Annotated in this window: 111 protein-coding genes and 1 tRNA gene (1 of these 112 running past the window's edge); 67 read left to right on the top strand and 45 right to left on the bottom strand. The window is 59.7% G+C overall.

The window, feature by feature from the left end; translation table 11 throughout:
• Positions 1-180, bottom strand: the 5' end (the start) of a protein-coding gene (locus tag ACCD02_RS21105; protein WP_413306029.1) for a helix-turn-helix domain-containing protein. The gene continues 192 nt to the left of window position 1, outside the view; 180 of the gene's 372 nt are visible here — the first part of the coding sequence; the start codon lies at positions 178-180; its stop codon lies off the left edge, out of view.
• Positions 181-185: 5 nt separating this feature from the next.
• Complete coding sequence (locus ACCD02_RS21100; protein WP_413306087.1) at positions 186-488, bottom strand: type II toxin-antitoxin system HigB family toxin; 303 nt, start codon at positions 486-488, stop codon at positions 186-188.
• Positions 489-1333: 845 nt separating this feature from the next.
• Here ACCD02_RS21100 and ACCD02_RS21095 point away from each other — a divergent pair.
• Complete coding sequence (locus ACCD02_RS21095) at positions 1334-1498, top strand: hypothetical protein (RefSeq protein ID WP_413306027.1); 165 nt, start codon at positions 1334-1336, stop codon at positions 1496-1498.
• 9 nt (positions 1499-1507) lie between these two features.
• Here the strand turns inward: ACCD02_RS21095 and ACCD02_RS21090 are convergent, their stop codons facing one another.
• The 3 genes from ACCD02_RS21090 to ACCD02_RS21080 form a co-directional block, all read right to left on the bottom strand.
• A complete protein-coding gene (locus ACCD02_RS21090; protein WP_413306024.1) occupies positions 1508-2065 on the bottom strand; it encodes a Smr/MutS family protein in 558 nt (185 codons plus the stop codon).
• 84 nt (positions 2066-2149) lie between these two features.
• Positions 2150-2470 carry a hypothetical protein gene (locus ACCD02_RS21085; protein WP_259102176.1) on the bottom strand — a complete coding sequence of 107 codons (321 nt, stop codon included), beginning with the start codon at positions 2468-2470 and terminating at the stop codon, positions 2150-2152.
• 169 nt (positions 2471-2639) lie between these two features.
• Positions 2640-3230: a cysteine hydrolase family protein gene (locus ACCD02_RS21080; RefSeq protein WP_413306021.1), complete on the bottom strand. Its 591-nt coding sequence runs from the start codon at positions 3228-3230 to the stop codon at positions 2640-2642.
• 251 nt (positions 3231-3481) lie between these two features.
• Between ACCD02_RS21080 and prmB the strand changes: the two genes are divergently transcribed.
• From prmB to ACCD02_RS21040, 8 genes are all read left to right on the top strand, one after another.
• Complete coding sequence (gene prmB / locus ACCD02_RS21075) at positions 3482-4390, top strand: 50S ribosomal protein L3 N(5)-glutamine methyltransferase (protein WP_413306019.1); 909 nt, start codon at positions 3482-3484, stop codon at positions 4388-4390.
• A 437-nt stretch (positions 4391-4827) separates the two neighbouring features.
• On the top strand, positions 4828-5565 hold the full coding sequence (locus ACCD02_RS21070) for a FadR/GntR family transcriptional regulator (RefSeq protein ID WP_413306085.1): 738 nt from the start codon (positions 4828-4830) through the stop codon (positions 5563-5565).
• On the top strand, positions 5562-6569 hold the full coding sequence (locus ACCD02_RS21065; RefSeq protein ID WP_413306015.1) for an ABC transporter ATP-binding protein: 1008 nt from the start codon (positions 5562-5564) through the stop codon (positions 6567-6569). The genes ACCD02_RS21070 and ACCD02_RS21065 overlap by 4 nt, the downstream gene beginning before the upstream one ends.
• Complete coding sequence (locus ACCD02_RS21060) at positions 6566-7687, top strand: ABC transporter ATP-binding protein (RefSeq protein WP_413306012.1); 1122 nt, start codon at positions 6566-6568, stop codon at positions 7685-7687. Before ACCD02_RS21065 ends, ACCD02_RS21060 begins: the two co-directional genes overlap by 4 nt.
• On the top strand, positions 7684-9183 hold the full coding sequence (locus ACCD02_RS21055) for an ABC transporter substrate-binding protein (RefSeq protein WP_413306010.1): 1500 nt from the start codon (positions 7684-7686) through the stop codon (positions 9181-9183). The genes ACCD02_RS21060 and ACCD02_RS21055 overlap by 4 nt, the downstream gene beginning before the upstream one ends.
• Positions 9184-9313: 130 nt before the next feature.
• Positions 9314-10258 carry an ABC transporter permease gene (locus tag ACCD02_RS21050; RefSeq protein WP_413306007.1) on the top strand — a complete coding sequence of 315 codons (945 nt, stop codon included), beginning with the start codon at positions 9314-9316 and terminating at the stop codon, positions 10256-10258.
• A complete protein-coding gene (locus ACCD02_RS21045) occupies positions 10258-11142 on the top strand; it encodes an ABC transporter permease (RefSeq protein ID WP_413306005.1) in 885 nt (294 codons plus the stop codon). The genes ACCD02_RS21050 and ACCD02_RS21045 overlap by 1 nt, the downstream gene beginning before the upstream one ends.
• A gap of 24 nt (positions 11143-11166) precedes the next feature.
• The gene (locus ACCD02_RS21040) at positions 11167-12762 is read left to right on the top strand and encodes a gamma-glutamyltransferase family protein (RefSeq protein WP_413306002.1); all 1596 of its coding nucleotides are present in this window, start codon (positions 11167-11169) and stop codon (positions 12760-12762) included.
• Between the two features lie 120 nt (positions 12763-12882).
• On the opposite strand, the gene ACCD02_RS21035 is transcribed toward ACCD02_RS21040, so the two are convergent.
• Positions 12883-13680, bottom strand: a complete 798-nt coding sequence (locus ACCD02_RS21035) for a hypothetical protein (RefSeq protein WP_413306000.1) — start codon at positions 13678-13680, stop codon at positions 12883-12885.
• A gap of 115 nt (positions 13681-13795) precedes the next feature.
• Positions 13796-14755 carry an alpha/beta hydrolase gene (locus ACCD02_RS21030; RefSeq protein WP_413305997.1) on the bottom strand — a complete coding sequence of 320 codons (960 nt, stop codon included), beginning with the start codon at positions 14753-14755 and terminating at the stop codon, positions 13796-13798.
• 136 nt (positions 14756-14891) lie between these two features.
• Here ACCD02_RS21030 and aroC point away from each other — a divergent pair, with 136 nt between their 5' ends.
• From aroC to ACCD02_RS21000, 6 genes are all read left to right on the top strand, one after another.
• A complete protein-coding gene (gene aroC / locus ACCD02_RS21025; protein ID WP_413305994.1) occupies positions 14892-15983 on the top strand; it encodes a chorismate synthase in 1092 nt (363 codons plus the stop codon).
• 36 nt (positions 15984-16019) lie between these two features.
• Positions 16020-17183, top strand: coding sequence for an MFS transporter (locus ACCD02_RS21020; protein ID WP_413305992.1), 1164 nt, complete (start codon positions 16020-16022; stop codon positions 17181-17183).
• Positions 17180-17794: a methylthioribulose 1-phosphate dehydratase gene (locus ACCD02_RS21015; RefSeq protein WP_413305990.1), complete on the top strand. Its 615-nt coding sequence runs from the start codon at positions 17180-17182 to the stop codon at positions 17792-17794. The genes ACCD02_RS21020 and ACCD02_RS21015 overlap by 4 nt, the downstream gene beginning before the upstream one ends.
• Positions 17795-17824: 30 nt before the next feature.
• Positions 17825-18370, top strand: a complete 546-nt coding sequence (locus tag ACCD02_RS21010) for a 1,2-dihydroxy-3-keto-5-methylthiopentene dioxygenase (protein ID WP_413305988.1) — start codon at positions 17825-17827, stop codon at positions 18368-18370.
• 26 nt (positions 18371-18396) lie between these two features.
• Complete coding sequence (gene mtnC / locus ACCD02_RS21005; protein ID WP_413305985.1) at positions 18397-19080, top strand: acireductone synthase; 684 nt, start codon at positions 18397-18399, stop codon at positions 19078-19080.
• A 278-nt stretch (positions 19081-19358) separates the two neighbouring features.
• On the top strand, positions 19359-20081 hold the full coding sequence (locus ACCD02_RS21000) for a helix-turn-helix transcriptional regulator (protein WP_413305982.1): 723 nt from the start codon (positions 19359-19361) through the stop codon (positions 20079-20081).
• Between the two features lie 108 nt (positions 20082-20189).
• Here the strand turns inward: ACCD02_RS21000 and ACCD02_RS20995 are convergent, their stop codons facing one another.
• On the bottom strand, positions 20190-20468 hold the full coding sequence (locus tag ACCD02_RS20995) for a DUF3509 domain-containing protein (protein ID WP_413305979.1): 279 nt from the start codon (positions 20466-20468) through the stop codon (positions 20190-20192).
• A gap of 367 nt (positions 20469-20835) precedes the next feature.
• Here ACCD02_RS20995 and ACCD02_RS20990 point away from each other — a divergent pair, with 367 nt between their 5' ends.
• From ACCD02_RS20990 to ACCD02_RS20945, 10 genes are all read left to right on the top strand, one after another.
• Positions 20836-21369 carry an ankyrin repeat domain-containing protein gene (locus tag ACCD02_RS20990; RefSeq protein WP_413305977.1) on the top strand — a complete coding sequence of 178 codons (534 nt, stop codon included), beginning with the start codon at positions 20836-20838 and terminating at the stop codon, positions 21367-21369.
• Positions 21370-21435: 66 nt separating this feature from the next.
• Complete coding sequence (locus ACCD02_RS20985) at positions 21436-21966, top strand: hypothetical protein (RefSeq protein WP_413305974.1); 531 nt, start codon at positions 21436-21438, stop codon at positions 21964-21966.
• A gap of 73 nt (positions 21967-22039) precedes the next feature.
• Positions 22040-22231, top strand: a complete 192-nt coding sequence (locus ACCD02_RS20980) for a PLDc N-terminal domain-containing protein (RefSeq protein ID WP_259102125.1) — start codon at positions 22040-22042, stop codon at positions 22229-22231.
• Positions 22232-22482: 251 nt separating this feature from the next.
• Complete coding sequence (gene speE, locus ACCD02_RS20975) at positions 22483-23343, top strand: polyamine aminopropyltransferase (RefSeq protein WP_413305971.1); 861 nt, start codon at positions 22483-22485, stop codon at positions 23341-23343.
• Between the two features lie 353 nt (positions 23344-23696).
• Positions 23697-25793 carry an LTA synthase family protein gene (locus tag ACCD02_RS20970; RefSeq protein ID WP_413305968.1) on the top strand — a complete coding sequence of 699 codons (2097 nt, stop codon included), beginning with the start codon at positions 23697-23699 and terminating at the stop codon, positions 25791-25793.
• Between the two features lie 255 nt (positions 25794-26048).
• Complete coding sequence (locus tag ACCD02_RS20965; protein ID WP_413305966.1) at positions 26049-26285, top strand: hypothetical protein; 237 nt, start codon at positions 26049-26051, stop codon at positions 26283-26285.
• Positions 26286-26492: 207 nt separating this feature from the next.
• A complete protein-coding gene (locus ACCD02_RS20960) occupies positions 26493-26864 on the top strand; it encodes a ribonuclease E inhibitor RraB (RefSeq protein ID WP_413305963.1) in 372 nt (123 codons plus the stop codon).
• A 427-nt stretch (positions 26865-27291) separates the two neighbouring features.
• On the top strand, positions 27292-28701 hold the full coding sequence (locus tag ACCD02_RS20955; protein ID WP_413305960.1) for a circularly permuted type 2 ATP-grasp protein: 1410 nt from the start codon (positions 27292-27294) through the stop codon (positions 28699-28701).
• A 12-nt stretch (positions 28702-28713) separates the two neighbouring features.
• Positions 28714-29673 (top strand): alpha-E domain-containing protein, encoded by a 960-nt coding sequence (locus tag ACCD02_RS20950; protein WP_413305957.1) that lies wholly within the window; start codon positions 28714-28716, stop codon positions 29671-29673.
• The gene (locus tag ACCD02_RS20945) at positions 29670-30485 is read left to right on the top strand and encodes a transglutaminase family protein (RefSeq protein WP_413305955.1); all 816 of its coding nucleotides are present in this window, start codon (positions 29670-29672) and stop codon (positions 30483-30485) included. Before ACCD02_RS20950 ends, ACCD02_RS20945 begins: the two co-directional genes overlap by 4 nt.
• Positions 30486-30635: 150 nt before the next feature.
• On the opposite strand, the gene ACCD02_RS20940 is transcribed toward ACCD02_RS20945, so the two are convergent.
• Both ACCD02_RS20940 and ACCD02_RS20935 read right to left on the bottom strand, forming a co-directional pair.
• The gene (locus tag ACCD02_RS20940; protein WP_413305952.1) at positions 30636-31442 is read right to left on the bottom strand and encodes a c-type cytochrome; all 807 of its coding nucleotides are present in this window, start codon (positions 31440-31442) and stop codon (positions 30636-30638) included.
• Between the two features lie 5 nt (positions 31443-31447).
• Complete coding sequence (locus ACCD02_RS20935) at positions 31448-31819, bottom strand: rhodanese-like domain-containing protein (protein ID WP_413305950.1); 372 nt, start codon at positions 31817-31819, stop codon at positions 31448-31450.
• A gap of 661 nt (positions 31820-32480) precedes the next feature.
• On the opposite strand from ACCD02_RS20935, the gene ACCD02_RS20930 reads away from it, so the two are divergent.
• Positions 32481-33209, top strand: a complete 729-nt coding sequence (locus tag ACCD02_RS20930; protein ID WP_413305947.1) for an amidotransferase — start codon at positions 32481-32483, stop codon at positions 33207-33209.
• A 15-nt stretch (positions 33210-33224) separates the two neighbouring features.
• Here ACCD02_RS20930 and ACCD02_RS20925 read toward each other — a convergent pair whose 3' ends face one another.
• Entirely contained in the window at positions 33225-34196 is a 972-nt protein-coding gene (locus ACCD02_RS20925; RefSeq protein WP_413305945.1) for a magnesium and cobalt transport protein CorA, read from the bottom strand.
• Between the two features lie 387 nt (positions 34197-34583).
• Between ACCD02_RS20925 and ACCD02_RS20920 the strand changes: the two genes are divergently transcribed.
• From ACCD02_RS20920 to dsdA, 4 genes are all read left to right on the top strand, one after another.
• A complete protein-coding gene (locus tag ACCD02_RS20920; RefSeq protein ID WP_413305942.1) occupies positions 34584-35819 on the top strand; it encodes an MFS transporter in 1236 nt (411 codons plus the stop codon).
• A 77-nt stretch (positions 35820-35896) separates the two neighbouring features.
• The gene (locus ACCD02_RS20915; RefSeq protein WP_413305939.1) at positions 35897-36808 is read left to right on the top strand and encodes a LysR family transcriptional regulator; all 912 of its coding nucleotides are present in this window, start codon (positions 35897-35899) and stop codon (positions 36806-36808) included.
• Between the two features lie 123 nt (positions 36809-36931).
• Positions 36932-38452 (top strand): amidase, encoded by a 1521-nt coding sequence (locus ACCD02_RS20910; RefSeq protein WP_413305937.1) that lies wholly within the window; start codon positions 36932-36934, stop codon positions 38450-38452.
• Between the two features lie 64 nt (positions 38453-38516).
• A complete protein-coding gene (gene dsdA, locus ACCD02_RS20905; protein WP_413306083.1) occupies positions 38517-39875 on the top strand; it encodes a D-serine ammonia-lyase in 1359 nt (452 codons plus the stop codon).
• A gap of 64 nt (positions 39876-39939) precedes the next feature.
• Here dsdA and ACCD02_RS20900 read toward each other — a convergent pair whose 3' ends face one another.
• Both ACCD02_RS20900 and ACCD02_RS20895 read right to left on the bottom strand, forming a co-directional pair.
• Positions 39940-40629 (bottom strand): crotonase/enoyl-CoA hydratase family protein, encoded by a 690-nt coding sequence (locus ACCD02_RS20900; protein WP_413305935.1) that lies wholly within the window; start codon positions 40627-40629, stop codon positions 39940-39942.
• 216 nt (positions 40630-40845) lie between these two features.
• Positions 40846-41520, bottom strand: coding sequence for a class I SAM-dependent methyltransferase (locus ACCD02_RS20895; protein WP_413305932.1), 675 nt, complete (start codon positions 41518-41520; stop codon positions 40846-40848).
• Between the two features lie 128 nt (positions 41521-41648).
• Here ACCD02_RS20895 and ACCD02_RS20890 point away from each other — a divergent pair, with 128 nt between their 5' ends.
• Positions 41649-42350, top strand: a complete 702-nt coding sequence (locus ACCD02_RS20890; protein WP_413305929.1) for a GNAT family N-acetyltransferase — start codon at positions 41649-41651, stop codon at positions 42348-42350.
• A 61-nt stretch (positions 42351-42411) separates the two neighbouring features.
• On the opposite strand, the gene fecA is transcribed toward ACCD02_RS20890, so the two are convergent.
• The 3 genes from fecA to ACCD02_RS20875 form a co-directional block, all read right to left on the bottom strand.
• On the bottom strand, positions 42412-44769 hold the full coding sequence (fecA, locus tag ACCD02_RS20885; protein WP_413305926.1) for a TonB-dependent Fe(3+) dicitrate receptor FecA: 2358 nt from the start codon (positions 44767-44769) through the stop codon (positions 42412-42414).
• Between the two features lie 238 nt (positions 44770-45007).
• Positions 45008-45949: a FecR domain-containing protein gene (locus ACCD02_RS20880; protein WP_413305924.1), complete on the bottom strand. Its 942-nt coding sequence runs from the start codon at positions 45947-45949 to the stop codon at positions 45008-45010.
• A gap of 8 nt (positions 45950-45957) precedes the next feature.
• On the bottom strand, positions 45958-46464 hold the full coding sequence (locus ACCD02_RS20875; protein ID WP_413305921.1) for a sigma-70 family RNA polymerase sigma factor: 507 nt from the start codon (positions 46462-46464) through the stop codon (positions 45958-45960).
• A gap of 344 nt (positions 46465-46808) precedes the next feature.
• Between ACCD02_RS20875 and ACCD02_RS20870 the strand changes: the two genes are divergently transcribed.
• A complete protein-coding gene (locus tag ACCD02_RS20870) occupies positions 46809-47612 on the top strand; it encodes a phosphatase PAP2 family protein (protein ID WP_413305918.1) in 804 nt (267 codons plus the stop codon).
• Positions 47613-47739: 127 nt separating this feature from the next.
• Here ACCD02_RS20870 and ACCD02_RS20865 read toward each other — a convergent pair whose 3' ends face one another.
• Both ACCD02_RS20865 and ACCD02_RS20860 read right to left on the bottom strand, forming a co-directional pair.
• The gene (locus ACCD02_RS20865) at positions 47740-48534 is read right to left on the bottom strand and encodes an ABC transporter permease (protein WP_413305915.1); all 795 of its coding nucleotides are present in this window, start codon (positions 48532-48534) and stop codon (positions 47740-47742) included.
• Complete coding sequence (locus ACCD02_RS20860) at positions 48531-49220, bottom strand: ATP-binding cassette domain-containing protein (RefSeq protein ID WP_413305913.1); 690 nt, start codon at positions 49218-49220, stop codon at positions 48531-48533. The genes ACCD02_RS20865 and ACCD02_RS20860 overlap by 4 nt, the downstream gene beginning before the upstream one ends.
• Positions 49221-49318: 98 nt before the next feature.
• On the opposite strand from ACCD02_RS20860, the gene ACCD02_RS20855 reads away from it, so the two are divergent.
• The 5 genes from ACCD02_RS20855 (at position 49319) to katG (ending at position 54218) form a co-directional block, all read left to right on the top strand.
• Entirely contained in the window at positions 49319-49597 is a 279-nt protein-coding gene (locus ACCD02_RS20855; RefSeq protein ID WP_413305911.1) for a DUF1330 domain-containing protein, read from the top strand.
• A 119-nt stretch (positions 49598-49716) separates the two neighbouring features.
• Entirely contained in the window at positions 49717-50175 is a 459-nt protein-coding gene (locus tag ACCD02_RS20850) for a metallophosphoesterase family protein (protein ID WP_413306080.1), read from the top strand.
• Positions 50176-50197: 22 nt separating this feature from the next.
• Positions 50198-50755, top strand: coding sequence for a DUF924 family protein (locus tag ACCD02_RS20845; protein WP_413305909.1), 558 nt, complete (start codon positions 50198-50200; stop codon positions 50753-50755).
• A gap of 147 nt (positions 50756-50902) precedes the next feature.
• The gene (locus ACCD02_RS20840) at positions 50903-51805 is read left to right on the top strand and encodes a ZIP family metal transporter (protein ID WP_413305907.1); all 903 of its coding nucleotides are present in this window, start codon (positions 50903-50905) and stop codon (positions 51803-51805) included.
• A 166-nt stretch (positions 51806-51971) separates the two neighbouring features.
• Positions 51972-54218 carry a catalase/peroxidase HPI gene (katG, locus tag ACCD02_RS20835; RefSeq protein ID WP_413305904.1) on the top strand — a complete coding sequence of 749 codons (2247 nt, stop codon included), beginning with the start codon at positions 51972-51974 and terminating at the stop codon, positions 54216-54218.
• Between the two features lie 158 nt (positions 54219-54376).
• On the opposite strand, the gene ACCD02_RS20830 is transcribed toward katG, so the two are convergent.
• On the bottom strand, positions 54377-54670 hold the full coding sequence (locus ACCD02_RS20830; RefSeq protein ID WP_413305901.1) for a DUF6388 family protein: 294 nt from the start codon (positions 54668-54670) through the stop codon (positions 54377-54379).
• 130 nt (positions 54671-54800) lie between these two features.
• On the opposite strand from ACCD02_RS20830, the gene ACCD02_RS20825 reads away from it, so the two are divergent.
• A complete protein-coding gene (locus tag ACCD02_RS20825; RefSeq protein ID WP_413305898.1) occupies positions 54801-55115 on the top strand; it encodes an EthD family reductase in 315 nt (104 codons plus the stop codon).
• Between the two features lie 9 nt (positions 55116-55124).
• Here ACCD02_RS20825 and ACCD02_RS20820 read toward each other — a convergent pair whose 3' ends face one another.
• Together ACCD02_RS20820 and ACCD02_RS20815 are read right to left on the bottom strand one after the other, a co-directional pair.
• Positions 55125-55583, bottom strand: a complete 459-nt coding sequence (locus ACCD02_RS20820) for a DUF4124 domain-containing protein (protein WP_413305895.1) — start codon at positions 55581-55583, stop codon at positions 55125-55127.
• Between the two features lie 45 nt (positions 55584-55628).
• Entirely contained in the window at positions 55629-56360 is a 732-nt protein-coding gene (locus ACCD02_RS20815; protein ID WP_413306078.1) for a S24 family peptidase, read from the bottom strand.
• A 178-nt stretch (positions 56361-56538) separates the two neighbouring features.
• Between ACCD02_RS20815 and ACCD02_RS20810 the strand changes: the two genes are divergently transcribed.
• The 13 genes from ACCD02_RS20810 to ACCD02_RS20750 all read left to right on the top strand — a co-directional run bounded on the left by ACCD02_RS20810 (position 56539) and on the right by ACCD02_RS20750 (position 67815).
• Positions 56539-57093, top strand: a complete 555-nt coding sequence (locus ACCD02_RS20810; protein WP_413305893.1) for a hypothetical protein — start codon at positions 56539-56541, stop codon at positions 57091-57093.
• A gap of 273 nt (positions 57094-57366) precedes the next feature.
• Positions 57367-57687, top strand: a complete 321-nt coding sequence (locus tag ACCD02_RS20805; RefSeq protein ID WP_413305891.1) for a phage holin, lambda family — start codon at positions 57367-57369, stop codon at positions 57685-57687.
• Between the two features lie 84 nt (positions 57688-57771).
• Positions 57772-58677: a phage tail tube protein gene (locus tag ACCD02_RS20800; RefSeq protein WP_413305888.1), complete on the top strand. Its 906-nt coding sequence runs from the start codon at positions 57772-57774 to the stop codon at positions 58675-58677.
• 107 nt (positions 58678-58784) lie between these two features.
• The gene (locus tag ACCD02_RS20795; protein WP_413305886.1) at positions 58785-59228 is read left to right on the top strand and encodes a hypothetical protein; all 444 of its coding nucleotides are present in this window, start codon (positions 58785-58787) and stop codon (positions 59226-59228) included.
• Between the two features lie 17 nt (positions 59229-59245).
• Positions 59246-59536 carry a hypothetical protein gene (locus ACCD02_RS20790; protein WP_413305884.1) on the top strand — a complete coding sequence of 97 codons (291 nt, stop codon included), beginning with the start codon at positions 59246-59248 and terminating at the stop codon, positions 59534-59536.
• 120 nt (positions 59537-59656) lie between these two features.
• On the top strand, positions 59657-62680 hold the full coding sequence (locus ACCD02_RS20785; RefSeq protein WP_413305882.1) for a DUF4214 domain-containing protein: 3024 nt from the start codon (positions 59657-59659) through the stop codon (positions 62678-62680).
• Positions 62677-63582, top strand: a complete 906-nt coding sequence (locus ACCD02_RS20780) for a hypothetical protein (protein ID WP_413305879.1) — start codon at positions 62677-62679, stop codon at positions 63580-63582. The genes ACCD02_RS20785 and ACCD02_RS20780 overlap by 4 nt, the downstream gene beginning before the upstream one ends.
• Positions 63582-65144, top strand: coding sequence for a hypothetical protein (locus ACCD02_RS20775; RefSeq protein WP_413305877.1), 1563 nt, complete (start codon positions 63582-63584; stop codon positions 65142-65144). Before ACCD02_RS20780 ends, ACCD02_RS20775 begins: the two co-directional genes overlap by 1 nt.
• A gap of 50 nt (positions 65145-65194) precedes the next feature.
• Positions 65195-65656, top strand: coding sequence for a DUF4376 domain-containing protein (locus ACCD02_RS20770; RefSeq protein WP_413305875.1), 462 nt, complete (start codon positions 65195-65197; stop codon positions 65654-65656).
• Positions 65653-66057 (top strand): DUF1353 domain-containing protein, encoded by a 405-nt coding sequence (locus tag ACCD02_RS20765; protein ID WP_413305873.1) that lies wholly within the window; start codon positions 65653-65655, stop codon positions 66055-66057. The genes ACCD02_RS20770 and ACCD02_RS20765 overlap by 4 nt, the downstream gene beginning before the upstream one ends.
• A gap of 73 nt (positions 66058-66130) precedes the next feature.
• Positions 66131-66562, top strand: a complete 432-nt coding sequence (locus tag ACCD02_RS20760; RefSeq protein WP_413305870.1) for a structural protein — start codon at positions 66131-66133, stop codon at positions 66560-66562.
• Positions 66559-67065 carry a DUF2514 family protein gene (locus tag ACCD02_RS20755; RefSeq protein WP_413305867.1) on the top strand — a complete coding sequence of 169 codons (507 nt, stop codon included), beginning with the start codon at positions 66559-66561 and terminating at the stop codon, positions 67063-67065. Before ACCD02_RS20760 ends, ACCD02_RS20755 begins: the two co-directional genes overlap by 4 nt.
• Positions 67066-67602: 537 nt before the next feature.
• Positions 67603-67815 carry a DUF6124 family protein gene (locus tag ACCD02_RS20750; RefSeq protein WP_413305865.1) on the top strand — a complete coding sequence of 71 codons (213 nt, stop codon included), beginning with the start codon at positions 67603-67605 and terminating at the stop codon, positions 67813-67815.
• A 94-nt stretch (positions 67816-67909) separates the two neighbouring features.
• Here ACCD02_RS20750 and ACCD02_RS20745 read toward each other — a convergent pair whose 3' ends face one another.
• The gene (locus ACCD02_RS20745) at positions 67910-68488 is read right to left on the bottom strand and encodes a DUF4337 domain-containing protein (RefSeq protein ID WP_413305862.1); all 579 of its coding nucleotides are present in this window, start codon (positions 68486-68488) and stop codon (positions 67910-67912) included.
• A 390-nt stretch (positions 68489-68878) separates the two neighbouring features.
• Here ACCD02_RS20745 and ACCD02_RS20740 point away from each other — a divergent pair, with 390 nt between their 5' ends.
• Positions 68879-70003 (top strand): acyltransferase family protein, encoded by a 1125-nt coding sequence (locus ACCD02_RS20740; protein WP_413305860.1) that lies wholly within the window; start codon positions 68879-68881, stop codon positions 70001-70003.
• 62 nt (positions 70004-70065) lie between these two features.
• Here the strand turns inward: ACCD02_RS20740 and ACCD02_RS20735 are convergent, their stop codons facing one another.
• From ACCD02_RS20735 to ACCD02_RS20715, 5 genes are all read right to left on the bottom strand, one after another.
• Complete coding sequence (locus ACCD02_RS20735; RefSeq protein WP_413305857.1) at positions 70066-70440, bottom strand: hypothetical protein; 375 nt, start codon at positions 70438-70440, stop codon at positions 70066-70068.
• Between the two features lie 32 nt (positions 70441-70472).
• Positions 70473-70829, bottom strand: a complete 357-nt coding sequence (locus ACCD02_RS20730) for a nuclear transport factor 2 family protein (RefSeq protein WP_413305854.1) — start codon at positions 70827-70829, stop codon at positions 70473-70475.
• A 226-nt stretch (positions 70830-71055) separates the two neighbouring features.
• Positions 71056-71277, bottom strand: a complete 222-nt coding sequence (locus tag ACCD02_RS20725; protein WP_259102016.1) for a PLDc N-terminal domain-containing protein — start codon at positions 71275-71277, stop codon at positions 71056-71058.
• Between the two features lie 193 nt (positions 71278-71470).
• Positions 71471-71560 (bottom strand) — tRNA-Ser (locus ACCD02_RS20720).
• A 153-nt stretch (positions 71561-71713) separates the two neighbouring features.
• Complete coding sequence (locus ACCD02_RS20715; protein ID WP_413305850.1) at positions 71714-72463, bottom strand: 3-oxoacyl-ACP reductase family protein; 750 nt, start codon at positions 72461-72463, stop codon at positions 71714-71716.
• Between the two features lie 119 nt (positions 72464-72582).
• Between ACCD02_RS20715 and ACCD02_RS20710 the strand changes: the two genes are divergently transcribed.
• A complete protein-coding gene (locus tag ACCD02_RS20710) occupies positions 72583-73506 on the top strand; it encodes a LysR substrate-binding domain-containing protein (protein ID WP_413305847.1) in 924 nt (307 codons plus the stop codon).
• 26 nt (positions 73507-73532) lie between these two features.
• A complete protein-coding gene (locus ACCD02_RS20705; RefSeq protein WP_413305844.1) occupies positions 73533-74090 on the top strand; it encodes a cysteine hydrolase family protein in 558 nt (185 codons plus the stop codon).
• Here ACCD02_RS20705 and ACCD02_RS20700 read toward each other — a convergent pair whose 3' ends face one another.
• The gene (locus tag ACCD02_RS20700) at positions 74091-75533 is read right to left on the bottom strand and encodes a SulP family inorganic anion transporter (protein ID WP_413305841.1); all 1443 of its coding nucleotides are present in this window, start codon (positions 75531-75533) and stop codon (positions 74091-74093) included.
• Positions 75534-75818: 285 nt separating this feature from the next.
• On the opposite strand from ACCD02_RS20700, the gene zapE reads away from it, so the two are divergent.
• On the top strand, positions 75819-76934 hold the full coding sequence (zapE, locus tag ACCD02_RS20695) for a cell division protein ZapE (RefSeq protein WP_413305837.1): 1116 nt from the start codon (positions 75819-75821) through the stop codon (positions 76932-76934).
• 140 nt (positions 76935-77074) lie between these two features.
• Here zapE and rarD read toward each other — a convergent pair whose 3' ends face one another.
• Positions 77075-77953: an EamA family transporter RarD gene (gene rarD, locus ACCD02_RS20690; RefSeq protein ID WP_413305833.1), complete on the bottom strand. Its 879-nt coding sequence runs from the start codon at positions 77951-77953 to the stop codon at positions 77075-77077.
• 192 nt (positions 77954-78145) lie between these two features.
• On the opposite strand from rarD, the gene ACCD02_RS20685 reads away from it, so the two are divergent.
• Both ACCD02_RS20685 and ACCD02_RS20680 read left to right on the top strand, forming a co-directional pair.
• Positions 78146-78787, top strand: coding sequence for an HD domain-containing protein (locus ACCD02_RS20685; protein WP_413305830.1), 642 nt, complete (start codon positions 78146-78148; stop codon positions 78785-78787).
• A 186-nt stretch (positions 78788-78973) separates the two neighbouring features.
• Positions 78974-80125, top strand: coding sequence for an MFS transporter (locus ACCD02_RS20680; protein ID WP_413305828.1), 1152 nt, complete (start codon positions 78974-78976; stop codon positions 80123-80125).
• 106 nt (positions 80126-80231) lie between these two features.
• On the opposite strand, the gene ACCD02_RS20675 is transcribed toward ACCD02_RS20680, so the two are convergent.
• Together ACCD02_RS20675 and ACCD02_RS20670 are read right to left on the bottom strand one after the other, a co-directional pair.
• Positions 80232-81068 (bottom strand): PhzF family phenazine biosynthesis protein, encoded by an 837-nt coding sequence (locus tag ACCD02_RS20675; RefSeq protein WP_413305825.1) that lies wholly within the window; start codon positions 81066-81068, stop codon positions 80232-80234.
• A 104-nt stretch (positions 81069-81172) separates the two neighbouring features.
• Positions 81173-81613, bottom strand: coding sequence for a carboxymuconolactone decarboxylase family protein (locus ACCD02_RS20670; RefSeq protein ID WP_413305823.1), 441 nt, complete (start codon positions 81611-81613; stop codon positions 81173-81175).
• Between the two features lie 198 nt (positions 81614-81811).
• On the opposite strand from ACCD02_RS20670, the gene ACCD02_RS20665 reads away from it, so the two are divergent.
• Entirely contained in the window at positions 81812-82687 is an 876-nt protein-coding gene (locus ACCD02_RS20665; protein ID WP_413305820.1) for an alpha/beta fold hydrolase, read from the top strand.
• 117 nt (positions 82688-82804) lie between these two features.
• Positions 82805-84103: a dicarboxylate/amino acid:cation symporter gene (locus ACCD02_RS20660; protein WP_413305818.1), complete on the top strand. Its 1299-nt coding sequence runs from the start codon at positions 82805-82807 to the stop codon at positions 84101-84103.
• Here the strand turns inward: ACCD02_RS20660 and ACCD02_RS20655 are convergent.
• The 8 genes from ACCD02_RS20655 to puuE form a co-directional block, all read right to left on the bottom strand.
• Positions 84087-84881 carry a phosphatase PAP2 family protein gene (locus ACCD02_RS20655; RefSeq protein WP_413305815.1) on the bottom strand — a complete coding sequence of 265 codons (795 nt, stop codon included), beginning with the start codon at positions 84879-84881 and terminating at the stop codon, positions 84087-84089. The genes ACCD02_RS20660 and ACCD02_RS20655 overlap by 17 nt on opposite strands.
• A 34-nt stretch (positions 84882-84915) precedes the next feature.
• Complete coding sequence (locus tag ACCD02_RS20650; protein ID WP_413305813.1) at positions 84916-85596, bottom strand: histidine phosphatase family protein; 681 nt, start codon at positions 85594-85596, stop codon at positions 84916-84918.
• 202 nt (positions 85597-85798) lie between these two features.
• Positions 85799-86584, bottom strand: coding sequence for an outer membrane protein OmpK (locus tag ACCD02_RS20645; protein WP_413305810.1), 786 nt, complete (start codon positions 86582-86584; stop codon positions 85799-85801).
• A gap of 424 nt (positions 86585-87008) precedes the next feature.
• Entirely contained in the window at positions 87009-88301 is a 1293-nt protein-coding gene (locus tag ACCD02_RS20640; protein WP_413306076.1) for a urate hydroxylase PuuD, read from the bottom strand.
• Between the two features lie 48 nt (positions 88302-88349).
• Positions 88350-88853 carry an ureidoglycolate lyase gene (locus ACCD02_RS20635; RefSeq protein WP_413305807.1) on the bottom strand — a complete coding sequence of 168 codons (504 nt, stop codon included), beginning with the start codon at positions 88851-88853 and terminating at the stop codon, positions 88350-88352.
• 150 nt (positions 88854-89003) lie between these two features.
• Complete coding sequence (gene alc / locus ACCD02_RS20630) at positions 89004-89999, bottom strand: allantoicase (protein WP_413305804.1); 996 nt, start codon at positions 89997-89999, stop codon at positions 89004-89006.
• Positions 90000-90042: 43 nt separating this feature from the next.
• Positions 90043-90546 (bottom strand): 2-oxo-4-hydroxy-4-carboxy-5-ureidoimidazoline decarboxylase, encoded by a 504-nt coding sequence (uraD, locus tag ACCD02_RS20625; RefSeq protein ID WP_413305801.1) that lies wholly within the window; start codon positions 90544-90546, stop codon positions 90043-90045.
• Positions 90543-91475: an allantoinase PuuE gene (gene puuE, locus ACCD02_RS20620; RefSeq protein ID WP_413305798.1), complete on the bottom strand. Its 933-nt coding sequence runs from the start codon at positions 91473-91475 to the stop codon at positions 90543-90545. Before puuE ends, uraD begins: the two co-directional genes overlap by 4 nt.
• Before the next feature lie 341 nt (positions 91476-91816).
• Here puuE and uraH point away from each other — a divergent pair, with 341 nt between their 5' ends.
• The 3 genes from uraH (at position 91817) to ACCD02_RS20605 (ending at position 97231) form a co-directional block, all read left to right on the top strand.
• Entirely contained in the window at positions 91817-92170 is a 354-nt protein-coding gene (gene uraH, locus ACCD02_RS20615; protein ID WP_413305795.1) for a hydroxyisourate hydrolase, read from the top strand.
• Positions 92171-92323: 153 nt separating this feature from the next.
• Positions 92324-96343, top strand: coding sequence for a dermonecrotic toxin domain-containing protein (locus ACCD02_RS20610; protein WP_413305793.1), 4020 nt, complete (start codon positions 92324-92326; stop codon positions 96341-96343).
• A gap of 132 nt (positions 96344-96475) precedes the next feature.
• Entirely contained in the window at positions 96476-97231 is a 756-nt protein-coding gene (locus ACCD02_RS20605) for a GntR family transcriptional regulator (protein ID WP_413305790.1), read from the top strand.
• Between the two features lie 151 nt (positions 97232-97382).
• Here ACCD02_RS20605 and guaD read toward each other — a convergent pair whose 3' ends face one another.
• From guaD to xdhA, 4 genes are read right to left on the bottom strand one after another with little or no spacing between them, the layout of a single operon-like run.
• Positions 97383-98702: a guanine deaminase gene (gene guaD, locus ACCD02_RS20600; RefSeq protein WP_413306074.1), complete on the bottom strand. Its 1320-nt coding sequence runs from the start codon at positions 98700-98702 to the stop codon at positions 97383-97385.
• Between the two features lie 5 nt (positions 98703-98707).
• Positions 98708-99550, bottom strand: a complete 843-nt coding sequence (xdhC, locus tag ACCD02_RS20595; RefSeq protein ID WP_413305787.1) for a xanthine dehydrogenase accessory protein XdhC — start codon at positions 99548-99550, stop codon at positions 98708-98710.
• Positions 99547-102075 carry a xanthine dehydrogenase molybdopterin binding subunit gene (gene xdhB / locus ACCD02_RS20590; RefSeq protein WP_413305785.1) on the bottom strand — a complete coding sequence of 843 codons (2529 nt, stop codon included), beginning with the start codon at positions 102073-102075 and terminating at the stop codon, positions 99547-99549. Before xdhB ends, xdhC begins: the two co-directional genes overlap by 4 nt.
• Entirely contained in the window at positions 102068-103522 is a 1455-nt protein-coding gene (gene xdhA / locus ACCD02_RS20585; protein ID WP_413305783.1) for a xanthine dehydrogenase small subunit, read from the bottom strand. Before xdhA ends, xdhB begins: the two co-directional genes overlap by 8 nt.
• A 274-nt stretch (positions 103523-103796) precedes the next feature.
• Here xdhA and ACCD02_RS20580 point away from each other — a divergent pair, with 274 nt between their 5' ends.
• The 5 genes from ACCD02_RS20580 to ACCD02_RS20560 all read left to right on the top strand — a co-directional run bounded on the left by ACCD02_RS20580 (position 103797) and on the right by ACCD02_RS20560 (position 112910).
• Positions 103797-104456, top strand: coding sequence for a GntR family transcriptional regulator (locus ACCD02_RS20580; protein WP_413305780.1), 660 nt, complete (start codon positions 103797-103799; stop codon positions 104454-104456).
• Between the two features lie 4 nt (positions 104457-104460).
• Positions 104461-107949 carry a chromosome segregation protein SMC gene (gene smc, locus ACCD02_RS20575; protein ID WP_413305777.1) on the top strand — a complete coding sequence of 1163 codons (3489 nt, stop codon included), beginning with the start codon at positions 104461-104463 and terminating at the stop codon, positions 107947-107949.
• Between the two features lie 231 nt (positions 107950-108180).
• Positions 108181-109017, top strand: a complete 837-nt coding sequence (zipA, locus tag ACCD02_RS20570) for a cell division protein ZipA (RefSeq protein ID WP_413305774.1) — start codon at positions 108181-108183, stop codon at positions 109015-109017.
• Between the two features lie 121 nt (positions 109018-109138).
• Entirely contained in the window at positions 109139-111508 is a 2370-nt protein-coding gene (ligA, locus tag ACCD02_RS20565) for an NAD-dependent DNA ligase LigA (protein ID WP_413305771.1), read from the top strand.
• A gap of 235 nt (positions 111509-111743) precedes the next feature.
• On the top strand, positions 111744-112910 hold the full coding sequence (locus ACCD02_RS20560) for a putative zinc-binding metallopeptidase (protein ID WP_413305769.1): 1167 nt from the start codon (positions 111744-111746) through the stop codon (positions 112908-112910).
• Between the two features lie 68 nt (positions 112911-112978).
• Here the strand turns inward: ACCD02_RS20560 and ACCD02_RS20555 are convergent, their stop codons facing one another.
• Together ACCD02_RS20555 and ACCD02_RS20550 are read right to left on the bottom strand one after the other, a co-directional pair.
• The gene (locus ACCD02_RS20555; RefSeq protein WP_413306072.1) at positions 112979-113458 is read right to left on the bottom strand and encodes a GNAT family N-acetyltransferase; all 480 of its coding nucleotides are present in this window, start codon (positions 113456-113458) and stop codon (positions 112979-112981) included.
• Positions 113459-113660: 202 nt separating this feature from the next.
• Positions 113661-115184: an FAD-dependent oxidoreductase gene (locus tag ACCD02_RS20550; protein WP_413305766.1), complete on the bottom strand. Its 1524-nt coding sequence runs from the start codon at positions 115182-115184 to the stop codon at positions 113661-113663.
• Positions 115185-115343 lie beyond the last annotated feature (159 nt).

The raw sequence follows: 115343 nt of genomic DNA, 5'->3' as shown, positions 1-115343 counted from the left end.
TATCGGGTCAGGCAGGTCGATCGGGAAGTTCTTTGCTTCGTAAGCCTCAATCACGGTGATCATGACTTCGAAGGCGTCACCCTCGGCAGTCCCTGGCTCTGGCTCGTTCTCGAACAGCGGAGAAATCTCTTTCAGTGCTGCGCGGTATTCTTCGTCGGTGCGGATTGGGCGGATTTTCATGATGATTACTCCATCTCCACGGTGTTTGCGTCGATCTTGTCGTACTCCAGATGGGTTCCGACAAATTTGATGTAGATCGCTCCGAAGCGGTAAGCAATGGCGACTATCAGCCGGTAATCATTGCCCTTGATGTTGAAAACCACCCGGCGACTTTTGAGAATGCTGGCATTGCCAAACTGCGCCTTTATCGCTTCAGGGCTGGTCCAGTTGGCTTTTTTGGCCTCGTCAGCCCATGCGCGCAGCGACTGCTCGGAATCCGGGTGCTTGTCCCAGAAGGCTTTGAGCTGGCTGATGGCAATAATTCTCATGGGTGAGAATATAGTCCCAACGTGGGACTTGGGCAAGTAAATACAAGAGACTTGTTGTGGATCGGTTTGGGCTGGCGTGAGAAGCCCTGGCTAGCCGGGCTACTCCTGGATTGCCGCAGACTCTGGGACAAGAACCTCAAGTAGCATCTGGTCGTGCTCCTCGCGAGTTACCCTATAGAACAAACATCGATCCAGAAGGATCCTCTTCATGCTTCGAGCTGAGGCGAGGTGCCTGGGCTCGACTGAGATCATCTCGGTTCTGCCGCTTCGGGTATCGGTTACTTTAAGGTGGTATCGCCCAATCAAGCCATCATCTCGCTTGGTGTGGCCGCGGTATGAGAAGGTGATGGCGGGTTCTGGCACGGCGGCCTCCTGGACAAGAGGGGGGTGGTGAGGCATCCACATTTCCCCATTCTATACCTTATGGAATGGGGAAATGTGGATGCGGTCCAGAGTTGGAGATGCATTGCCAGGCTTGAATCAGGCAAACGGAAGCCAGTTGATGCGGGCACCTTGGGTCCCGGAATTAGTGCTTGAGGTCGCGGGAAACGGCAAGCGGTTGTCTGGGCGTGCAGGAAACATCTGCCGGGCAGTCGGGGGGGCGCGCCATGGGAACGACTCATCGCTCAAGTCCTTCATCGAAAGAATGCCCGCCAAGTCGCACACAGTAACGTACGCCCGCGGGCAGGGTAAGTTCGCAGGCCGACAAACCGATGCTCAGGGCCGCCTGGAGCAATTGTATCGAGTTGTTTACTCAAGCTTTACCAAGTGCCTACGTGAATCGGCGGGATCGCGCGGTCAGATGTTGCAGGTAAGTAATACCTGCCGCAAAGAGAGTGTGTGAAATGTTCAGTCGAATCGCAAAAGTGTCGATGGTCATCGCCGTACTGGCGTCCCTGTCCGGTTGTTTTCCGTTCTGGGGGCCGCACCACGGAGGGGGCTGGCACGGCGATCATCGTTTTGACGGTGGCCCCCACGGTGGCGGTTACTACGGAGGTCCGCCACGTTGAGTCCGGGGTTTAGTCGTCGCGGCCTTCCATCATGGTCCGCTTGAGCATCACATAGAGCGCGCCGGCGCCACCATGCTTGGCCAGGCATGAGCAGAAGCCCAGCACCTGCGGGTGCTGGCGCAACCAGGTATTGACGTGGCTCTTGATCATCGGCCGTTTGCCATCCAGGCGTACGGCCTTGCCATGGGTTACCCGCACACAGCGGATTTCCAGCCTGGTGGCTTCGGCGAGGAAGGCCCACAGGGTTTCCCGGGCCATTTCCACACTCATGCCATGCAGGTCGAGGCTGCCTTCGAAGCTGATCTGCCCCAGCTTGAGCTTGCGCATCTGGCCTTCCTGCACGCCATCACGAGACCAGTGCAGGACATCTTCCGGGCCGACATCAATGACGAACTGGTCCGACAGGCCGTCCACGGTCACCGAATCGGTGCGCACGGTGGCAGCCTGACGCAGCTTTGCCAGGTTTTTGCGATCGGTACGGGGCTTGCCCACGTCAGCGTGCTGTTGCTTGAGCGGCTTGATGCCGCGGGTTTCATCTCGAAACAGGGAAAAGTCGTCGTCTTGCATGGGGCCTCCGCGAAGCGGGCTAGTTTAACCGGGTCGTGGCAACCTGGGCGCAACTAAAACGGCGGAGGAAGAGGCGGGCAGGGCTTAGTCGTGCTTTTTCATGAGATGTGGCGACAGGCTCAGGTCACCCTGACGACGCTGGCGGCGGCGACTGCGGCGCCATATCCATACCCCCACATACAATGTGAACAGGCCGCCGACGGCGATGACCGCTGCGCCAGCCGGGCTGGCATTGAGTTCGCCCAGGGCCTGGGGATGGCCGATCAGGCTGGAAACCCCGGCCACGATCAGCAGAATACCGAAGGCTGCCAGCAGGGCGGCAAAGGTCGCAACGATACGCATCCGCCAACTGCCGGAGCCCCTTGGTCGCAGGCGTCGGGCATCGAAACCATCGGATACTTTCATTTCGACTTTTCTCCAGATCTATCGGCGCTCTGACCGGGATATGACCCGGTGGTTCCCGTTTTTCCGGAGCCTGCGGGCAAATGCCGACATTAACGGATGGGCGGTTATGTGAGCGGGTTCACATAACCTGAGGGTGGATACGATTGCCCGACATGCACGGGCAATCGTTTCAAATCAGGTCTTTGGTCAGGGCAAGAGTGGCGAAGTTATCCGCCATGATCACCATTTCGGTCTGGTGTACGACCTCAGCGCTGATCACGCCGCCCTTGTTCGGCAGGTCGCGGGTGGCACAGGCATCTTCCACCAGCGTGCAGCGATAGCCGTAATCCTTGGTGGCGCGCACCGTGGTGCTGATGCTCGAATGGCTCATGAAGCCACAGACAATCAGGTCAACGGTGCCAAGCTCTTGCAGCTTCTGGTGCAGACCGGTGTCCTGGAAGGCATTGGGCAGGCGCTTTTCGATGATGTATTCACCGTCAACCGGCAGCAGTTCGTTCATCAGCTCGCCGCGCTCACCCTGGGGGTCGAACAGGCCGCCGACGGTGCCCAGGTGGCGAATGTGAATCACCGGGCGCTTGGCGGCGCGGGCGGCGTCGACCAGGCTGCGGATGTTGGCAACGGCTTCATGGACGCCGGTCAGGGCCAGCGGGCCACTGAGGTATTCCTTCTGGGCGTCAATGATGATCAGCGTGGCATGACTCAAATTGGCCGGGGCATAGCCCTTGCCGCTGAGTTGGAACATGGTCTTTAAATCGGACATCTGGGGCTCCTTTGAGTAGGGCTTTTGCCGCATTGTCCCCCGGCAGAGCTGTTCTGGGAATGGCAACGGTGACATCCCGCGTTTTTGTCGCGCCCAAGGCGGACCAAAAAGCAGGTGATGGCGATTTGCTAGTGGTGCGTCGGTGGACGAAACTAGCAGTTGCCGAAGCTGCAATCAATCATGTCATTAAGGCATCGTTTGTCGTTGGCCTGACTGTTAGAATCGACTGTCGTTTTTTAAGGAGCTTGCCCGTGATCAATTCCCGTCTGCGCACCCTGCGTGACCACATTCGATGGGCCGTCAGCCGTTTTCATGAAGAAGACCTGTTTTTCGGTCACGGCACCGACAACGCCTGGGATGAAGCCCGGCAGTTGATTCTGGGGGCGTTACACCTGCCTTGGGAAATCGCCGACAGCTATCTGGATTGCCGCCTGGAGGTCGATGAAATCGCCGACCTGCAGCGGTTGATCGCCCGCCGCATCGATGAGCGCGTGCCGACTCCTTATCTGCTGGGCGAGGCCTGGTTCTGCGGCATGTCGTTCATTGTCGACGACCGCGTCCTGATCCCGCGTTCACCCATCGCCGAGCTGATCGAAAGCCACTTCGCGCCGTGGCTGGATGGCGAGCCGACCCGTATTCTCGATCTGTGCACCGGCAGCGGCTGCATCGGTATCGCTTGCGCCGACGAGTTTCCCGAGGCTGAAGTGGTGTTGTCCGACCTGTCCTATGACGCCCTGGAAGTGGCCAACCAGAACATCGAACGCCATGGCGTGGAAGGACGGGTGTTTACCGTCCAGGGTGATGGTTTCGCCGGTTTGCCTGGCCAGCGGTTCGACCTGATCGTCTCCAACCCGCCCTATGTCGATGCCCAAGACTTCGCCGACATGCCTGATGAGTACCAGCACGAACCGGAACTGGCGCTGGCCTGCGGCGATGATGGCTTGAACCTGGTGCGACGCATGTTGAGCGAAGCGGCCAATCACCTGACCGAGAAGGGCCTGCTGATCGTGGAAGTGGGCAACAGCCAGGTGCATGTCCAGGCGCTGTACCCGGAAGTCGACTTCCACTGGCTGGATTTCCAGCGCGGCGGCCACGGCGTGTTCATGCTCAGCGCGGCGCAATGCCGTGAGCATCAGGCGCTGTTTGCTGCGCGGGTTTGATTGCGAGCCTGAATTGGAATGCAGGTTCATGTAGGAGCCGCCTTGGTGGCGATCGAGAGCGCAGCGCTCGCGATAGCGTTGGTGACTGACCCACCGCTCTCGCCAGCAAGCCGGCTCCTACAGGATTGCATTTCAATTCAACGTTTGATTCGCCCCGTAACAAAGCGCTCGACCCATAATCAGGCATCTTTCTGAACCCCCGCAAAAATTGGTTCGCTCATCGCTGAACCAATCCCCTGTCACTTCCCGGACCAATTCCCCGAACCTTTCCTGATTGGCCCGAGCCACCTCGTTTACTCCAAATCACACGCCAGCAACGCTGTGAATACGGCTGAACCAATTTCCATTGGCATCGCTATTGCAATCACTCTTGTAGCGCAGAGCGGTGTGCCGTCCCGTATTTGCACCGTCCCTAGAGCCTGTCACGAGAAACCATGATGCAAAGGTCCGAGACTGACGCCGATCACGACAACGCTTCCAAGCTGGCCCTCGATGCACTGCGGCAGATGGTGGCGCAGCATGCGGCCTTTCCCCAACGGCCATTGCCTACCGAGCGTGAACTGGCCGTTGATTTCGGCGTCAGCCGTCGGGCGATTCGCCGGGCGTTGGCGGTACTGGAGGCCGAAGGGCAGATCTGGCGCCGTCAGGGCAAGGGCACATTCGTCGGACCCACGCCGCCGAGCGCGGCAATGAGTTTCGCCAGGCTGTCGAGCCGGACCAATTTCAGCGAAGTCATGGAAGCCCGCCTGCATCTTGAGCCGGCCCTCGCATCATTGGCTGCCGTACGGGCCAGTGGCGAGCAAATGGCGATTCTGCGGCGCCTCGCCGAACGCACCACGCGCCAGCAGCACGCCACGCAAATCGACGCAGAAGCCATTGAGCTGTGGGACAGCGCCTTGCACCGCGGCATTGCCGAAGCCGCTGGCAATCGCCTGATGCTCGATATCTTCGAAATGCTCGACGCCATCCGTCTCGATCCGGCCTGGCGTGACCTGCGCCAGAGGGCGCGCAATGCCGACCGTCTGGACACTTACAGCCACGATCACGATGACATCGTCGGTGCCATCGAAAGCCGCGACCCGGTCAAGGCTGCCACCGCCATGCGTGGTCATTTGCGTGCGCTGCAGCAGGCACTGGATAACGTCATTCATCAGGACCTCGAGGCGAGCTTATGAGTCAGCAACAGCAAGGCAGCCCTGGCCCGGTGTTGAGCGTCAGCCAGCTCACCGTACGTTTCAAGGGGGCACCGGCCAATGTGGTCGATGGCGTGTCATTCTCGGTGCAGCCGGGCAAGACTCTGGCGATTGTCGGGGAGTCCGGCTGCGGCAAGAGCGTGACCTCGATGGCGCTGATGGGCCTGTTGCCGGACACCGCCAGCGTCCAGGCCAGCGCCTCCAGCCTTTTGGATGAAGCCCTGTTGGGCATGTCCGACGAACGTCTGCTCGATGTGCGCGGCAATCGCATGGCGATGATTTTTCAGGAACCCATGACCTCGCTCAATCCGGTGTTCACCATCGGTGAACAGATCGCCGAGAGTGTGATGCGCCATCAGGGCCTTGCCGGTAAAGACGCACGGCAACGCGCCCTGCAGATGCTGGAAAAGGTCCGCGTGCCAGACGCCGCACAGCGTCTGGACGCCTATCCCCATGAGTTGTCGGGCGGCATGCGCCAGCGGGCGATGATCGCCATGGCACTGGCCAATGACCCGGCCCTGATCATCGCCGATGAACCGACGACCGCGCTGGACGTGACCATTCAGGCGCAGATTCTGTCGTTGATCGCCACTCTGCAGACCGAGACCGGCACTTCGATGATTCTCATCACCCACGACCTCGGCGTGGTAGCCGAGGTGGCGGACGAAGTCATGGTCATGTACGCCGGGCAAGTGGTTGAAAGCGGCTCGGTAAAGACCCTGTTCGATGACCCGCAACACCCTTACACCATCGGCCTGATGGGCTCGATGCCGTCCATAGGGCCACGCGAAGGGCGCCTTGCCACCATCAACGGTCGAGTACCGACCCCGTCCGAAATGCCCGACGGTTGCCGTTTTGCCGGTCGCTGCCCCTTCGCCATCGCGGCCTGCCGTGAGGCACGCCCGCCGTTGCTCGAAGTCTCGCCAGGGCATTTCGCCGCCTGTATCCGCGTTCCTCTGGAGCAACATCTGGGAGTCAGCGCATGAACCAGCCTGAAAGCACGCCAGATCAGCGTCTTGATCTGCACAAGCCGATTCTGGAGAGCATTGCGCTCAGTAAGCATTTCAGCAGTGAAACCGGGCTGTTCCAGCGCAAGAAACTGCCTGTACAAGCAGTCAACCAGGTATCCCTGGCCGTACGCCGGGGCGAGACCCTGGCGCTGGTGGGGGAGTCCGGTTCAGGCAAGTCGACCCTTGGCCGCCTGCTGCTGAATCTGCTCAAGCCCACCGCAGGTGACGTTATCTACGAAGGGCGCAACCTGGCCAATCTGCCGCCGGACAAGCTGCGCCAGGTACGGCGCGACTTGCAGATTATCTTTCAAGACCCGTTCGCCTCGTTGAATCCGCGCATGAGCGTCGAGGCGATAGTCGGTGAGCCGATCTGGCTGCATCGTGATGATAGCCGCAGTGCCCGACAGGACAAGGTCGCCGAGCTGTTGCGCACGGTGGGCCTGGCACCTGAGCACGGCAGTCGTTACCCCCACGAGTTTTCCGGCGGCCAGCGCCAGCGCATCGGCATTGCCCGGGCCCTGGCTTCCGAGCCGCGGCTGATTCTCGGCGACGAGCCGGTTTCCGCCCTGGACGTTTCGGTACAGGCCCAGGTGGTCAACCTGCTGGAAGACCTCAAGCATCAGTTCGGCCTGACCCTGGTGATCGTTGCCCATGGCCTTGCGGTGATCCGCCATATGAGTGACCGCGTGGCGGTGATGTACCTGGGCGAAATCGTCGAGCTGGCGCCGGTCAACGCGTTGTTCGAAACGCCTCTGCACCCTTATACCCAGGCCCTGATGGCCGCCGTACCGGTAAGCCATCCCGACCTGCGCCATCCGCGCCCGTTGCTGGGCGGCGACATGCCGAGCCCGAGCAAGCCGCCGTCGGGTTGTCGCTTCCACACCCGTTGCCCCCATGTCCGACCCTTGTGCCGTGAGGTCAAGCCAGTGTTCGAAAACGTCGAGGCCGGGCGTCAGGTCGCCTGTCATTACTGGCGCGAGATCGCCAACGCCGGGGCCGGCTCACTGGTGGTGCCGACGCCAAGCGCGGCCTACAGCCAACGCCTGAATCTGTTCAAAAGCCATCAAGCCCTATCTCTGGAGAGTCAGCCATGAAGTTTGCACACCTGATGACAGGAACGCTTTTACTGCTCGCTGCCAATGCCGCTTTTGCCGAATCCACGCTGCGCATCGGCATTCAGGATGACCCGGATGTACTCGACCCGCATCGTTCGCGTACCTATTCGGGCCGTCTGGTCTATACCGCCTTGTGCGACAAGCTGGTGGATATCAGCCCGAACCTGACCTATGTGCCGCAACTGGCGACCTCGTGGAGCTGGAGCGAGGACGGCAAGACCCTGACCATGATCCTGCGCGACGGCGTGACCTTCCACGACGGTGAAGTGTTCGATGCTGCTGCGGTGAAGTTCAATCTGGACCGCGCCCGGACCCTGCCGGACTCGCTGCGCAAGAGCGAGCTGGCGTCAGTGGAGAGCGTCGAAGTGATCGATCCGAAGACGGTCGCGATCAAGGTCAGGCAGCCCGACGCCACGCTGATCTCGCAACTGTCCGACCGTGCCGGGATGATGCTGGCGCCCAAGGCCTCGGCCACTGAAGTGGGTTCGAAGCCGATCTGCTCCGGGCCTTACAAGTTCGTGCAGCGTGTGCAGCAGGACCGCATTGTGCTGGAGCGTTTCGACAATTACTGGAACAAACAGGCTTACCACTTCGACAAAGTGATTTTCCTGCCGATCCCCGACACCTCGGTGCGCTTGGCCAACCTGCGCTCGGGTGACCTGGACATTATCGAGCGCGTTGCCCCCACCGACGTCAAGACGGCCAAGGCTGACAGCAAGCTGCAAGCGTTCAACACCCCGGGGCTTGGCTATATGCAGTTGATGTACAACACCGGTAACGGCGAGAAGTCCAAGACGCCGATAGGCCAGGACAAACGCGTGCGCAAGGCTTTTGAGTTGGCCATCGATCGCGACGCGATCAATCAGGTGGTATTTGAAGGTCTCTACGCACCGAGCGCCCAGCCGTTCCCGAAAAGCAGCCCTTACTACGACAAGGACCTGCCAATCCCGACCCGTGACATCGAACAAAGCAAGAAGCTTTTGGCAGAGGCGGGGGTCAAGCTGCCCCTGAGCGTCGAGCTGAAAGTGGCGAATAACCCCATCGCACAACAAGTCGGTCAGATCATTCAGGCAATGGCCGAAGAGGCCGGTTTCAAGGTCAACCTGATTGCTACCGAATACGCCACCTTGCTCAGTGAACAGCAGGCCGGCAACTTCCAGATCGGCATGAGCGCCTGGTCCGGCCGGCCGGATCCGGATGGTGACATTCACCAATTCGTGACCTGTAAGGGCGGCCAGAACGACGGCCACTTCTGCGACCCGAAACTCGACGAGCTGCTGAACAAGGCGCGCACGGTCAACGATCAGGCGCAGCGTCAGGCGCTGTATTTCGAAGCGCTGCGCCTGCTCGCCGTCGATGTGCCGACCAGCTACCTGTATTTCGATCCGCGAATTATTGCGATGAAGAGCAGCATCACCGGTTTTGTGCCGAATCCGGACGGCCTGATTCGCCTGGCTGATGTGGCTTTCAAATGACTACCCCGGTGAACCTGCGGTCCGTTGGAGCGAGGCTTGCCCGCGAACCGGTTTGTCCGGCGACATATCCGTCGTCTGACGTGATGCCTTCGCGGGCAAGCCTCGCTCCCACATTGGCAGAGGATTGCGCATGCTGACCTTCATCTTCAGACGCGTGCTCAGCGCCATCCCCACGCTGATTCTGGTATCGCTGTTCGTTTTCACCCTGCAGAAACTGCTGCCGGGCGATCCGGTGCTGGCGATGGCGGGGGAGGAGCGCGACCCGGCGGTGATGGAGTACCTGCGCGAAAAGTACCGCCTCAACGATCCAGTGCCGCTGCAATACATTCATTGGGTCGGCAATGTGCTGCAGGGCGACTTCGGCACCTCGCTGCGTACCGAACAGCCGGTGACCACGCTGCTGGCCTCGAAACTGCCGGTGACCATCGAACTGGCAGTACTGGCCTTGATCATCGCGCTGCTGATCGGCATTCCCACGGGGGTGATTTCTGCGGTGCGCAAAGGCACGGCGGTGGATTACGGCGCCAACGTGGTGGCGTTGTCCGGCATCTCTATTCCGCACTTCTGGCTGGGCATTCTGCTGATCATGATCTTCGCCGTGAAGCTGCAATGGTTGCCTGCGTCGGGCTTTGTGCCTTTGGCTGAGGATGTCGGGCAGAACCTGAAAACCCTGGTGCTGCCCGCGTTTGTGCTCGGCGCCGGGCTGTCCGGGGTGCTGATGCGCCATACCCGCAGCGCCATGCTCGAAGTGCTGCGGGCCGATTACGTACGCACTGCACGGGCCAAGGGTTTGTTCCCGCGTACAGTGATTCTCAAGCATGCATTGCGCAACGCGCTGATGCCCATCGTTACCCTGACCACGCTGTTGTTTGGCGAGCTGCTGGGCGGCGCGGTGCTGACCGAGCAGGTGTTCAGCATTCCCGGTTTCGGCAAGATGATTGTCGATGCCGTGTTCAACCGCGACTACGCCGTGGTGCAAGGCGTGGTGCTGTGCGTCGCCATTGGTTTCCTGCTGCTCAACCTGCTGGCCGATGTGCTCTACCGCATGATCAACCCGCGTCTGAGGACTGCCTGATGACTTCGATCGCTCCGCTGGCGGCAAGGGCCGCGGACATTGCCCTTAAACCCCGCACCCGCTCGCCGTTCGTGCGCAAGTTTCTCGCCAATAAAGGCGCGGTGATAGGCACGGTGGTGTTGCTGGTGTTCATTGTGGCTGCGCTGCTGGCGCCATGGATTGCCCCTTACGACCCGCTCAAAGCCAATTTCCTTGCGGTACGCAAGGCGCCGTCAATGATGTACTGGCTGGGCACTGATGAACTGGGGCGAGATCTGTTCTCCCGTCTGCTGTGGGGCGCGCGCAGCTCATTGCTGGCCGGCGGCGTCTCGGTGGCCATTGCCATGGTCATCGGTGTACCCCTGGGCCTGATCGCCGGTTATTTCGGCGGCAAACTGGACGCGATCATTTCCCGGATCATGGAGGCGCTGCTGTCCTGCCCGTTCCTGGTGTTGGCGATTGCCCTGGGCGCGTTTCTCGGGCCGAGCCTGACCAACGCCATGATCGCCATTGGTCTGTCGGCCATGCCGATCTTTTGCCGCCTGACCCGCGGCCAGGTCCTGGCGATTCGTCATGAGGATTATCTGGAAGGCGCCCGGGCCATTGGCCTGCCGGATCGCTGGATCATCCTGCGTTATGTGCTGCCCAACGTGATGTCGCCGTTGGTGGTGCAGGCGACCTTGACCATTGCCTCGGCCATTCTTGCCGAAGCCAGCCTGTCGTTCCTCGGTCTGGGCCAGCAACCGCCTTCACCGTCCTGGGGCTCGATGCTCAATACCGCGAAGAATTTCATGGAGCAGGCACCGTGGATGTCGATTGCGCCCGGTGTGGCGATTTACATCACCGTCCTGTGTTTCAACCTCCTGGGCGACGGTTTGCGTGATGCCCTGGACCCAAAAAGCTGATCACTGCCCAAAGAGAACCCTTTCATGTTTGATGATCTGGATTACAGCCAACCCTACGCGTCCGCCCGCTCGCCGGTGATGGGCAACAACATGGTCGCCTGCTCGCAGCCACTGGCGGCACAGGCCGGTCTGGACATGCTGCGCAAAGGCGGCAACGCAGTGGACGCGGCGATTGCCGCCGCCATGGTGCTGACGGTAGTCGAGCCGACTGGCTGCGGTATTGGCAGCGACGCGTTCGCCATCGTCTGGGACGGCAAAAAATTGCAGGGCCTGAATGCTTCCGGTCGCTCGCCGCAAGGCTGGACGCCGGAGTTTTTCCAGGGCCGCAAAGAGATGCCGCAGCGTGGCTGGGGTGCCGTGACAGTGCCGGGCGCGGTATCGGCCTGGGTCGCGTTGTCCGAGCGCTACGGCAAGCTGCCGTTTGCCACGCTGGCCGAGCCTGCCATCGGCTATGCTCGCGACGGTTATCAGGTCACGCCGATCATCGCCGAGCTGTGGCGCCGTGGCGCGGGCCTGCTCAAGGATCAGCCGGGCTTTGCCGAGTGCTTCCTGCCGGGGGGCAAAGCGCCGAAAGCGGGCGAGCGGATCAGGCTCAAGGATCACGCCAAGACCCTGCAAGCGATTGCTGACACCAAGGGCGAGTCGTTCTATCGCGGCGAGCTGGCCCAGGCCATCATTGCCCACGCCAATGCCAATGGCAGCGTGATGAGCCTGGAGGATCTGGCCACTCACAGCGTCGACTGGATCGACACCCTGTCGGTGCCCTATGCCGGCGCCGTGGTTCATGAACTGCCGCCCAACGGCCAGGGCATTGCGACCCTTTCCGGCCTGACCATGCTCGAAGCCCTGGGCGTCGGCGAGCATCCGGTGGACAGCATCGAAACGGTTCACCCGGTCCTCGAAGCAATGAAACTGGCCCTGGCCGACCTCAACGAACACGTGGCCGACAATGATCACATGCGTTTGCGCTCCGAGCAGTTGCTCGACCCGGCCTACCTGATGGAGCGTGCCGCGCTGGTCACCGGGCAGGCCGCCAACCCTGGCCATGGCTCGCCCAAGGCGGGCGGCACGGTGTATCTGTCGGCGGCGGACGAGAGTGGCATGATGGTGTCGTTCATTCAGTCCAACTACATGGGCTTCGGTTCCGGCGTTGTCGTGCCCGGTACGGGGATCAGCCTGCAGAACCGCGGTGCCGGTTTCAGCCTCGATCCCGCCCATGTGAACGTCGTTGCTCCGGGCAAGCGTCCTTTTCACACCATTATCCCGGGCTTCGTGATGAACGCTGACGGCACGCCGTTGATGTCGTTCGGCCTGATGGGCGGGCCGATGCAGGCTCAAGGGCACTTGCAGATGATGATGCGCATCCTGCGCTACAAGCAAAATCCGCAAGCGGCAGCCGATGCGCCGCGTTGGCGGCTCGAAGCCGGGTTGAAAGTCGCGGTGGAGCGGGCGTTTGACCGGCTGGTCGTGGAAGAGCTGCGGGCCAAGGGGCACGACGTAGATATAGAAGAGCCGAGCGGGGTGTTTGCCTTTGGCGGTGCACAGATTATTCAGCGTACCGAACATGGCTATGTCGGCGGGACCGATCCGCGCAAGGATGGGTTGGTGGCGGCTTACTGACCGCAACCAACATATGATTTATTGAGGTGACGAGGTTTTGTAGGAGCTGCCGAAGGCTGCGAATGGTCCCGACACCGTTTTCGCAGTCTTCGGCAGCTCCTGCAGGAACGTGTTTGGCTTTCAGCGATGCGTCGCAATCCAGATCAGTAACCCGGCCTGAAACACGGCAAAGGTCACCAGGCAGGCAATGGTGAAGCGCAGACTGCTGTCTTCACGCTTGTACTTGCCGACCTTTTCTTCGTGCTGGCGAATCTGGATTTCCTGTTCCTTCATGTTCTGTTCGGCTTTCTCGAGCATCTGCGAGGCTTCGAGAATTTCGATGATTTGCACCTTGTCGTTGTTCCAGGTGTTGTTCAGGTTACCGACCTGGACTTCCTTGACGCTGCCCTTGAGGTGTTGGGCATCGGCATAGCCGACCTCGAAGCCACGGGTGCGCAGGAAATGGTCGCGACGCAGGCGGGTGTCCTCGTTGAGGCCGTCCTTGCTCGCCAGGTCAAAGCCTTCGATGCGATAGGTGGCCCAGCGCTTCTGCGCCCAGTGAATGGCCTGGGCGATGAGGAAGCGGCCGATACCGCGGTTCCAGGGTTCGATCTGGATGCCGGACGCAGGGCTGAAACTGACAACTCGGGTGACGTGATCGGCCCAGACATCCAGGGTGTTCTGTTCGCGGCGCACGCGCTGGCCCGGCAACTGGATATTCATTCGCAGCAGGCTGGTTTCCTTGCTGTGTCGTTCGACTTTACCGAACTGGACGAAACGCAGGGGCCGTCCACCGGTGGCGCGATCGGTCTGCAGGGGCGCCAGACGCAGCATCTGGAAAATCTCGGGCTGCACGTCATCCCACAGCTTGGGCGTGGCTTCGACTTCGGGTGTAGCTTCGGCTTCGGCGGTTTCAGTCATGGGATTTGCTTCAGTCATTAACGACGATCCTGTCCAAGGCATTACGGAGCAAACACGATGCCAGTTCCCCATTATCGGCCGCGTTGGCGGAATCTGAAGGGCGCGCAGGTTTTGCTGGCGTCAAAAACTTCACTCAGGCCGCTGGCAGCGCACCGATAAAGCGCAGGATTCGCTCGGTCAGTTGGCTCGCCAGGGGCAGATCCGGATTTTTATAGGACGCCAGTTGCTGTTTGATGTCATCGGGCACGATGCGCATGACGTGGTTCATGCCGTCGATCAGCGCCAGCTCGGCCTTGGGATTGGCCTTGTGCAACAGTTCGGCATCCTGCACGCCCACTTGAATGTCGTTGCGGCCCTGGATGATCAGGGCCGGCACATGCAGTTGGCCGAACGCCGCTGCCGGGTCCTGGCGAAACAGGGAAATCAGATACGGCTGCACGCTGGGTCGAAACAGCACCTGCAATTCGTCGGGGACGTTGTCATCAGTCTTGCCCGCCTTGAGGCTGGTCAGCAATTGCTCGCTGCGTTGCAGCAACGGCGGCGGCATGCGCTCCTTGAGCTGTTCGCGCAGGACCTGATCCACCGGCCGGCCGGTGCCCGCCACGGAAATCACCGCCGCCGCGCCGCTTTTTTCCGCTGCCAGGGTCGCCACCAGTGCGCCCTCGCTGTGGCCCAGCAGAATCAGCGGGCCCAGGCGCGGGTCGGTCTTGAGTTTCTGGCTCCAGGCCACGGCGTCGGCGACATAGTGGTCGAAGCTGAGGTTGCGCTCGTCCGGGGTGGCCGGGTGGCTGGCGGCCACGCCGCGCTTGTCGTAGCGCACGCTGGCAATGTTATTGCTGGCGAGCATCAGGGCCAGGCGGCGCAAGTTGTCGTTGCGTCCGCCGTCGGGGTTGTTGCCGTCGCGGTCGGTGGGGCCGGAGCCTGCAATGATCAGCACCACCGGCACCGGTTTGCTTGATTGCGGCAATAGCAGGGTGCCGAACAGCTCACCGCTGCCGGTGTCCAGACTGATGGGCCGTTGCAACACGACGGGGGCGGCCTGGGCCAGGCCGGCGAGCAATAAAGGGAGAAGCAGGGCAAGCATGCGTAACATCGTAAGGCCACTATTTGCGGGAATGCCGATTGGACGCGGCGCAACGCATAAGGTTCGAGGGTGAAGTCGATGATAAGCCCGCGTATACTTGTCGGCTTGTTTTTATCGATCTCGCTGATTTCTCGGAGCCTCCTGCATGTCCGGCAATACCTACGGCAAGCTGTTCACTGTCACCACTGCCGGCGAAAGCCATGGTCCGGCCCTGGTTGCTATCGTTGACGGCTGCCCGCCGGGCCTCGAGCTGTCGCTGCAGGACCTGCAGATCGACCTGGACCGGCGCAAGCCCGGCACCAGCCGTCATACCACCCAGCGCCAGGAAGCCGACGAGGTCGAAATCCTCTCCGGGGTCTTCGAAGGCAAGACCACCGGCACCTCCATCGGCCTGCTGATCCGCAATACCGATCAGAAGTCCAAGGATTATTCGGCGATCCAGGACCTGTTCCGCCCGGCCCACGCCGATTACACCTACCACCAGAAGTACGGTGTGCGCGACTACCGTGGCGGTGGCCGCAGCTCGGCGCGGGAGACCGCCATGCGCGTGGCTGCCGGTGCCATCGCCAAGAAATACCTGGCAACCCTGGGCATTCAGGTGCGTGGCTATATGAGTCAGTTGGGCCCCATCGAGATTCCGTTCAAGACCTGGGATTCGGTGGAGCAGAACGCATTCTTCTGCCCTGACCCGGACAAGGTGCCGGAACTGGAAGCCTATATGGACCAGTTGCGTCGCGATCAGGATTCGGTCGGGGCGAAGATCACCGTGGTTGCCGACGGCGTCATGCCGGGGCTGGGCGAGCCGATCTTCGACCGCCTGGATGCCGAGCTGGCTCACGCCCTGATGAGCATCAATGCGGTCAAGGGCGTTGAGATCGGTGCCGGTTTTGCCAGTGTTGCCCAGCGCGGTACCGAGCATCGCGATGAGTTGACCCCTGAAGGCTTCCGGTCGAACAACGCCGGCGGCATCCTCGGTGGCATTTCCTCGGGCCAGCCTATCGTTGCCCACCTGGCCCTCAAGCCGACCTCCAGTATTACCACGCCCGGACATTCCATTGACGTGCATGGCAACCCGGTGGAGGTCATTACCAAGGGCCGCCATGACCCTTGCGTGGGCATTCGCGCAACGCCTATCGCCGAGGCGATGATGGCCATTGTGCTGCTCGACCACCTGCTGCGCCATCGTGGGCAGAACGCCGATGTGCGGGTGACCACGCCGGTACTGGGGCAGCTTTGATGGCCAGTGGCGTCACGACTGGCACGGTTTCCTGACGTGACGCCATCGCCCTCGGGGCGACTTCCTTATTGGCGGTTGTCCGGTTTCTATCTGTTCTATTTTGCCCTGCTGGGGTCGACCGCACCGTTCCTGGCGCTGTACTTCCACCATCTTGGCTTCTCCAGCGCGCGAATCGGCGAGTTGGTGGCGATCCCCATGCTGATGCGCTGCATCGCGCCGAATATCTGGGGCTGGCTGGGCGACTATACCGGGCGGCGCCTGGCCATTGTGCGTTTCGGTGCCGTCTGCGCGCTGCTGAGTTTTTCCCTGATTCTGTTCGATAAAAGCTATGCCTGGCTGGCGATGGTCATGGCCCTGCATGCGTTTTTCTGGCATGCGGTGTTGCCACAGTTCGAAGTCATCACCCTGTCGCACCTGCAAGGGCAGGTGTCGCGCTACAGCCAGATCCGTCTGTGGGGCTCGATTGGCTTCATCCTCGCTGTCGTCGGGCTGGGACGACTGTTCGAAAGCTATAGCCTGGACCTGTACCCACAGGGCCTGATGGTGATCCTGGCCGGTATCATGCTCAGCAGCTGGTGGGTGCCGAATGCACCGCCCGCCCATTCGACTCGCCCGGCTGCGGCGGGTGGTTTTATCAGGCAGCTGGGGCAGTCCGGAGTCTGGGTGTTCTACCTGTGCGTGGCGCTGATGCAGTTCAGTCACGGGCCGTACTACACCTTCCTGACTCTGCATCTGGAGCATCTCGGCTACAGCCGTGGCGTGATCGGCCAGCTCTGGGCCGTGGGCGTCGTGGCTGAAGTGCTGATGTTTCTGGGCATGAGCCGCCTGCTGCAACGGTTCTCGGTGCGGCGGGTGTTGATGGTCAGTTTCTGCCTGGCCGGGATCCGCTGGTGGCTGCTGGGCAGTGAGGCCCAATACCTGCCGGTGCTGATTTTCGCCCAGATCCTGCACGCCGCGACCTTTGGCAGCTTTCATGCGTCTGCCATTCATTTCGTGCAACGTACCTTCGGCCCGCAACAACAAGGTCAGGGCCAGGCGCTGTATGCCGCCCTGTCCGGGACCGGCGGCGCCCTGGGGGCGTTGTATGCCGGTTACAGCTGGAACACTCTGGGCCCGGCCTGGACCTTCATTATTGCCAGTATCGCGGCCATGGCCGCCGCGATTCTGATTGCCACACGAATGAAAGAGGAGGGCGTATGACCCGTGAACAACTGAGCCAGGAAATCATTGACGCCGGGCGCTTCCTGTACGGTCGTGGCTGGTCGCCTGCGACCAGCAGCAACTATTCGGCGCGTCTGTCGGCGACCGAGGTGCTGCTGACGGTATCGGGCAAGCACAAGGGCCAGTTGGGCCTGGACGATGTACTGGTCACTGACCTGGACGGTAACAGCCTGGAGCCGGGCAAGAAGCCATCAGCGGAAACCCTGCTGCATACCCAGCTGTATCAATGCCGGCCGCAGGTCGGCGCGGTGTTGCATACCCACTCGGTCAACGCCACCGTATTATCACGCCTGACCGAGGCCGATCATCTGGTCTTCGAGGACTACGAACTGCAAAAGGCCTTCAGTGGCGTGCAGACCCACGAGTCCCGGGTGGTGGTGCCGATCTTCGACAATGATCAGGATATTGCCCGACTGGCCAGCCGTGTGCAGCCCTGGCTCGATACCCATGCCGATTGCGCGGGCTATCTGATTCGTGGACACGGTCTTTATACCTGGGGCGCGAAGATGAGCGATGCCTTGCGACAAATCGAAGCCTTTGAATTTCTGTTCGAGTGTGAGCTCAAGACTCGCGCCGTATTAAACCGTTGATGGTCTTTAACCGATCGAGGAAGCCGTGCCATGAGCAGCCTGTCCGTTTATCACGAATCCAGTCCTGAGCAGCCGAACAAGGTCCTTACCCACCTTGAAGACATCGTTTCGACCCTGGCCGAGCACGGCGTGGGCTTTGATCGCTGGCAGGCCGCAACGCCGATCACCCCCGGTGCCAGCCAGGAAGAAGTGATCGCCGCCTATCGCGAGCAAATCGACACGCTGATGACCGAGCGAGGGTATGTCACCGTGGACGTGATCAGCCTCAACAGCGATCACCCGCAGAAAGCCGAGTTGCGCGCCAAGTTTCTCGACGAGCACCGCCATGGTGAGGACGAAGTAAGATTTTTCGTTGCCGGACGCGGGTTGTTTACTCTGCATATTGACGATCACGTCTATGCAGTACTCTGCGAGAAGAACGATCTGATCTCGGTCCCCGCTGGCACTCGCCACTGGTTCGACATGGGCGAACACCCGCATTTCGTCGCGATCCGTTTGTTCAACAATCCGGAAGGCTGGGTCGCCAATTTTACCGGCGAGCCCATTGCCAGCCGGTTTCCGCGTCTTGAAGACTGAATTGAGCTACAGGAACCTGAACTGATATGGCGATAAAAGCGGTCCTGACAGATATCGAAGGCACCACCAGCGCGGTGAGCTTCGTCTTTGATGTGCTGTTTCCCTTCGCGGCCCGGCATCTGCCGGATTTCCTGCGCGAGCATGCCGAGCGGCCCGAAGTGGACGTGCAATTGCGCGCAGTGCGCCTGGACAGTGGCGAACCGCTGGCCGACATCGAACGGGTGATCGAGATTCTTCTGCAATGGATCGCCGATGACCGCAAGGCCACGCCACTGAAGGCTTTGCAGGGTATGGTCTGGGAGCAAGGCTATGAGGCCGGGCAGCTCAAGGGGCATGTTTACCCGGACGCGGTCGAGGCGCTCAAGCGCTGGCATCAGGAAGGTTATGAGCTGTATGTGTACTCGTCTGGCTCGATCCAGGCACAGCGCCTGATCTTTGGCTGCTCCGAGGCCGGCGATCTGTCGCCGTTGTTCAGCGGCTATTTCGACACCACCTCCGGGCCCAAGCGCGAAGTCAAGTCCTATCGCACCATCAGCGAGGCCATCAACTATCCGGCGCGCGACATTCTGTTTCTGTCGGATATCGTCGAAGAGCTGGACGCCGCCCGAGCTGCCGGCATGGCGACCTGCGGGCTGGCGCGGGACGGTGGTGACCTGGCCGGGCATCCTTGCGTGAGCAGTTTTGCCAGCATAGACCTGGGCGCGTTCTAGGAGCCTGAAACGAGAGATACCGTAGGGCCGCCCGGCCGGCCCTGCGTTGTTAATGCGGTTGTCGTTATACCTCTTTCAAATATAAATCAATCAGACGCTTGTAAGTTATGTCCTGTTTAAAAGTAGGACGCGCCTTTCATATTTGTCAGTAAATCCTGTTTGTTTTGACCTCGGGTTTTAAACGTTTTTATTCGTGTAAGTTTCACTTTCAGCCCCTGCCGTTATGAAGATAACCAGGCCGTTGTACGGACCGGGGGTTGAATAAGGAGCAGGTCACTATGCGAAGTGCCATACCGGTCAATTCCACAATGGATTTACTTATACAAAAAATGGTCAGCAGTATTACAGAACTTGATGGCCAGCGAGCCATTGAAAACGCCCTGGGCTGGTTAAGGCAGCAATGCGACTGTGAACGAGCAATGTTCTACCAGTTCAAGGGGACTTCATTACTGACATTCGTGACGTCCAACGTTGACGGTCGCTGGGGGCAACTCTATCAGCGTGGGCGCATGTTGAAAGACGACCCTGTCATCAAATGTTACCGCGAACGCCTGGGCTTCCTGGACTGGTCGGATGCCTATCGCCATTACATGGCCAGTGACGACCTCAATGATGCGGTGATCGACTGCGAGCTGATGCCTGGCCTGTCCTACGGATATAAAAGCCAGTGTCGGGGAGGGCACGGAATTATCTCGGTGTGTTCGCTCAACGGTATCAAGCGTCCTCTTTCGGTTTCGGACCGATACCTGGTCGCCAGTATGGTGCCGGTTCTGCATATGGCAGGGCGCGGCGTACGTTTCAGGACCCGCGGGCTGACGGACAGGGAGGTGGAGATCCTGCAATGGGCGCGCGAAGGCAAGACTTCCTGGGAGATTGCCCGCATAAGGGACGTCTCCGAGTCGACCATCAAGTATCACCTGAAAGCCATCTACAACAAGCTTGGCGTCACCAATCGTGCCCAGGCCGTGGGTGAAGCGCTAGGGCAAGGCATCATCAGATAAAGGGAATAAAAAAGACCGCGAGAGCCGTGGGGCAATCGCGGTCAATAAGGGCTTTTGAGAGTGAAGCAGTGAGAGTGATTCAGGTGATGCAACAGCTGGCCCGCGCAATCAGCGGGTGTGGTACGTCGGCAGATCAAAACGGTGTTGGCTTTGCAGCATTGAGATGGCTGGTAACTCACTGGCCTGCGCGGCAAGGTCACGGCGAATGGCGCTGATCACCCATTCCAGTTGCACTGGTGTGTGCAATTGGGCGTAAGACACGCAACGACGGATCTGCTTGCCTTCGCGATTGCGCAGGGACAGCAGCACTCCACCATCGGGACGGGCCTGGGTAGTGACGTCGAATTCAGAGAATACGGAAGCGAATTTTTCTTGGATAAAAGTCATGTCCAGCGGCTCCATTGCTCATGGGATAACAAGCTTGGAATGACTAGTGCAGCCTCTGTGCCACTATTTGTTCTGACATTTAATCGTTATTTATCAATGAGTTATGTTTTTTTAAAAAAAATTGCTTCGTGCAATTTGCATGAATGCCCATCGGGCATCCTGCATTTTGCGGTTTGGGGAGGGGATTCAGGACGGGTTGACCTATTTCAGACTGTCGTTCAGGGCTTTTATCCCGCCACGCAGGATTCACCGGACCAGTGGTCGATGCCACGACAAATTTTGTAATCGAACCCATAGCTTGACCCTGGCGCGGGCGCTCCGGGAGACTGGCCGCCTATTCAAATCAGCACGTTCGAGGAGTTTCCCCATGTCAGAGCAAAAGCCCGGCGAGTCCACGCGGATGTCCGACGATGAAGCCCTGGAGTTCGCCGAACAGGTATTCGATCTGGCCCGGCAGGGTAATGCCGAACTGCTCGACAAGCTGCTGGAAAAGGGACTGAACCCCGATCTGCGTAATCACAAGGGCGACACCCTGCTGATGCTGGCCAGTTACCACGGTCAACAAGAGACCGTGCAGGTGCTGCTCAAGCATCGGGCCGATCCGGAAATCCGCAACGACAATGGTCAGAGCCCGATTGCCGGCGCGGCGTTCAAGGGCGATCTGGAAGTGGTCAGGTTGTTGGTCCAGGGCGGCGCCAATGTTGAAGGCGCCTCCCTTGACGGCCGCACCGCCTTGATGATGGCCGCGATGTTCAACCGCACGACCATTGTCGATTACCTTATCAGCCAGGGCGCCGACCCCCGTGCTACCGACGCCAAGGGCGTAACGGCCATGGCTGCGGCCCAGGCGATGGGTGCCGCCGAGACCGCCGAGCAGTTGCGTCAACTGGCATCGGCGTGAAGATAGAGGCGCGAGGGATTTCCCGTTATCCTGCGCGCCTTGTTTTTTGACCGATCGGGAACGCCCATGAAAGACCAGCTCAACGAATTAATCAGCAAAATCAGTTCGGGGTGCATGGGCGACGCCGAAATCGCGCAGATCGCCGATGAAGCCGCCCAGGCTTATGCCGATCCGCAGGCGTTCCTCGCTGCCAACCCCGATATCAACTACGACGACAGCTTTCCAATTCCCTTGGGGGAGTGGGTGGTGATCGGCAGCCTGCCCGAGACGGTGCTGTTCCAGGCCGACACCTATATGGACCTCTTCGCCCAGATCGTCGCCTCGTTCGGCCCGGGCGTAGCCTTCAATATCAAGCCCAGGCAACTGGCCAAGACCGAGCCGTTGACCGCACTGAACCGGATCCAGATTCAATTGAGCAGCATGAACAAGGAAATGGGCGGCTACGTATTGATGAACCTCAGTCAGCCTCTGGATGATGAGTTGCAGGCCGTACTGGTCTACGGCAACGATCAGGCCCGGGTCCTGGAGTTGTGTGCGGCGGTCGGCATTGCAGCGGCGCCTTCGCTGGAGGCCCTGCGCGTGGCGGTTCACGTTTAAGTGGCTGATAGTACGGAACCCTTGGGAAGTGCGGCTATCCTAGAAGGACGCATATATCATCTGGAGTAATACCATGGGTTCCGGCTTTAATGGATTGGTTGGGCTGATCATTCTGGCCCTGGATATCTGGGCCATTATCAATGTACTGAAAAGTGGCGCCGAGACCGGGATGAAAATCCTCTGGGTCCTGCTGATTGTGCTCTTGCCCGTGCTGGGCCTGATCCTCTGGGCGATTTTGGGCCCACGGGGCAATGTACGTATTTGACCTGCGCCTGTTTCATCAACGCCCGACGGCCTGTGCCGGCGGGCGTTTTTGTTTTTTTACCAATAAACCGGTCGTTGGAGCGTGGCTTGCCCGCGAATTGACTGAACCGGTAAATCAGATAGATCGAATCGGGGCCGTCGCGGGCAAGCCACGCGCCAACAAGTCGACCTGTCATGATTGGCGACGTAGAATGCGCGCCTTTCTTATGGGGCGGCCCACCGTCCTGCCATCAGTATTAAGGGACTCAACCCATGAGCGATTATCAAGAAACGTTGTACGAAGGTTATGGCCAGCGCTTTCGCATGGAAAAAATGCTTCACGAAGTGCGTACCGAACATCAACACCTGGTGATCTTCCAGAACCCGCGCATGGGCCGGGTCATGGCACTGGACGGCGTGATCCAGACCACCGAAGCCGACGAATTCATTTACCACGAGATGCTCACCCACGTGCCGATCCTGGCCCATGGTTCCGCCAAGCGCGTGCTGATCATCGGCGGCGGCGACGGCGGTATGTTGCGTGAAGTGGCCAAGCACCGCAGTGTCGAGCACATCACCATGGTCGAGATCGACGCGACAGTGGTCGAGATGTGCAAGGAGTTCCTGCCGGAGCACTCCAAGGGCGCATTTGAAGACCCGCGCCTGAATCTGGTGATCGACGACGGCATGCGCTTCGTGGCCACCACCGAAGAAAAATTCGACGTCATCATTTCCGACTCCACCGACCCGATCGGCCCGGGCGAAGTGCTGTTTTCCGAAAATTTCTATCAGGCCTGCCATCGCTGCCTGAATGAAGGCGGCATCCTGGTGACCCAGAACGGCACGCCGTTCATGCAGCTCAGTGGCGTGCAGACCACGGCCGGGCGCATGCGTGGCCTGTTTGCCGACTGGCATTTCTACCAGGCGGCGATTCCGACCTATATCGGCGGCGCCATGACCTTCGCCTGGGGCGCAACCAACAGCGACTACCGCAAGCTGCCCCTGGACACCCTGCGCCAGCGCTTCGCCGGTAGTGGCATCATCACCCGCTACTACAACCCGGAAGTGCATATCGGCGCCTTCGCACTGCCGCAATATGTGCTCCAGGCCGTGAACAAGCCAAGCAACGACTGATTCTGTGGCTCGCCCGGGCATCATCGACAATGCCCGGGCAACTTGTTTTTGCGTTCGTAAACACAACTGCTTACACAATCTTCGGCCATATCTGCGTTTCAGGCGCCACGCTCGACGGAATTTTCACCTGCGACCCTGAAAATGCTGCATGAAATTTTGCCTGCCATGGCTGCTGGCCCTTGCATTGAGAGGCATTAGCTTTCAGGCTTGCGCGCCATGCGTGCTACCTGCCCGTGGCAAGCAGCAGTTGATGAAGTAGCATTTGCTACCCATCACCGGTCGGCTTTCTCGTCGTAGCCGGCTGCACAGGCATTTTTGAACATCAACCTGAATCCAACGGATCCTAGAACGACATGGCCCTAACGGACGCCCTGAGTCATAAGCGCGCATCGCCGCGCGCGCCTCAACCCACCGTCAAATCGCATCTGGCCTATACGCTGATCAGCGGTCTGGTGCTGATGGTGATGTACAGCCTGCTGCGCCTGGCGTTGCTGGTCTACAACCGGGAAATGATCGGCCAGACCCCGGCCTCGACCTTTATCGAGGCGTTCGGCAACGGGCTGCGTTTCGACCTGCGCCTGACGGTCTATCTGGTTGCGCCGCTGCTGTTGGCGCTGCTCAGTGCCAGGGTCATGCGATGGCGCGGGCTGTTCCGTTTCTGGCTGACCCTGGGAGCGAGCATCACCCTGTTCCTGGGCCTGATGGAGATGGATTTCTACCGCGAATTCCACCAGCGTCTTAACGGCCTGGTCTTCCAGTACATCAAGGAAGACCCCAAGACCGTCATGAGCATGCTCTGGTACGGCTTCCCGGTGGCCCGCTACCTGATCGCGTGGGTACTGGTGACCTGGTTGCTGAGCCTGGTGTTCAAGGGCGTTGACCGCATGACCCGACCGCGCCGGGAATTCAGTATCGGCGCCAACAGCAATCGTTCTGTCGCGCCCTGGTACGGCCGTATCGCCGTGCTGCTGGTCTGCGTGGCCATTGCCGTGGTCGCTGCCCGCGGTACGTTGCGTCAGGGACCGCCATTGCGTTGGGGGGATGCCTACACCACGGACTCCAATTTCGCCAACCAGATGGGCCTCAACGGCACCTTGTCGCTGATCGAAGCGGCCAAGAGCCTGGGTTCCGATGACCGTTCCAATATCTGGAAGGCCACCGTCCCGCAGCCCCTGGCACAGCAGACCGTGCGCGACATGCTGTTGACCGCCAATGACAAGCTGGTCGATTCCGATATTGCCGCCATCCGCCGTGACTTCACCCCGCCTGCCGCCAACACCTTGCCGGTGAAAAACGTGGTGGTGATCCTGATGGAAAGCTTCGCCGGTCATTCGGTGGGAGCCTTGGGCGCCAAGACCAATATCACCCCGTACTTCGACAAGCTGGCCCAGGAAGGCCTGCTGTTCGACCGTTTCTTCTCCAACGGTACCCATACCCACCAGGGTATGTTTGCCACCATGGGTTGCTTCCCCAATCTGCCGGGTTTCGAATACCTGATGCAAACCCCGGAGGGAGCCCACAAGCTGTCCGGTCTGCCTGCGCTGCTCAGTGCGCGCAATTATGACGACGTCTATGTCTATAACGGCGACTTCGCCTGGGACAACCAGTCGGGCTTCTTCAGCAACCAGGGCATGACCACTTTCATCGGCCGCAATGATTTCATCAATCCGGTGTTCTCCGATCCTACATGGGGTGTTTCCGACCAGGACATGTTTGACCGTGGCAACCAGGAGTTGAAGGCCCGGGAAGCGACCGGCAAGCCGTTCTATGCCCTGCTGCAGACGCTTTCCAACCATACGCCTTATGCCTTGCCGGCGAACCTGCCAGTGGAGCGCGTTACCGATCAGGGCACCCTCAGCGAGCACCTGACCGCGATGCGTTACGCGGATTGGGCGCTGGGCCAGTTCTTCGAGAAGGCCAAGAAAGAGCCCTACTTCAAGGACACCATCTTCGTCGTCGTCGGCGATCATGGTTTTGGCAACAACACGCAACTGACCGAAATGGACCTGGGGCGCTTCAACGTGCCGATGCTCATCATTGCACCGGGCATCCAGCAGAAATTCGGCCAGCGCAGCCACACCGTGGGTACACAGATCGACATCGTGCCGACCATCATGGGCCGCCTGGGTGGCCAGACACGCACCCAGTGCTGGGGCCGTGACCTGCTCAACCTGCCGGAAGGTGACAAGGGCTTCGGCGTGATCAAACCGTCAGGCAGCGAGCAGACTGTGGCCCTGATCACGGGTGACCGTATCCTGATCGAACCTAAAGGCATGGATCCGAAGGTCATGACCTACACCCTGGGCGGCAATCAACACGCCGAAGAACTCAAGGACGTACCGGACATGGACGCACTGCGCCTGAAGCTGGAAAGCTTCCTGCAGACCGCAACCAAGAGCCTGCTGGACAATACGGCGGGGGTAGCGCCGAGCAAGAACAAGGGCCAGTAAGGGTTTTGTTCGTAACACAAGAGGGCGCCAGTGATGGCGCCCTTTTTTTGCAATGAGCTCGTTGGCGCGAGGCTTGCCCGCGACATCCTCAGCGCGGTTTGTCTGGCAAACCTCGTTACTCTATTCGCGGGCAAGCCTCGCTCCAACGAAACGTCATGTCTGTGCCATGTGAGCCCCGGTGTTTTTTGAACGAATACACGCGCTCCCATGTCCGAATCAGGTAAGCCGTTTTCCCGGCCGGGCTGAGGAGACATCATGAAGCAGTGGATCATTTCGTATCAGGATAAAGATGGTGAACAACGCAACTACGATCACCCCGCCGAGCAGCGGCCAAGCGAGGAGGAGGCTGCCCGTATCCTGCGAAAGTATCTGTACCCGGTGACTTCAGAACTGGATCTCAACGATCTTGAAGGGCGTACCGCAGAACCCACGGTCAAGTCGTTGGACGAGCAGAACAGCGTCAAGATCATCGCCATTACCGAAGCGCCCTGAACAGCCAGCAAAAAGCCCATTGGCAGAGGCCGAAGTTGGGGTTACTCTGCAAATGAGTCCGGTCAATTCCTTTGCCGGACTCGTCCATGTCTATGCCGGGCACGTTGCCCGGGCTTGTCCGCTTCATGCTTGACTCCTTCGCGGCAGAGTATCTGTCGTGTTCGGGAGCGTTGAAACTCTATCTATCGTTGCATAGGAGGACGTTTCATGAGCACAGCCTATCAAGATGACATCAGCAGTCATGTACTGCGCCGCATGAAAGAGAGCGGCTTCGATTTCGCACGTATCCACCCCATCGAGTTCTATGCCACTTTCCCGAATGAGGAGCGGGCCCGGCAGGCAGCAGAGCAATTTCGTGGCGAATCCCTGAACACCCAGATCAACCCCGGTGATGACGGTGCCTGGCATATGCAACTGAGCAAGGTCATGCACGCCACCTACGATGGCATCGGGGATTTCGAGCAGGACTTCCAGATGGTCATTACCCCGCTCGATGGCGAAGTCGAGGGCTGGGGCGTGGTTCAGGAAGTATCAGCTGATCAACGCCTTGCCAATATGACTCCACGTTATTCGTGTTAAAAGCCACGGCCAACCCCTCACAGGGCTGGCCGTTTTTTTATGTTTTTGAAATGTCGTGCGCAAAAAAAAGCCACTCCAGGGAGTGGCTCAAAGGGAAGTCCAATAATAAATCCGGTCATCGCAAACGCTGTTGTCTTTTCGAAAAATCTTCGCGTGGCTGCGGCTGACACTTGTGTTTGCTAGGTTGCCGGGGATTATGCGGAAACAAATGTCTCCTCGGGAAATCAACTCTGGCTATGCTGGTGATAGATTTTACGATGAAGAACGCTTCCGAATGAGGCGTAGGAGAATTGGTGAGGGCGGATATTGCACAGGAATGGTGCGCTGTTCGTTTGATGTATATCTAACCAATTGATAAATAAGCGTTTATGCCGATGGCACGGGCCTTGCGAAGGCTCTTGGTGTCCGTGGTGACAAGGAGTACGGCATGATCCGCACCTTTTATGATGAGATGTACGATGCAGGCGGCCTGGTCCGCCCGCATTATCGGGAGTTCGCCCGCTGGCTGGGTGATACGCCTCCTGAATTGCTGGCTCAACGCCGGCGCGAAGCCGACTTGCTGTTCCACCGCGCCGGGATCACGTTCACGCTTTATGGTGACGAGCAGGGCACTGAGCGCCTGATCCCCTTTGACACGATCCCGCGCAGCATCCCCGCCAGCGAATGGCGGATTGTCGAACGAGGCTGCATCCAGCGCGTCAAGGCGCTGAATATGTTCCTTGCCGACCTGTACCACGAACAGCGCATCATCAAGGCCGGGATCATTCCCGCCGAGCAGGTGCTGGCCAACGAGCAGTATCAGTTGGCAATGCAGGGCCTGAACCTGCATCGTGATCTTTACTCGCATATCTCCGGTGTCGACCTGGTCCGCGATGGCGACGGCACGTATTACGTGCTCGAAGACAACTTGCGTACTCCCAGCGGCGTGAGCTACATGCTCGAAGACCGCAAGATGATGATGCGCCTGTTCCCCGAGCTGTTCTCCGCACAACGCATTGCCCCCATCGATCACTATCCAAGTCTGTTGCTCGATACCCTGAAAAGCTCAAGCCATCTGGATAATCCGAGTGTGGTGGTGCTGACGCCGGGTCGCTTCAACAGTGCGTTCTTCGAACATGCCTTCCTGGCGCGGGAGATGGGCGTGGAGCTGGTGGAGGGCGCCGACCTGTTCGTGCGTGACGATCGCGTATTCATGCGCACCACCGATGGCCCCAAGGCTGTCGATGTGATCTACCGTCGCCTGGACGATGCCTTCCTCGATCCCCTGGCGTTCAACCCGGATTCGATGCTGGGCGTGCCCGGCCTGCTGTCGTCCTACCGTTCCGGCAACGTCGTGCTGGCCAACGCCATCGGCACCGGTGTCGCCGATGACAAGTCGATTTATCCCTATGTCACGGACATGATCCGTTTCTATCTGGATGAAGAGCCGATCCTCAAGAACGTACCGACCTGGCAGTGTCGCAAACCCGAAGAGTTGTCCCATGTACTGGCCAACCTCGGCGACCTGGTGGTCAAGGAAACCCAGGGCTCCGGCGGTTACGGAATGCTGGTGGGACCTGCGGCCACGGCAGCGGAAATCGAATCCTTCCGCGCTCGTCTCAAAGCCAAGCCACACGCTTATATCGCGCAACCCACATTGTCCCTGTCGACCTGCCCGACCTTTGTCGAGAACGGCATCGCCCCGCGACATATCGACCTGCGCCCATTCGTTCTTTCCGGCCGCGAAACCCGTGTCGTGCCCGGCGGCCTGACCCGCGTTGCATTGCGCGAAGGCTCGCTGGTGGTGAACTCGTCGCAGGGTGGCGGAACCAAGGACACCTGGGTGGTCGAGGATTAAGGATGCCTGCCAATGCTAAGTAGAACTGCCTCGGATCTTTACTGGATGTCACGTTACCTGGAGCGAGCGGAGAATCTCGCGCGAATGCTGGACGTGAGCTATTCGCTGTCATTGATGCCCCAGGACGGGCGTGGCGACGGGCTGGATGAAATCGCGATGCCGCTGCTGATCACCGGCACCCTGGAGACTTACCTGGAGCGCCATGGCGAGTTGCATGCCGAACGCATGCTGCATTTCTTCGCCCTGGACGCAACCAATCCCGCGAGCATCTACAGCTGCCTCGGCGCGGCCCGGGCCAGTGCCCATGCCGTGCGCGGGCGAATTACCGCCGACATGTGGGAGAACATCAACTCCACCTACCTGGAGATTCGCGGGATCGCCGAGCAAGGCCTGAGCCGCTACGGCATGAGCCGTTTCTGTGAGTGGGTCAAGGAGCGTTCGCACCTGTTCCGTGGCGCGACCTACGGCACCATCATGCGTAACGATGCGTTCCGTTTCATTCGTCTGGGCACCTTTATCGAGCGCGCCGACAACACCATGCGCATGCTCGACGCCCGCTATGAAATGCTCGAACTGCGCGGCACTCAGGCCAATGCGGCGGCGGACAACTCGGCGGCCGGTTATTACGAATGGAGCGCCTTGCTGCGTGCGCTGTCGTCGTTCGAGGCCTATACCGAGGTCTATCGCGATGCGCCAGGTGCGCGTCATGTCGCCGAGTTGTTGCTGTTACGTGCCGACATCCCGCGTTCGTTGCGTGCCTGTCTTGAAGAGCTGGATCAGATCCTCGCCAGCCTGCCGGGGGCCAACGGCCGGCCGGCCCAGCGCCTGGCTGCGGAAATGGATGCACGCCTGCGTTACACCGGGATCGACGAGATCCTCGATGAAGGCCTGCACGAATGGTTGAACGAATTCATCCCGTTGGTAGCCCAACTCGGTGACGCTATCCACACTTCATACCTGGAGGCTGCATGAGACTCTCAATTAGCCACGAAACGACCTATCACTACGACGATCAGGTCCGGGCAAGCATCCAGTATTTGCGCCTCACGCCCCACGACAGCGAGCGCCAGCACGTTTTGAGCTGGCAGTTGAACCTGCCGCGTCCGGTGCGCGCGCAGATCGACCCGTTCGGTAATATCCTCCACGTCCTGACACTCGACGAGCCCCATGAAGCCATCATCATTGGCGCCCGTGGGCAGGTCGAGATCGATGAAAAGCGCGAATCTGAGCACGAAAGCCAGTCGGCCCTGCCGTTCCTGCGTTTTACCCGCCTCACCGAAGCCGACGAGGCGATGCGCATCTTTGCCGCCAAGCAATGCCGCAAGCGCAAGGACCGGACTGCGCTGATCGACCTGATGCATGGCGTCAACCAGCACATCACCTACACGCCGGGTTCGACCGAAGTCGAGACCAGCGCGATCCAGGCATTTGCCGGTCGTTCCGGTGTCTGCCAGGACCATACCCATGCTTTCCTGGCCTGCGCCCGCAGCCTGGGTGTGCCGGCGCGCTATGTTTCGGGCTATCTGTACAGCGAAGACAGCGAACATCTGTCCAGCCACGCCTGGGCTGAAGCCTGGATCGACGATGCCTGGTACAGCTTCGACGTGACCAACCAGTTGGCCATTCCTGAGCGCCACCTGAAGCTGGCTGTCGGCCTGGACTATCTGGATGCCTGCCCGGTTCGCGGCATGCGCCGTGGTGGCGGCTCCGAGCAGATGCACGCCAAGGTATCGGTCACGCCGAGCCCGGTCGCTTTACCGATGATGCAGGCGCAGGTGCAATAAGCACTGGGTAGTGATGGGGGCATATTTGTGGGAGCGAATTTATTCGCGAAGAGGCCCGGACGATCAATGCATTTTGATCGGCCGGGAGACCATTTTCGCGAATGAATTCGCTCCCACCTGATCTCATTAGCCTGTAAAAAAGGCTCTGTCTCAATTCCCCGCACGCCGCTGCGCCATATGCTGCAAATACCCGATCACCTGATTCAGCTCACCATCGGACAGCACTTCTGTCGGGATGGCGGGCATGCGTGCCTGTGGCCATTGGCGCAGGTCCTGGGGATTGCGGATATACAGTTTCAGGTAATCAGCGGCGAAATATTCGGTGGGGCTGTGGGGCATGTTCAGGTCGGGGCCGACTTGAGCATCACCCGCGCCGTTGAGCCGATGGCAAGCCAGGCAATGTTTCTGGAACAGGGCGAACCCGAGGTTGACCGGATCGTCGGCGGCCAGTGCCGGGTCCGGGGTCAATGCCGGGAAGCGCTCGGCCACTGAGGCGAGCAGGCGGACCTTGGCCACGGCATAGGGCCATTGTTCAGGACCTATATCGCCAGCCTGAGGATCGGTCCACACCAGATAGAAAGGCCCGGCGCTATGCTTGCCTTCACTCAGTGGTGGCCAGGGCTGCGCCGGGTCCTCGATAGCCAGCCAGGCCCGCGCGCCACGGTTCTGCAACAGCGGCCCGGCCGCTAACTCGGCGGCAAAGCCGTCAGTGGCCACGGCCTGCAGATGGTCTTGCGGGCTGACACCGCCGAGCAGGGCCGACATCGGCACCACGCGATAGCTCATCTCTCGCTTGTAGGAAACATCATTGGCGATGCGTACTTCCTGGGCCAACGGGTGGCTCAGTAACTGCGCGGTGTCCCAGGTATGGGCGCCATCGGCCAGTTCGACGGTCAGTTGTGCCGCGTGCAGCGGAAGTGCCAGCAAGGTGCCGGCCAGCAGGGATAGAAAGCGCAAGAACGTTACTCCGCAGGATCATCGCTGGTGTCATACAGGGCGTTATGCAGCTCTTCATAATCGCCGCCGTTGATGATGCCGGAATATCCCGCTCTTATCAGCCGGTCTTGCGCTTTACTGGCTTTTTCGATGCTGCTGCTGAAGATCACCACCGAGACGTTCCGGTCGTTGAGCACCTGTTTGAGTTGATTGACCAGGCGCACTTCATCGACGCGGATGGCATTGAGCACCGTACCGGCTTCATAGTCGGTCTGACTGCGCACATCGATGGCCAGCTTGCCCTCGCGCAGAGCGCTCACGGCGCCAGCCTGATCCACTTCTCCCGCCAGGGCAGTGCCACAGCAGGTTAGAGTAATGACTGCGACCCATCGATGCATTGGCCGTCCTCCATCAATTGGTGGAAGAAGATTGGCACAGATCAACTCAAGATGCCGAGTCTATCAGCCGAACAGACGGGTCATGTTCGGCAGGATCAGCAAGAGCGTGGTGACGAATACGATAAGTCCGGCTTGGCGTAGTTTTGACCGCTTGTACTTGAACATGGCTGACCGCCTTTATTGTTATTGCCTGAGCGAAAAAAGCTCACCGATTTCATTCAGAGAGAATCGGGCAGCTTGCAAAGGTGATTGCACTGAGCAGTGGCTTCGACCGCATGAGGGTCGACAACCTGGGCACCTGATCTGTTTTTTAGTGTACCCGCTGCTACAGACCTAACCTTAGAGCCCGGGTGCGCCATGGCTTAGAACCATTTCGTATCTATAACGCAAATTTTACAGCCTGAAAGTTATTAATCAGGGCCCATAACCCACGCCGTTGGCTGGCTAGACGCTTTGCCGACTTTTACCTGAGGCAACCAGCCATCACTACCGTTCGTCTGACGCCGATACTTCCTACAATGTAAGCATTAAAACCGCCCCCACCTAACAGTTCCCGTTCAGGCATTTGTGCGCAGACTGGCAAAACGCCGCTTGCCATGGGCCGCCGGTTCAAGGCAGGCTCTATTCCTGCACTATTGCCTTTATCGCTTCAGGTATTTTTATGTCGTTACGCATCTGCATTCTGGAAACCGACATCCTGCGCCCGGAACTGGTCGATCAATATCAGGGTTACGGGCGGATGTTCGAGCGACTCTTTTCACGTCAGCCGATTGCCGCTGAATTCACTGTCTATAACGTGATGCAGGGTGTCTACCCGGCGTTGGAAGAGCGGTTCGACGCCTACCTGGTCACCGGCAGCAAAGCCGATTCCTTTGGCAGCGATCCCTGGATCCAGGTCCTCAAAGAGTACCTGCTCAAGCTTTACGCCCGCGGTGACAAGCTGCTGGGCATCTGTTTCGGTCACCAATTGCTGGCGCTGCTGCTCGGCGGCAAGACCGAGCGCGCCACCCAGGGTTGGGGCGTGGGCATTCACCACTACGATCTGGCTCCGGCCAAGGCCTGGATGACGCCGGCCGTGGAAAAGCTGACCCTGCTGATCAGCCATCAGGATCAGGTTACCAGCTTGCCGGAGAAGGCCACTGTCATTGCCTCCAGCGAGTTCTGTCCGTTCGCCGCCTACCATATCGAAGATCAGGTGCTCTGCTTCCAGGGCCATCCCGAGTTCATCCACGAGTATTCGCGGACTCTGCTGGATATCCGTCAGGAATCCCTGGGTGAGCAGATCTATCAGAAAGGCATCGCCAGCCTCGACCACGAGCACCATGGCACGACCGTGGCCGAATGGATGATGCGCTTCGTCGCCAACAAGCCCGCGACCGAAGCGCTGTGAAGGGCAGGGCTGGCCTCAGAGCCAGCCCAGACGCCGGAACATCACGAACAGTGACGTACAACCGGTTGCGATCACGCCCAGCACGATGAAATAACCGTACTGCCAGCTCAGCTCCGGCATGTGCTGGAAGTTCATCCCGTAGATCCCGGCAATCGCCGTGGGGAAGGCCAGGATCGCCGCGCCTGCGGCGAACTTGCGCTGCACGAGGCTCTGTCTTGATGACTCCAGCAGCATGCCGATCTCGATGGTCTGGCTGGCGATATCACGCAGGTTGGCCAGGTCCTCCATCTGCCGCTTGACGTGGATTTCCACATCGCGGAAGTACGGTCGCATGTTCTTGTCGATAAACGGGAAGTTGAGCTTCTGCAGCTCTTCGCCAACTTCCACCATCGGCGACACATAACGCCGCAGACGCAGCACATCGCGACGCAAACTGTGGATGCGCTGGATATCGGCCTCGTTCAGCGAGCCGCTGAGCACGCTGTGTTCCAGGTCCTCCAGCTCGCAATGAATGGCCTCGGTGACCGGTTGGTAATTCTCGGTGACAAAATCCAGCAGGGCATAGAGCACGAAATCCTCTCCATGCTCAAGCAGCAACGGCCGCGCCTCGCAGCGTTGGCGCACCAGTCCGTAGGACTTCGACTGGCCATTGCGCGAAGTGATGATGTAACCCTTGCCGGCAAAGATATGAGTTTCGATGAATTCGAGTTTGCCGTTCTCGCGAATCGGTGCGTAAGTCACGATAAACAGGCCGTCGCCAAAGCTTTCCAGCTTGGGCCGACTGTGAATTTCCAGGGCGTCCTCAATGGCCAGTTCGTGCAGGTTGAATTGCCTTTTCAGCGTTGCCAGCTCATCGGCATTGGGTTGTTCGAGGCCGATCCAGACAAAATGCCCCGGTTTGGCGGCCCAGGCTGCGCCTTCATCAAGGGTGATATTGGTGACTTTCTTGCCAGCGTGGTAGACAGCGGCAGCAACGACTCGGCCCATGGCAGTTCACTTCTTTCTTATTGAGTGGCAGTAAGGCAGCTTAGCGTGCCTGCGTCTTCTGATGTAGGGGGCAGGCACAGTCCTCGTAGGACCCTGTGGGTCGTGGGTAAATTCACTCAAAACCCATGCTCTCAGTTCTGAACGGGTGTTTTTTTCGGCCGGACTTTAACCGCATCGAGACGATCAGTCACTTCAATAGCGCACTTCTTCAGTGCGACAAGGGCCATTTAAGTGGCTGTAGAGCTGCCCCTTTACAGGGCTGTCGCACCACCGGCGTGCTATGAGTTTTTGCGACGGCTGTGCTCTAAAACCGTCACTTGTTCGCTGTTTTTCCCACTCCTAGGATGAGGCCACGAATTATCCAGCCACCGAACAGGCGTGCAAAAAATGAACATCAAAAATGCCCTGCACAGACCGCTAGTCGTCTTTGTTCTCTTGTATCTCGGTTACGTCATTTCTTATATCGACCGCTCGGCCATTTCCCTGGCGTTGTCTCACATCGGCAAGGATTTCAATCTGGGGCCGGCTGAGCTGGGCGTCGTGCTCAGCGCGTTTTACCTCGGCTACGCGGCCATGCAGATCCCTGGCGGTTGGCTGGCGGACCGTTTCGGCGCAAAGGCCGTGGTCATCGTCTCCATCAGCCTGTGGTCGGTCTTTACCCTGATGACCGGGCTTGCCTGGTCCCTGGCCTCACTCCTGGTCATCCGCTTTCTGTTCGGTCTGGGCGAGGGCAGCTATCCGTCGTCGGCGATCAAGGGCGTGGCAGAGATCTACACCCGCAAGGACCGGCCGAAGATGGCCAGCCTGATGATTTCCTCCAATTACACCGGCAGCTTCGTCGCGCCGCTGATCATTGCGCCACTGATTCTCTGGTTGGGCTGGCGTGACGTGTTCCTGGCCATCGGTGTTGCAGGCATTGTCTTCGCTGTGATGTACGCCGTTGTCGTCAAGCGCCCGCAAGCCTATGGCAATTACCAGCCTGATACCGGTTCCCGGTTGGGCAAGGCCAGTGCCAAAGAGCTGCTGCGTATGCCGTTGTTGTGGAAGATCGTGGCCATCTGGTTTGCCCTGGGTCTGGTCAACAAGGGCCTGGATGCATGGATGCCGATGTATCTGCTCACCGCCCGTGGCCTGGATCTGAAGACCGTCGGCATGCTGGTGCCGCTGCCGTTCATCAGTGCCGCGATCGCCACGGCCATGGGGGGCTGGCTGATGGTCAAGTACTTCGACGGGCGGGAAAAGTATTTGATGATGGGCAGCTGCATACTGACCGGTGTTTTCCTGTACGGCATGTACACCTCGCAAACCACGACCGAAGTGATTGCCTATCAAGCGGCGGCGTACTTCTTCAAATCCTTCGTCTTCGCTGCCGCGTTCGCCTTGCCGACCAAGATTCTAGCGCAACGCCTGGTAGGCACCGGCATTGGCATGGTCAATTTCGGCGGACAACTGGCAGGCTTTGTATCGCCCATGGTTATCGGCTTTTTGGTGTCGTACTACAAAACCTACGATTCGGCCTTCCTGTTCCTGATTGGTGCCACCGCCGTAGCCGCCCTGATCAGCATGACCCTGAGCGCGAGCAAGATTCTCTCAGTGCAGCAAGCCAACGCCCACGAGGCCTGATCATGGCACGTGTCCTCGGCAAGCCTGCTGGCAATGGATTAAGCTCGACCGTCCACCGGACAGAGAAATCCATCCCCATGAGCGCTCGAACCTTGAGTGAGACTGCCGTTCGCTACTTCCTGCAAGTGGTCAACAGCGGTTCGATCAGCGAAGCCGCCGTGCGCCTGCATGTGGTGCCTTCTGCGGTCAGCCGCCAGATCAGTCGTCTCGAAAGCGAACTGGGGGCGGTGCTTTTCGAGCGCCAGTCCCGGGGTGTCAGCCTGAGCCCGGCAGGGGAGTTGCTGGCTGCATATGCACGCCGCACCCTGCTCGATGCCGAGCAGGTCAGCCAGGAAATCAGCGCCCTGCGCGAGCAGTCCGAGTCCTTGATCAGCATCGCCTGTACCGAAGGTTTTGCCTCACAGTGTCTGCCGGGTGCTATCGCCGGTTTTCGAGCCGGGGGCGCCGCGAGTTGTTTTCGTATCGTCGTCGCCTCGGCCCTGGAAGTGACACGGATGGTCCGCGAGGCCGAGGTGGATATCGGTTTTTCCTTCAGTCTTGGTGTGGCCAGGGACATCAGCGTGGTCTACAGCCAGCCGGCACCGATTCTGGCCGTGGTGTCCCCAGGCCATCCGCTTGCCGCCAGCGGCACCCAGGCACTCAAGCAGGTGGTCGAACATCCATTGGCCCTGCCGGGACCGGACACTACGATCCGTCAGTTGCTGAACCTGTATTGCAGCCGCGAAGGGCTCAATTACAAAAGCGTGCTGGACAGTGATCACCTGGAAGCGCTGTTGACATTCTCCATGTCCGGCGCGGCCATCACGTTTTGTGGCGAGTTATTCGTGCGCGAGCGTTTGCGCCAGGGCCACCTGGTGGCACTGACGGTGCCCGAGATGTGCGGTGGTGAGCGCTCCATCGAAATCCAGACCATGGCCAGGCGGCCCTTGTCGACGCACCTGCAAGCCTTTATCGAATATATGAAGTGCGTATTACCTGACACCCCCTGATGACGTTGACGGACTGTTGCAGCTGGCATCTTTAAAAGGCATCGCAGCCTTCTAAAAATGTCGGTTGTTGCCCCATGCCCCGATTTTTATATTGGCTGCAGACTTTTAGTTGAGAACTCTCTTATGAAAACGCAGAACGAACTGCTCGGCAAAAGCGCTGTTGAACTGAAAAAGTTGATGGACACCCGGCAGGTCTCGCCGGTGGAACTGCTCGATGCCTGTATTGATCGTATCGAGGCGCTGAACCCGAAGATCAATGCGTTCTGCGCCACCTCCTTTAAGCGTGCCCGCGAGGAGGCGATTGCCGTCGAACAGGCGATCATGAAAGGCCAGTCGCGCGGTCTGCTCAGTGGCCTGCCGATTGGTATCAAGGATCTGGAAGAAACCGAAGGTCTGCAGACCACCTACGGTTCGCCGTTGTTTCGCGGCAACGTACCGGGCAAGGACAATGAGTTGGTGCGGCGCTTGCGCGCGGCCGGTGCGCTGGTGGTCGGCAAGACCAATGTGCCGGAAATGGGGGCAGGGGCCAACACCCGCAATCCGGTCTGGGGTGCCACGGGGAATCCCTTCAATCCGCGCCTCAATGCCGGCGGCTCGTCCGGTGGCGCCGCAGCGGCGCTGGCGGTGGACATGGTCCCGCTGTGCAGCGGCTCCGACACCGGCGGTTCGTTGCGCATCCCGGCGGCCAAGTGCGGCATTGTCGGCCTGCGCACTTCACCGGGCCTGGTGCCCAGTGAGCGCAAGCTGCTGGGCTGGACGCCGATTTCCGTGGTCGGCCCCATGGGGCGCAACGTCGACGACACCTGGCTGCAATTGGCAGCGACGGCGGGCGTAGCCGCCAGCGATCCGTTGAGCTACGAGTTCAGCATGCCGGGCGCCCCCAGTGCTGGCGTGGATCTGTCGACACTGCGGGTGGGCTATACCGAAGACTTCGGCGTCTGTGACGTTGATGACGGAATCCGTCAGGTATTCCGCAACAAGATAGCCGCGCTCAAGGGTGTATTTGCCGTCTGCGAAGAAGTGCAGATCGACATGCAACACGCCCACCGTTGCTTTGACGTGGTGCGCGCCGAGGCGTTTGTCGGCAGTTTGCAGGCCGCCTACGAGAAAGATCCGGATTCCCTGGGCCCCAATCCCCGCGCCAACTATGAAATGGGCGCGCAGATGTCGCTCAAGGACTGCGTCTGGGCCGGTGCCGAGCAGACCCGTATTTTTCGTCGTTTCCAGCAACTGTTCAGCCAGTATGACTTGATCCTGTCGCCGACCACCCCGGTCTCGGCGTTCCCCTGGGAACAACCCTATCTGACCCACGTCAACGGCGTGGAGCTGGAAAATTATTACCGCTGGCTGGCGCTGACCTATGTCGTCACTCTGGCCACCAACCCGGCGCTGTCCATGCCGTTGGGCGTCGATCATCTGGGCATGCCATTCGGGATGCAATTGATCGGCAAGTTCCGTGGTGATCTGGAATTGTTGCTGGCTGCCCGGGCCCTGGAGAATCACTGCGAGCAAATAGCCGACCTGCGTCGTCCGCTGCCGGATCTCCAGGCCCTGGCCGACAGCAATGTGGATCTGTGGACGCCGGTTACCCATCCGCCGCTGGAACAGGCCGTGAGCAGTAGCGCCGGTCTGTCGGCTGTTTGATTCCCCTCTTTGATGACCTGCGCACAGCCTTGATGGCGTGCGCAGCGGAGACCTGAGCATGCTTATGTCGGTGTATGGAAAACAGTTGTCGGACTGGAAGCACGAGTTCCCGTTGCTGACGGCGTTGCTACGACTTGACCCTGTCACCTGGTTCAATCCGGCCGTTGCGCCGTTGGCCCAGGCCCTTGATGACATTGTGTTGGGGCCGGCCGATGTGGCCCAGGCCAGTGCGCGATTGCAACGTTTCGCGCCGTTTCTGGCCCAGGCCTTCCCTGAGGTGGCGGTCAGCAATGGCATCATCGAGTCAGAGCTGGTCGAGGTGCCGACGTTCGCCCAGGCACTGTGCGAGCGCTATGCAGTCAATGAGCCGGTCAGACTGCTGCTGAAAAAAGACAGTCACTTGCCGATTTCCGGTTCGGTCAAGGCTCGGGGCGGGATCTATGAGGTGCTGTTTCATGCCGAACAACTGGCGATCCGCCATGGCCTGCTGACGGTTGATGATGACTACCGCAAACTCGCCGGACCTGAGTGTCAGGCATTGTTTGCGGCGCACAAGATCGCCGTGGGTTCTACCGGCAACCTGGGGATGTCCATCGGCATTGCCGGTGCCCGGCTGGGTTTCGCGACCACCGTGCATATGTCCGCCGATGCCCGCCAGTGGAAGAAGGACAAGCTGCGCAGTCATGGCGTCAGCGTCATCGAGTACGCCGGCGACTACGGCCAGGCCGTCGAGCAGGGCCGCAAGGAGGCGGATGCCGATCCGACCTGCCATTTCATTGATGACGAAAACTCCACCACGCTATTCCTGGGTTACGCGGTGGCGGGGGAGCGTCTCAAGGCGCAGTTCGAGCAGCGCGCAATCAAGGTCGATGCCGAGCATCCGTTGTTCGTCTACCTGCCTTGCGGGGTGGGGGGCGGGCCTGGCGGCATTGCATTCGGCTTGAAGCTGGCGTTCGGTGATCACGTTCACTGCGTGTTTGCCGAGCCCACTCAGTCGCCCTGCATGCTGATGGGTGTCTATACCGGATTGCACGAAGGGCTGGCCGTGCAGGATTTCGGTATCAGTAACCTGACGGCAGCCGACGGCCTGGCGGTAGGGCGGCCGTCAGGCTTTGTCGGTCGTTCCATGCAGCGCATGCTCGATGGTTATTACACCCTCAGTGACGAAGAGATGTTCATCTTGCTGTATCTCATGCAGTCGACCCAGGGCATCGCCCTGGAACCCTCGGCGCTGGCCGGGGCCCCAGGCTTTGCCAGGGTTTTGCAGGAGGACCAGGGCTACCGTCAGCGCCTGGGCCTCGATGCCGAGCGTTGCGCCAATGCAACCCACCTGATCTGGGCTACCGGCGGCGGCATGGTGCCTGAGGCCGAGATGGACAAGTATCTCGTCACGGGACATTCACTGGTGACAGCGGGGTTGTAAGCGGCTGCGGGACCGGTTTTGGCAGGAGAGCTCGCTGGCCAGAACCGGTCCCATGCATATCGATTTACAAAGGGTGCTGCTGATCCTCTTCGATCGCCTTGTCGAGGGTTTCCAGCAGCGCCTTGCGCACTTTGAGCTTGGTGTTCTTGTGTGCCTTCATATTGATCTTCTGCAATTGCAGCGCGACAGTGCGCGCCGCTTCCGACAGCTCTTCGACGCTGACCAGTCTGTCGAAGAAACCGGCCTCCATTGCACCCTTGGGGTCAAACATCTCGCCATTGATCACTGAGCGGTTGAATGCCGATTTACGCAGGCGATCACGGGCCAGTTCGATGCCGACATGGTGCATGGTCATGCCGATCTGCACTTCGTTCAGGCCGATGCTGAACGGGCCTTCGACACCGATGCGGTAATCCACCGACAACAGCAGGAACGCACCCTTGGCCACGGCATGGCCAGGGCAGGCCGCGATCACCGGGAAGGGGTGTGACAGCAGGCGGCGTGACAGCGTGGAGCCGGCCTTGACCAGATTGATCGCCGCTTCCGGGCTGGAAGTCATGACTTTAAGATCGTAGCCACCGGAAAGAATGCCCGGCTGACCGGTCAGGATGACCACGGCACGATCTTTCTCGGCCTGGTCCAGCGCGGCATTCAGGGCACCGATCACATCCGGGGAAAGGGCATTGACCTTGCCATTGCTCAGGGTCAGCGTGGCGACGCCCTCTTGCAGCTGATACGAGACCAAATCACTCATGACGCCATTCCTTTTTATTGAAGTGTGCAGACGTTACTCACCCGCACAGGACAGGTAAAGCGATGACTGATGGGTCAGGATTTTAGATGGCAGTGGTCAATTCTGTGGGAGTGAATTCATTCGCTAAGAGGCCAGTACACTCGACACATATTCATGGCCTGCACTGACGCTTTCTCGAATGAATCGCTTCCACAAATAACAAATTGATCCAGTTGGTTACATGTTGTCCGACAGAAGCGGCATTTTCGCTGTGAACAACGCCACCTTACCCACCACCTCAATCTCGACATCGGCAAAGTGCAACACCAACGCCTGACGTAACCCTTCGACCGTATCCAGCCGATTCCCGAAAATCCCCTTCTTGTTGTACACATCCATCAGCTTGCTGCCAAAACCGTTATGCCCGGCCTCGTCGCCAAGAATGGTCGCGCCGTAGAGCACGCCACCTTCGGCCAGGGCATGCTTGAGGTTGGCGAAGACGTGGGCCTTTTCGGACATGCTGCCGGGCAGGCAGTGCAGCAGGTAGAACAGGGAAATCGAGTCGTAGCGGCCGAGCAGTTCGGCAGGCAGTGGCTGGAATACGTCGTGCTGGATGACGCGGGTGCTGGCCCGGTTCAGGCGCCGGCGGGCGGTTTCCAGGCTGCTGGCGTTGAGGTCGACCAGAGTGACTGCAGTGGAATGGGGCAGTTGCGCCTTGGCCAGGTAATAGCCGGTGCCGACGCCCACATCCATATGGCGAAAGCCCACATGGCGGCGGAAGAACGGCAGCAGTACCTGGCGGGTCGGGCATTGCCAGGCCCATTGGTTGGAAATGCCCAGGACCCATGCGTCGTAGAGCTTGAGGGTCAAGGGAGAGTAGACGGCTGCGCCTGCTTCGCTGGTGTGCTGCATGAGGCCTCGGGTCGTGGGATGCGATGTGACGGCAGCGACTTCTGGTTCGCCGCTACACATTGATAGTGATTTGCGAGCCAACATCATAGAGTCTATGGGGTGATTCCGTCAGCAGAAGAGCCAGCGTCTTGAAAATTATCGACTTCGAACTGGACAACCCCATCTGGCACGCCCTGACCGGCCCACACGCCCCTCTCGGCACGGCCACGCCATCAGCCGCCATCTATAACCCGGCGGTGTCGCGCTTTGCCGGGTTGCTTGAGCCCTCTGCCGAAGCCTTTGCCCAGTTGGCAAGCCTTACTGCCCCTGAAGAAATCATCGCCCTGGACACTGCCTGGCCCGTCAGCCCGTCGCCGCACTGGCAGGTGGTCAATGTCGAGAACCTTGAGCAGTTCGTTTGCGAGCAGCCCGTGGCACCACCCCCTGCCGGGGCTGACAGGGTGGTGGCGTTGAACACGGCCGATGTCGAGCAGATGCTTGATCTGGCTGCCCGGACACAGCCTGGTCCGTTCAGCGCCGAGACCATTCGTTGCGGGTATTACGCGGGGGTGTGGGATAACGCGCAACTGGTGGCCATGGCCGGCGAGCGCCTGACCTTGACCCATGCCGTGGAGATCAGCGGGGTATGCACGGCGGCGAGCCATCGCGGGCAGGGGCTGGCGGGGATATTGGTGCAACTGCTGGCAGCGCGGGCCCAGGGGTTGGGCCAGCTGCCGTTTTTGCATGTGCGGACCGCCAATGTCTCAGCGATCCGCCTTTATGAAACGCTGGGCTTTCGTCATCGCCGGACAATGCAGTTGACCGTTCTCAAGCGCAGTGCGGCTGCCTGAGTGTAATTCCTGTCTGGCATACAGCCGCCCGCTTGCTCCTGCAGATCACCCCGTATCCGACTTAGAAATCAAACGATGTCTGCAGGTAGACCGTGCGTGGCTCTCCGGCATATTTGCCTTTGTTGTTGTCATCGAACGAGCGGGTGAAGTACTCGTGGTTGAGGATGTTTTTCACCCCTACCGCGACGTTTAGGTTGGACAGTTGCGGGCCGAAATTGTAGGCGGCACGGGTGCTGAACAGCATATAGCCAGGGATCTTGCCGGTGCTGCCGTCGGCGCTTTCGGCGCGGGTGTTGGCGTTGTCGGCGAACTGGTCGCTCTGGTAGCTGCTGTCCAGGTTGAGCTTCCAGCGGCCCTCGGTGTAGCCCAGGCCCAGGGTGCCTTTGTGGCGCGACGAGAAGGGCACGCGGTTGTCCTGGTTGGGCCCTTGTTCGCGGATAGTGGCGTCGACGAAGGCGTAGGTGGCGTAGACATCAAACCCATCGAGCAACGGGCTCAGACCGCTCAGGCCATAGTTGATGCTGGTCTCGATGCCCTGATGGCGAGTCTTGCCCCGGGCGATCACGGTGTCGTTGGTCTGGTTGCTGTCGTACTGGTTGTTGAAGTTGATCAGGAAAGTACCGATCTCGGCGCGCAGGTTGCCATTGTCGTAGCGGGTGCCGAGTTCCCAGGTGCGGGCTTTTTCCGGTTTCACTTCGCCGCTGCTGACGCGGTTGGGCATCTGGCTGTACTGCACGCTGCCGAACGAACCTTCGGTGTTGGCGTACAGGTTCCAGCTTTCGGTCAGGTGATACGTGACGTTCAGTGCCGGCAGCGCGGTGTTGTAGTCACCCTTGAAGTCCTCTTTGCTCAGGTTGTTGGCCTGTTCGGACTTGATGCGTTCATAGCGTACGCCGGGGGTAATGGTCCATTTGCCGATATCGATGCGGTCATCAATGAAAAACGCATTGGCCTCGGTGCCGCCACGGGTATCGCGGTCGTTGCGGCTGTCGGTGGTGGGCAGGGTGTTGGAGGCGATCGGCGTGCGGAAACGCAGTTCGTGACCGGCTTCGTTGATATAACGGTGGCCGATGCCGACTTCATGCCAGCTGTCGCCGAGGGCAAAGCCCTGGGAGAAACGGCTTTCGATCCCGCGTACCCAGTACTGGCGTGGCGACAGCGACAGGAAGGTGCCCTGGTCCAGATAGCCACTGCGCAGGGTCTTGGTGAAGAAGGTATTGACCGTGAATTCCCGGGCATCTTCCTGATAGCGATAGCCCATATTGACCATGGTCCGGCGCCCCCAGAACTTGTCGTAGGGGCGTGTCGACTGGAAGCGATCAGCCTTGTAGTCCGCTGTACTCAGGCCGCCGGGCATATCGGCTTCTCCTTCGTAGTACTGGGCTTCGGCATTGAGGCTATTGGCGTCGTCGATCTGGTATTTACCCTTGAGGATCAGGTCGTCGATCTGCGTGTCGCTGTGCTCGCGCCAGTCGCCGCCACGGGTGCCGGAGTAGAGCAGGGCGCCGCCCAGGCCGTTGTCGGCGGTGCCGCCAGCGAGCAGGTTGCCACTGGTCTTGAAGCCGTCCTGGCTGGAGGACGGGCTGGTCGAGGTCTGGAAGCCGCCCTTGACCGTCGGCGCATCGGGAATCGCCCGGGTGACGAAGTTGACGATACCGCCGACGTTCTGCGGACCGTAGCGCACGGCACCGCCGCCACGGACCACGTCCACGGCGTCCATGTTGCCCATGCTGATCGGCGCGAACGACAGCTGCGGCTGGCCGTACGGTGCGAAGGGCACCGGGATGCCGTCCATCAGTACGGTGGAGCGGGTCGCCAGGCGCGGGTTGAGGCCGCGTATGCCGAAGTTCATCGCCATATCATGGCTGCCGGTGCCGTTGTTTTCCGGTGCGTTGACGCCGGGAATGCGGTTGAGCACTTCCCGTGCGGTGGTGGCGCCACTGCGTTCGAATTCTTCGCGGCGAATGACGTCACGGGCACCGGGATGTTCGAATACGTTGCTCTGCTCGGCCGAACCCAGCCAGTCGCCGACCACGGTGGAGGATTCCAGCTCGACGGTTTTCGGCGAGCTGTCGCCGGTTGAAGCTGATACGGGTTGCAGGCTGTAGGCATTCTCTCCCTCGGCGCGGGCTTGCAGGCCGGTGCCCTCGAGCAGTGTCGCCAGGCCCTGATCCGGGGTGTAGGCGCCGTTCAGGCCCTTGCTCTGCATGCCCTGAGTCACTTGCGAACCAAAGGAAATCAGCACGCCGGACTCACGACCAAACTGGTTCAGCGCCGCCTCCAGTGAATTGGGGGCAATATGGTAGGCGCGAGGCTGAGCCTGCTCGGCCATGGCGTAGGGCAGGCTGACCAGGCTGAGGCTGGCGCCGAGCAGGAGGCGGCGCAGGGTGTGGGCGAGCGGCGTGAGTTGCGTTGACATGCAAAGGCGTCCTTCAGAGATGCGTTCAAGTGGGCATTACCCTCTTGTCACGCGAGACGCAGAAAACGGCTCACTCTAAATAAAAAAAATCTAAAAAAAGATTCAGGCTCGGCCCCCCAAACACAAATCTCGTGGGAGCGTGGCTTGCCCGCGAAGAGGCCGGTGCATCCGCAGAATCCTCTACGGCTGAAATACCGTATTCGCGGGCAAGCCTCGCTCCCACAATGATCATTCCAATTCAGGCTCGGGCTTCGACGCTCACCCAGTAACGGGTGAAACGCCGTACCCGCACCGGCAGGCTGGTTTCCAGCAGGTCGAGAATGCGTTCGGTATCGCCCAGTGGATAGCTGCCGGAAATCTGCAGGTTGGCCACGCTCGCCGCGCAATTGAGCTGCCCACGACGGTAGCGGCCCAGTTCGCCGAGAAAGTCCGCCAGACGCATATGAGCGGCGACGAGCATGCCGTCGACCCAGGCGCCGCTGTTGGCATCCAGTGAATGTACGGGCCGCCAGGTCAGGGCATTGAATTCCACCTGCTGACCGCCCTCGACGGTCAGCGGATAGCCGCGTAATTGGTTCGGATTGAGTTCAACACGACCGCTGAACACTGACAGCCGCGTGACCCCGGCCAGTTGCCGGACATTGAAACGCGCCGCCTGCGTGCCAAGCGTGCCTTCGGCGGTGGCGACCAACAGCGGCGTTGCAGCCGCGCTGCTGGTCAGCATGATCTCTCCTTCCAGCAGGTGGACCAGGCGTTGCCGGCTATCGATGCGCACATCCACGGCGCTGGCGGTATTGAGCTGCAACTGCGTGCCATCGCTCAACTGCCGGGTACGACGCTGACCCAGTGGGCTGCGGTAGTCGGCCAGCAGGGGCGGCAGCAATTCGCGCTGCTGGAAGCTCAAACCCGTTGCCGAGCCCACGCCCAGTAGCAACCCCAGCTTCAGGGCACGTCGGCGACTGGCCTGGGCCGGAGCATTGAGCGCGGCGTGGGCCAGGGCCGGATTGACCCCGCGCAGGCGCTGATTGACCGCCTGAATATGCTCCCACGCCCGCTGGTGCTCCGGCTGCGCACCGAGCCACTGGCGCCAGGCCAGTTCCCGGGCGGCGCAGGGCGGGCCTTCCTGGCGCTCCAACAGCCAGTGCACGGCCTGTTCGGCAACTTGCTCGGGTATCTTCATGGCCGTACTCACAGGGCGAAATAGCAGCGCATGGCTGCCTTGTGCAGGTGGCGTTTGACCGTCGCCAGGGAGATCCCCAATTGCGTGGCGATTTCGCCATAGCTCAGGCCATCGATCTGGGCCAGCAGGAAGGCGCGCTTGACCTGGCCGGGCAGGCCGTCGAGCAGACGGTCCAGCTCCATCAGGGTTTCTAGAATGATGGCGCGGTGTTCTTCCGAAGGCACTTCCTGTTCAGGCAACTGCTGCAACGCCTGGTAATAGGCGCGCTCCAGGTCCTGGCGACGGTAGTGGTTGAACAGCACGCGCTTGGCGATGGTAGTGAGAAAGGCTCGGGGTTCATTGAGGGCGTGCTCCTGCCGATTGCTCAGCAGGCGTACGAAGGTGTCCTGAGCCAGGTCGGCGGCGCTGTGGGGGCAGCCCAGGCGACGCTGCAACCAACCGGTCAGCCAGTTGCGGTGGTCGAGATACAGGCCTTCGACACTCGACGAGGCAGGGGAAGGGGGACGCGACACCACATGACTCCGGCGCAGTTATTGCGCATGCATTTAAGAATGATTCGCATTGTAGTGTCGTGGTACTGCCAGAGCAATGGGCGATGTGCGGTGGCGTTATTTTGGCCCACGAAGTGGAAGCTTTTGCAGTGCGTCTATCTTTCCATCTGGCAGGTATCGAGACCTGCTGACATTGAACTTCGCGTCAACGAACCTGCGTTGGTGGGCGATAGCGTTCCAGCCAACATGAAACTTGCTCGCAGGCACCCATCCCCTACCGATTTTTCACGCCATCTTTACTTTTCCCACGGCATAGTTGGCACCTGGCCTGTGAAACCATCGCAGGGTTTGTGTACCAAGGGTTTGCAGTGAATACCTTCCTAGATTCCGTTCTGTTTCTGATCGCGTTCGTGCTGGTGATTCTGGGTTTGCGCATGGCCGTGCGTTATTTCTTCCTGACCCCCGAGGAGCGACTCGGCGGCAGCTTGCAACGGCCCATGACTGACTCGGCCGGGTTGATTCGTCGCCTGTTGCAGGTGGCCGGTGCGCTGGCCGTATGGCTGTTGATACTGGCAACCCTGGTGATGAAATGGCCCGGTCAACTGATACTGGACACGGCAGTCAATACCTCGCTTACGGCCTTTCGCGCGCCGTGGTTACTGCATGTGTTTTTGCTGATGACCATCCCCGGCACAGTGATCTTCGCAACCCTGGCGGTGGCCCTGGTTTCGGCGCTGCTGTTCTGGGCTGATCGGCACAAGAGCGTTATCCCCTTGTGGGTGGCATTCGTCGGGGCCGAATTCACCACCTGGGCGGTCAAGTACATCGTCAACCGCACCCGTCCGCCGTTTCTCGATGGTTTCGTCGAACTCAACCCTTCATTCCCCAGCGGGCACGCCACGGCGTCGACGGTGGTCCTGGGCTTTATCGGCTATATGCTGGCGGGCACCCTGACGCAGCGCCAGCAGCGGGTCGAAGCAGGTTTCTGGTTTGCCGCAGTGATTGCTTCGGTGTGCTTCAGTCGCGTGTTCCTCAGCCTGCACTACCTCAGCGATGTACTGGCCGGGCTGTCGATTGGTGGCATGTGGCTGCTGATCGGCATTGCCATTGCGCAATGGCAAAAGAGCAAAAGCCCCGTGCCCCAGACTTTGCGTAATTGGCATCTATTGTAAGTGGTGAGTGGCAACCCTTGCTGCTGACCCCTGTTGGGAGCGACTTCAGCCGGGAACAGAATGGGCCATTCGATACAGTTACATCGATTGAAATGCCGTCTTCCCGGCTAAAGCCGGTCCCACAGTTTCAGGTTCGCTGCTTGAGCTTATGCAGTAAAAACCGATGGCCCGGTGAAAACAGCCGCCGATAGGTCAGCAGCACTGCGCCCACTGTTCCCAGTGCTGCAGAGGCGGCGATCAGAAACATGATCACGATCTGATAGCGCACCGCATCCACCGGGTTTTCCCCGGCCAGTACCTGTCCGGTCATCATGCCCGGCAGGCTGACGATGCCCACCACGCTCATCTGGTTCAGGGTCGGGATCATTCCCGCCCGTATTGCCTGGCGCACGGCCATTTGTGCGGCCTCCCAGCGCGAGCCTCCCAGGGCCAGGATCATCTCTACCGTGCCGCGCCCCGAGGCCAGTTCCTGAGTCATGCGCTCGATGCCCAGAGACACGCCGGTCAGGGTATTGCCGAGAATCATGCCCAGAATCGGAATTGCATACTGAGGCTCGTACCATGGGCGGATGCGAATGACCACAAACAGCCCGATTGCAGCGATCAGCCATGAACTGACCCATACCGAAACGATGCTGTCGACGTATTGCCCGGCGTATCCGCGTTTGCCCCGCCCGGCGGCGGAAACGCCAGCGATCAGGGTCATCAGGCACATCAACGGCAGCACTACGTACCAGTAGGCGAACTGGAAAACCCAACCCAGCAGATAGCCGATGGCGAGCAACTGCACCACGGTACGCAGCGCAGCCACAACCAGCTGTCGGCCCAGGGCCAGTTTCAGGGCCATGGACAACAGGCCGTTGATCAGGATCAGCGCGGCGGCGATGGCCAGGTCGGTGACGGAAAGATTCTGATAATTCATTGCGATTCAGGCCCGGTCAGCACGCCAGCGTCCATTGTCCAGTGGCTGCCAGCCATGCGCCGTGCCTGTTGCAGATCGTGGGAGACCCAGATGAAGGCCCGCTCCTGCGCGGCATCAGCCTCGAACCAGGCCTGTATCAGCGCTTCGATTTCCCTTGCTGATACCGGGTCCAGAGCAGCGGTGGGTTCGTCCAGCAACAGCACGTCGGGATCTAGTTGCAGGGTTCTGATCAAGGAAACTACCTGTGCTTCTCCGCCTGACAGATCGCCCGCAGCCTTGGTGAGAAACCCTGAGCCTTTTCCGGCGCGATCCAGCAATGCCCGCACCTTGTCGATGGAAAACTGCAAATGCCTCGACGCCTTGAGGGTATAGGGAAAGCGCAGGTTGTCTTCCACCGTGCCCTCGAGCAGTACTGGCTTTTGCGACAGGTAGCAGATACGGCTGCGATAGCGCGGCACCTGTGCATCCGCAATGGGCTTGCCCTGCCAAAGGATGTCCCCGCAAGTCGCGCCATCCAGCAAGGCAAGGGTGCGCAGAAAGACGCTTTTGCCCGAGCCGGATGAACCGGTGATGGCGACGTGGTCACCTCTGCGCAAGGCGAAGTTCACAGGTTGCAGAAGGACGTGCGCACCGCCGTCGGCGACTCGCGTCAGAGCCCTGGCTTCGACCAGTATTTCACGGTCCATATTGAATATTCCGCCGTTTTACGTGGGCAGAAATTAACAGCCGGGACGTGATAGCTTCGTTAAATCCACTCACGCCTTTCATCTACCGAGGAGTCACCATGAGCGTCTACCTGTACGTTGAAATCACCGATAAAGACGAAGCCGCCAAAGCCCGTTACGCCGAGGTTGCCGGTGCAACGATTGAGAGCGTTGGCGGACGCTTCCTGACCCGCGGCCCACTGACGACCCTGCATGGCGAAAGCACCTTCGAGCGTGGGCTTATCATTGAGTTTCCGGACCGTCAGACGGCTATCGATTGGTATAACAGCCCAGCGTATCAGGGGATTCTCGAGACCCGTAATGCGGCGTTCGACAGCCGCTTCGTATTGATTGGCTGATTCAGAACTGATGTGGGACCGGCTTTAGCCGGCAAGGCTCAGGCAGGGCTGATACAGTTTTACAGTCCGGCAGATTGTCCTCTCGGCTAAAGCCGGTCCCACAGGGAAACACCTTGAATATGAAAATTGGCGTGATTTCCGATACCCACGGCCTGCTGCGCCCCGAAGCCGTTGCGGCACTGCAGGGCTGCGAGCAAATCATCCATGCCGGCGATATCGGCAAGCCGGAAATCCTTGAGCAACTGGCGGCCATCGCACCGTTGCAGGTGGTGCGCGGTAATAACGACCTGAATCTTGAGTGGGCGCGAGGCCTGGGTGATCACTTGATACTCGATCTCGATGGTTGGCAGACCCTGCTGGTTCACGACATCGCCGACGTCCCCGCTGAGCTGGATGCGACGATCAAGCTGGTTATTACCGGCCACTCCCACAAACCGCGTATCGAATGGCGCGGCGAGCGGTTGTGGCTCAATCCGGGCAGCGCCGGGCCGCGACGATTCAAGCTGCCGGTGACCTTGGCATTGCTGGATATCCAGGCGGGGGAGATCGAACCCCGGTTGGTTTCCCTGCTCGAATAACAACTCACCGCAGGCACTGATTTTGACTGATACGGCAGATAATCCGCTGATTCCCCAAACCGTCATCGAGTTCTGGAAAAAGGCCGGTCCCAAGCGCTGGTTCCGCAAGGACGATGACTTCGACCTGCTGTTTCGGGAAACCTTCTATGACGCTCATTTCCAGGCTGCCCGCCGTGAACTGGAGCACTGGATGGCCGACGCGCAAGGTGCTTTGGCGCTGCTCCTGCTGCTTGACCAATACCCGCGAAATGCCTTTCGTGGCACAGCGCATATGTTTGCCACCGATTCACTGGCCTGTTATTACGCGCGGCAAATGGTCGAGGCCGGTCTGGACCGATTGATCGAAGTGCCGTTGCGGGCGTTCTGCTATCTGCCCTTCGAGCATGCGGAAAACACTGATGACCAGCGTCTGGCTGTGCAACTGAATCAGGCCCTCGATCCCAAGGACTTCAAGTGGGCCAAAGAGCATGCGGCCATCATCCAGCGCTTCGGCCGATTTCCCCATCGCAATGCGCTTTTGGGGCGAGTGAGCACCGAGGAGGAACTGGCGTTTCTCAAGGATGGCGGGTTTTCTGGCTGAATCCCCGGTCCACAAAAGCTGCCAGTGAATACCACCCGTCGTGATTCGCAAATATTTTTAAACCTTTAAGGCCCTCAGACGTTTCTGATATCCGTGGGCGTCATCTCCGTGTCGCCATCGAGTGCTCAGCAGCAGTGGGGAGGTCACGTGGCAGAATCGGTTTCGCCCGACAGGGGCACGGTGCATTACTGGTCAGGCGTATCGTTCTGGTTGACCTTGGCGGTGGTGGCGGGTTTGTTGCTGGCCAGCGGCTATAGCGCCCTGACCGGTGCCAGCGGCGATCACCTGCGCCTGGCCATGCTTGGCGGCACCGGCGGTTTCGCCGCGACGGCACTGGGCGCAGTGTTTGCCCTGATCCTGCGTAACATTGCCGCACGTACCCAGGACATCATGCTGGGCTTCGCGGCGGGCATGATGCTGGCCGCCAGTTCCTTTTCCCTGATCCTGCCCGGCATTGATGCGGCACAGGCCCTGGTCACCAACAAGGTACTGGCCGCCGGGGTCGTGGTGATTGGGCTGGGCCTGGGTGTGGCGCTGATGATCGGCCTCGATCGTTTCGTACCTCATGAACATCAGGACCTCGGCCGCAAGGGCCCGGAAGTTCAGCGAATCAATCGGATCTGGTTGTTCGTTCTGGCCATAACCCTGCACAACCTGCCCGAGGGCATGGCCATCGGTGTCAGCTTCGCCGATGGCGATATGAAGGTCGGCCTGCCCCTGACCACCGCCATTGCCATCCAGGATATTCCCGAAGGCCTCGCCGTCGCCCTGGCCCTGCGAGTAACCGGCATCAGTGCCTGGAAAGCCGCGCTGATTGCCGTCGGCTCGGGCTTGATGGAGCCCTTGGGCGCCCTGATCGGCCTGGGCGTGTCCATGAGTTTTGCTCTGGGCTATCCCATCGCTCTAGGGTTGGCGGCCGGGGCGATGATCTTTGTGGTCTCCCACGAAGTGATCCCCGAGACCCACCGCAATGGCCATGAAACTCCGGCGACCCTGGGCCTGATGCTGGGGTTTGCGGTGATGATGTTTCTGGATACGGCGTTGGGTTAAAGCCTCACATCCGGGCAAGAAAGAATCTCTCTATCACCCTCAAATAGTGAGGCTATTAGACCTGCGTCCAGACGCGGCTATCTTTATTCAGGTTCTGCACCCGTGTGCCCCTGATCAGGACATAAAACAAGGCGTAAGCCCGCACCATTACCTGAGGTAGCCCGACATGACCACTGAATCAAAATGCCCGTTCAACCACGCCGCTGGCGGCGGCACCACCAACCGTGACTGGTGGCCGAACCAGTTGAATTTAAAGATCCTGCATCAGCACTCGTCGCTGTCCGACCCCATGGGCGAGGCGTTCGACTATGCCAAAGAGTTCCAGAGTCTGGATTTCGAGGCGGTCAAACAGGACCTGCGCGCCCTGATGACCGATTCTCAGGACTGGTGGCCCGCTGACTTTGGCCACTATGGCCCGCTGTTCATTCGCATGGCCTGGCACAGTGCCGGTACCTATCGCACCGGTGATGGCCGGGGCGGCGCCGGGGCAGGGCAGCAGCGTTTCGCCCCGCTCAACAGCTGGCCAGACAACGTCAGCCTGGATAAGGCACGACGCCTGATCTGGCCGATCAAGCAGAAATATGGCCGCAAGATTTCCTGGGCTGACCTGATCGTACTCACCGGTAACGTTGCCCTGGAAACCATGGGCTTCAAGACCTTCGGTTTCTCCGGCGGTCGCCCGGACGTCTGGGAGCCGGACGAAGACGTGTATTGGGGCAACGAGAAAGTCTGGCTGGGCGGCGACACCCGCTACGGCAAGGCTCAACCGCCCGGTGATGGGGCTCTGGTCGCCGAGCCGGAAAAACACGGTCAGGAAGAAAGCCGCACTGATCCTGCCGGGCGCAACCTGGAAAATCCCTTGGCCGCCGTGCAGATGGGCCTGATTTACGTGAACCCGGAAGGACCGGAAGGCGTGCCCGACCCAGTAGCCTCGGCCCTGGATATCCGCGAAACCTTCGGCCGCATGGCCATGAATGACGAAGAAACGGTCGCGCTGATCGCCGGTGGCCACGCCTTTGGCAAGACCCATGGTGCCGGCCCGGCCTCCCATGTTGGCCCCGAACCGGAAGCGGCGGGCCTGGAAGAACAGGGCTTTGGCTGGAGAAGCAGCTTCGGCAGCGGCAAGGGCGGTGACGCCATCACCAGTGGCCTGGAAGTGACCTGGACGTCGACCCCGACCCAATGGAGCAACGAGTACCTGGAAAACCTGTTCGGCTTCGAGTGGGAGTTGACCAAGAGCCCGGCCGGGGCCCATCAGTGGACGCCGAAAGACGGCGCGGGAGCGGGCAAGATTCCCGACGCCCACGACCCGAGCAAACGCCGCGCACCGAGCATGCTCACCTCGGACCTTGCCCTGCGTTTCGACCCGATCTACGAGCCCATCGCCCGACGTTTTCTGAATAATCCGCAGCAACTGAGCGATGCATTCTCCCGCGCCTGGTTCAAACTGACCCACCGCGATATGGGCCCGCTGTCCCGTTATCTTGGTCCGGAAATGCCGACCGAAGAACTGCTCTGGCAGGACCCGATTCCCGAAGTCGATCACCCGCTGGTGAACGATCAGGACGTGGCCGCGCTCAAGGCCAAGGTGCTGGCCTCGGGGTTGACCGTCTCGCAGCTGGTGTCTACCGCATGGGCGGCTGCATCGACTTTCCGTGGCTCCGATAAACGCGGCGGCGCCAACGGTGGTCGCCTGCGTCTGGCGCCACAGAAGGATTGGCCGGTCAATCAGCCGGAGCAACTGACTCGTGTGCTCAGCATCCTCGAAGGCATTCAGGGGGAATTCAATGCAAGCGGCAAGAAAATCTCCCTGGCCGACTTGATTGTGCTGGCGGGCAGTGCCGGGGTCGAACTGGCGGCGAGCAAGGCCGGTTTTCAACTGAACGTGCCCTTTACGCCGGGGCGCATGGACGCCTCTCAGGAGCAGACCGATGTCGAGTCGTTCGCTTTCCTTGAGCCCGTCGCTGACGGCTTCCGCAACTATCTCAAGGGCCAGTACAGGGTGTCCGCTGAAGCGCTGTTGGTGGACAAGGCGCAATTGCTGACCCTGACCGCGCCGGAAATGACCGTACTGCTCGGCGGCCTGCGGGTGCTCAAGGCCAATGTCGGCGACAGCGCCCACGGCGTGTTCACCCAGCAACCGGAGGCCCTGACCAACGACTTCTTCATTAACCTGCTGGATATGAACACGGAGTGGCGACCAGGCTTCAATGACACCTTCGAGGGCCGTGACCGCAAGACCGGTGCTACCAAGTGGACCGGTACCCGTGTCGATCTGGTGTTCGGATCACATGCGCAGTTGCGGGCGATTGCCGAGGTCTATGGCAGTGCCGATGCCCGGGACAAGTTCGTCGCGGATTTCGTCAAGGCGTGGGTCAAGGTGATGAATCTGGACCGGTTTGATCTGAAGTAGTAGCTCACCCAAGGACGCCAGGTGAGCAGGTGGGAGCGGATTCATCCGCGAAGACGGTATTTCAATCGATGAAGATCCATCGAGTGTACCGACCTCTTCGCGGATAAATCCGCTCCCACTCATGCGTCGCTCCCCGAAAGGGGGAGTGAATGCAAATCTCACTCCTGAATCGCATTCACCGCGCAATACTCAGCCCATTCCATACCCAGCGCCTCGGCCACTTGACGGTGGGCTTCCAGGCGCATGGCCTTGAGCTGCTCGGGCGTTTCAGCGATCCATTGCAGGGCAAACTCCCAGGTCTCGATGCCCAGTGCCTCGGCTTCGTCCTCGAAGGCCCATTGCGTCTGTTGCTTCTGCTCGTGGGCGTTCAGGTCCTTGATCTCGTCCTGCAACGTGGCGTTGCTCGCGAGGTATTTCGCCAGTGCGGCGTCATTCCATTCCAATGCATCCATGGCGGTACTCCTGCGTGGGTGGGATAAGCCGGCGGGGGATTGTGCGCGATAGCGTAGACGGCTACCAGCATACGTGTAGAGTCGGCAGAGTTTTTCGTGGTTTCAAGTTTCCGACGACGAGGAAGATCAGATGATCAAAGTGAGTGTGATGTATCCGTATCAGGAGGGCGCCCGGTTCGATCACGATTACTACCGTGACCAGCACATGCCCCTGGTGCAGTCGCTGATGGGCGAGGCCTGCAAGCGGTATGCGGTCGACAAAGGTATTGGTGGCGGCATTCCCGGCTCTGCGCCGATGTTCGAAGCGGCCTGCCATATCTATTGCGAATCGGTGCAGGCTTTTCAGGACGCCATCGGTCCGCACTCGGCGGTGATCCAGGCCGATATCATCAATTACACCGACCTGACGCCGGATATCCAGATCAGTGAAGTGCGGATCGGCTGAGCATGTCGATCACGGGTGGACGATAACCTTGCCGCCATCGAAGTTGCCGTAGGTGATCTTGATCTTGCTGGCTTCCTTGGCGGTGGATTGGCCGCCGGAAGGGTCGAAGCATTCGGCTTCGTAGCGTGCTTCCAGGCAATTTGACGGTACTTTGGGCGGTGGCGGGCGCATCGCCTGATTGCTCTTGTACAGGTCTGACTCAACGAGGGTGGTTCTGGCACCCAAAGGGATCTGCAGGATCCGTGTGGCATTGTTATTGATGATCAAGACATGATCCGCAGGCTCACCGTCGCGTGCCAGAAGCGGCGGCCCGCCTCGTTGCAGGGCGACATCACCGACGCCATCCGGGCAGGCGGTCGAGGAGTAGATGATTTTGCCCTCAGGCGTGGTGCATTTGAAGATTTCGCTGTACGCATTCGTGCAAACAACGGCTGCGGTGGCCGCCAGAGCAAACGATATCCGTTTCATCGCTAACACTCCCTGTTAATGGCGCAAGGCTAGCATTTGCCCCCCTTATCGGGCAAACATCCCCCACCAGAACACATGGCCAAGAATGGCGATCTGCTCTTCCTGAATCTGCTGAAAGGTGTAGTCCTCGTCCGGGTGCTCGTCACGGTTGAAGCTGCGAAACCGGATGCCCGACGGCAGGCGATAGACCTGCTTCACCCGCAACTGGCCGTTATGGTTGATGGCATAGAGATCGCCATCGACGATATCGCCAATGGCCGACTTGCCGACATTGACCCCAACAGTGGCGCCATCGCGAAGTACCGGCAACATGCTGTTGCCACGCACGGTGACGCATTTGGCCTGATCGAACTGCACGCCGTTATGGCGCAGGCTGCGCTTGCCAAAGCGCAGCGATGCGTTGGAGCTCTCCTCGATCACGAATCTTCCTGATCCTGCCGCCAATTCAACCTCGCGAAGAAAAGGGACCGACACTTCATCGTCGTCCAGAGGCGTCTGATCGTCCCAGATGCTGATGTCCTGTAGCTCGGTATGCGCCGCATTCGTCCGTGCCGCCGCCGCAGCCAGGGGCACACGCCCGCGTAGCTGGTCGGTGGTCACGCGAAAATACTCGGCGATTTTCGAGATGTGCTTGTCTGCCGGATCGGCGATTTTATCGTTGAGGATCCGGGAAAGCGTGGATTGAGGCACTTCGGTGCGGCGATGGAGTTCCGTGGGGGAAATTCCGTCCCGGGCCAGCAGCTCTCTTAAAACGGTCGATACGGTGCGATTGTGCATGGCGTGCATATTGATTCGCGTTTGTGCATATTGCAAATGCTATTTTGCAATTGATTTTATGCATAAATGCATATATCGTTGTTTTCGTCAGCGAGAAATCCACTGCCAGGCCCGTCATCGAGGGGCTGCGATCAAGACGATTTTGAGGCTGTTTTCTATTGCACGGGAGTCCAGCGCAATGATTTATCGAAACGTTTTAGCCGCCGTCGTCCGGGTCCTGGCCGCCGACACCATGAGCGATATCAAGAGCCAGTCCTGGCAGACCCAGGTAGCGCCGGGGGAGGTCACCCGGCGCGGCAATGGCCTGAGCAAGGCCGAGATGAAAATCTATGACTGCTGGCTCCATGCACGATTGCATTCTTCCTTGTCCGAAGAACATTGGAGCGCCCTGGTGGGAAAATTTTCCACCCACCTGACGCAAAAGATCGCCGCGCTGCAACTGCTCACTCCCCTGATCAACACCCCGGCGCCCTCGCTGTTCCGTGAGCGTTGCGTGGTGACCTGGGGCTTTCCTCTGGTCAAAGGCGCAGCCCAAGGCAAACGCTCCACTGCTGTATTGCCCGCGGCCTGGTATGACATGTCCAACTGGGATGACGAGATTCGCTCGGAACGTACGCGGCAACGTTGGGCCGCCGGTATTCGTCGCGATCTGGAAGGGCGGGTGAATCTGGCATTGCTCAGGGCTCAGGACCTGTTTGAAGCGGAAGGCATACTGAATGAAGAGGTGGCCTGACAGCTATTAAGTGTTCATGTTAGTTGTCTGAGTAGAATATTTTTTCACTAATAACCCGGTTAATTCCGGGTTGTTGTGTGGTTGTTATTTGTGGTTTTAAATTTTTAAAAAAGTCTATAAATATGTATTTACAAGCGTGTCGCCGTAACGTAGATTTTCTCCATGCTGTTGTTTTTGTGAGTGACACAACAACAGTCTAACTAATCCTCTTATAGACAAAGCTTCGTCATTCCAACTTCAACAACTTTCCACTTTTATTTAGCGAGAGCCACCATGACGCCGGATAACGATCCGTCATTCTGGGCCGGCATCTGGCAGGCCCTCACACATCCTTCATGGCAAGGCGCAGTCATGGCCGTGATCATTTCTATCCTGCGCGTTCTCTATGACGCCAAGGAAACCAGTACGTTGCGCATCATCCTTGAAGCCCTGATCTGTGGCGGCCTCAGCTTGTCGGCCAGCAGCATCATCGAATGGATGGCCTGGCCATCCAACTTGTCCATTGGCGCCGGCGGCGCGATCGGCTTTATCGGGGTCACGGCTATTCGTGAACTGATTATTCGCCTGATCAGTCGCAAAGTTGACGCCGCTTGAATTACGCCAGTAACTAACTATCCCTGTTGCAATACCCACCCACACCCGCCAATGAGCGGGTTTTTTTGTTTATGGAGATACACAATGAGCACACTCGCCAACGGTTCTGCTGTACAGACTTTCTATGTTGAAGAAGTCAACGGCGCCATCCCGGCCACGCCGGCCTGGAAGCCGATCCGCTTCGTCACTGCCGGCCTGACGCCGACCGTCAACGAAGTCACCACCGCAGAAATCAACCAGACCCGCCAACAGGCGGCCAGCCGTGGCGGCACCTACAGCGTCGCCGGTGATATTGCCGTGGAGCTGTCCTTCAGCAGTTTCGACGACCTGATCCAGGCCGCCATGCAAGGCACCTGGGACAACGACACCCTGCTGATCGGCAAGAACGACCGTTCCTTCGCGATTCTTGAACGCCACACTGACATCGGCGTCGATTACCTGTACTCCGGCTGCCGCGTCGGCACCATGGCTATCAGCTCGCCGATCAACGCCCCGGTCGGCGTCACCTTTAGCATGATCGGCACCCGCGCCGAGAAATACACCCTGGCCGTGGGTTCGACCTTCATCGCCCCGACGGCCACCGACATCATGATCACCACCAACCTGGCCCTGACCGAAGGCGGCGTACCGGTGGCTTACGCCACAGAATGGAGCGTTAACCTCAACAACGGCATGGAAGCGCTGTTCGCCCTGGGCAATCGCGAAGCCTTCGACATCAGCAACGGCGTGGCCGTGGTCACCGGCTCCATGAGTGCCTACCTGGTCGATGCGGTGTTGTGGGACAAGGTTCTCAATGAAACCAGGACCTCCCACAAGATCGAGTTCACCGAAGGCGCCGACAGCTACACCCTGGAACTGCCCAACGTGCGCTACACCCAGGGCCAGAAACAAGTCAGCGGCCCCGGCGCGATCATCCCGCAATACACCGTCAGTGCCGGTTACGACGGCACGGTGGGCAGCACCATGAAAATCACCCGCTCCGCTGCCTGATAAATCCGCTCCCACTGGCTTTGACTGCCCTGTGGGAGCGAATTCATTCGCGAATACGTCGGCGTATCCGTCGCACTTCTGCCTGATGTCCCTTACTGGAGAATTCCATGACCACCAAAACCGAAAAAACCACCAACAAACCCGAAACCCCAGCCATCAAACCCTTCGCCCTGTCCGATTTCTTCGCCCTGGCTGCCATCGAAAAGGGCAAGAAACTGCCCCTGACCCTGCCCGACGGCACGCCCACCGAGCATTACCTGATCGTGGTCAGCTCCGATGCCCCGGCCGCGCGCCGTCGCCTGCTGGAGCTCAGCCGCGAAGGGCGCGACCGTGACGAAGCGAAGCTGTCCCTCGATGAAATCTACGAGATCACCAGTGCCGGTACCCTCAAATACCGCTCGGCCCTGGTCATCGGTTGGTCGTTCGACGTGCCGTTCAGCAGCGAGGCGGTCATGGAACTGCTGGCGCAAAACCCCGGCCTGTCCCAGGAAGTCGAAGCCCTGGCGAGTAACCGCTCGCGTTTTTTCGCGTCAGACTCGACGGCCTCCTGAGTCACTGGGAAGGTGAAATGCGCCTGAGCAAAGTGCCTGCGGGCTCCGACGCCAGCGTGCGCGATCACCTGACCCGGGTCTGGAAGTTGACCGGCCACAAACCCAGGGAACTGGATATTCCGCCCATGCCCGAAGGCATGGACTATCTGGCCGGGCTGTACTGGGAATGCAAGCGCACCAGCGACCCCCTGACCTGGCTGGAAATGCAGGCCTGGACCCGCCTCATGGACCGCCAGCTCGAACCCGAGGAACTGCGCGCGCTGATGCGCATGGACACGATCCATTACCGGGTGATCCATGAACCCTGAACACCCCACACCCGCCACGGCGGGTTTTTTATTGTCCGGAGAACACTATGTGCCCCGAATATTTTTACCTGAGACAGGAGGCCGACCCAGGACATCGGGTTGAACCCGGGAGGTCTGGCCATGACTGACACAACCAATGTAGTGATCAAGGTTGATAGCAGTCAGGCGCGGGCGGCGAATAAAGATGTTGCGGCGTTGCAGAAGTCTGTCGTCGGCCTGACTGCCGATTTGAAGAAGATGACTGCAGCGTCCACGGCCATGAATGCTGCCAGTACTACGTACATCAAAAAGACGCTTGATGCTGGCGCAACGGCGAGCCTGGGACAGGCGAGCAGTAAAGACACCGGCGTTTCGAATGCGGTTACGAACGCAACCAGCGGCAAAACCGATAGCGCTGCAGTCAAGGCCGGAACCGAAAGCGCGTTCAGCACCTTCAGCAAAGGTGCCGTTGAGCTGGTGGACAAAGCCTTCGTCGATATCTTCAAGAATGTCGACAAGGGCTTCAAAGGTTTCTCCGAGAAGATGGTTGCGGGCTTCAAGCAGCTATTGGCCGAAATGCTGACCAACGCACTGGTCAAGCCGGTGATTACCTCAATGATCGGCTCGCTGGGGCTTGGTTCTTCCGGCAATGCAAGTGCGGGCAGTCCCAGCATTACGTCGATTTTGAGCTCGCTGGGGAAGAGTGCGAATACATTTTTCGATCTCGGCAATAGCTCGTTTTTCAACACCATTTCCGCAAGCTGGAACCGAAGCAGCGGTGTGCTCAACAGTGTAGGAAATGTGCTGAGCGATGGTTTCGATTACATCAAGTCAGCAGCTTCGAGTTTTGTCTCCAATGGTGCCACCGCCAGCGCAACGGCGGCTCAGCAGGCAGGCGCAGCGGCGGGCAATTCCCTCGGCGCAAATGCCGGTCAGTATGCTGCCACGCAGGCAGGCCTAAGTGCCGTATCAGCGTTTACTTATGGTCTAGGCGGTGCAATCGAAGGTTATATGAAAGCCGGTGTGAAGGGCGCGGTCGCGGGCGCCAGTGGGGCCGTGGCAGGAGCTTACGCGGGCTCGTACATAGGGACTGCTGTTTTTCCGGGGGTTGGCAGTGCCGTCGGCGCAGCCATTGGCGCAGTTCTCGGCGGCATGTTCGGCTCCTCCCTGTTCGGTGGCGACTGGGTTACCAAAGATCAGGGCATTCAACTGGGCGTTTCGAAGGGCGACTTCTCCGCCGACCAATTCGAATATCAGAAGAAAAAGGGCGGCCTGTTCAGCAGCAATAAAAAGCGCACGCGGATCACTGCACTTGATCCGGCCATGCAGACAGCCCTCGACAACACCTATGATGCCACTGAGGGCTCGGTGCTGGGCCTGTTCGCGATGCTCAACGTCAAGCTCAACGACGGCGTGCTCGACGGCCTGAACATGGCCTCCACACAAATCAGCACCAAAGGTAAAACCGCCGACCAGATTAAGGCGGACATTACCGACTGGTTTACCAAACTGGCCGACGCCTCGGTCCTGGCCATCTCCGACGCCACGCAAGCCGACACCCGTGGTTTTACCTTTGAAACCCTGACCACCTTCGTCAAAAACCTCTACGGCGTTAACGACGTCCTGAAAAACCTCAATGTCGGGCTGTTCCAGACCAGCGTGCAGGGCGGTTTCATGGCTGAGCAACTGAGCCTGCTGGCCGGTGGTTTCGACAAGCTGAGCAGCGGCGCGGCGACCTATTACGACAAGTTCTTCAGCGACACGGAAAAAGCCGACAACGTTCTGACTGCGGTCAGCAAAGAGTTCAAGGACCTGGGCGTCAACCTGCCGTCCAGCCGCGATGCCTATCGCGATCTGGTCGAGTCTCAGGACATCACCACCGAGTCCGGCCGCAGCATGCTGGCCAAGCTGATTACCCTGGCCGGTGATGCATCATCCGCCTACGACATCCTCGAGTCCCGGGCCAAGTCGGCTCGCGATGCAGCGCTTGCAGCGCAGGATGCGGCACTCGCGGCGGCGACTACCTCGGTCAACAACGCGTTCAGCGCCGTACAACGGGCCGTGGCGGCGGAACAAAAGAATGTGACTGACGCCTACAACGCCCGAGTCGGTTCGCTTAACGACATGGCGGCTACGGCGCAGAAAAGCATTTCCGACATGACCGGCATCAGCAATGCCCTGGCCAATGCCCTCAAAGCCTTGCGCGGCACCTCCAGCGACGCCGTGAAAATGCTCCGTAACCAGGCCCAGGCCACCTTGCAGGCGGCATTGGCGACCGCCCGTTCCGGCGGCTCCATCAGCGGTGTCAGCGGCCTGGACGACGCGCTGTCCACGGTCAGCAGCAATACCACGGACCTCTACAGCTCCCTGGAAGACTTCAACCGCGATCAGGGCCGCACCGCCAACGTGGTCGCCGAACTCAACGGGCTGACCAATAGCCAACTGAGCACCGAAGAACAACTGCTGGCCACGGTGCAGGAGCAGATCAAAAGCGCCAAGGATCAATACGACGACGAAATGGCGCGGCTGGACAAGCAACTCGATACCGCCCAGAAGCAGCTCGATGCCCTGAACGGCGTCGATAACTCGGTGATTTCGGTGGCCCAGGCCATCGCCAATCTGGGCTCGGCGATCAGCGCGGCAGCGGCGGTCAAATCGGCAGTGGCCAGTGGCAGCATTGGTGCCAGCCCTGTGTTGAATAGCGGGTCGGGCGGGGCGCCCAGCCCGAATGACCTCAATAGCCTGTATCAAAGCGTCCTCGGTCGGGACGCCGATCCGGCCGGGATGATGTATTGGGCAGGGCAATTGGGCAGCGGTGCACAAACCGCCGACACCATCGCCAACGCCATCCGCAACGACGCCATCAAAAACGGCGAAATCCCGCGCTATGCCGCAGGCGGCATGTTCGGTGGCGGCCTGCGTCTGGTCGGGGAAAACGGTCCGGAACTGGAAGTCACCGGACCTTCGCGCATCTACAGCGCCAACCAGACCGCCTCGATGCTCAACGGCTCGGGCAGCGCCGACGCGACCGTGGCCGAGCTGCGTCAGCTGCGTGTGGAGATCCATAACGACCTGTCGCAGATCGCCCGCTACAGCGAAAAAACCGCCTACGGCATCCGCCAACAGAACGAGTCAGGCATCGCCCTGCAGGAGGTGGCGGCATGAAAGTCGTACCGCCCATTGAAATCACCCCCGCGAAAGTGATCGCCAACAACGTCCCGGAAACGGACTACCCGCTCTGGGCAGCTGCGACGACCTATCCGGTGGGCACACGGGTGATGCTCAATCACCGCAACTACGAATCCCTGGTCGCCCACAGCAACCGCAACCCGGAAACCGACAGCGTCATCCCCCCGGCCTGGCTGGACCTTGGTCCGACCAACCGCTGGAAGATGTTCAACAAACGCGCCGGCAACACCTGGCTGATCGGCACCGGCACCAGTAACCCGGACAGCATCGACCTGACCATCCGCCCCGGCGCCCGGGTCAACTCCATCGGCCTGGTCGGCGTCAAAGCCTCCACTGTGCATATCACCATGCTGGTCGGCGGCGCCGTGGTCTATGACGAAACCTTCACCATGTCGAACAAGGCCGGTGGCAGCTGGTATCGCTACTACTTCGGCCAGTTCGTCATCAAGGACAACGTCGCCCAGTTTGACCTGCCCGCATTCAGCAACGCCGATATTCGTGTGGTTGCCAATGCACCGGGCTCAACCGCCGAAATCGGCATGCTGATCATGGGCATGTCCAAGGACATTGGCGTCGCCGTCTATGGCTCCGGCCTGGGTACGGAAAGTTACTCATCGATCAAGGAAGACGACTTCGGCAACGTCAGCATCGTCCCGCGCGGGCGCAGGCGTTATGTCGATTTCAACATCGTCATGCGCGGCAGCCAGGTTTCCAGCGCACTGCGCGCCCTGGAACCCCTGAGCGACACCGCCGCGCTCTATATCGGCAGTGAAGATGTCGATTCCACCATCATCGTCGGCCGCTTCGAAAGACTCGCACTCGTGCTCTCCACTTACGACCGCGCCGAATACTCCCTCGAAATCAGGAGCCTTATGTAATGACTACTTCAACTACACCACCACTACTTACTCCACTTCCACCCGCGCCACTGCCGACTGATGCCGAGGCTGTGTTTGATGCCAAGGCCGGGGCATCGCTGACGGCACAGGCTGTGATGGTGGGGGAGGTTAATACTGCGTTGGCTTGGCAGGCGGATTCGATGGATGCGAGCCTGAGCTACAAGAACGCTGCCGCAGAGAGCGCCACGGCGGCGGCCAACTCCGCGAGCTCTGCCACCGCAAGTGCGGCGGCCGCTACAACGAACGGCGCGGCCCAGGTTGCTCTTGCGACGACCCAGGCAAGCAACGCCGCTGCGTCCTCTTCATCGGCCCAGGTGTCCGCAGCTGCTGCGGGGGCCGCCGCAGGTTTGCCGAGCTTTAGTGGCAAGGATGCATTTGATGTATTACGTATTAACTCCACTAAAAATGGTGTTGAATGGGGTAAGTCTGGCCAATCGATAGGTGATCTGTTGATGACTGCTCGCTCTCCCGGGGCAACGTATGCCGCCACTAATCGAGCAATCTACCTACAGTCTGCATACCCTGATTTATATGCACTTATTGGGGCTAAACCAGACGTAGATAGATCGATAATTACTTTTGGTCCTATTAACCAATCTTTTTCGTCCGACTCAATTTCCTACATGGCGACGGCTGATAGCGGTTCACTTATCATCGCATGTTGCACTAACGTTGATTTTTGCTACACGTCATCAGACAGGGGAATTACTTGGATAAGAAGGCCAATGCCCAGTACGGGGTCTAGCCGGTACTCTCTTGGCGTTTCAAACGGTGTATTCCTACTGACTCAGCAGTCAAGCTCGACACAATACTGGACCACAACAGACGGTATCACCTGGACTTCAAGATTATTCGGGACTACCGTTGCGAACCCTCTGGTATCCTCGATAAACGGGCTATTTGTAGTTGCTCAGTCCAATACAACTAGCGTCTACCAAACCTCACCAGATGGCATAAATTGGACAGTTAGGTCTGGGATGGCAAACATTGGTGTTGCAGCATTTATACCGTTAAATGGTAAGCTAATCGGTATTTCTTCCGGCACTTCGTTTTATATGCTCAGCTCAGACGGGATAAATTGGTTGTCTCTTCAAGCGCCAGGGCAGTACTCTTCGTTTTGGTATTCAGGTGGGGTCTATTACGCTAATACCAATACCGACCCTGCAGTGCTGTATTCAACCACCGATATTACCGTAGGTATTTTAGGCTGGACTCGCATTACTGGAGTTTTCCCTGCTAATACCGCCACGTGGGCTTTTAATGGCGCTATGGTGTCTACAACTGACTCATGTATTGTTCTAGCCACTACGGGGAACTCTGTAGCGGTTTCATCTGATAATGGATTGACCTGGGTTTTTAGGTCGGTTCCCTTTGCGTTTAATTATCCTTTCCAGTTTGAAAGCAAGTTTATGGCCTTTGCAGGTACTTCAGTAGCAAACCTGCCGTATCGTTCCTATGACAAAACTACCAGCTTCATAACGCCAAAAGTTAATATTCAACCGGCCCCAATAGTAACCTATATTAAGGGTAAATTAGCATGATTACGGTTTATCAGTGGGACGAAAAGGGAGTATATTCAGGCTCCTCTGAAGTGAATGAGTCTGAACAGTTGCCTAGGAACAGCACCCCGACCAAACCGCCAAAGTTAACCGGCACTCAAGTCGCGCAATGGCAAGGAGAGTGGGTACAACTGAGCGCCGCACCAGTCCCGCCGTCCCTACCCATCCCTGACTGGTCCACACTCATTGCGGCCTGCCGCTATCAGGTAGAAACCTCCGGCATCACCGTCAACACCATGCCCATCGCCACCGACCGCGATAGTCAGGGCCTGATCACCGGTGCCGCAGTAGCCGCCTTGCTCGACTCCGACTACTCCCTCAACTGGAAAACTTCCGCAGGCTTTATCGAGCTGAGCGCCGTTCAGATCCTCAGTCTGGCCTCTGCCGTCCGCGCCCATGTTCAAGCCAGTTTCGATCGCGAAGCGCAGTTGCTCGCGGCCGTGGCCGATGGTTCGATCACGGCGGCGATGCTGGAGGAAGGGTGGCCGGTATGAGTCAGTTCATCACCACGTTGAAAACCGAGCAGTTGGGCAAGTGGCAGCATCGCTTGTTGGCTGATCTGATTCTGGATGATGACGAGCATGGGCGCTTGTTGAGTGAGATTGGTTTTGAAACCAATTTCGCCAGTCTGCAAGCGGTGCATAACCCGGTCTTGTTCCCGCTTTATGCCTTGGTGGCCGGTTATGGCAATTACGCCGCGGCTATTCATGACAAGCTTTACAGCACCGGGCAGTTGAGTCGCAAACAGGCCGATGGCGTGTTGTATCGCGCGTTGCGGGCCGAAGGTCTGGCGCGATGGCGGGCGTGGCTGTTTTGGGCCGGGGTCCGGCTCGGCGGCGCCAGGCACTACAAGCAAACCCCGACGCGTTCGGGGTTTTCTTCATCTGATCGCTGATAACTGAACAGTTAAACCTGGCCCGCACACCTTTTTGGGTGTGCGGGCATTTTTTCGTCTTGAGGAAACATTCATGGCAATCACCTCTCGCGGTATCCGCAATAACAACCCCGGCAATATCGATTACAACAAGACCAATCAATGGCAGGGCCAGTTGCCGTTTGATCCGGCCGTGGAGTCGCGCTTTGCCCGTTTTGATACGCCGGAAAACGGCATTCGCGCGCTGGGCAAGCTGTTGCGGACTTATCAGGCCAAATACGCGCTTTATGCCGTCCGCGACATTATTCAGCGCTGGGCGCCTGCGTCCGAGAACGATACGCAGGCTTATATCGCTGCGGTTGAGCAACGGATTTTGCTGAGCACCGGTAAGCCGGTTGTGCGGTTGGACCTGGATAATCCGGACATGTTGAATTGTCTGGTGCAGGCGATTATTCAACATGAAAACGGCCGTGTGCCTTATAGCGCGGCGACCCTTGATGAAGGCGTGCGCCGGGCGTTGCTGTGAGCGGCGTGGCGTGGAAGTGGGGCGCGTTGGTTGTGTTGCTGTTGAGCCTGTTGGTGGCGGCTTATCAGCGCGGTGCCCGTGACACGGCGAAGGACTGGCGGGGCAGGTGGGCGGATCAGCAGGTGCTCGAGGCCAAGGCGTTGGCCGCTGCGAGTAGTGCCAATCGGGCTGAGGAACAACGCCGTCAACGTGCGGTGAACGAGGCGGGTAATGATGCAAGAATTCAGGTTATTCAGGCGGGCGCTGATGCTGTGGTTGCCGATGCTGCTGCTCAACGCCTGCACGACGCGGCTCGACAGTTGGCCGGCAGCGCAGGTTGCACCAGCAACGGTGCCGCAGTTGCCGAGCGAGGCGCGTCAGCCGCCCGCGCCGCCATGGTGCTCTCCGACCTGTTCCAGCGGGCTGACCAGCGAGCGGGTGAGCTGGCAAAAGCGTATGACAGCGCCCGAATAGCGGGATTGGCGTGTGAGGCGGCGTATGACGGGATGAGGGGCGGGCGATAGCGGTGTACGAGCATGAACCGGTCCAGTTCAGCACAACACCTGTGGGAGAACCGGGGCAGGGAGCAAATCTGTGGGAGCGAATTCATTCGCGAAGAGGCCGGTGAATTCGACGCATCTTCATCGCCTGGAACACCACCTTCGCGAATGAATTCGCTCCCACAAAATGCGCTCTCACAGCGTTCGCGCCTATTGCGGTATCTAAGCGTGAGCGCTGTTATTTTTGCTGACGAAATGGGCCGTTTTGGTGGGGCTTTTCTGTTTCTCTTGAGTGAAGTTTCCGAGACAATCCCGGCCCTCTTGCGTGAGGTATTTTCGGGCTCTAGGGTGCGTCGGTCGCTGAATCTCAGTGATCGGGTTTAGCAGCCTGCCCCTGGTTATACAACGCGCGAGTACCGCTATGGCGGCTTTGCGTGGGGCACCTTCGGGTGCGCCGGTTATTGTATTCCGGGCCGGTCTGCTAACCCGCGTCAAAGCCGTCACCTCATTTGTTTAGCAGCAAATATCAGGTGGCCCCAGTAGCCCATACGGATACAAACAATGAACAAAATACCTTCAGCCGAATCCCTCGCTGCCCTCGAAAAATCCCTGCTTAACGTCTCCGATATGCTGCGCTGCACCACGGCCGTCGCCTATGAAAGCGGCGATGCGCGCCAAGGTGATGAGCGTGATCTGGCCTTCGCGGTCGTGCATATGCTCGGTGCGATGAAGGCCGAGCTGGATTTATCGCTGCATCACGTCGGGTCCTGCTAGCGCCGGGTCGTCGGTGATTCTGTGGGGCCGGAGTGAGCCGAGAGGGCGCTTTCCCGGCTAAAGCCGGTCCCACAGGGTAGGGGTGGTCGCGCCTCTATATATGCAACCACGCCAAAGCGCCCAACACCACACTGCCACCCGCCGCCGTGTAGGCCAGATTTTTCAGCCATTCCTTGCGCGTCAGCAGGGTGATGGCGGCCATTGAAATGGCAATCTGAATGGCCATCATCGCCTGGGCCCAGCGATGGTGTTGGTGCAGGGCCTTTTCCGATTTCTCGTCCCACTCGCTGGCCTGGGCTTCGAGTTCGTCGGCCTTTTTCTTGACCTCTTCCTTCTCGGCCTTATAGCGCTGGGCTTCGGCGGCGTAGTGCTTGGTGTCGACGCCGGGGATCTGCATGGCCAGTTCCGACAGGTTCTGGCGGCTGGATTTGGCCTGGTAGTAATTCCACTGGTTCGACGCTTCGGTCTTCTTGATCGCCGCGTTGTTCTTGTCGATGGCCGCTTCGCTTTCGGTGGAGCCCGCCTGATAGCTGAGCAGGGCGCCAAGGGTGGCCATGATGGCTGTCATGACCGCGATTTTGCTGGCGAAGCTGTCGCCGTGGCGGTGGGCGTGCTCGGTGACGTGTTCCACATGACGCTCGTGGGGGCTGGGAACTTCGAACTCTTCAATCATGGGGGCGGATCTTTGGGCGAAAGGGTAGGGCGCGCAGTGTAATGGCGCTTCATATACAAAGTGCTATCGTAATGTATCGATTCTGATACCGTATCTGAACCGTAGCTGAACGGATGGCGAAAACGCCAAATTCGTCTGCGTATTTGCCCTTTAATGCGCTGAATCTGCCATTCGAAACGTAGGAAAAAGCCCGCCGGGCCTTTTTGCGTTTGGGCATGGCGGCAGGCTGTCGGGTTTTTCCGTGAGAACCCGTTGAAAAACAATAAAGCGCCGTCCCTTGATGGGCGGCAATGGATAAGACATGTCTCGCCCCGTTGTAGCGGTTAGCACTGTGGATATGCAGGACGTTGCTGCGGTTGGCAACGGACAGGAAGATCAAGGAATGATGTCATGAGCACTACGCGCTTTTCCCATATTGATAGCCTGCGGGCGATTGCCGCTCTGCTGGTGGTCTGGATGCACACCAGTGAGCAGTTCGTACTGATCGCGACCCCGTCCATTCAAGACAGGCTTCACGACTTTGCCGCGCTGATCGATGTCGGCCGTATCGGCGTGGTGATCTTCTTCGCGGTCAGCGGTTTTGTGATTCCGTCCAGCCTGCGCGGCGAGCGACGTGAGTCCTGCCGCGAGTTCCTGATCAAGCGCCTGTTTCGCTTGTATCCGGTCTATTGGTTCTCCATTCCGTTCGGCCTGATTACCTTCTGGTACATCTGGGGCAAGGAAATTTCCCTGTCGTCGATCCTGTGGAACCTGACCATGTTGCAGGAAGCCATGGGCCATCCTTCGGTGCAGGGACAGTACTGGACCCTGCAGACCGAACTGGCGTTCTACGTCTTGTGCGTGGTGTTGTTCGTGCAGGGCGTATTGCGCTCGCCCTTGGTATTGATCGGGCTGATCTTTGCCTTTAGTACCTTTACGTTATTGCCCCTATTGTTGGATTTTGTCGGGCACCCCTTGTCTGTGACGCCTGATCCGACATTAACCATGTTATCGCTGCACTTGAGCATTATGTTCTGGGGCGCATTGTTCCGCATGTGGTACGACAAACAAGCCATGCCACTGTTGGCAAAGTGGTCGGTGTTCGGTTTCGTAGGTTTCTGGATGTTGTTTGCTCTGGTCGCGATTGTTTACTACCTCAAGATCAATTCGGATCTCAAAGTCATCCATTTCTTCATTCCTTATGCCATCGGCATTCTGACCTTCCTGCTGCTGGCCACGGTATGCAAGCTGAATTGGGCCTGGCTGGCGTGGCTGGGGGCGATCAGTTATTCGCTGTACCTGTTCCATCCGGTGGTGATGTACAGCATGGTCTGGGTGATCAAAAACAGCCATATCGAATGGATTCAGCATTGGTATACAGGTGCTTATATGGCCGTTGCCCTGCTGGGGACTGTCGCGATGTCGGCGCTGACCTATAAGTACATCGAGCTGCCCGCGATTCGCATGGGCAATGCCCTGGCGCGGCGTTCGCGCACACCGTTGCAGATCGTGCCTCAGGCCGGAGTGCTGAAGTAGGGCGCAGGCAATATCGGTAAAGAAAAAGCCCTGGCCTGTTCAGGGCTTTTTTTACGCGCGATTTATTGTGCCGACAGCAGCCATTTGCCGTCGACCAGGGCAAAGGTGTCTTGCTGTTTCATGCTCGTGCCAGTGAGCAGGCTGATGTTGGCGCTCACCCGTGCTTTATCACCAGATAGCAGCTGCACTCCCGTCACATTCACTTGCTGGACGAACTGATGCAGGCTGACAAGGCTTTCGCACAGTTCCTTATCATTGCTGTGCGTTTTCGCGACGAGCTGTGGCCAGTCGCTGAGTTTGCGCATTTGCGCGCAGTCGGTCGATGTCCAGAAAACCTTGAAGGCGTTTGCAGCGGATGTTTCTTGCTCGGATAACGCCTGTGCCCAAACCAGAGTGCTTGTCAGAGGCAGGGCGAGGGCAACAACCAGACGTTTCAAATCGGTCTTCCTTGATGTGAGCTATATAACGCTCAGTGTTGCAGATAATAGACTTTGTTCACAATCCGCCATCCGTCCTGCAGCTTGAGAAGCGCTAGATAGTCCGTGAACTTCATCCCGGCATACTTATCGGTGACTTTCACCGCTGCAGCGTCTCCGCTGATATTCAGCGTGCGGATTTTCCATGACGGTAATGCGTCTTGAGCGCCTTCAGCATTGATGGCTTCGATGAATTCATCGAGTGAAAGCCACTCCAGCGCCCCTTCGTAATGACCGATGATGTTGCACAGTGGGTGAAAGGCTTCTCTGAGTAGCGCTTCATTGGCCAGGGTCATGCCCTCGACATAGGCGCGTACGGTTTGGCGGATAGCTTTGTCGTCAGTGTCCATTTGTGTACCTCCGGGTTAGTGACACCTCAGGTACTACTGCCGCAGCGGGTGGGGATGCAGCTTGATGAGCTTAGCAGCCTTATAGTTACGTCAAGATAACGGCGACGACACGACAAAACCGCAAGCCTGTTGCAGCGCTTGCGGAGCGTGAAAAGGGGAGGCGCTGTCGGAGGCTGCGATCCGCTCGCAGCCTTCGGCAGCGCCTACAGTTATCTTCTCGACTGACTCAGGAGTGATGTTCGCTATGAGTCGGATGAGAGTGTGGAATGTTCTTGGGTCCCATGATCGCCCAGAGCATTACGCCCAGTACCGGCACCCAGATGATGATCACCTGCCAGAATGCCTTGCTTTCAGCATTGGCGGCACTGCGCCTGATACTGAAAACCGCAAACAGATCAGCAAGCACCACGACTACAGCCAACATTATCCAGTAATACTCAGTTCTCATGTGTCACCTCCGCAGGGTTACAGGATTAGTGTAGGCGGGCTTGCGAAGGGTTCAGAGAAATTCACGAACTGACGATGGATGGTGCATTTACAGAAATACGCCAGCGGCAAGAAGGGATGTTTTTTCAAACGCCAGAAACCACAAAGCCCCTGAATTCGCTACGAATTTCAGGGGCTCTGCGTTGTTTCAAATTTGGCGGTGAAGGAGAGATTCGAACTCTCGATACAATTTCTTGTATACACACTTTCCAGGCGTGCTCCTTAAGCCACTCGGACACTTCACCGTATCTCGTCACAGGCTTGCTGTGTCGAGGCGCGCTAATGTAGTTGAAACCTTTCCTGAACGCAAAACTTTTTTTCAGAATTTTCATGCGCTTAAGCAGAAAAGCGTCCGGCGGTGGCTAAAAGCCTTGCCGGACGCCCGAGGTTGCCGTGGATCAGGCGCCGAAGCCGCCGTCGATGGTCAGGCTGGCACCGGTGATGTAACCGGCTTCCGGGCCTGCCAGGTAGCTGACGAAGCTGGCGACTTCTTCGACGTGGCCGTAGCGGCCGACGGCCATCAGCGGGATCAGTGAGTCGGCGAAGTCGCCGCTGGCCGGGTTCATGTCGGTGTCGACCGGGCCGGGTTGAACGTTGTTGATGGTGATGCCGCGTGGGCCGAGGTCACGGGCCAGGCCTTTGGTCAGGCCGACCAGCGCCGATTTGCTCATGGCGTAGACGCCGCCGCCGGCGAAGGGCATGCGGTCGGCGTTGGTGCTGCCGATGTTGATGATGCGGCCGCCTTCTTTCATATGCTGTGCGGCGGCCTGGGTAGCGATGAAGACGCTGCGTACGTTGATGTTCAGGGTGCGGTCGAAGTCTTCCATGCTGAAGTCTTCCAGCGGGCCGATGGCCAGTACGCCAGCGTTGTTGACCAGGATATCCAGACCACCGAAGGCCTGTACGGTACTGGCGACAGCGGCACGGATGGCTTTTTCATCGGCGCTGTCGGCGTGGATGGCCAGGGCCTTGCCGCCTGTGGCGGTGATGCTGTCCTGCAGTTCCCGGGCCTTGGCCTCGGAGCTGACGTAGGTAAAGGCGACTGCGGCGCCTTCTGCGGCCAGGCGCTTGACGATGGCAGCGCCGATGCCGCGGGAGCCGCCCTGGACCAGTGCGGTTTTGCCGGTGAGGTTTTGTGCGTAAGTCATGGTGTTCTCCGGTAGTGGGGGAGTGAGTTGATGGGCGCCAGTATCGAACGCTGATTAACTCCTGAGTAGCCGGTAATTGAGATAGTCTGTGTAAACCAAAAGTATCGAATGGCGATGTTATGGAACACTTCAACAGCATCGAGTGCTTTGTCTGCAGCGCCGAGGTGGGCAGTTTTGCCGAGGCCGCGCGGCGTTTGAGCCTGACGCCTGCGGCAGTGGGCAAAAGTGTCGCGCGCCTGGAGGCCGGGCTTGGCGTGCGGCTGTTCCAGCGTAGTACCCGCAGCCTGACCTTGACGGAAGCGGGGCAAAGATTTCTTGCCGAGGTCGGTACCAGCTTCCATACCATCCAGAATGCCGTGGCCAATATCGCCAGTGCCCAGGGTCAGCCCGCGGGCACGCTCAAGGTCAGCATGGGCACGATATTCGGGCGGCTGTATGTGCTGCCGCTATTGGGTGAGTTTCTACGGCGCTATCCGGCGATCAGCCCGGACTGGCATTTTGATAACCGCCAGGTGGACTTGATCGCCCAGGGGTTCGATGCGGCCATTGGCGGCGGATTCGAACTGCCCCAGGGCGTGGTGGCGCGCAAGCTGGCGGTGGCGCATCGCGTCCTGGTGGCGTCCACGGGCTACCTGGCTGGCCAGTCGCCGATCAGCCATCCGGACGATTTGCTCGGTCACGCTGGCATTCTGATCCGCTCGCCCCAGACCGGCCGCGTGCGTAACTGGCCTCTGACCAGTCGCCAACAGACACAAAGCCCGCTGAGCCTGAAACAGCGCATGACCATGAGCGATTCCGAAGCCGCCTGTTCGGCCGCCGAGCAGGGGCTGGGCATCGCTTTGGTCAGCATGCCTTTCGCCTTGCCTTATCTGAAAAGCGGCGCCCTGCAACGGGTGTTGCCGGACTGGTATGTCGATGATGGCAATATTTCGCTCTACTACCGCGAGCATAAGCTGCTGCCCGGCAAGACCCGGGCCTTTGTCGACTTCATCATTGAACAGTTCGCCGAGCAGGGATTGGCTCAGCGATTTAGTGCCCTATGACGTTTAACCCGCTTCAGGAGCCCCCTATGCACCTGCATCCCGACACCACCCTGATCATCATCGACATGCAACAAGGCATGAACCACCCCAAGCTCGGGCGGCGCAATAATCCGGATGCGGAGGGCAATATGCTTGCGCTGCTCCAGGCATGGCGGCAGGCCGGGCGGCCGTTGATTCATGTGCGGCATTTTTCCCGTTCGCCGGATTCAGTGTTCTGGCCCGAGCAGTCCGGCGTGGAGTATCAACCGGCGTTTTTGCCGTTGCCGGGGGAGCGCGAGTTGCGCAAGCGGGTGCCGGATGCGTTCAGCTCCAGTGTCCTGGAGCAGTGGTTGCGCGATGACGGGGTTACTCAGGTGGTGATCGTCGGGGTGATCACCAATAACTCGGTGGAGTCCACGGCGCGCAGTGGCGGCAATCTCGGGTTCGAAGTGATCGTGCCCCATGACGCCTGTTACACCTTCGACGGCGCGGATTTCTTTGGCACGCCGCGCACCGCTGAAGAGGTACACGGCATGTCCCTGGCCAACCTGCATGGCGAGTATGCAACGGTGCTGGCGACCCGGGACCTGCTGACGGCTGACTGACTATTCGTGATGGGCCCGGGCGCGTTTGAGCAGTTTCCTGCAGCGTTCGGACAGGTGAATGACCCGTACATGCTTGCCTGCCTTGGCATAGCGCTCACGCAGGGTATTCAGGGCGGCGATCGCGGAGTAATCGACGAAGGCCAGGTGGCTGCAATCGAGGGTGACGTGGTCCGGGTCGTTGGCCGGGTCAAACTGGTTGAGGAAGGTGGTGGTCGAGGCGAAAAACAGCGTGCCATGGACGTGATAAAGCTTCTCGCCGTTTTCCAGGTGGCTGTCCGAGTACAGCTGTCGTGCGTGCTGCCAGGCGAAATTCAGCGCGGCAATGATGATGCCCCAGAACACCGCCGTGGCCAGGTCGGTGAGCACCGTGATCAGGGTAACGGCAATGATCACCAATACGTCATTGAGAGGCACTTTGTTGATGACCCGCAGGGAGGCCCAGGCAAAGGTCTGCTGCGACACCACGAACATCACCCCGACCAGTGCGGCAAGAGGGATGCTTTCGATCATCGGCGAGAGAAACAGGATGAACAGCAGAATCGCGACGCCGGCGACAACACCCGACAACCGGCCGCGCCCACCCGAGCCCAGATTGACCGCAGTTTGCCCGATCATGGCGCAGCCGCCCATGCCACCGAACAGGCCCGAAGCGATATTGGCGGCGCCCAGCGCCACGCATTCGCGATCCGGATAGCCGCGGCTTTCGGTGATTTCGTCGGTGAGGTTGAGGGTCAGCAGGGTTTCCAGCAGGCCGACCAGGGCCATCAGGATCGCGTAGGGCGCGATGATGCGCAGGGTCTCGAGGTTCCAGGGAATGTCCGGCAGGGCGAAGGTCGGCAGGCCACCGGCGATATGGGCCATGTCGCCAAGGGTGCGGGTCGGCAGGTGGAACAGATAGACCAACAGGCCGGTGGTGAGGATCGCCACCAGGGCCGGCGGCACGCTGCGGGTCAGGCGTGGCAGCAGGTAGACGATGGCCATGGTCAGGGCCACCAGGGCTGCCATCAGGTACAGCGGTTGGCCGCTGAGCCAGGTTTCACCAGACTTGAAATGCTCGAGCTGAGCCAGGGCGATGACAATGGCCAGACCATTGACGAAGCCCAGCATCACCGAATGCGGCACCATCCGTACCAGTTTGCCCAACCTCAGTAGACCGAAAGCCATCATCACCACGCCGCCCAGCAGCACCGTGGCCAGCAGGTATTGCACGCCGTGCTGTACCACCAAGGCGACAATCACCACCGCCATCGATCCGGCAGCCCCTGAAACCATTCCCGGCCGTCCGCCGAACAGTGCCGTCAAGGTGCAGATGATGAATGCGCCATACAGCCCCATCAGCGGGTTGAGGTGGGCCACCAGGGCAAAGGCGATACATTCGGGGACGAGGGCGAAAGAGGTGGTGAGCCCGGCCAGGGCGTCGGTGTATAGGCGTTTGGCGGTCATGAATTACCTGTTGAACCTGAGGCGGGAAATGGCGCCATTGAGGATGGCAGCGCCCTATGTCGCTATTTCGGGGAGGGCAATCCTACAGCAATTTGCCTGCCATTCGATTTGCTCAATTGACGATCTTCCCTCGTAGGAGCTGCCGCAGGCTGCGATTGGATTTCCCTGCCCCCATCGCTTTCGCAGCCTGCGGCAGCTCCTACAGGAGGTGATGTTGTTCATGCCATCGCGCAGGCCATCTGCTATATGCTTGCCCCCCTTGCCCAGACAGACGGTGATTGGTTGATGAGCGCGGTATCCCCCCTGCAAGCCTACGAACAGGCGGTCGCACAACGTGGTTTTCAGCCCGATGCAGCGCAATTGCAAGCGGCGCAACAGCTGGAGGCGTGCTACCAGGCGTTGCAGGGCAAGGGTGCACCAGCCAGGGGCGTATACCTGTGGGGGCCGGTCGGGCGCGGCAAGACCTGGCTCATGGACCGCTTTTTCGACAGCCTCAGCGTACCTGCCCGGCGCCAGCACTTTCATCACTTCATGCGGTGGGTACACAAGCGTCTGTTCGATCTGGTCGGCACCGCACAGCCCCTGCAAGTACTGGCCAAGGAGTTGGGCCGGGACGTGCGGGTGCTGTGTTTCGACGAGCTGTTCGTCACCGATATCGGCGATGCGGTGATCCTCGGCGGCCTGTTGCAGGCAATGTTTGAAGAGGGCGTGGTACTGGTTTCGACGTCCAACCAGCCGCCCGAGCAGTTGTATAGCAACGGCCATAATCGTGAGCGCTTCATTCCGGCCATTGCGGCGATCAACCGCTATATGCAGGTGCTCAGCGTCGATGGCGGCGAGGATCATCGTCTGCATCCGGGGCAGTTGCATCAGCGTTACTGGCTGGGTCAGGCCGGTGTTCCCAGTGCGCTGACCGGCGTGTTCGAAACGTTAAGTGCAGGCCAGGCGGCTTGCGATGAACCGGTCATGCTGGGCCGTCGGGCGATCAATGTCGTGCGCCAGACGCCCACGGTGTTGTGGTGCCGCTATGCCGACCTGTGCGAACAGCCCTTGGCGGCCATGGATTTTATCGAGCTGTGCGACCGTTTCTCGGCGGTGCTGCTTGGCGAGGTCCCGGCGCTGAGCGCGCCACAGCGCGAAGGGCGCATCGCCCGTGGCACCGAGGATGCAGTGGAGCAGGTGGTGGCCGGGGATCGCGAATTGCCGCAGCTGTCGCCCCACGACGACGGCGTGCGCCGCTTCATTGCCCTGGTGGACGAGTGCTATGACCGTCGCGTGCCGCTGTATATCGAAGCGGCGCAGCCCATGGACGAGCTGTACACCCAGGGCTATCTGTCGTTTGCCTTTCGCCGCACCTTGAGCCGCTTGCAGGAGATGCAACTGGAGCGGTTTACCGATTGACCATCCCCAGAGACGGCTCAATGCTTTGAAATGGGATGTGTGGGACCGGCTTTGGCCGGGAAAGGGACGGAATATCCGCTGCATCTCTGTGATCAGGAAAGACGCCTTCCCGGCTAAAGACGGTCCCACGTCCAGTATTCTCAGCGGCGGCGCCTTTGCGCCAGCAGATGTTTGCAGCCTTCGCCCACCAGCACCAGCACGGCCAGCCAGATCGGCAGATAGGTCATCCACTCGTCACGGCCGATGCTTTCTCCCAGCAATAGCGCGACCCCCACCAGCAGCACCGGTTCGACATAGCTCAGCAGGCCGAACAGGCTGAACGCCAGCAGGCGGCTGGCGAGGATGTAGCTGATCAGGGCCGAGGCGCTGATCAGCCCCAGCAGCGGTATCAAGCCGTACAGCGCGGGAAAGTCGCGCAACGCGCCGGGGTTGCCGTGGACGATAAACCACAGGCTGGCGGGCAGCAGCAGGGCCATGTCGCACCACAGGCCGCCGAGGTTATCGACCTTGAGCCTGCGCCGCAGAATGAAATAGAACGGGTAGCCCAGGCAGACCAGCAGGGTCTCCCAGGAGAAGCTGCCCAGGCGCAGCAATTCGTTGCCGACCCCGACCAGTGCGCAGGCCGCCGCGATCTTCTGCAGGCGCGACAGGTGCTCGCCGTACACCACGCGGCCGGTCAGTATCATGCTCAACGGCAGCAGGAAATAACCCAGGGACACTTCCAGGCTGCGCCCGTGCAGCGGCGCCCACATGAACAGCCAGAGTTGTACGCCCATCAATGCTGAACACAGCGGCAGGCCGATCCATAGCCATGGCTCACGGCGGATGCGGCCCAGCAGGCTGCGCACCAGATGCCACTCGCCGCTGAGCATCAGGAACAGCGTCGCGCAGGGAGCGGTCAGGAGCATGCGCCAGCCGAAGATCTCTTCGCCGCTCAGGGGTTTGAGCAAGGAGGTGTAGTAGTACATCACGGCAAACAGGCAGGACGCCGAAACCGACAAGACAATCCCTTTGTACACAGCGGCCTCGTTTATTTCTTATTGGTTGATTGAACGATGGGCAGTCTATCCGAAGCGCATCCTAAAAGGGCTGGCAGGAAACGACCTACGTTTGGCAGGGAACGATATACCGCGCCGATTGAGCGGTTTCAGGCCAGCCCCGAGACTGTGTCCAACGCGTCACGACGGCGCGACTTCTACAGGACAGCCCTCATGAGCAATTCCATCGCCGGTATCAAAATCCCCGACAGCGCCCTGGCCCGGGCCACCACCGAATATATCCGTGAGCAGGAAGACGACCTGCTGTTTCATCACTCGCGCCGGGTATTTCTCTGGGGCGCCCTGAGCGGCGAGCGCAAGGGCCTCAAGTACGATGCCGAGCAGCTTTACGTCGGCGCGATGTTCCATGACCTGGGCCTGGTTGAAGCCCATCGCAGCGAGAAGGACCGCTTCGAAGTCGACAGCGCCAACGCGGCAGTGAAGTTCATGAAGCCGTTCGGCCTCACCGAGGCGGATATGGAGCAGGTCTGGTTGTCCATCGCGCTGCACACCACGCCGGGCGTGCCCGAGCATCTGCGGCCGAACGTGGCACTGGTCACCGCCGGTGTGGAAATGGACGTGCTGGGTATCGACTATGCCGCCTTCCCGACTGTGCAGCGCGAGGCCGTGGTGCATGCCCATCCGCGCGGTGACGGTTTCAAGGAATGCATCCTGTGTGCCTTCGCCAATGGCTTCAAGGACAAGCCCGATACCACCTTCGGTACGGTCAACGCGGATGTGCTGGTGGACGCAGTACCGGGCTTCAAGCCGCTGAACTTTGTCGAGATCATTCGCAAGTCGCCCTGGATCTCCTGATCCCTGATCGTCCAGATGCGCGTGGTTTGGCAGGACCGGCTTGAGCCGGGAAGAGGCCGGTACATCCGCTCCGTTACCTTGAGTTGGAATACGTCTTCCCGGCTAAAGCCGGTCCCACAGGGACCAAGGATGCTAGGCTTGCGCATCTGCCGGCTGCAACCGCCCGGCGTTTGCAAAGGATTTGGCATGACCTCCATCAGTACCCTCGCTCCTGTCCTGCCGGGACGGGCGGAGCAGTTTTCCACGCGGGTTGCGTTTTTCATTGCCGGTTTTGGCGTTGCCGCCTGGGCACCGCTGGTGCCTTACGCCAAGGACCGGATCGGTCTGGATGATGGCACCCTGGGCTTGCTGCTGTTGAGCCTGGGGCTGGGCTCGATCATCGCCATGCCCCTGGCCGGGGCACTGGCGGCGCGTTTTGGTTGCCGTCGCGTGCTGACGGTTTCCAGTCTGTTGATCTGCCTGTGCCTGCCCCTGCTGGCGCTGGTCTCCAGTCTTCCTCTGTTTGTTGCCACGCTGTTTGTATTCGGCGCCAGTCTCGGTGCGCTGGATTGCACGATAAATATCCAGGCAATCATCGTCGAGCGGGCCAGTGGCAAGACCATGATGTCCGGCTTCCATGGCTTGTTCAGCCTCGGCGGGATCGCGGGCGCCGCAGGTGTCAGTGCGCTGCTCGTGCTCGGTGCTTCGCCGTTGATCGCCATGCTGGTGGTCGCGGCAGGGCTGTTGATCGCCCTGCTCAAGGCCTGGCCGCATCTGTTGACCTATGGCAGTGAGCGCGACGGCCCGGCCTTTGCCATTCCCCATGGCGTGGTGCTGTTTATTGGGCTGCTGTGCTTCACCGTGTTCCTCACCGAGGGCGCGATGCTGGACTGGAGCGCGGTGTTTCTCACCTCGCTGCGCGGCGTTGAGCCTGCCCACGCCGGGTTGGGCTATGCAGTGTTTGCCTTGACCATGACTCTGGGGCGCCTGTCCGGCGACTGGATCGTGCAGCGTCTCGGCGCCAATCGGGTGATTGTTCTCGGCGGACTGTGTGCGGCGGCTGGCCTGGCCGTGAGCACGCTGGTTCCGGCCTGGCAGGCAACCTTGCTCGGTTATGCCCTGGTCGGTGTCGGCTGCTCGAATATCGTGCCGGTGTGCTATAGCGCGGTGGGGCGGCAGAAGAGCATGCCGGAAAACGTCGCAGTCCCGGCCATCAGCACTCTGGGTTACGGCGGCATTCTGGTGGGCCCGGCGGCGATTGGCTTTGTCGCCCATGTCAGCAGCCTGGAACTGGCCTTTATGGTGATTGCCGTGATGCTGCTCGGTGTTGCGGCGAGTGGGCGGATCCTGAAGACCTGACGACCTTGTAGGAGCTGCCGAAGGCTGCGAATGGGTTTTGTCTGGCCACCGCTTTCGCAGCCTTGGGCAGCTCCTGCAAAAGCGGTCATTCCAATTCAACCGATCATCACGCCAGTGTGCGCGCCATCCCCGACACCCGAATCGAGCTGCCCGGCTCATCCTTGATTTCTGCCCGCAGCAGCGAACGGCTGCCCATGTCTTCGCCCTGAACGATGTCGATCACGCCACCATGGGGCCAGCCCAGGTCACGCAGATAGCCGGCGAAGGCTGCGGTAGCCGCGCCAGTGGCCGGGTCTTCGTAAACGCCGCCGTAGGCGAACGGGTTGCGGCTGTGGAAGCGCTGCGGGTTCTCGGCGAAGATCAGCAGCACGGTGCCCCAGTTCTCGGCGGTCATCAGCTGTTGCCCGGCCTGTTGGTCGTAGCGCATGGCCTTGAGTTTTTCCCGGCTGTTGAGGGCGATGACCAGGTGCTGGATACCGCCATTGATCAGCGCCGGTGGAATGGCCGGATCGAGATCGTCATGGCTGTAACCGAACAGCGCCAGGCCTTTTTCCAGTGCCGCCGGGTCGACCGGTTTACTGGAGGTCGGCGGGGATTGCAGGGCGGCGCTGATCAATTCGCCCTGGGCATGGCCTTCGACGCTGATCTGCGCGTGGTTGAGGGTCAGTTGATACTCGCCATCACCGTGCAGGCCAGCCAGTGCCGCGCCGAGGGCGATAGTGGCATGGCCGCAGAATGGCACTTCGGCTTCTGGCGCAAAGTAGCGCACGCGCCAGCCGCCTTCGACGGGCATGGCGAAGGCGGTTTCCGAGAAGCCGACTTCGGCGGCGATACGCTGCATTTCAGTGGCCTGGGGCAGGCTGTCGCCAATCCAGACACCCGCCGGATTACCGCCTTGATCGCCATCGGAAAAAGCTGCCAGTTTGAGAACGCCGCTTGTCATGCTTGCAAAACCTTATGCGGGAAAGTGAACGCCAATCTTGCGCGGATCGACGTCGTTGTTCCAAGCAAAAGTTCTGATGCATGGCATTCAGCCGGCTGATCGACTCAGGCGGTCGGCGCCATGGCGAAGCCGACGCCGAAACGGTTCCAGGCATTGATGGTGGCGATGGCCAGGGTCAGGTTGACCACTTCGGCCTCGCTGAAATGCTCCAGCAGGTTTTCGTACTCCGCCTGGTGCGGCTGATGGCTGGTCAGTCGGGTCATGCTTTCGGTCCAGGCCATGGCAGCTTGTTCACGCGGGGTGAAGAAAGACGTCTCTCTCCAGACGCTCAGGGTTTGCAGGCGCGCCTCGGTTTCGCCAGCCTTGCGGGCATCGTTGGCGTGCATGTTCACGCAGTAGGCGCAGCCATTGAGCTGGGAGGCGCGCAGGCGCACCAGTTCCAGTAGCGAGTTTTCCAGGCCGGTCTGGCCGAGGGCGGCTTCCAGGGCGGCCATGGCTTTGTAGGCTTGCGGTGCGGCAGAGGTCCAGGCGAGACGTTTGTTCATGGGAAGGTGCTCCGTAAGGCAGTGAATTTCGATGGGGCTACCTTAGTCTTGCGCCGCGGCTAATTGGATATCCAATCAAACGGGTTTTGCCTATACCAATTCACAACACACTTCATGAACGGGGCCGCCACGTTTTGCGCCTTGTGGGGAAACCCCAGAGAACTAGCATGTAGTGACAATTCCAAGGGAGTCATTTCCATGTTCGCCGGATTCCAGAAAGACCAGCGCCACGTCAATGGCGTCGATATCGCCTATCGCATGGGCGGCTCGGGGCCGGGCCTGTTGTTGCTGCACGGCCACCCGCAGACCCACGTGATCTGGCACAAGGTCGCCGCGCAACTGGCGGAGCATTTCACCGTGGTCGCCGCCGACCTGCGCGGTTACGGCGACAGCGGCAAGCCCGAGGCCGACGAGGCCCACGCCAATTATTCCAAGCGCGAGATGGGCCGTGATGGCGTCGAGCTGATGCGTTCGTTGGGTTTCGAGACGTTTTCGGTGCTGGCCCATGACCGTGGCGCCCGTGTCGCCCACCGTCTGGCCCTGGACCACCCGCAACAGGTGACGCGCATGGTCCTGCTGGATATCGCCCCGACCCTGGCCATGTACAGCCAGACCGACGAAGCCTTTGCCCGTGCCTACTGGCACTGGTTCTTCCTGATCCGCCCGGCGCCGCTGCCGGAAAGCCTGATCGAAGGCAATCCCGAGCAGTATCTGCGCAGCGTCATGGGCAGCCGCAGCGCCGGGCTTTCGCCTTTCACCGATGAGGCGTTCAGCGAATACGTGCGCTGTCTGAGCCTGCCGGGCGCGGCGCGGGGCGTCTGCGAGGATTACCGTGCCGCCGCCAGTATCGACCTTGAACACGACCGCATTGATATCGAGGCTAAACGTCATCTGCACATGCCGTTGATGGTGCTCTGGGGCGCCCAGGGGATCGTCGGGCGCTGCTTCGATCCGCTCAAGGAGTGGCAGCAGATTGCCAGTGATGTAAGAGGGCAGGCCCTGTCCGGCGGCCATTACCTGGCCGAAGAAGTCCCCGAGGAACTGCTGGCCCAGGTGTTGCCGTTCCTGACCTGACGGCCCGTCACCGAATGACCTGATGCTAAAAAAAAGCCCGCGCGCATGAGTACGATCATGCGCGACGGCGAAGCTTTGCCCGCTGCCATGCAGCCCCACACACCCGAGATAATAAAAATGACAATTCGAAAACTGCTGGGCACTTTGTATTTTCAGGTGATCGTCGCGATTATCCTGGGCGTGCTGATCGGCAACTACTGGCCCGCCATCGGCATCCATCTCAAACCCCTGGGTGACGGATTCATCAAGCTGATCAAGATGATCATCGGCCCGATCATTTTCTGTACCGTGGTCAGCGGCATCACCAGCATGCACGACGTCAAACAGGTCGGCCGGGTGGGTGGCAAGGCGTTGCTGTACTTCGAGGTGGTCTCCTCGATTGCCCTGGTACTGGGGCTGCTGGCGGCCCACGCGCTGCATCCGGGGGCGGGCTTCAATGTCGACGTCAATACGCTGGACGCCAAGGCCATCGCCGGTTTTGTCAGCGACGCAGCCCATGGCGAAGGAGTCTCGGGCTTTCTGTTGCACGCCATTCCGGCGACCTTCTTCGATGCCTTTGCCAAGGGTGAGATTCTGCCGGTGTTGCTGGTGTCGGTGATGTTCGGGATCGGCCTGGTCATGGTCGGCGAGAAGGGCCGGCCACTGGTGGCGGTGGTCGGTCAGGCCAGTGAGGTGTTCTTCCGTATCGTTGGCATGATCAGCTGTGTTGCGCCCATCGGGGCCTTCGGTGCCATTGCTTTTACCGTGGGCAAATACGGGTTGGCCTCGCTGCTGCCATTGCTCAAGTTGATTGGCACCTTCTACCTGACTGCCTTCCTGTTCGTCGCCTGTGTCCTGGGCAGCATCGCGCGCTATACCGGCTTCAGCATTTTTCGTCTGATGGGTTACATAAAGTCCGAGCTGATGATCGTACTGGGCACCAGTTCATCGGAGTCGGCTCTGCCGCAGCTGATGCAGAAACTGGAAAGCCTCGGGTGCTCGAAGGGTGTGGTCGGCATCGTCGTGCCCACCGGCTACACCTTTAATCTGGACGGTACCAATATCTACATGACCCTGGCGGTGCTGTTCCTGGCCCAGGCGACCAATATTGACTTGAGCCTGGAGCAGCAATTGACCCTGCTGGCCGTGGCCATGCTCACGTCAAAAGGCGCGGGGGCGGTGGTGGGGGCTGGTTTCGTTGCGTTGGCGGCGAGCCTGGCGGTGGTGCCGACAGTGCCAGTGGCGGCGATGGTGCTGATTCTGGGAGTGGACCGCTTTATGGCCGAATGTCGTTCATTGACCAATATCATCGGCAACGCCGTCGCGGCGTTGGTGGTCGCTTCCTGGGAAGGCCAGTTGGACCGTGAGAAGATGGCGCCGATTGCCCTGCGCCGTGGGCGCAAGGCTGCGGTTGAGGTGATCAAGCAGCAGGGTTGAGAGCCGGGCTGTCGCTTTCTACCTTTGCTGAGCGCCCCTGCAGCGCGCGGCCGTAAAAGGCCATGGCGGTCAGCAGCGTCGACAGCCAGACGAAGATCCCGGCCCAGAAGGTGTGGGACATGAAGTGCCAGCCCTGTACGACCCGCGTGGTGCCATAGATGCAGCCGAGGATCATCGAGGCCCAGAACAGCACACTGGCATGGCGCCAGCGATAACGCAGGGCAACGAAGTAAAGCGCCACGAGGGTGAAACCGCCGGACGCATGACCGCCCGGCCAGCAACGGCCTGCGCCGGCCTCATGCAGCAGGTTGAAGTTTTCGTACCACTCCTTGCGCGGCATATCACCACCGTACAAGGTCGTTTCCACCGGGCAATAGATGCTGGTGTGACTTTTCAGGTAATGAATCACCCCGGTGGCAATGGCAAAGGCGACGACCACAAAGAAGAAGTCCAGCCGATGCCGGGTCAGCCATTGCATCGGCCGGGCGATACGGACCGGAGTGCGTTCGAGTTTGAGCACCAGCGGGACCAGCGACAGCATCGCGCCAACAATGGCCAGTTCGCCTACCCAGTTGGGAATGATGCGCGCCCAGCGATGAGTGATGTTTTCGAACAACCGGTTATGTTCGAAAGGAAACGTGTGATCGGCCGGGTTATAAAGCCAGTTGCTGATAGTGGTATCTAACTGGGCCAGATCGAACACGGCGAAAACCAGCAGCGCCAATAACAGGGGTATACCGAACTTAATCAGATAGAAACGCACGTCAGACCGGTTCAAATCATCAAGCTCCCGCGATATAAACAAAATTTATTCAAGGCGTTTTCGCCAGCACGGTTTTCCAGCCAGGTGCGTCCATAAAACCGAGAATCTTTGGTTGATGGCTGGTGGGATCGATGGATACGATCAACGACGCGCCGTAATTCATCATGGTCCTTGGAATCTTCAGCGACTTTTCCAGTTGGTCGATACATTCGCTGTGGGTGACCAGAATCAAGTTACGTTGATCGACCTTATGTGCCAGTACGTCCTGAAGCATGGTCTTGCGGCAATTGATCAACCAGTCCTGATTGACCACCGGACGATCGAAGACAAAATGCGAGGTCTGGGTGGTGCGCAGCAGCGGGCTGCTGAAAATATCAGCGTTGCTCAGGCCCATGGTCTTCATGGACTTGTTCAGCTCGGTCGCCATGTCCTGGCCTTTGCGGGTAATACCCTCGGGCTCGGCCATGCAGGGATTGGTGGAGTGATCGCAACGCTCGACATGGCGCATCAGCACCACCAGTTCGCCGCGAGCCCAAAGGCCATTGATATCGGATTTCTGGAAGTTGTTGCGCTGGGCCAGATCGGGGGCAGAGGCAGGGGAAAAGGCATAGGCGCTCAAGGACGCCGCGACGATCAGGCCGAATACGATGAAAAAAATGTTTCGATAAGGCCGCAGAGTGCTGTAGCCGCTGCGCCCGTTCAATACGATTCGGCTGAGAAGGGTTTCCATGGTCGAACAGTTCCGGCAAGAGAGGGGTTAACGCTCTGGGCCGGAGTTTATGAGGCAACAAGTCAATGTCCGGTGAAAGGGATGTGAAAAGCTTTTCACATCTGTAAGGCCGGGCACGAGTGTGCCCGGCAAATTGACAATTAATAGCCGTATTGGCTCAAGACTGTAATGTTTTTGTCTTGAAACTGTGGTGCTGCAAGTATTAGAAAAACACTTTCACCAACAGGCTCGCGGTATTTTGATTGGTGTCGAAGTTACGACTGTTTTCAATACCGTACTTGTTGCTCCAGTAATCGTACTCAATACCGACGTAGAGCTTTTTCTCCGGGTAGTTCATCGCCTTGCCCAGGTCGTATTTGATCTGTGGGTTGAAGTGCAGGTTGGAGTGATAGCTGCCATGGGAGTTGACGTCGTTGTCGACTACCCAGTCCATGAACCCGTCAATCAGCACGTCGGACTTGCCCACGGGGATGGTGTAGGACCATACCGGAGTGATCTGCCAGGCGTTGTCGCCAGCGCGCGGGCCTTCGGTGTAGCGCTTATAGAAGTTGAGCTGGAAGTAGTCGAAGCCGGGGACGTTGAGGTCGAAGCCGGGGCCGATCAGGTACGACTCGACATCACCTTCGCCAAACTCATAGGTGGCCGCCAGCAGCACATCGGTGATCGGGCCGAACTGGAATTTCTGACCAAAGATCTTGCCCATGGACAGGCGTGGGGAGAACTCGCCGTAGTAGGTATTGGTGCCGACACCGGGGTCGCGCTTGCCGTTGTAGAAGATCTTGTCGATGAACAGGAAGTTATCACCGTACTTCCAGCTGTCAGCGTGTTCGAAGGTGAAAGTCTGCTGGATTTCCGGGTTGACGGCGAAATCCTTGCCGTTCAGGTAGGTCAGGCTGTTGCTCTGCCATTGCAGCAAGTCCTCTGCCATGGTTGGCCCGGCGGCCAACAGACTGGTGGCCAGAATCGCGCTGGAAAGAAGACGGTTCATCGATTGCTCCCTTGGGTCTAAGTTTTGGTTGAGGGGGGACGCTCTGTTGCGGCGTCTTTTCCCTGATTAAAAATACTGTCTGAATGGTCAGCTTTAAGGTGATAGCAAGAGCTGCGCCAATCCCCTGAAAAAAAGACGAAAAAAGCACTCGCCTGCTAGAAAACCAGCCGATTTAGTAGTTTTCAGGGTGATTCCCGTCGAGGTTTCCGGGATTTATTAGTGGTCTGACCGGTCAGCAAGATTTCCGGCCCTGGCTGGCAGTGATTTCTGTGGGAGCGAATTCATTCGCGAAAGCGGTGTTTCGATCTATAAAGATGTGTCGACTTCACCGGCCTCTTCGCGAATGAATTCGCTCCCACACAGTCTGCCCCCACAAAAGCTCATGGCCAAAAAAATGCGTTGATTCAAATCCTTTGCATGGGCCTTAGTTGATCTTCGCCCCGGCATCGATCCACGCCCCGAGCATGTCCCGTTCCTGCTGGGTCATCTGGGTGATATTGCCCAGCGGCATGATCTGCGCGGTAACGGCCTGGGCCTGGATGCGTGGCGCCAGTTGCTGGATCTGTTGCGGGGTGTCGAACATGATCCCGGCCGGGGCGCTGCTGAACAATGAACTGGTCGGCTTGGCCGAGTGGCAGACGGCGCAGCGTTGCTGAATGACTTGATGGACTTTTTCGAAGTCCACCTCGGGCGCCTTGGCCACGACTACAGGTTCAGGCGCCACGGTCGGTTTCACTTCATCAGCCCGATGGCCGCCGATGGCCGTGGCGGGCAGCGGCTGATAGTCGATCTTCGCCGGGCCTGTCGTTGTTGCCGAGGGCAGGGGGGCAGGGCCGGTGACATAGGCCAGGCAGAGCATGCCCAGCGCTGCGACCGGCAGGGTCCAGGCGAACTTGTGGCTGTTATGGCGGGTATTGAAGTAATGCCGTACCAGCACCGCCAGTACTGCGATACCCGCGAGGATCAGCCAGTTATAGGGGCTGCCGTAGGTACTCGGAAAGTGGTTGCTGATCATGATGAACAGCACCGGCAGGGTGAAGTAGTTGTTGTGCCGCGAACGCAGCAGGCCCTTGGCCGGGAGAGCCGGGTCCGGCGTGCGGTTCTCGGCGATGGCCGCGACCAGGGCGCGCTGGGCGGGCATGATGATGCGGAACACGTTGCCGACCATGATGGTGCCGATCACTGCGCCGACATGCAGGTAGGCGCCACGTCCGCTGAAGATCTGGCTGTAGCCGCAGGCGGCGGCCACCAGCAGGATGAACAGGATCAGGCCGAGCAGGGCCGGGTACTTGCCCAGGGCCGAGTCGCACAGGAAGCTGTAGACGAACCAGCCAACGATCAGCGAGCCAAGGCCGATATACACGCCTTCGGCGCCGCTCAGGCTGCTGCCAGGGGCCAGCAGGTAGAGGGTCGGGTTGACGTAGAACACCACGCAGAGCAGCGCCACCCCGGACAGCCAGGTGGAGTACGCCTCCCATTTGAACCAGTGCAGGTTCTCCGGCATGGTCGGCGGTGCCAGCTTGTATTTTTCCAGGTGATAGATGCCGCCACCGTGGATTGCCCACAGGTCTCCGGACAGACCGTCGCGAGGGTTGACCCGGTTGAGGTTGTTCTCCAGCCAGACGAAATAGAACGAGGCGCCGATCCAGGCCACGCCCACGATCATATGAACCCAGCGCACGCTCAGGTTCAGCCATTCCATCAGATGTGCTTGCACAGTCATTACCGTTCGCCTGCCCCCATTTGCGGGTGTACAGGCCCTTTTTTAAAAGTGGGGATCAAGAACCAGCATCTGGTCCTCTTCGAAGAAATGCTCATCGCAGTTATTGCCACTGCCACTGCGATCAACCACCAGGAAGTCATCCCGCTTTTCGATCGTCAGCACCGGGTGGTGCCAGACGCCGCGATGGTAATTAACACCCTGCCTGCCATTGCTGATGAAGGCGCGGGTCAACTCTGAGTCAGGCGCATCGCCAAGTGGCGCGACCACGATCAGAAAAGGGTTGCCGAGCAGCGGCATAAAGGCCTGGCTGCCCTGCGGGTGGCGCTCGAGCATGCGCACGGTCAGCGGCATTTCCAGGGCCTCGGCGCGGAAGATGCTGATGATCGCCTTGTCGTCCGGCTGTGCGGTCTGCACCTCGGCCAGGCGATGGAAGCGCTGGGTCGAGCCGTTGTTGATCATGAAGTGGTCGCTGCCTTCGGTTTCGATGACATCACCGAACGGGGCAAAGGCTTCTTTGGTCAACGGCTCGATAATCAATGTGCGCATGCGGGGTCTTCTGTTTTCTGAGATCGTATTTGGAAACATACACAACTGTGGGACCGGCTTTAGCCGGGAAGGTATCGGTATGATCGATACACTTCTATCGCCTGCCATATTGCCTTCCCGGCTGAGGCCGGTCCCACAGAAAAAGCTTTTTTATTTTGAAACCTTGCCCAGAACGCGCAGGCGGCTTACGCCACCATCGGGAAACACATTCAGGCGGATATGGGTGATCGGGCCCAGTGCCTTGATCTGCTCGGCGAACTCGTGCTCGGCGTGCATGCTCAGTTTCTGGCTGGGCAGCAGTTCGCGCCAGAACAGGCTCTGGGTTTCGATCTGGCTGTCGGTGCCGCCTTTGACGAACGCCGCCTGGATCGAGCAGCTGTCCGGGTAGTTGCCCTTGAAGTGCAGGGTGTCGACGATGACTTTCTCCACTTCTCCGGCATGGCCCAGGGCGATGATCACCCAATCATTGCCAGGCGTGCGGCGGCGCGCAGTTTCCCAGCCGTCGCCCATGTTCACGCCACGGCCGGGGTTGAGGATATTACTCATGCTGCCGTAGTGCTCATCGGAGCAAGCCAGGGAACGACCGCCGTTGAGGGCGCTGACCAGATCGATCTGCTCATTGGCGCTCACTGCTGACCAGTCACGGTATGGCACGCCGTACACACGCAGGCGCGCTACGCCGCCGTCCGGATAGATATTGAAACGCAGGTGGCTGTAGGCCTGGCTGTCGTCGATGGCGTGATAGTGGTGGCTGTTGCCTTGCAGTTCGACCGCGGGCAGCACTTCAACCCACCGGGTATTTTCGTCCGGCTCACCCGAGGCCAGGAAGCAGGCTTCCAGGGAGGCCGATGGCGGGAAGTTGCCGGTGAAATACGAGGTGTCGATGTCCACACCCTTGATCGTGCCCGGCACGCCCAGGCGGATCACGGCGGTGTCAAACCCTTCGAAACGCTTGCGCCGCGATTCCCAGCCGTCCATCCATTTGCCGTTGTCATCAAACACGCCTTCCTTCCAGACCGCCGGGGTCGGCTGGAACAGACGGTTGGCATCGGCAAACCAGTCGTCGGTGACGGAGAGGATTTTGGTGCCGAGGCGGGCATCGGCCAGATTGACGAACTTTTCGAACGGTGCTGCGTAAACTTTCATTCTTGGGTCTGCCTTGTGATGACGGGGACGCTATCGGGTGAGCCTACAGGGCTTGCAGGCGAAATAGCGCGATCTTGTTGATTTCAGCCAGGGCGCAGGCGAACTCGGTGGCGGCTTCGTGATGAATGCGCGTTTCGAAGGCGGCGAGGATCTGATGCCGGTTGCTGCCCTTGACCGCCATGATGAACGGAAAGCCGAATTTTGCCTTGTAGGCGTCGTTGAGTTCGGTGAAGCGCTGGAATTCTTCCGGGGTGCACTCATGGATGCCCGCGCCAGCCTGTTCACCGGTACTGGCGGCGGTCAACCGGCCTTGCACGGCGGCCTTGCCGGCCAGGTCCGGGTGGGCATTGATCAGGGCCAGTTGCGCCTCATGATCAGCGCTGAGCAATACCTCGCTCATCCGTCCATGCAGGGCCTCCACGGTGTCCAGCGGGGTATCGTGGTAGCGGTCCCAGGTGGTTGCCGCAACCCAGGGCGAATGCTCGTAGATATCGGCGAGGGCGCGAACAAACTCCTCGCGGTTCGATGGCGTGGGCAAACCGCTCATTGCCCGGCCTCCGTTGCCTGGTAAGGATGCTCGCTGTGCCAGTGCCGGGCGATATCGACGCGGCGGGCGAACCACACCTGTTCGTGGCCTTTGGCATATTCGATGAAACGCTTGAGAGCGGCCAGGCGTGCCGGGCGGCCGATCAGGCGACAGTGCAGGCCGATGGAAAGCATCTTCGGCGCTTCGCGGCCTTCTTCGTAGAGCACGTCGAAGGCGTCCTTGAGGTAGTGGAAAAATTGCTCGCCGTTATTGAAGCCCTGCACCTGGGTAAAGCGCATGTCGTTGGTGTCCAGCGTGTAGGGGATCACCAGATGAGGCTTGCCGGTAGGGTTGTTCGGTTCCCAGTAGGGCAGGTCGTCGTCATAGGTATCGCAGTCGTAGAGAAATCCGCCTTCCTCCATCACCAGGCGCCGGGTGTTGGGTCCGGTGCGGCCGGTGTACCAACCCAGTGGCCGTTCGCCGCTGATCTCGGTGAGGATGCGGATGGCTTCGAGCATATGCGCGCGCTCCTGAGCCTCATCCATGTACTGATAGTCGATCCAGCGATAGCCGTGGCTGCAGATCTCGTGGCCCTGGGCAACCATCGCGCGGATCACGTCCGGGTGACGCTGGGCGGCCATGGCCACGGCGAAGATGGTCAGGGGAATGTCGAACGCCTTGAACAGCTTGAGGATGCGCCAGACTCCGGCGCGGCTGCCGTATTCGTAGAGCGATTCCATGCTCATGTTGCGAGCGCCCTGCAACGGTTGGGCGGCGACCATCTCGGACAGGAAAGCTTCGGATTCCTTGTCGCCGTGGAGGATATTGCGCTCGCCGCCTTCTTCGTAATTGAGCACGAACGACAACGCAATACGGGCATTGCCCGGCCAGTGTGGATGGGGCGGGTTACTGCTGTAACCGATCAGGTCGCGTGGGTAGTCGGTGCTCACTACAATTGTCCTTGCAAGGCGGGTGGCGGCGGGCATTGCCGCAAATTGTATACAATGTTTGTTGCAGTTCGTAAGCCCATGGATGAAAACGCCATGGTCAAAGGTCATGCAATAAACTTGCCCAGTCGGTCAGGTTAACGCTAAAAACTCTAATGCTTTCCTGAATGTGCCGTTGATCGCGGGTTTGTTGGTCGTTCGGGGTTTCATGCCAGGAGGGTTACGGGATTTATTGTGTACAGTTTTTCCATTAAATGGCTTACTCGTGCATCTTTGCGGTTTTCCTGCACCTTCAAGGTGCGTGACCTCACTATCTTCCACCGCCACAGGAGCGTTGATACGCCATGGGACGATTGACCACACACGTACTGGACTCGGCCTACGGTCGTCCGGGCAGCAATATAACTGTCGAACTGTACCGGGTCGCGGGCACTCAGCTGGAACTGCTTGCCAGCATCCTGACTAATAGCGATGGCCGCTGCGATACCCCCCTGCTGCAAGGCGAGGCCTGGTGCTCCGGGGTCTACCAGTTGCACTTTCATGTCGGTGATTACTACCGCGGGCGCGGTGTCGACCTGCTCGATCCGGCTTTCCTCGACGTGGTGACGCTGCGCTTCGGCATTGACGCCGATCAGGAGCATTACCATGTTCCACTGCTAGTCTCGCCCTACAGCTATTCGACCTATCGCGGCAGTTGAGCTGTCGCGCCAGGCCCCGCTGCTACTCTTGCCTGCCCACACTGCAGGCTTTTTTATGGGCAGTAAAAAAAGTGGCCGCTGTACATAGTTAGTCCCTTTTCCCACAGCTCTTTCGGGAAGCTCCAGCCATCTGAATCAATGGAGCTGCACCCGATGGACGATTCACAAACAACCCTTAATGATCTGCTGACTCTGGGCAGTCTGTCTCCGGCGTTCCCCCAAAGCCTGCTGCAGGAAAACATCGCTGACCTTGAGCGGCGCATCCTGGCCTGGGTCGGCCAGGAGTGTGAACACGTTACCCGACTGGCGGGCTACCAGCTTTGGGACGGCAAGCTCAAGGCCGCTGCTGCAGCGGCACAGGCCATCACCGATACTTTTCATGAGCGTGTGACGCCTCTGGAAAGCGATTTTCTGCTCAAGCACCAGGCTTCGCTGATCAGGTTGCGTCAGCAGGGGCTGCTGGCCGAAGCGCAGTTGCAGGTCTTTGAGGGGCGGCTGGACAATGCCGACCTGCAACGACTCAAGCAGGCGCTGGAGATGGTGGCTAACGTCGAGCAGCGGGCTGATACGGTCTATCTGGACCTGTGCATCGCCGATAGCGACCTGCCCATCGAATTGAGCGGGGTGCTGATTGTCACCACGGCGCAAGCCGCCAGCACGCCGGCCATCGAAGACCCTGCGCTGTTGTATGTTCCCGGCAGCGGTGGCGGCCTGCACAAGTTCGAGTCGCTGCAAGTCCTCAAGGAGCGCGTGAGCCTGACCCTGTGCAGTGGCCTGGAAACGCCGCTATGGCGCCACGTCTCGCCGCCCGTGAGGATGCGGGCGATGAGCGGCAAGGTGCAGTTGCTCACACGCGCCATTACCGGCCGCCCGCTCGGCCATGGCGTGCAGGCGCAGGTCAGGCAACTGGAAGCTTCCTTTCAGGCCGGCCAGTCCGGGGAGCGCTTTTACCCTGAGATCGACAGCCGGGACGACACCCTGATCCGCCTGTATCGCGACATGGCCGACAACCTGGCGGTGCCGCTCAACGAAGTACGCGACCAGGCCATCGACCATATCGCCGAACAGCAGCGTACGATGGAGTTGGCGGCAACTCTGCCCGACTGGTTGATCAAGGCGCCGAACGATGTCCGTGTCGAGTACGTCGACATGCTCAAGGAATATCGTGCTGCCGCCGTGCTGCTGGAAACCCATTTGCAGCAGGTGCTGCCTGCATACGAGGATTTTGCCGGGCAATGCGTGGCCAGGCGGATCAGGCAGGACCTGAAGCTGGAGCTGGATCCCGCACAGCTGATCATCGAGTTGCCCAAGGAGGTGCGTCACGATATCGATATCGCCCCCGAGACTCCGCGCCCGTTCAGTTTCTGGCAACCGTCCAACACCTGGGTGACGCAGAGCCTGGCGCAACTGGCCTGCTACAACCTTGATCCGGACGATGTGGCGACCCAGGCACTGTGGTCCTTTGCCAGAATCAGCTACCCGCCGGCACCGCAGATGCCCGGATTACACGTCATCAGCGGAGCCTATCTGCGCGGCATCATTCCCGCTCTGGACGTCACGCAAAACTACCGTCGCTTGCTGCAAGAGGTGTTCGGAGCGCGCTCGAGCAGGACGGCCGCCCACGCAGAAATGAAACTCAAGCCTTTCGAGCTGGAAATCATCCTCAACGGTTTCACTGCCCGCCACCGTCGCCTGCTGACGGACGCCGGTTACAACCTGTTGCAGCAAGCAGCGCGCGCGCGATCAGTCAGTGAACTCAATCGCGCCGGGATCTTTACCGATTGGCTGGTTTTCAAGCCGGGGCAGGCGCTCAGTGGCGAGCGTAGTGAGACGACGCTGCAAGGGCTGTGTGCCATCCGCCACCCAGGCAGCAGCAAGGTGCTGGTCTACCTGCCCGGCGTGCCGGATGGCAATTGCCTGATCGAGGCCAATAGCCTCGACGAAGCCCGCGAGTATCTGATTCAAAGCCTGTTGCGCGTGCCGTCGCGGATTGCCTGGCTGGCGTCGCGAGTGGACGACGCGGTTGATCGAGAGCGTCACGAGCAATACATCAACGAAGCCCTGCGCCGAAAATTTGCCGGATTTATCGCCTTCGTACCGGCCGTGGATCTACTGCCCCGGGAGCATCAGTTCAATTTCCGTGAGTGGCTGCACTATCAGCAGACTCGCCTGCAGGGGCGTACCAACCAGGAGCTTGGCCTTGAGCGCGAGCGCCAGCGCAGCCGGATCTACCTGATGTTCCTCAAGGCAGGGTTGGCATTCCTGCCGGGTCTGGGCGTGATATTCAGCATCAAGGACGGCTGGGACGATGGCCATGCTTCGGCTGACGCTTTGCGGGGCGGTGAGGTCGGGGAGGCTGTATTGATGGCCGGCAGCACCTTGCTGAGCGTGGCTGATGTACTGCTATCGGTGGTTCCCGGACTGGCTGGCGTCGCTGCACTGGCCCGCACGGCCCGTCAGGCGACCCGCGTCAGGCAGGCGGCCCGGCTGTTGGGCGCGCTGCCGTCGGCCTCGCGCAAGCCTTATGTGATCAAGCCGTTTGCCGGCTATGAAATCGATCTGTCCCGGGCCGGTGCTGTACCCCTGGGTGGTCGAGATAGCGGGGTCTGGAGCAAGGATGGCAAGTGGTTCATCTATCGACAGGACAAGGCCAGTGAGGTCTATCGACGCCCCGGCGAGCAGACTCTGCGCCTGAAGAAAACCGCTACCCAGGGCTACGAGCCGCCGGTAAGAATGGTCGATGGGCAATGGGTCTATCACACCGACGTCGGTCTTAAAGGTGGGGTGCGTTCATGGATTGCCGAGGTCTTGATCAGCCAAAGCGGCACGTCGCGGCAGGATGCCCGCAGGCTGCTCGATCAGTTTGATTTTCCCGGGCATGAGCAGTTGCGCATGGAACTGGATGTCGCATGGTTCTATCAGTCGCACCGGACCACACCGTCCTGGGCCGAGCGCTATCGACGCCCGGCCGTCAGCGAGGCGGGACCGTCGACATCGTCACCCGGCGGGACCCGGCGCAGCCCCGCTGAAGCCGGGCAAAGCGAAACCCGTTCAGGTCCTGAACAGCCGGTTACCGGACCTTTGCGCCTGCCGACAGGCTTCGACAATTGGCAGGGCTGGGCCTTGCCATCCACCGAAGCGAGCGTATTGGACCAGATCAGCTTTACCCCACCGATTTTCCGCTATAACCGTGCGCCGGATCTGGATGCCGTGCGTGTCGACAGCAAGTATTTCGCAATAATGCCCAGGGACGCTGGCGAAAAGGGAATGCATGCCCTGATTCACAATCGGCAGACACCTTGTGGCACCTTTACACAGTTGAGCGAGATGCTGCACCGCAACATCTTCGACCAGCCGAGGTTGGTCAATTTTGATCAGGGGCCGGCGCAATGGCGGATGGTGGGGATACTGTTCAACCAGCCGATTGAAAACATGATCGAAGCGAGTCGCCCTGGCTTTACCCGCTTCTCGCAGCGGGTCCTGGCAGAGAAACTGTACCAGTTGTCCCAGCCCGGTTCGTCGCAGGTGACGGCGAACCGTTTGTTGGTGATGAACGCCACGCTCAAGGCCTGGGAACATGGCGGCCAGGCTCCGTTACCGACCCTCAATGATCCGTTGCTGATGCTCAGCGGCGCTCGCCACGTAAGCAATGCCGATGGTTCGCAGTTCTGGCGGGTCGGTGTGGAGAGTGCACGAGAGCCGTTCCAGCGCCTGGACTTTTCCGCTCGCGATCCGATGATTGCCGCGCATCTCTATGATTTGACCGTTGATCCCGGTACCCACGGCTTGAGAACCCTGAGGGCCCTGATGGCGCGGGTACTGAACCTCAATGGCTATGAAGTGCTCGGCCAGAAATTGCTCTGGCGGCAACGCAGTTTCATAGTGTTTCGTCGCCGGGGGCAGGAAGAGGTCTATCTGCTCAACCTTCGCCAGAGTCGGCATTCGATCGTTGAGTCACCGCCTGGCGAGGTAATAGCTCACGATCAGTTTCTCGATCCATGGCTGGCCTCATCCATTCTGGGAGAGCCCAATGATCCCGTCGTAGTGGCTTTGCGCCAAGCCCATGGCAACGGCAAGTTGGTGTTGCTGGTCGGCGGCATCAATGTCAACGAGCTGGAGCTGGGCGGTACGCAGATCTTCATCATGCGCCTGGCCAATAACATCAACGGCTGACCAAAGCCTGTGCAACGCGGCGGTGGATCAACACTGTCGCGATGTTCTGTCGCTACGTCTGTGTACAATGTTTCGATACAATGTGGCCGGTCTTCTGGCTGCAATTGCCTGACTCTATCTCTCCGAGTGCCCATGAACGAATCGTCGACTCCTCTCAAAAAACAGCCGCGTTCGACCAGGATCGTGCGCAGCGGTACCCAGGACGATATGGTCTACACCTATGTTTTCGAGGCGATTCTTGAGCAGCGTCTGGCTCCGGGTACCAAGTTGAGCGAGGAGGCCCTGGGCGAGATTTTCGGTGTCAGCCGCACCATCATTCGCCGCGCCCTGTCACGCCTGGGTCATGAGGGTGTGGTGTTGTTGCGGCCCAATCGCGGCGCGGTGGTTGCCAGCCCCAGTGTCGAGGAGGCGCGCCAGGTGTTTTTCGCCCGGCGCATGGTGGAGAAAGCCATTACCGAGCTGGCAGTGCAGCACGCCACTGCGGAACAATTGACGCAGCTGCGGCAGATGGTCAGCGATGAACGCGACAGCTTCTCTCAGGGCGACCGGGGCGCGGGTATTCGTCTGTCAGGCGAGTTCCACCTGCAACTGGCGGTCGCGGCGCGCAATGCGCCACTGATCAGCTTCCAGCGTAGCCTGGTATCGCAGACGTCCCTGATCATTGCCCAATACGAAACCGGCAACCGCACTCATTGCTCCTGGGATGAGCATGCGCAGTTGATCGACGCCATCGAAGCCCGCGATGCGAAGAAGGCGGTGGAGTTGATGATGCATCACATGGACCATATCGACAGCAAGCTCAACCTCGACGACGACAGCGCCTCGGATGATTTGCATGCGGTGTTTTCGCATTTGATGTTGGCCAAGAAAAAGCCGCGTTCGGCCTGAAGTCATGTGGGAACCAATTCTAGGGAAGCGAATGCTGTGGGAGCGAATTCATTCGCGAAGAGGCCAGTCCATCCTGCGCATTAGCATGGTCTGAAATACCGCATTCGCGAATGAATTCGCTCCCACAATTTGCCACCCCACCAAAACCGCTCTAATCCCTGCTGTGCACGAGTCGCCCCGCCGAATACGTCTGGCTCACCGTCCGGTCATCCCCCAGGGTCATCAGCACAAACAGGATTTCGGCAATGTCCCTGGCCTGTTTCAGGCGATAGGACAGCAGCGGCGTGGCGTGATAGTCCAGCACCACGAAGTCCGCTTCGTTGCCCGGTCGCAGGCTGCCGATACGGTCGTCCAGGCGCAGCGCCCGGGCGCCACCGAGGGTCGCCAGGTACAAGGATTTGAACGGGTTGAGCCTGGCACCCTGCAGTTGCATCACTTTGTAGGCTTCGTTCAGGGTCTGCAGGATCGAGAAGCTGGTACCGCCACCAACATCGGTGCCGAGGCCGACATTGACCTTGTGCCGCTCGGACATGGGCAGGTTGAACAGGCCGCTGCCGAGGAACAGGTTCGAGGTCGGGCAGAAGGCGATGGCCGAGCCGGTCTCGCCCAGGCGCGCGCATTCGGCATCACACAGGTGTACGCCATGGGCGAACACCGAGCGTTCGCCCAGCAGCTTGAAGTGGTCATACACGTCCAGGTAGCCGCTGCGCTCGGGAAACAGCGCCTTGACCCATTCGACTTCCTGCAGGTTCTCGCTGATATGGGTCTGCATATACAGATCGGGATACTCACCCAGCAGTTGCCCGGCCAGCGCCAGTTGCGCAGGCGTACTGGTCGGCGCGAAGCGTGGCGTAACGGCGTAGTGCAGGCGACCCTTTCCGTGCCAGCGTTCGATCAGCGCCTTGCTGTCGGCATAGCCTGATTCAGCCGTGTCGATAAGGTCCTGCGGGGCGTTGCGATCCATCATCACCTTGCCCGCGATCATCCTCAGGTCGAGCTTCTGCGCGACCTGAAAGAACGCTTCCACCGATTCCTTGTGCACGCTGCCGAATACCAGCGCGGTGGTGGTGCCGTTGCGCAGCAGTTCCTTGACGAAAATATCCGCCACTTCGGCGGCATGGGCCGGGTCGGCGAACTGTTTTTCGCAGGGGAAAGTGTAGGTATTGAGCCAGTCCAGCAACTGCTCGCCATAGGCACCGATCATGCCGGTCTGGGGCAGATGGATATGGGTATCGATAAAGCCGGGGGTGATCAGGGCGTCGGGATATTCGATCAGCTCGACGTCGACTTCCAGGCCGCCCACCAGATCGGCGGCATGGCCGATGGCGACGATATGACCGTTCTCAACCAATAGCAGGCCATCAGCAAAGTACTCATAGGAGTCTTCGATACCCACTTGCGCAGGGTCGGCGATGCTGTGCAGGAGGGCGGCGCGGTAGGCGGTTTTCTTCTGGTTTGGCGTAGGTGGCATAGAACTCATCGAGGTCCCTGGCTGCGGCGCGAGACCGGCAATAGTTGCGCGACCGGTTCTTGTCCGGCGCTGGTTTTGCCAAAGCTGGCGTTATAGGTGGCGATGACTTCGGCGGCGATGGACACGGCAATCTCTATCGGCAGCTTGCCCTTGACCTCGGCCAGCCCCATGGGGCAGCGCATGCGTTGCAGCAGGGCGGGTTCATAGCCACGCTCACGCAGGCGATGTTCGAACTTGACCCGCTTGGTCTTCGAGCCGATCAGGCCGAAATAGCCAAAGTCGCCGCGCTTGAGAATGGCGGCCGTCAGTTCGAGATCAAGCTGATGGTTGTGGGTCATGACGATGCAGTAACTGCCCACGGGCAATTCGGCAACTTTGTCCAATGGCTCTTCGCTGACGATTTTCATCACCCCGGCGGGCAGGGTGTCGGGGAACTCGTTTTCCCGGGAGTCTATCCAGCGTACCCGGCACGGCAGGCTGGCCAGCAAGGGCACGAGAGCCCGGCCGACATGCCCGGCACCGAACACGGCTATCTGCGCCTTGGGCTGGCCCATGGGTTCGAACAGCAGCACATTGACCCCGCCGCAGCACTGACCGAGGCTGGCGCCGAGACTGAAGCGCTCCAGACGCGTGCCCTGGCTGCCGCTGGCGAGCATGTCCCGGGCGATTTCCATGGCCTTGTATTCCAGATGGCCACCGCCGATGGTGTCGTAGATTTTCCCGGCGCTGACCACCATCTTCGAACCAGCGTTACGCGGAGTAGAGCCACGCTCTTCGATGATGGTCACCAGGATGCAGGGCTCGTCCCGGGTTTGCAGCTCGGCGAGGGCGCTGATCCAGTTATTCATGGCAGTCTCCCCTCGCTTTCCTGTGGGAGCGAATTCTGTGGGAGCGAATTCTGTGGGAGCGAATTCATTCGCGAAGAGGCCGGTGCATTCGACGCGATTTCGTCGCATGGAACATCGCTTTCGCGGATGAATCCGCTCCCACAATATGCTTGCGCCTTGATTGCTTTGCTGTGGTTGAACTCGCGCATCTGTTCGCATCCCCATAACACCCGCTCCGGGGTGGCCGGGGCATCGATGCGCGGTTGCTGGCGGTAGTCGCCGAGGCTGGCCACCGCGTCCTTGATCGCGCACCAGGCGGCAATGCCGAGCATGAACGGCGGTTCACCCACGGCCTTGGAATGAAATACGGTATCTTCCGGGTTCTTGCGCTTTTCCACCAGCTTGACCCGCAGGTCCAGAGGCAAATCGGCCACGGCGGGGATCTTGTAGCTGGCCGGGCCCGAGGTCATCAGCTTGCCCTTGTCGTTCCACACCAGCTCCTCACAGGTCAGCCAGCCCGCGCCCTGGATGTAACCGCCTTCGACCTGGCCGATATCGATGGCCGGGTTCAGCGAGGCGCCGACGTCATGCAGGATATCGGTGCGCAGCATCTTGTATTCGCCGGTCAGGGTATCGACGATGACCTCGGCACAGGCCGCACCAAAGGCGAAGTAATAGAAGGGCCGACCCCGCGCCTGGCTGCGGTCGTAGAAGATCTTCGGCGTCTTGTAATAACCGGTGCTCGACAGCGATACCTGGCCCATCCACGCCTGTTGAGCCAATTGCGCGAAGCTCAGCAGGTGTTCGCCGACGCGGACATGGCCGTTGCGAAAATCTACGGCGGACTCGGGGACGTCATAGTGCCGCGCGGCAAATTCCACCAGGCGTTGCTTGAGGATTTCTGCGGCGTTCTGCGCGGCCTTGCCGTTCAGGTCGGTGCCGCTGGAGGCCGCCGTAGGCGAGGTATTGGGCACCTTGTCGGTATTGGTCGCGGTGATCTGGATGCGCCCTATATCGACCTGGAAGACCTCGGCCACCACCTGAGCGACCTTGGTATTGAGACCCTGGCCCATCTCCGTGCCGCCGTGATTCAGGTGGATGCTGCCGTCGGTGTAGATATGGATCAGCGCGCCGGCCTGGTTGAGGAAGCTGGCGGTAAAGGAGATGCCGAATTTCACGGGGGTCAGGGCCAGGCCCTTTTTCAGAATCGGGCTGGCGGCGTTGAATATGCGGATCGCTTCACGGCGCTCGGCATAGTCGCAGCTGGCTTCCAGCTCGGCGGTCATTTCATCGAGCAGGTTGTGTTCGACGGTCTGGTAATAGTGGGTGACATTGCGCTCGTCCTGGCCGTAGTAATTGCGCTTGCGCACGGCCAGCGGGTCAGCCCCCAGGTAGCGGGCGATGCTGTCCATCACCTCTTCGATGGCGACCATGCCTTGCGGGCCGCCAAAGCCGCGGTAAGCGGTGTTGGACGCCGTGTGGGTCTTGCAGCGATGACCGTTGACGGTGGCGTCGCCCAGGTAATAGGCGTTGTCGGCATGGAACATGGCGCGGTCGACGATGGAGGCCGACAGGTCCGGCGAATAGCCGCAATTACCGGCCAGATCCAGCTGGATGCCGTGCAGGCGGCCGGTGTCGTCGAAACCCACGTCGTATTCGATATAGAAGGGGTGGCGCTTGCCGGTCATGAGCATGTCTTCGACCCGGGGCAGGCGCATCTTGGTCGGCTGGCCAGTCAGGTGCGCGATCACCGCGCACAGGCAGGCCGGGCTGGCGGCCTGGGTCTCCTTGCCGCCGAAACCGCCGCCCATGCGCCGCATATCGACGACGATACGGCTCATCGGCACGTCAAGAACTTCGGCCACCAGTTTCTGGATTTCCGTAGGGTTCTGGGTCGAGCAGTAAACGATCATGCCGCCATCTTCGCTGGGCATGACCGAAGACACCTGGGTCTCCAGATAAAAGTGTTCCTGGCCGCCGATATGCAGACTGCCTTGCAGACGGTGGGGCGCCAGCGTCAGGGCGACAGCGGAGTCGCCGCGCTTGTGGGTGTGGCTGTCGAGGACGAAATGTTTCTTGCGCAGGGCTTCGACCACATCCAGTACAGGTTCCAGGTCTTCGTATTCGATCAGCGCCGCCATGGCCGCCTGGCGGGCGATTTCCAGGCTGCTGGCGGCAACGGCCAGAACCGGTTGGCCGACGAATTCCACGGTGTCGATGGCCAGTAACGGATCGCCGGGCAGCAGCGGACCGATGTCCTTGAGGCCGGGAATGTCCTCGTGGGTGATAACGATACGTACACCGTCGAAGGCCAGGCAGGGTGTCGTGTCGATACTGATGATTCGCGCATGGGCGCGGTCGGACAGGCGCGCATAGACGTGCAGCTGGTTGGGAAACTCCAGACGGTCGTCGATATAAACCGCCTCGCCGGACACATGCTTGTCGGCGCTGTCGTGCCTGACGCTGCGGCCGACGCCGGTAGTCAGGTCCTGGCGAAACAGTTCGGCCAGTTCGGCCTGGGTTTTCTGTGGAGCGTGATTAGACATAAGCAGTCACCCGCGTCTGGATATGGGGCGTTTGCAGTTCGATAAAGGCCTTGCGCAGCAGGTTGCGCGCGGTAAGCAGGCGGTATTCCTTGCTGGCGCGGAAATCCGACAGCGGCGTGAAATCTTCGCCAAGGGCGGCGCAGGCACGCTCAAGCGTTACGCTATCCCAAGGGGCCCCGATCAGCGCCTGTTCGCAGGCGGCAGCACGCTTGGCAATCGCCGCCATCCCGCCAAAGGCCACGCGGGCATCAACGACCATGCCGTTGTCGATCTCCAGGCGCAGGGCCGCGCAGACGGCGGAAATATCGTCATCCAGGCGTTTTGATACCTTGTAGGCGCGGAACAGCTGTCGGGCGTCAGCCCTGGGCACAATGATGCTCTCGATGAATTCCCCCGGCTGGCGAGCGGTGACCCGGTAATCGATGAAGTAATCCTCAAGTGCCAGCGTGCGGCGATTGTCGCCCTGGCGCAGGACCAACTGTGCGCCAAGGGCGATCAGCAGCGGTGGGGTATCGCCGATGGGCGAGGCGTTGCCGATATTGCCGCCCAAGGTGCCCTGGTTGCGGATTTGCAACGAGGCGAAGCGCTGCAATAGCTCGCCGAAGTCCGGGTACTCGGCGGCCAGAGCGGCGTGGCAATCAGTCAAGGGTGTGGCCGCGCCGATTTCCAGGCGATCGTCGAAGTGCTGGATACCTTTGAGGCCGGCGACGTTGCCGACATAAATCATCACCGGCAGTTCGCGATGCAACTGGGTCACTTCCAGTGCCAGGTCAGTACCGCCAGCCAGTAGTCGGGCCTCTGGATACTGTTCATAAAGGCTGGCCAGCTCGGTCACAGTGGAAGGCATCAGGCAACGCTTGTTGCCGTCGCTCAGCTCGAGGTGCTGTTGCGGGGCGATGGCACGCAGGCGGGTGATGGTTTCCTGTTCGCGCTGATCGAAGGGGTCGGGCTGGCGCTGGCTGCAGGCCTGCTCGGCGGCGGCAAGAATCGGCCGGTAGCCGGTGCAACGACACAGATTGCCCGCCAGGGCTTCATGGGCCTGATGGCTGTCGGCGCCGCTGCTGTTCTTTTGCAGGGCAAACAGTGACATGACAAAACCCGGCGTACAGAAGCCGCACTGCGAACCGTGGCAGTCGACCATGGCTTGCTGCACGCTGTGCAGGCGGCCCTGATGTTTGAGGTCCTCGACACTGATCAGTTGTTTGCCGTGCAGCGAGGCGACAAAGGTCAGGCAGGAGTTGAGGCTGCGGTAGCGCAAACGGTCCCGGCCGTTTTCATCGGTTTCCAGTTCGCCGACCACCACCGTGCAGGCGCCGCAGTCGCCGCTGGCGCAGCCTTCCTTGGTGCCGGTCTTGTGCAAATGCTCACGCAGGTAATTGAGCACCGTCATATTCGGGTCCAGTACCTGCTCGGTCTGCAGGGTCTGGTTGAGAAGAAACTGGATCACGGCGCCGCGCCTCTATCTTTTGTAAACGAACGTGTCGATGAATCTATCAGCTCTGATTATAGGATCAATTAAAATCTGACTTTAAAGTCAAGAAGGTGCGTTTTTACGGCCCCGGACGATCAATGGCTGTCGGAGGATGCAATGAATCTGTAAGAAGATGTTCAAAGGTTTGCGTATTTCGTGCCAGTTCGCGGCAAGTGGCCCTGCGCCATCGCACTCCAGTGCGATACACTTCGCCGCTTTGCCGCCACAGATTCCCGATTCAAGGACAAACATGACGTTCAAGGCCCCGGACAGCCTCGCCGAGCAAATCGCTCAACACCTTGCCGAGCGCATCATTCGTGGTGAGCTCAAGCCGGGCGAGCGCATCCAGGAACAAAAGGTCACCCAGGCGCTGAACGTCAGCCGCGGTTCGGTGCGCGAAGCGCTGCTGATCCTTGAACGCCGCCACCTGATCGTCATCCTGCCGCGCCGTGGTGCCCATGTCACCGAGATCACCGCCCATAATGTGGTCAGTCTGTGCACCCTGATGAGCGAGCTTTACGTGCTGTTGGCCATTGCCGTGTCCAAGGGCTGGAAAGCGCAGGCCGACCTCGGCGCCTTCCTGCAGATCCAGCAGCGGCTGATCGCCAGTTATGAGCGCGGGGATGTCCAGGCCTTCGTCGAAGACAGCTTCAACGTCATGCGTGCAGCGTTCCCCTTTGCCGACAACCCGTATTTGCAGGAAACGGTGGAAAACCTGCAACCGTCCATGAGCCGCAACTACTTCCTGGCCCTGGAACAGCGCAAGGCGGAAATGAGCGATTACCTGACCCTGTTCGCGCAATTGCTCGAAGCCGTCATTGCCCGGGACGAACCGCGGATCCGCAAGGTGCTGAGGGATTACGGCGAGCGCAGTTGCAAGCTGATCCTGTCCGCGCTGACGGCAGGCTGACCCCGTGCGGCTGAAGTGCATCAAGCTGGCGGGGTTCAAATCCTTCGTCGACCCCACCACGGTGAACTTCCCCAGTAATATGGCGGCGGTCGTCGGCCCCAATGGTTGCGGCAAATCCAACATCATCGACGCCGTGCGCTGGGTGATGGGCGAAAGTTCGGCGAAGAACCTGCGCGGCGAGTCGATGACCGACGTCATCTTCAACGGCTCCACCAGCCGCAAGCCGGTCAGCCAGGCCAGTATTGAACTGGTGTTCGACAACTCCGACGGGACCCTGATCGGCGAATATGCCAGTTACGCGGAGATCTCCATTCGCCGCAAAGTTACCCGCGACAGCCAGAACAGCTATTACCTCAACGGCGCCAAATGCCGTCGTCGTGACATTACCGATATCTTCCTTGGCACCGGCCTGGGGCCGCGCAGCTACTCGATCATTGAACAGGGCATGATCTCCAAGCTGATCGAAGCCAAGCCCGAGGACTTGCGCAACTTCATCGAAGAAGCCGCTGGTATCTCCAAGTACAAGGAGCGCCGTCGCGAGACGGAAAACCGCATCCGCCGTACCCATGAAAACCTCGCCCGCTTGACCGACCTGCGTGACGAACTGGAACGCCAGCTCGACCGTCTGCACCGTCAGGCCCAGGCCGCCGAGAAGTTTCAGGAGTACAAGGCTGAGGAACGCCAGCTCAAGGCGCAACTCTCGGCGCTGCGCTGGCAGGCCCTGAATGAGCAGGTGGCCCAGCGCGAGTCGGTGATCGGCAATCAGGAAGTCGGCTTCGAAGCTCTGGTCGCCGATCAGCGCAGTGCCGATGCCAGTATCGAGCGCTTGCGCGATGGTCATCACGACCTGTCCGAACGCTTCAATCTGGTGCAGGGGCGCTTCTATTCGGTCGGCGGTGACATTGCCCGGGTCGAGCAGAGCATCCAGCACGGCCAGCAGCGCCTGCGTCAGTTGCAGGACGATCTGCGCGAAGCCGAACGCGCCCGCCAGGAAACCGAATCCCATCTGGGCCACGACCGCACTTTGCTGGCAACTCTGGGCGAAGAGCTGGAAATGCTCGAACCCGAGCAGGACATTACCCAGGCTGCCGCTGAAGAGTCGGCCATTGCCCTGGAAGATGCGGAAATTGCCATGCATGGCTGGCAGGAGCAGTGGGATGCCTTCAATCTGACCTCCGCCGAGCCTCGGCGTCTGGCCGAAGTCCAGCAGTCGCGCATTCAGCAGCTGGAACAGAGCATGGAGCGTCTGGCCGAACGCCAGCGCCGTCTGGGTGAAGAGCGCGCCTTGCTGGCCGCCGACCCGGAAGACGCCGCCATTATCGAGTTGAGCGAAGACCTCGCCAGCCGCGAGATGACCCTCGAAGAATTGCAGATGAGCGAAGAACAGCTCGTCGAGCGCCTGGAACAGTTGCGCGACGAGCTGCAGCGGGCCAATCAGGCGCAGCAACAGGCTCAGGGCGAACTGCAGCGCCTCAACGGCCGCCTGGCGTCGCTGGAAGCCCTGCAACAGGCCGCCCTCGATCCCGACACCGGCACGGCCGAGTGGCTGCGCGCCCATGAACTGAGCGAGCGTCCGCGCCTGGCCGAAGGGCTGCGGGTTGAGGCTGGCTGGGAAATGGCCGTGGAAACGGTGCTCGGCGCTGATCTGCAGGCGGTGTTGGTGGATGACTTCGCCGGTCTTGATCTTGCAGGTTTCGCTCAGGGCGATCTGCGCCTGCTCAGTCCTTCGAACGAAGGTGCCCGTGTGCCGGGCAGCCTGCTCGACAAAGTCGACAGTGATCACGACCTGTCGGCCTGGCTGGGCCAGGTGCTGCCGGTGGAAAACCTTGACGAAGCCCTGGCCCGCCGTAGTCAGCTGGCTGCCGGGCAGAGCCTGATCAGTCGCGATGGCTACTGGGTGGGTCGCCATTTCCTGCGCGTGCGCCGGGCCAGTGAAGCCCAGAGCGGAGTATTGGCGCGGGGCCAGGAGCTGCAACGGCTGAATCTCGAGCGCGACGAGCGCGAAGCGACTCTGGCCAGTCTTGAAGAGCAACTGCTGACCCTGCGTGAACAACAGTTGCAACAGGAAGACGCCCGCGAGCAAGTGCGCCGCCGCTTGCAGGACGAAGCCCGGCAGCAGGGCGAACTCAAGGCGCAGCTGTCTGCCGCCAAGGCCAAGGTCGAACAATTGACCCTGCGGCGCACACGCCTGGACGACGAACTGACCGAGCTGGCCGAGCAACGCGCCATCGAACACGAAGAGCTGGGTGAGTCACGCCTGCAGCTGCAGGACGCTCTGGATGCCATGGCCCTGGACAGCGAGCAGCGTGAACAGCTGCAAGCCCGCCGCGACAGCCTGCGTGAGCGCCTCGACCGGGTGCGCCAGGAAGCCCGTCAGCACAAGGATCACGCCCATCAACTGGCGGTGCGTCTGGGTTCGATCAAGGCCCAGCACGATTCGACCCGTCAGGCTCTCGAGCGCCTGGAAATGCAGTCTGAACGCCTGAGCGAGCGCCGCGAACAACTGAGCCTGAATCTGGAGGAGGGCGAAGCGCCACTGGAAGAACTGCGCCTCAAACTCGAAGAGTTGCTGGAACGGCGCATGGTGGTCGACGAGGAAATGCGCACGGCGAAAAACGCCCTGGAGGACGCCGACCGCGAACTGCGTGACGCCGAGAAGCGCCGCACCCAGGCCGAACAACAGTCGCAGTTGCTGCGCGGCCAGCTCGAACAGCAGCGCATGGAATGGCAGTCCCTGACCGTGCGCCGCAAGACCCTGGAAGATCAGCTGCATGAAGATGGCTACGATTTGCAGGGCGTCCTGGCGACCCTGACCGGCGAGGCCAACGAGAAAGAAGCCGAAGAAGAACTTGAGCGTATTGCTGCGCGGATTCAGCGGCTGGGGGCCATCAACCTCGCCGCCATCGACGAATATCAACAGCAATCCGAACGAAAGCGTTATCTGGATGCCCAAAACGCGGACCTGGTTGAAGCGCTGGAGACTCTGGAAAATGTCATCCGCAAGATCGACAAGGAGACGCGCAACCGCTTCAAAGAGACCTTCGATCAGATAAATAGCGGAATTCAGGCACTTTTCCCGAAAGTTTTCGGTGGTGGCAGCGCTTATCTGGAACTGACGGGCGAAGATTTACTCGATACAGGGGTGACCATCATGGCGCGCCCCCCGGGCAAGAAGAACAGCACCATCCATTTGCTGTCCGGCGGCGAGAAAGCCCTGACCGCATTGGCCCTGGTATTTGCCATTTTCAAACTCAATCCGGCACCGTTCTGCATGCTCGACGAAGTCGATGCGCCATTGGACGATGCCAACGTAGGACGCTACGCCAGACTAGTGAAGGAGATGTCGCAAACTGTGCAATTCATCTACATCACCCACAACAAGATCGCCATGGAAATGGCCGATCAGCTCATGGGCGTGACCATGCATGAGCCCGGTTGTTCGCGGTTGGTGGCGGTGGATGTAGAGGAGGCCATGGCCTTGGTGGACGCCTGATAGCCTGCCGGTAAATGGCTAACGGATAGCGCAATGTGCGGTACATAGCGCTTGTGACACAAAGCAGATGTAACAACCGGTGTAAAGTTACCTTTGGTCGTGCTAGCTTAATGTCCACTTTTTACTTTTCGCGTGGGCAAAATGCCAGTTAGAACATAGACTTGGCACCACGTTTTAAAGGGGTTTAAGCCCCTTATATTTCAAGCATTTTTCATAGAGGCACTGGATTACATGGAAATCGGTCTGCGCGAGTGGCTGATCGTCATCGGCATCATTGTCATCGCCGGTATTCTTTTTGATGGCTGGCGGCGGATGCGTGGCGGCAAGGGCAAGTTGAAATTCAGGCTCGACCGCAGCTTTTCCAACCTGCCGGACGACGATGAACCGTCGTCTGCGGAGTTGCTTGGCCCGGCGCGGGTGCTGGATACACACAAAGAGCCGCAGCTCGACGAACACGATCTGCCTTCCATGTCTGCCACTCCCCGTGAAGGCAAGCGCAAGCGCAAGGACGAGCCGCAGCAGGGTGATCTGAACCTTGAGGTCGAAGCGACCCCGAGCCTGTTCAGTGCCCGCGACGATGACTTCCCGGACGATAAGCCGTCACAGCGCATCACCGAAGACAAGGACCTGGCGCCTGTTGAGGAAGTACTGGTGATCAGCGTGATTTCCCGCGATGAAAGCGGCTTCAAGGGCCCGGCGCTGTTGCAGAACATCCTGGAAAGTGGCCTGCGCTTCGGCGAGATGGACATTTTCCATCGCCACGAAAGCATGGCTGGCAATGGCGAAGTACTGTTTTCCATGGCCAACGCGGTCAAGCCGGGCATCTTCGATCTGGACGATATCGACCACTTCAGCACCCGCGCCGTGAGTTTCTTCCTCGGTCTGCCGGGCCCGCGTCATCCGAAGCAGGCCTTCGATGTCATGGTTGCCGCTGCCCGCAAGCTGGCCCACGAGTTGAACGGCGAATTGAAAGATGACCAGCGCAGCGTCATGACCGCGCAAACCATCGAACACTACCGTCAGCGCATTGTCGAATTTGAGCGTCGTGCCCTGACGCAGCGTCGGTAAGAGGCCATTGTGGGGGCGAATTCGCTCCCACAGAATTTGCTTGCACAGCCTCCCCGGTAACCCGACCGATTCAAATATTGAGCAGCCCCGGCTGCTCTTTTGCTTTTCGAGAGAACACCGTATGAACGCCGCCGAAAGCCGAATCCTGGAACTGCGTGCAGAGCTGGACCAGCACAATTACCGCTACCACGTCCTCGACGAACCGAGCATCCCTGATGTCGAGTACGACCGCCTGTTCCACGAACTCAAGGCGCTGGAAGCAGAACACCCGGATCTGGTCACGCCTGACTCGCCGACACAGCGGGTCGGCAGCGCGGCGCTGTCGGCCTTCACTCAGGTGCGTCATGAAGTACCGATGCTCAGCCTGGGCAACGCCTTCGAAGAAACCGACATGCGCGAGTTCGACCGCCGTGTCACCGAGGGCCTGGATCTACCCGCCGGTGATCTGTTCGGCGGCGGCGCGGCGGTGCAGTACAGCTGCGAGCCGAAACTCGACGGCCTGGCGGTCAGCCTGCTTTACGTCGATGGTGCTCTGGTCCGTGGTGCGACCCGTGGCGACGGCACCACCGGGGAAGACATCAGTGTCAACGTGCGCACCGTGCGCAATATTCCCCTTAAGTTGCATGGCAGTGATTGGCCGCAGACCCTGGAAGTGCGCGGCGAGGTGTTCATGTCCAAGGCCGGTTTCGAGCGCTTGAACGCCAGTCAGCAGGAAATTGGCGGCAAGACCTTCGCCAACCCGCGTAATGCCGCGGCGGGCAGCCTGCGTCAGCTGGATTCGAAGATCACCGCCAATCGCCCTCTGGAATTCTGCGCCTACGGTCTGGGCCAGGTATCCGCCGAGTTTGCCGACACCCATATCGGCAACCTCAATAAACTCAAGGAATGGGGCATGCCGGTCAGCCGCGAGCTGAAGCTGGCCAATGGCATTGAAGAATGCCTGGCGTACTACAAGGACATCGGTGAGCGGCGCCTGTCGCTGCCCTATGAAATCGACGGCGTGGTGTTCAAGGTCAACAACCTGGCGTCCCAGCGCGAACTCGGTTTTCGCGCCCGTGAGCCACGTTGGGCCATTGCTCACAAGTTTCCGGCGCTGGAAGAGCTGACTGAACTGCTCGATGTCGAGTTTCAGGTAGGCCGTACCGGCGCCGTGACTCCGGTGGCACGGCTCAAGCCGGTCAAGGTCGCCGGTGTCACCGTGGCCAATGCCACCCTGCACAACATGGACGAAGTCGCGCGGCTGGGCGTGATGATCGGCGACACCGTGATCATTCGTCGTGCTGGCGATGTGATTCCCCAAGTGGTGCAGGTTGTCCTGGAGCGTCGCCCGCAAGATGCCCGGGCCGTGCAGGTGCCCGAGAGCTGCCCGGTGTGCGGTTCCCATGTCGAGCGCACGCAACTGATCAAGCGCAGCAAGGGCAAGGAAACCGTCAGCGAAGGCGCGGTATATCGCTGCGTTGGCCGCCTGGCCTGTGGTGCGCAACTCAAGCAGGCGATCATCCACTACGTGTCGCGTCGTGCCATGGATATTGAAGGTTTGGGCGACAAGACCATCGAGCAATTGGTGGATGAAAAGCTGATTGGCTCGCCCGCCGATCTGTACAAGCTCAAGTACGACGACATTATCGATCTGGAGGGCTTTGCCGAGATCTCCAGCAACAAGCTGCTCAAGGCTATTGCCGACAGCCGTCAACCGACCCTGGCGCGGTTTATCTATGCATTGGGCATTCCTGATGTCGGCGAAGAGACGGCCAAGGTCCTGGCCCGCTCCCTGGCTTCCCTGGAGCGCGTCGCACAGGCTTTGCCGCAGGTTCTGACGTACCTGCCGGATATCGGCCTGGAAGTGGCCCACGAGATCCACAGCTTCTTCGAGGACGAACACAATCAGCAAGTCATCAAGGCCCTGCGTGATCCCGCCGAGTGCGGCTTGGAGTTGCAGGGGGAGGGCGACCTGAGTGCCGAGTTTGCTGCCAGCGCCGACTTGGCCGGGATGCTCGACAAGCTCAACATTCCGTCGGTCGGCCCCGGTGGCGCGCAGAAGCTGGCGGACAGGTTCGGCTCGCTGGAGGCTGTGATCGCCGCCGACTGGCTGGACATGCGCCAGACCCTGCCGGAGAAACAGGCCAAGGCCGTGCGCGACTATTTCGATGTGCCTGCGCAGGTCGAACTGGCCAAGGCCATCGAAGCCCAGCTCAAGGACTTCGGCATGCACTGGCACAGCGAGAAAAAGACCGTGGAAGGCTTGCCGCTGGCCGGCCAGACCTGGGTCTTGACCGGCTCTCTGGAACTGATGAGCCGCGATGTGGCCAAGAGCAAGCTCGAAGGCCTGGGCGCCAAGGTGGCCGGCTCGGTATCGGCCAAGACCCATACCGTGGTCGCCGGGCCGGGCGCCGGGTCGAAACTGGCCAAGGCCAATGAGTTGGGGCTCAAGGTGCTGGACGAAGAAGCGTTTGTGGCGTTTCTTGGGAAGCAGGGTGTAGCGGTGGATTAACGGACCGCGTTCTTGTGGCAGCGACTTGCACGACTGAATTGTGGGAGCGAATTCATTCGCGAAGAGGACGAGACAACCGCCACATATTCATCGACGGGAATATCGCTTTCGCGAATGAATTCGCTCCCACATAGCCTGCTTGGACTTCATCGTTTGCCCTGAATATGTTCCTCACGAAATAAACGGAACCCCTACAACCGGCCATGATCTAGTGCATGTCCTCAAGGAGATCGACATGTTCCGCTATTTCGACCAACTTACTTCCCGCATTGCTGCGCCCTTCGTCAGCGAGACCCGGCGCAACAGCAAGGTCTGGCAATGCCGCTGCGGGCAGTCGATCTTTTTTCCCAATACCCAGTGCCTGGCCTGCTCGGCGGAGCTGGGTTACTTGCCGGAACCCGGGCGCGTGGCGGCTATCGAGCCGGACCATGATTTCAACGTCTGGCGCGTCCTAGACGAGCCAGGACGCGGTCTGTATCGACGCTGCGCCAATCTGGAAACCCCGGCGGCCTGCAACTGGCTGTTCCCGGCCTGGTCAACCGGTGAGTTTTGCATCGCGTGCAGCCTCAATCGCACCATTCCCGATCTGTCGATCCCGGAGAACGGCGATCGCTGGCGCAAGGTCGAGACCGCCAAGCGGCGGATGGTGGCGCAATTGATCAGCCTGGGCCTGCCGGTCATTCCCAAGTCGGTGAGTGAACAGAATGGCCTGGCATTCGATTTTGTCGGCATTGACCTGGAAGGCAAGCGGCCCATGACCGGTCATGCCGATGGTCTGATCACCCTGGATATCAAGGAAGCGGACGACGCCCATCGCGAAGCGATTCGTGTGCAAATGCATGAGCCGTATCGCACCTTGCTCGGACATTTCCGACATGAGGTCGGCCACTACTACTGGGATCGGCTGATTGCCGACAGTTTCTGGATCGACGGCTTTCGCCAGTTGTTCGGCGACGAGCGCGCCAGTTATGCCGACGCTCTGGAAAACCACTACCAGAACGGCACCCCCGACGACTGGCAGCAAGGCTTCGTCAGTGCTTACGCCACGATGCATCCTTGGGAGGACTGGGCTGAAACCTGGGCTCACTACCTGCATATGATGGATGCGGTCGACACGGCCCTGGGCTTCGGCATGAGCGCCCGGGAAATGGACCTGGACTACCAGCCATTCCCTCTGGAAACCCTCTATGACCCGCAGCATCCCGGCGGCCCGGCGTTCCTCGCGTTCGTCAACGCCTGGATCGAACTGGCCGGCATGCTCAATGAACTGTCACGCAGCATGGGGCAGCCGGACTTCTATCCGTTCGTCCTGCCACCGCCGGTGATTACCAAGCTGCACTTCATTCATCTGGTGATCCAGAATGCCGGTGGCAAGGCGGATGAGGTGTTGCAGGCGACGTGACATGGCGATCTTGGCATGAAAGTAAGTTTCAAAAGCCCGATACCCATTAAACGGTATACGGACAGTGGTTATAGCGCCAGCACCATGCGGCGCTCATAACCAATGCGTCCTTCATAAGCCTGGCCGGTATCGACCCAACCCTGGTTGCGATATAGGTTTATCGCCGCCTGATTATCGGCATCCACCGACAGCATCAGTTGTTCCACCTCGGGCCATTTGAGCCGGGCGGCCTGGGGCAGCCCCTGCAAAAAGGCCTTCCCCAACCCCTGGCCCTGAACACGGTGATCGATCTGCAAGGCGTGCAGGGTCGCCGCATCCGCTTGCGCCCAGTGGGGCAGGCAGGTACGGCGCTTGAGCAGGAAAAAACCGCGGGGCACGTCTTCGACCAGCAGGGCAAACCCGGCGACATCACCGCTGGGCTTGATTAGCAGCGTGTTCAATGCACAATAGATATCGCCGGAGAAGGCCAACTGCTCAGGCAGAATCTCAAGGGATTCGAGCTGCTGGCGCTGAATTTCATTCAATTCTTCGTAGGATACAACGTCGATTTTCTTCACTGGGTGGGCGCACCGTCTGACATGCGATGTAGGCGGTGCGCAGTATGACAAGTGTTTCAGCGAATCGCTCGGGTTAAACGGTCGATTTTATGCGTTCGATAGTGGGGGACCGGCTTCAGCCGGGAAGCGGCAGATACAACCAGCGAATCTCCTTGTCCCGACCCTTTTCTTCCCGGCTGTAGCCGGTCCCACATCAGCTCGCTGTAATCAGCATCGCCTCATCGCACGACAACGCCCGCTTCATCCGCTGTGACAGCAGGGCCATGATGCGCTGACGCCCGCAGGCCACCACTGACTCCACCTGATCGTCGACACACAGCAACGCGATAAAGGCATATTGCTCGGGCTCACCGACATACTCGATACGGTTCCAATCCCGGGCATAACCCAACACTTCGTAGGTCTTGCCATAGTGGTAGGTCCAGAAAAACGGCACGTCGGCGAACTCGCGTTGCTCACCGAGCATGTTGCTGGCGGCAATACGAGCCTGTTGCTGGGCCACGCGCCAATGCTCGATACGCACCGGGCGGCCGGCCAAGGGAAAGGTCACCATATCGCCCGCTGCCCATAGGCCGTCGGCCACCCGCATATCGGCATCGGCGCAGAGGGAGTGATCATCGGCCAGGGCCAGTTCACGCGCTGGCTCGGTTGCCGGTGTGACGCCGGTGCCGATCAGGACCAGGTCAGTTTCCAGGCGCTCGCCGTTAGCCAGTACCACCGCGTTTACCTTCGCGGCTCCCTCCAGCAATATCGGCTCGGTGCCGGTATGGAAGACAACGCCATTACGCTCATGCAACGTACGCAGCGCGCGGCCGATACGTTCGCCCATCTGCTTTTGAAACGGCACCTCATGGCGGGCGACTACATGGACCTCGAGCCCGGCCTTGCGCAGTGCCGCAGCGGCTTCCAGGCCGATAAAGCTGTCGCCAATAATCGTCACGCGGGCATTGGCCACGGCAACGCTCAGCAGTTGCTGCGCGTCGGCCAGGGAGCGCAGGACGAATACACCGGGCAGGTGGGCGCCCTCGATCTGCGGGCGCTGGGCAATACCGCCGGTCGCCAGCAGCGCGGCGTCATAGATCAGGCTGCGACCGTCCTCGAGGCTGATGGTTTTCGTATGGCTATCGACCCTCGGCACTCGTCCGTGCAGGCGTTGTATCTGTTCAGTTTGATAAAAGCTGTCTTCGAGCAAGGACGGGACTTGTGTCGGGGGCATTTCACCGGCCAGGACAAACTTGCTCAGTGCGGTTCGGTCGTAGGCACTGCGCTGTTCCTGATCGATCCAGAGCAGTTGCCCGGTGTAGCCCTTGGCCCGCAATGCGGCGACTGCCGCTGAACCTGCGGCACCTGCTCCAATGACAACAAAGCAGCGATTGTCGGGCTCGGCAGGTTTGTCAGCGCAAGGCAGCGGCTGATCGTCTACCCAGACTGTGCTGCCTTCGATACGTACAGCATGGCGCTCGAGACTTGCCAGGGCCGGGGGCTCGCACACTTCGCCGCTATCAATGGCGAACGCCGCCTTGTGCCAGGGACAGATCAGGTAGCCCTCGCAGATCGCGCCTTTCTCTAATGGAGCACCGGCATGGGGGCAATTGGCCTGGAAGGCATGTATCTGGTTTGCATTGGACAGCAACACCACCTCTGCGCAGCCGGCCTTTACCCGCAGGGGGTGAGCGTCGGTCAACCGGTTCAGGTCGGCCACGGCGTGAAAGGTCATGGGCATCCTCCTATGGACAGTGCATGGGACCGGCTTTAGCCGGGAATAAGCTTTGCGCCCAAGGCCGGTCCCACAGCGTGCTATTGAGGTCGCAACTCACGAACCGCCACCACCCCTGTCTCAAATACACATCTCCGAGCCCACGAGACAGGCAGAAAT

The organism is Pseudomonas sp. Pseusp88, from assembly GCF_047303955.1.
Taxonomy (GTDB): domain Bacteria; phylum Pseudomonadota; class Gammaproteobacteria; order Pseudomonadales; family Pseudomonadaceae; genus Aquipseudomonas.
Note: the sequence above shows the minus strand (reverse complement) of the source record. Positions and strands in the feature narration are given on the sequence as shown.

Coding starts and splice junctions, on each gene's coding strand:
- ACCD02_RS21100 (WP_413306087.1), bottom strand. CDS start 488: ATGAGAATTATTGCCATCAGCCAGCTCAAAGCCTTCTGGGACAAGCAC.
- ACCD02_RS21095 (WP_413306027.1), top strand. CDS start 1,334: ATGTTCAGTCGAATCGCAAAAGTGTCGATGGTCATCGCCGTACTGGCG.
- ACCD02_RS21090 (WP_413306024.1), bottom strand. CDS start 2,065: ATGCAAGACGACGACTTTTCCCTGTTTCGAGATGAAACCCGCGGCATC.
- ACCD02_RS21085 (WP_259102176.1), bottom strand. CDS start 2,470: ATGAAAGTATCCGATGGTTTCGATGCCCGACGCCTGCGACCAAGGGGC.
- ACCD02_RS21080 (WP_413306021.1), bottom strand. CDS start 3,230: ATGTCCGATTTAAAGACCATGTTCCAACTCAGCGGCAAGGGCTATGCC.
- ACCD02_RS21070 (WP_413306085.1), top strand. CDS start 4,828: ATGCAAAGGTCCGAGACTGACGCCGATCACGACAACGCTTCCAAGCTG.
- ACCD02_RS21065 (WP_413306015.1), top strand. CDS start 5,562: ATGAGTCAGCAACAGCAAGGCAGCCCTGGCCCGGTGTTGAGCGTCAGC.
- ACCD02_RS21060 (WP_413306012.1), top strand. CDS start 6,566: ATGAACCAGCCTGAAAGCACGCCAGATCAGCGTCTTGATCTGCACAAG.
- ACCD02_RS21055 (WP_413306010.1), top strand. CDS start 7,684: ATGAAGTTTGCACACCTGATGACAGGAACGCTTTTACTGCTCGCTGCC.
- ACCD02_RS21050 (WP_413306007.1), top strand. CDS start 9,314: ATGCTGACCTTCATCTTCAGACGCGTGCTCAGCGCCATCCCCACGCTG.
- ACCD02_RS21045 (WP_413306005.1), top strand. CDS start 10,258: ATGACTTCGATCGCTCCGCTGGCGGCAAGGGCCGCGGACATTGCCCTT.
- ACCD02_RS21040 (WP_413306002.1), top strand. CDS start 11,167: ATGTTTGATGATCTGGATTACAGCCAACCCTACGCGTCCGCCCGCTCG.
- ACCD02_RS21035 (WP_413306000.1), bottom strand. CDS start 13,680: ATGACTGAAGCAAATCCCATGACTGAAACCGCCGAAGCCGAAGCTACA.
- ACCD02_RS21030 (WP_413305997.1), bottom strand. CDS start 14,755: ATGTTACGCATGCTTGCCCTGCTTCTCCCTTTATTGCTCGCCGGCCTG.
- aroC (WP_413305994.1), top strand. CDS start 14,892: ATGTCCGGCAATACCTACGGCAAGCTGTTCACTGTCACCACTGCCGGC.
- ACCD02_RS21015 (WP_413305990.1), top strand. CDS start 17,180: ATGACCCGTGAACAACTGAGCCAGGAAATCATTGACGCCGGGCGCTTC.
- ACCD02_RS21010 (WP_413305988.1), top strand. CDS start 17,825: ATGAGCAGCCTGTCCGTTTATCACGAATCCAGTCCTGAGCAGCCGAAC.
- mtnC (WP_413305985.1), top strand. CDS start 18,397: ATGGCGATAAAAGCGGTCCTGACAGATATCGAAGGCACCACCAGCGCG.
- ACCD02_RS21000 (WP_413305982.1), top strand. CDS start 19,359: ATGCGAAGTGCCATACCGGTCAATTCCACAATGGATTTACTTATACAA.
- ACCD02_RS20995 (WP_413305979.1), bottom strand. CDS start 20,468: ATGACTTTTATCCAAGAAAAATTCGCTTCCGTATTCTCTGAATTCGAC.
- ACCD02_RS20990 (WP_413305977.1), top strand. CDS start 20,836: ATGTCAGAGCAAAAGCCCGGCGAGTCCACGCGGATGTCCGACGATGAA.
- ACCD02_RS20985 (WP_413305974.1), top strand. CDS start 21,436: ATGAAAGACCAGCTCAACGAATTAATCAGCAAAATCAGTTCGGGGTGC.
- ACCD02_RS20980 (WP_259102125.1), top strand. CDS start 22,040: ATGGGTTCCGGCTTTAATGGATTGGTTGGGCTGATCATTCTGGCCCTG.
- speE (WP_413305971.1), top strand. CDS start 22,483: ATGAGCGATTATCAAGAAACGTTGTACGAAGGTTATGGCCAGCGCTTT.
- ACCD02_RS20970 (WP_413305968.1), top strand. CDS start 23,697: ATGGCCCTAACGGACGCCCTGAGTCATAAGCGCGCATCGCCGCGCGCG.
- ACCD02_RS20965 (WP_413305966.1), top strand. CDS start 26,049: ATGAAGCAGTGGATCATTTCGTATCAGGATAAAGATGGTGAACAACGC.
- ACCD02_RS20960 (WP_413305963.1), top strand. CDS start 26,493: ATGAGCACAGCCTATCAAGATGACATCAGCAGTCATGTACTGCGCCGC.
- ACCD02_RS20955 (WP_413305960.1), top strand. CDS start 27,292: ATGATCCGCACCTTTTATGATGAGATGTACGATGCAGGCGGCCTGGTC.
- ACCD02_RS20950 (WP_413305957.1), top strand. CDS start 28,714: ATGCTAAGTAGAACTGCCTCGGATCTTTACTGGATGTCACGTTACCTG.
- ACCD02_RS20945 (WP_413305955.1), top strand. CDS start 29,670: ATGAGACTCTCAATTAGCCACGAAACGACCTATCACTACGACGATCAG.
- ACCD02_RS20935 (WP_413305950.1), bottom strand. CDS start 31,819: ATGCATCGATGGGTCGCAGTCATTACTCTAACCTGCTGTGGCACTGCC.
- ACCD02_RS20930 (WP_413305947.1), top strand. CDS start 32,481: ATGTCGTTACGCATCTGCATTCTGGAAACCGACATCCTGCGCCCGGAA.
- ACCD02_RS20925 (WP_413305945.1), bottom strand. CDS start 34,196: ATGGGCCGAGTCGTTGCTGCCGCTGTCTACCACGCTGGCAAGAAAGTC.
- ACCD02_RS20920 (WP_413305942.1), top strand. CDS start 34,584: ATGAACATCAAAAATGCCCTGCACAGACCGCTAGTCGTCTTTGTTCTC.
- ACCD02_RS20915 (WP_413305939.1), top strand. CDS start 35,897: ATGAGCGCTCGAACCTTGAGTGAGACTGCCGTTCGCTACTTCCTGCAA.
- ACCD02_RS20910 (WP_413305937.1), top strand. CDS start 36,932: ATGAAAACGCAGAACGAACTGCTCGGCAAAAGCGCTGTTGAACTGAAA.
- dsdA (WP_413306083.1), top strand. CDS start 38,517: ATGTCGGTGTATGGAAAACAGTTGTCGGACTGGAAGCACGAGTTCCCG.
- ACCD02_RS20900 (WP_413305935.1), bottom strand. CDS start 40,629: ATGAGTGATTTGGTCTCGTATCAGCTGCAAGAGGGCGTCGCCACGCTG.
- ACCD02_RS20895 (WP_413305932.1), bottom strand. CDS start 41,520: ATGCAGCACACCAGCGAAGCAGGCGCAGCCGTCTACTCTCCCTTGACC.
- fecA (WP_413305926.1), bottom strand. CDS start 44,769: ATGTCAACGCAACTCACGCCGCTCGCCCACACCCTGCGCCGCCTCCTG.
- ACCD02_RS20880 (WP_413305924.1), bottom strand. CDS start 45,949: ATGAAGATACCCGAGCAAGTTGCCGAACAGGCCGTGCACTGGCTGTTG.
- ACCD02_RS20865 (WP_413305915.1), bottom strand. CDS start 48,534: ATGAATTATCAGAATCTTTCCGTCACCGACCTGGCCATCGCCGCCGCG.
- ACCD02_RS20860 (WP_413305913.1), bottom strand. CDS start 49,220: ATGGACCGTGAAATACTGGTCGAAGCCAGGGCTCTGACGCGAGTCGCC.
- ACCD02_RS20855 (WP_413305911.1), top strand. CDS start 49,319: ATGAGCGTCTACCTGTACGTTGAAATCACCGATAAAGACGAAGCCGCC.
- ACCD02_RS20850 (WP_413306080.1), top strand. CDS start 49,717: ATGAAAATTGGCGTGATTTCCGATACCCACGGCCTGCTGCGCCCCGAA.
- katG (WP_413305904.1), top strand. CDS start 51,972: ATGACCACTGAATCAAAATGCCCGTTCAACCACGCCGCTGGCGGCGGC.
- ACCD02_RS20830 (WP_413305901.1), bottom strand. CDS start 54,670: ATGGATGCATTGGAATGGAATGACGCCGCACTGGCGAAATACCTCGCG.
- ACCD02_RS20825 (WP_413305898.1), top strand. CDS start 54,801: ATGATCAAAGTGAGTGTGATGTATCCGTATCAGGAGGGCGCCCGGTTC.
- ACCD02_RS20820 (WP_413305895.1), bottom strand. CDS start 55,583: ATGAAACGGATATCGTTTGCTCTGGCGGCCACCGCAGCCGTTGTTTGC.
- ACCD02_RS20815 (WP_413306078.1), bottom strand. CDS start 56,360: ATGCACAATCGCACCGTATCGACCGTTTTAAGAGAGCTGCTGGCCCGG.
- ACCD02_RS20810 (WP_413305893.1), top strand. CDS start 56,539: ATGATTTATCGAAACGTTTTAGCCGCCGTCGTCCGGGTCCTGGCCGCC.
- ACCD02_RS20805 (WP_413305891.1), top strand. CDS start 57,367: ATGACGCCGGATAACGATCCGTCATTCTGGGCCGGCATCTGGCAGGCC.
- ACCD02_RS20800 (WP_413305888.1), top strand. CDS start 57,772: ATGAGCACACTCGCCAACGGTTCTGCTGTACAGACTTTCTATGTTGAA.
- ACCD02_RS20795 (WP_413305886.1), top strand. CDS start 58,785: ATGACCACCAAAACCGAAAAAACCACCAACAAACCCGAAACCCCAGCC.
- ACCD02_RS20790 (WP_413305884.1), top strand. CDS start 59,246: ATGCGCCTGAGCAAAGTGCCTGCGGGCTCCGACGCCAGCGTGCGCGAT.
- ACCD02_RS20785 (WP_413305882.1), top strand. CDS start 59,657: ATGACTGACACAACCAATGTAGTGATCAAGGTTGATAGCAGTCAGGCG.
- ACCD02_RS20780 (WP_413305879.1), top strand. CDS start 62,677: ATGAAAGTCGTACCGCCCATTGAAATCACCCCCGCGAAAGTGATCGCC.
- ACCD02_RS20775 (WP_413305877.1), top strand. CDS start 63,582: ATGACTACTTCAACTACACCACCACTACTTACTCCACTTCCACCCGCG.
- ACCD02_RS20765 (WP_413305873.1), top strand. CDS start 65,653: ATGAGTCAGTTCATCACCACGTTGAAAACCGAGCAGTTGGGCAAGTGG.
- ACCD02_RS20760 (WP_413305870.1), top strand. CDS start 66,131: ATGGCAATCACCTCTCGCGGTATCCGCAATAACAACCCCGGCAATATC.
- ACCD02_RS20750 (WP_413305865.1), top strand. CDS start 67,603: ATGAACAAAATACCTTCAGCCGAATCCCTCGCTGCCCTCGAAAAATCC.
- ACCD02_RS20745 (WP_413305862.1), bottom strand. CDS start 68,488: ATGATTGAAGAGTTCGAAGTTCCCAGCCCCCACGAGCGTCATGTGGAA.
- ACCD02_RS20740 (WP_413305860.1), top strand. CDS start 68,879: ATGAGCACTACGCGCTTTTCCCATATTGATAGCCTGCGGGCGATTGCC.
- ACCD02_RS20730 (WP_413305854.1), bottom strand. CDS start 70,829: ATGGACACTGACGACAAAGCTATCCGCCAAACCGTACGCGCCTATGTC.
- ACCD02_RS20725 (WP_259102016.1), bottom strand. CDS start 71,277: ATGAGAACTGAGTATTACTGGATAATGTTGGCTGTAGTCGTGGTGCTT.
- ACCD02_RS20715 (WP_413305850.1), bottom strand. CDS start 72,463: ATGACTTACGCACAAAACCTCACCGGCAAAACCGCACTGGTCCAGGGC.
- ACCD02_RS20710 (WP_413305847.1), top strand. CDS start 72,583: ATGGAACACTTCAACAGCATCGAGTGCTTTGTCTGCAGCGCCGAGGTG.
- ACCD02_RS20705 (WP_413305844.1), top strand. CDS start 73,533: ATGCACCTGCATCCCGACACCACCCTGATCATCATCGACATGCAACAA.
- ACCD02_RS20700 (WP_413305841.1), bottom strand. CDS start 75,533: ATGACCGCCAAACGCCTATACACCGACGCCCTGGCCGGGCTCACCACC.
- zapE (WP_413305837.1), top strand. CDS start 75,819: ATGAGCGCGGTATCCCCCCTGCAAGCCTACGAACAGGCGGTCGCACAA.
- ACCD02_RS20685 (WP_413305830.1), top strand. CDS start 78,146: ATGAGCAATTCCATCGCCGGTATCAAAATCCCCGACAGCGCCCTGGCC.
- ACCD02_RS20680 (WP_413305828.1), top strand. CDS start 78,974: ATGACCTCCATCAGTACCCTCGCTCCTGTCCTGCCGGGACGGGCGGAG.
- ACCD02_RS20675 (WP_413305825.1), bottom strand. CDS start 81,068: ATGACAAGCGGCGTTCTCAAACTGGCAGCTTTTTCCGATGGCGATCAA.
- ACCD02_RS20670 (WP_413305823.1), bottom strand. CDS start 81,613: ATGAACAAACGTCTCGCCTGGACCTCTGCCGCACCGCAAGCCTACAAA.
- ACCD02_RS20665 (WP_413305820.1), top strand. CDS start 81,812: ATGTTCGCCGGATTCCAGAAAGACCAGCGCCACGTCAATGGCGTCGAT.
- ACCD02_RS20660 (WP_413305818.1), top strand. CDS start 82,805: ATGACAATTCGAAAACTGCTGGGCACTTTGTATTTTCAGGTGATCGTC.
- ACCD02_RS20650 (WP_413305813.1), bottom strand. CDS start 85,596: ATGGAAACCCTTCTCAGCCGAATCGTATTGAACGGGCGCAGCGGCTAC.
- ACCD02_RS20645 (WP_413305810.1), bottom strand. CDS start 86,584: ATGAACCGTCTTCTTTCCAGCGCGATTCTGGCCACCAGTCTGTTGGCC.
- ACCD02_RS20635 (WP_413305807.1), bottom strand. CDS start 88,853: ATGCGCACATTGATTATCGAGCCGTTGACCAAAGAAGCCTTTGCCCCG.
- alc (WP_413305804.1), bottom strand. CDS start 89,999: ATGAAAGTTTACGCAGCACCGTTCGAAAAGTTCGTCAATCTGGCCGAT.
- uraD (WP_413305801.1), bottom strand. CDS start 90,546: ATGAGCGGTTTGCCCACGCCATCGAACCGCGAGGAGTTTGTTCGCGCC.
- uraH (WP_413305795.1), top strand. CDS start 91,817: ATGGGACGATTGACCACACACGTACTGGACTCGGCCTACGGTCGTCCG.
- ACCD02_RS20610 (WP_413305793.1), top strand. CDS start 92,324: ATGGACGATTCACAAACAACCCTTAATGATCTGCTGACTCTGGGCAGT.
- ACCD02_RS20605 (WP_413305790.1), top strand. CDS start 96,476: ATGAACGAATCGTCGACTCCTCTCAAAAAACAGCCGCGTTCGACCAGG.
- guaD (WP_413306074.1), bottom strand. CDS start 98,702: ATGCCACCTACGCCAAACCAGAAGAAAACCGCCTACCGCGCCGCCCTC.
- xdhC (WP_413305787.1), bottom strand. CDS start 99,550: ATGAATAACTGGATCAGCGCCCTCGCCGAGCTGCAAACCCGGGACGAG.
- xdhB (WP_413305785.1), bottom strand. CDS start 102,075: ATGTCTAATCACGCTCCACAGAAAACCCAGGCCGAACTGGCCGAACTG.
- ACCD02_RS20580 (WP_413305780.1), top strand. CDS start 103,797: ATGACGTTCAAGGCCCCGGACAGCCTCGCCGAGCAAATCGCTCAACAC.
- zipA (WP_413305774.1), top strand. CDS start 108,181: ATGGAAATCGGTCTGCGCGAGTGGCTGATCGTCATCGGCATCATTGTC.
- ligA (WP_413305771.1), top strand. CDS start 109,139: ATGAACGCCGCCGAAAGCCGAATCCTGGAACTGCGTGCAGAGCTGGAC.
- ACCD02_RS20560 (WP_413305769.1), top strand. CDS start 111,744: ATGTTCCGCTATTTCGACCAACTTACTTCCCGCATTGCTGCGCCCTTC.
- ACCD02_RS20550 (WP_413305766.1), bottom strand. CDS start 115,184: ATGACCTTTCACGCCGTGGCCGACCTGAACCGGTTGACCGACGCTCAC.